The following is an 87,237-nucleotide window of genomic DNA, read 5'->3' as shown; positions in this document are numbered from 1 at the left end:
GGTGTCCGGGGCCAGGCGCGGAGCCCGGCGGTGCAGCAGGGCGAACGCGGGCGCGCCCGGGGCGGTCAGGCGGGCGAGCAAGGCAGCGGGGCTGGGGCTGGTCGTGGTCACGGTGCGACTTCTTTCCGGGAGGACGACGGCATCGTGGACGGGTTCCGCAAGGGGCGTCAGCTCCGGAGCCCCGGCCGGTGTACCTCAGGCCGGTATGCGCCGGGCCGGTGTACGTCAGGCCGGGGACTCCGGAGCTGATGAGCGCCGGCATCGGCCCGGATCGGCTGATGCCGGGGGCCTTGCCGGGCTGCGGACTCGCTGTCAGGTGCCCGCCGGCGTGATCGACTGCGCGTGGTGGAAGATGTTCTGCGGGTCCCAACGCGCCTTGAGCTGCTGGAGCTTGGGGTAGTTCCCCTTGTAGTACAGGGTCTGCCACGGCACGCCGGACGTGTTCCAGGCCGGGTCCGCGAGGTCGACGTCCGCGTAATTGACGTACGCGCCGTCGGTCAGGTCACCGGGGACCGGGACGCCGCCGGTGGAGGCGTAGACATCCCGGTAGAGCTCCCTGATCCACTGGGTGTGGACCGGGTCCTGGGCCGGGTCGGCCCACAGGGTCACGTACATCAGGATCAGCGCGGAGTCCCGGTGCGGAAGCGCGGTCGCGTCGGGCGCGACGGCGTTGACCTGGGCGCCGTAGGAGGCGATCAGGATTCCGGCGCCGGGGTTGAAGTAGTCGGTCCGGGTCAGGTGGTGGTAGATCGCCGCAGCCTGCTCGTCGGTGAAGGTCTGCCGGTGGTAGCCGGACTTGCCCTTGATCCGCCAGGTGGTGGCACCGTCGGCGAAGCCCCGCCAGCGCGTACCGAGCAGCCAGGGCAGCCGACGCCGGTCGGAGGTCTGGTAGGTGGCGCCCACCCCGTCGTTGACTGCGGCGAGGAAGCTGTCCAGCAGCCCCTCCGGGTCGGCCGCCTCGGCCGAGAGCTGCACGCTGAGGTGCACGTTGCCGCCCGATATGTGGAACGGGCTGAGGTGGGCGTAGAGGTGCTTGTTCGGGGAGTCGGGTGCGTTGTTGGCGGTGAACCAGGCACTGTAGTTCTTGAGCAGCCTGGTGAACGCCGTCTGGTTCAGGTCGCTCCACGCCCAGTTGACGGTGCAGACCAGCAGCTCCTTCGGCGGCGTGGGCAGCAGCGCCGTCGGGTCGGTGCCGGTGGCACCGGGAGTGCGGAACCAGTACTTGGTGACCAGTCCGAAGTTGCCGCCGCCACCGCCGGTGTGCGCCCACCAGAGGTCGCGGTTCGGGTCCGAGGGCTCGCGGGTGGCCACCACCTTCCGGGCCACGCCGAGCGCGTTCACCACCACCACCTCGATGGCGTAGAGGTGATCCACGGTGAGGCCGAAGAGCCGGTTGAGCGGACCGTAGCCGCCACCCTGGATGTGGCCGCCGACGCCGACCGTGGGGCAGGACCCGCCGGGGATGGTGACGCCCCAGCCCTTGAAGAGCCGCTCGTACACCTCGCCGAGGAGCGCCCCCGCCTCGACCGCGAAGGCCCGGCGGGACGCGTCGTAGCCGACGGACTTCAGCCCGGACAGGTCGATGAGCGTCTTGACCTCCGGATTGCCGACGAAGTCCTCGAAGCAGTGCCCGCCGCCCCGGACGGCTATCCGCTCGCCGGCCAGCACTGCCGCCTGCACCGCTTGCAGCGCCTCGTCGGACGTCCCGACCAGGCGGATCCGGTCAGGGCTGGCAACGATCCGCTGGTTGGCGCCGCGAGCCAGGTCCCCGTACTGCTCGTCGCCGGGCAGGAAGGTGAGCGGGCCGAGCGCGGCACTCGTGGTGGCGCCGGTCGCGTCGACCGTCGCCGGATCCGCGGCGGACGCGAGGCCGGGTACCGTGGCTGCCGCCGCGGTGATTCCGCCGATCACTGCGCTTCTGCGCAGGAAGGTACGGCGTGTACTGCTGGACATTTTCTGATCCCCCGTCATTTGTGTTGCGGGTAAAGGAAATTGATCGGCATCGTCAGACTGCGCAGGCTCCGTCGGCGCAGGCCCCACCCTGGCTGCTCCGCGCCGACTGCTCCGACTCGGCGGCGGCCGCCTCCAGCGCCCGCAGGAAGGCCGACGCGTCCTGCGCGCCCTGCAGCCGCCACTTCCCGTCGATGACGAAGGTCGGGACGGTGGTCACCCCGTCCGTCCGGGCGGCCCGGATCTCCGCGCGGACCTCGGCCGTTCCCTGGTCCGAGGCGAGGAAGGCGAGCACCTGGTCCCGGTCCAGGCCCGCCACGGCCGCCCGGTCGGCCAGCAGCTCCCGGTCGGCCACGTTGCCGCCCTCGGTGAAGTAGGCGGCGAAGACGAGTTCCTCGAGCTCCTGGTGCACGGCAGGGCCGTACTCCCGCAGGGCGAACCACAACAGCCGGTGGCCGTCGAGGGTGTTGACCGCGTAGCCGATGTCGTTGTGGAAGTCGATGCCCAGCCGCTTGCCGACCTCGGTGACCTGGTCGCTCATCGCCTGGGCCTGGTCGCCGTACTTCCCGGCGATCCAGGTGAGCAGGGGCACCGGCAGCTCGGGCAGCTCGCCGTCGATCTGGTAAGCGCGCGGGACGACCTCGACCTGCGGCCCGTGGAACGCGGCGAGGGCCCGCTGGAAGTTCCGCTTCCCCACGTAGCACCACGGGCAGGAGATGTCGGAGTAGATCTCGACCTTCATGTTCACCTTCCTGGATTTCGACTGGTTTGCGGCTGGATTTCGAATGTTCCGGTGGCGGGTCACCCGTCCGGTCACCCGGACCGTCTGATCCGCTGGACGCTGTAGGACGGACGGGAGTTGACGGTGGCCGGGTCGAACGCGCCGACCTGCGCGTACCGTTCGGAGATCGCCCGGAGCTCGGCCTCGGGAATGACCTCGTGGATGTCGTCGAAGCCTTCCGGAGCTCGCTCGTGAGCCAGGCCGATCACGATCTCCGGGCCCATCTGCCGGTTGCTGGACTGCAGTTGGGTCATGGCCGGGCGCCGCTCCTGCTCGTACGCGGCGAGCGCCTCGTCCACGTCACCGCGCACCGCGAGGTGGTGGGCGAGCACCCGGCCGTCGACGATCGACTGGGTGGCGCCGTTGGAGCCCACCGGATACATGGCGTGCGCCGCGTCGCCGAGCAGGGTCACCCGCCCGAACGTCCAGCGGGGCAGCGGGTCCCGGTCGACCATCGGGTACTCGTACGCCTCGGCGGCGGTGCTGAGCAGGCCGGGGACGTCCAGCCAGTCGAACTTCCAGTCCGCGAAGTACCGGAGGAACTTGTCCGGATGCACCGGCCGGTTCCAGTCGGCGCGGTACTCCGGCTCCGTGCTGTCCGCCCGCCGGGCGGTGGCCCAGTTCATCAGCACCTGGTCGGTGGGAGCGGCTCCCGTGGACATCGGATAGAGGACCAGCTTCTGCTGGTCGTCACCGGCGATCACCATGGTCGAGCCGTTCAGATACGGCTCGCTCCAGGTGGTGCCGCGCCAGACGATCAGCCCGTTCCACGGCGGCGGCCCCTCGTCCGGGTAGAGCACGCCCCGGACGGCGGAGTGGATTCCGTCGGCACCGACCAGCAGGTCGGCCACGGTCTGCGTCGGCCGGCCGGCCGCGTCGTTCAGGAGCACCTCGACCCGGCCGTCGGACAGCTCGGTGACATCGACGACCCGGGCATCCGTGACGATGGCCCCGGCGCCGAGACGGTCGCGTACGGCCTCGGCGAGCACGCTCTGCAGGCGGCCTCGGTGGATCGACAACTGCGGCCAGCGGTAGCCGGCCGCGAGGCCGCGAGGCTCGTTCCAGATCACCGACCCGTGACGATTGCGGAAGGACAGCTCCCCGGTCAGCACCGCGACCGCTGCCAGCTCCTCGTACAGCCCGAGCTCCGCCAGCTCCCGGACGGCGTTGGGGAGGATGTTGAGGCCCACCCCGAGCGGGCGCAGCTCCCTGGCCGCCTCGACGATCCGGACGTCCTCGAAGCCGGCGGCGTGCAGGCTGAGCGCGGCGGTGAGGCCGCCGATCCCGGCGCCGGCGATCAGGATGCTCATCGCGCCACCTCCGAGGCCCGGTTGCGCTGCTTCGGAAGCAGGCCGACCGCACTGGTGGGCGTGCCGTGGTCCGGGGTGGCCGGTGCGGCCGGGGTGCGCGGCCTGCTGAGGACGAGGTTCTCCCTGGTGAGGTCGAGGATCTCGCGGAGCAGATCGACACTGGCGCCGCCGCTGCCCACCGGATACAGCCGGAGGTCCGCCTCGTACGCCTTGCGGGCGATGCCGAGGTGCCGGCCACGGAAGACCACCACCACCCGCAGCGCCCGGGCCAGCGCCTCCGCGCCGGCCCGCAGTGCCGTGGGCAGCTCCGCCGGGCCGTCCTGATACCTGCCCAGGGCGGTGACCAGCCGGGTCACCACGGAGGGAGCGGTCAGCCACCGGCTGTAGAGCTCACGCCAGCGGGGCAGGCTGTAGGGGATCGAGTCGGCCAGGAAGGCCGCGTACTCGGGTGCGCTGCGGTCGGAGGCCCAGAGCGCCAGGTCGATCAGCCACAGCGGCGCCTGCGCCGCTGCCGGGCCCAGGAACGCGGTGCCGTCGACGGTCACGTCCTCGAAGTACGGCCGGAGCGTACGGGCGAAGAAGACCGGGGAGACCTTGCCGACCACCAGGTCGATGCAGTCGACCATGGCGCCCAGGTGCTCGGCGAGCTCGTCCACCAGCAGGGCGAACCCCGGGTCCTCGATCTCCGTCCCGGACAGCCGGTCGCAGAGTTCGAGGCCGTCCCTCAGCTTGGGGAAGACCATCCGCACGGACTCCTGGAGGTGGCCCTCCTGGGGGTCACCGGTGTACATGCGCTGCCGCTCGCCCGGCGGGTTCCAGGTGGTGTAGTGGTGGACGGTGTCCCGGGGGACCATTCCGGTGCGCGCACCCAGAGCGAGCAGGACGGGCGCGACCTCGGGCACCGCCTCGACGGGCTCCACCCCATGGCGCTTGAGCGACCCCAGGAAGAGGCCGAGATCTCGCATCGCCGCGAGGGACTCCTGGACCGAATAACCTGCGACCTCCTCGAGTGCGGGATTGATCCGACGCAACGCCACGGCGAGGCCGTGGACGTCCTCCTGACTGTTCATCTCCCGCGCGGCGCGGCAGAGTGCGTCCGCGTGCAACGGGTCGAGGTTCCTGGCTGCTTCGATGTAGCGGGAGTTGGCGAGGTCGACGTGACTGACCGAGGGCATGGCGTTCTCCTGATGGGCTTCCTGGCGCGCGTGAGGAGCGAGTCCTCGGAACTGCGCACCGGTGCCCGGGATCCGGGATGTGAACGTTCGGGATCAGCCGGCCCGCGACGGGGCGGCCGGAGTGAGGGCGGCCTGAGTCAGGCCGTGACCCTGGGGATGATCAGACGCTGCCCGGACAGGACCGGGCCGCCGGTCCTGCGGTCAGCCAGAAACTGCCCGGCTGCCACGGGGACAGCGGCACCGGGACATACCGTCCCGTCGGCTCGCAGAGCTGCGTCCACGAGACTCCCGCAGGGAGGCCGTCCGGGGTGACGGAGTGCAGCAGCCCGGCCCAGGCCGACGGCCGCACGGACAGCACGGGGGCGACCAGATGCCGCTCCCCGGCCGGGATGTCATGGGCGACAGCCACCTTGGCGTCGTCCGCCCGCCCGGACAGGTAGTCCTGAAGGGAGCGGGCCAGGGCGTCGTGCGACTCCCCCATCACGGCCAGCCGGCTCCCGTGGTGCGTACGGCGGGCTGCGGCGCTGTGGCAGATGTCGGGCAGCTCGAAGGCCCGGCCGGCGCCGTGCGGCGCCAGGTAGGCCTGGTAGGCGACGGCCAACTCGTCGAGCCCCTGCGGGCTGCGGGCCGTGAAGGTGAGCAGCTGCGGCCGGCCGGGCCCGGCCGGGGGCCGGTACGCGATCGGGTCCGGGTCCGACTGCCTGAGTACGAGATGCACGTTGGCGCCGGAGATGCTCTGCCCGTTCACCCCGGCGACGGTCGGCCGGCCGCGCTCGGGCAGCGGTTGCAACCTGACCGGTACCACCAGTGGCAGGCCGTTCCAGTCGACCCGGGTACTCGGCCTGCGGTGGTGCAGGCTCGGCGGCACCTGGCTGTGTTCCAGGCAGAGCACGGTCTTGATCAGACCGGCGATTCCGGCGGCGGCCTCGGTGTGACCGATGTTGGTCTTCACCGAGCCGACCAGGCACGGGCGACCGCTCGGCCGGCCCTCGCTCAGCACCTCGCCGAGGGCTGCCAGTTCCACCGCGTCGATGCCGGTGCCGGTGCCGTGTGCCTCGACGTAGTCGACTTCTCCGGGCAGCACGCCGGCGGACTCGTAGGCCCAACGCATCGCCGTCCGCTGCCCGGTGACCGAAGGAGCGGTGAGGCCGGGCTTGGACCGTCCGTCGTTGCCGACCGCACTGCCGAGCAGCACCGCACGGATCCGGTCCCCGTCCGCGAGCGCACGGTCGAGCAGCTTGAGGACCACGACGCCGGCACCCTCCGACCGGACGAAGCCGTCCGCGTCCTCGTCACCGAACTTGCAGCGGCCGTCCGGGGCGAGCACCCCGGCCCGGGAGAGCATCAGTTCCTGGTGCGGGCCGAGGATCAGATTGACCCCTCCGGCCAGCGCCAGCGCCGACTCCCCGCCACGCAGGCTCTGGCAGGCGAGATGGACGGCGACCAGGGACGAGGCCTGTGCGGTGTCGACGGTGACGCTCGGCCCACGCAGGTCGAACGCGTACGAGAGCCGGCCGGAGGCGAGCGAACGCTGGTGGCTTCCGGTGAACGCGTCGAGGTCCAGTGTGTCGGTGCCCTGGCGGAGTTGGGCCTCCCAGTAGTCGGCGTGCATCTGACCGACGAAGACCGCCGTCCGGCTGCCGGCGAGTCCCTCCAGCGGCTGCCCGGCGTCCTCCAGGGCCTCCCACGCGGTCATCAGGAGGATCCGCTGCTGCGGGTCGATCCGGGCCGCCTCGTCGGGCCCGATCTCGAAGAAGTCGGCGTCGAACTCGTCGACCCGGTCGAGGAAGCCGCCCCGGTCGCGCGCGGCCGTCCCCCGGCCGTCCGCGTCCGAGTCGTTGAGGGTGTCGGTGGAGAACCGTTCCTTTCGCTGTTCACCGAGCGCATCGACCCCGTCGCGGAGCAACTCCCAGAGCTGCTCCGGGCCACGCGCCCCCGGAAACGCACATCCCATCCCGATCACGGCGACCGGCTGCTGCCGGCCGACCGCGTGTGCAGTCGAGACCATTCCTCTCTCTTCCCCCGTTGGTACTGCCTTACAGTCACCGCATCCCGCATCCCGCAGGCGTCACACCGCTGGTGTCGTGCGTCCCGGCCCCCATGCCGAGCTGCACCCTGGCGCCACCCCCACGGCGACGTACGGGAGATGTGCACGGTGGACGCCGCACATCTCCCCCGCGTCCCGATCAGCCCGCCGCTGTCACCCAGTGCTCCCAGGGCTGGGCCGCGATCCACTCCGCGACCGGCGTGAGCCGGATCCCGAGCGTCCGCTCCACCAGCTCCGGGTCGCCGTCCAGCAGGTCCACCCCGGCCTCGGTGGCCGCGTGGTGGTAGACACCGGCAACGCCCGCCGCCGTCCCGGCGCCGAGGGCCTGTGCCAGGCCGGCTTCGAAGTCGGCGGCCGGCAGCGGCAGATAGCCGACCTCACGACCCAGGACCTTGGCGAACGCCGCCGCGAGCTCGGTGCCGGTGACCGCCTCCGCGCCGCCCAGGTCGATGGTCCGGCCGAGCAGTTCCGGACGACCCAGGGCCGCGACCGTGGCGGTGGCCAGGTCGCGGTGCGACAGCCACGCCACCCGGGCCCCGGTCGGCAGTGGATAGGCCAGCACCCCGTCGTTCACCAGCGCCGGGCCGGTCCACGGGCTGAAGATGTTGTCCAGGTACACCGGCGGACGCAGCACGACGAGCGGGATCCCGCTCTGCCGCAACACCTCCTCGGCCGCCCGCCTGGTCTCGAACGCCGCATGGGACGTCAGCCCGTCCGGGATCCGGGTGTTGGCGTTGTACACCACCTGGCGGACGCCGGCCGCGCGGGCGGCCTCGGCGACGTTGCGCGCGAAGCCGAGCACGGTCTCGGTGTCGTAGACGAGCGGCAGCACCACGGACGCGTGCGTGATCCCCTCGAACGCCCGCCGGACTTCGGCCGGCTTCCCGAGGTCGCCGTACACGATGGTCGCTCCGGGGATCTCGACCTCGGGCCGGCCCGCCTCCGGCTGCCTGGCGAAGCCCCGGACCACGTGCCCGCCCTCGGCCAGCAGCCGCGCGACCGCGCCGCCCTGATAGCCGGCCGCCCCCACCACCAGGTATTTCGGCTGCTCGGTTCCACTCATGTCCGGTATGACCTTTCGTACGATCCGACAGAGCTACATCAACAGTATGGTGAGGCCGGTGAGTTAGGCTCAATAAACAAAACTGTCCTCCGATTTAAGGATCATCCGAAGCCTTGATCGCCGACGATGTGCTCAGCAAACTGCTCACGCCACTGCGACTGCGTGGCGTGTTCCAGAGCCGATGGACCGCAGGGGCGCCCTGGGCGGTACAGGGCAGTGAAGAACACTGCGCGGTCATGCACTATGTGATCTCCGGTCAGTGCCTGCTCACCCTCGACAGCCGCCCGGGGCCGATCCAGCTGCACAGCGGCGACCTGGTGCTCTTCCCCCACGGGACGGAGCACACCCTCTCCGACGCCCCGGACCGGACCACCCTGCCCCTCCATCTGGCACTGCCCGAGCGGCCCCCGGGGGCCACCGGCGTCATCCGGATCGGCGGCTCCGGGGACGAAGTCCAGCTGATCTGCGCCGGCCTGCACTACGCGCCACTCGGAGAGTCGCCACTCTACCGATCATTACCACCGCTGATCCTGATTACACGTCAGGTACTGGACAAAAATCCTCTCCTGCTGCACACCCTGGACAGTCTGGTGGCCCAATGCCTGCAGACGGACCCCGGGAACACGGTAATCACCCTCAGAGCGTTCGAGATGGTGCTGCTGCTCGCGCTGCAACTGTCCCTCGGCGAAGGGCTGCAGCCCTCCCCCGCCCTGGAGGCCGTCCAGCACCCGGGGATCAGCAAGGCCCTGTCGGCCATGCACTCCGACTTCGGCAAGCCCTGGTCGCTGCCCGAGCTGGCCCGGGAGGCCGGGATGTCGCGGTCCTCGTTCAGTTCGGCCTTCCGTGAGCTGCTGGGAGAGTCTCCGGCCCGCCACCTGACCAGGCGTCGGATGCAGGAGGCCGCCAGACTGCTCACCGAGACCGCCGACAGCCAGCACTCGATCGCAGCCCAGGTCGGCTACCAGAGCACGGTCGGCCTCCACCTCGCCTTCCGGAAGTGGTTCCAGATGCCGCCGGGGGAATACCGCACCACCTACGGTTCGATCTCCGTCTCCGCAGACAGACCGCCCACACCTGACGAGATCGAGATCGACCTGACCGCCTGCCCGACCATGCTCTCGTACGCCCGAAGCCGCGCAGCTGGGCATCCCGGCGACGGGTGAGGAGACGAACAGCGTCCGCCTGGTTCAGATCCGTTCCGGGGCCTCGATCCCGAGCAGCGACAGCCCGAGGGTCAGCACCCTCGAGGTGAGGGCGGCCAGCACCAGTCGGGAGTCACGTACGTCCGGTGCATCGGCGGCCAGGATCGGGCAGTTGGCGTAGAAGGAGGACAACGTGCTCGCCGTCTCGTACAGGTACCTGCAGAGCTTGTGCGGGGCGTAGCCCTGCGTCGCCGCCGCGCACGCCTGCGGGAACCCCAGAATCCGCAACAGCAGGTCTCGCTCGCGCGGGTCGGGAGATCACCACCGGCGTCCCGCCGGCCGGCTCGGCGCCCGCCTTGCGCAGTACCGAGCGCATCCGGCAGTTGGCGTACTGCAGGTAGACGGCGGTGTTGCCGTCCATCGCGAGCATCCGGTCCCGGCCGAAGACGTAGTCCCTGCGACGGTCGTTGGCGAGGTCGGCGTACTTGACCGCGCCGATGCCCACCGCGCGGGCCACCACCGTCTGCTGATCCTCCGTCAGACATCCCCGCTCGGCGATCTCCGTGGCCCGGTCCACCGCCTCGACGAGCACGTCGACGAGCTTCACCGAGCCACCCGCGCGGGTTCGGATGGTCCGACCGTCCTCGCCGAGAATCGAACCGAAACCGATGTGCTCGGCGCGGTGGTCGCCGGTGAGCCAGCCTGCCTCCCGCAGCACGGCGAACACCATCTCGAAGTGCTGCGCCTGCGGGCTGCCCACCACGTACAGCAGGTCGGTGGCACCGCGCTCCTCGATCCAGTACCGCGCGGTGGCCAGATCCGTCGAGGCGTAACCGTAGCCGCCGCCCCGCTTACGAACGATCATCGCCTGCGGGTCGCCGTCGCGGTTCGTGAAACCCTTGGGAAACGCGCAGATTGCGCCGTCGCTGACCTTGACGAGTCGCTTGGCGCTCAGCTGCTTGACGACGTCCGCCAGGAACGGGTTGTAGAAGCTCTCGCCGTAGACGTCGTCAGGGGTGAGCTGGACGCCCAGGATCGCGTAGACCTGCTCGAAGTGCTCGGCCGACTCGTCGACGAGCCGCCGCCACAAGGCCAGCGTCTCCTGGTGGCCGCCCTGGAGCAGCACGACGCGGCGGCGCGCGCGGTTCGCGAAATCCGGCTCGGCGTCGAACTTCTTGCGCGCTTCCTGGTAGAAGCCGTTGAGGTCGCTGATCGAGAGGTCGCCGATCGAGGAGAGGCCGGTCGAGGAGAGGCTGATCGAGGGGAGATCGGCCGAGCCGGTCCGGCCCTCGTCCACCATGTGCTCGATGAGCATGCCGAACGGCGTTCCCCAGTCACCTATGTGGTTGTGCGGGACGACCTCGTGCCCGGCGAACCGCAGCAGCCTGCTGATCGCATCGCCGAGCACCGTCGAGCGCAGGTGCCCGACATGCATCTCCTTCGCCACGTTGGGACCGGAGTAGTCGATCGCGATCCGGCGTGGGCTGTCGACCAGCGGGACGCCGAGCCGCTCGTCGTCCAGCAGGGCACTCGCCCGGCCGGCCAGCCATTCGGGAGTCAGCACCAGGTTGATGAACCCGCTACCGGCGATCTCCGGCGGCTCGACGAGGTCGGCTGCGTCCAGGCGCGCCACGATGTCCGCTGCGATGTCCCGTGCGTCGCGGCCCGACGTCCTGTCCGGACCCACCTTTCGGGCCAGACTCAGCGCGACATTGCTCTGGTAGTCGACACCGTCCCGCCTGGACGGCCGGATCACCGCCTCGTCCGAGGTGATGTGGAGGTCCAGTGCCGCCGCCACCGCCGCAGCCACTCGTCGCCCCAGTTCGACGCCCACGTCACCGTGCACCACTGTCATGACCTCCTGGTCTGTTCCGCGCCGGGCCGGCTCGAAGATCGCTTCGGACGGTGTGCTGGACGATGTGCCGCCGGCCCGTCGGTGCCGGCGCGCATGGCGGACGACGTGACCCCGGCCAGCAGCACGGCCACCATGGCGCAGGCCACTGTGGCGACGTGGATGCCGTCGACGAACGCCTGCCGGGCGGCGGCGACGGCCCGGGCGGACTCCGCCGGCATCGCCGGGGCGTCGGTCAGCGCGCCACCGATCGACTCGCGCAGCCGGCCCGCCTGTTCTCCGGTCAGGCCGGAGGGAAGGACGAGTCGCGCCCGGTAGACGGCGTTCAGCACGCTGCCGATCAGTGCGATGCCCAACGCACCGCCGACCTCGAAGGCCGTCTCGGAGATCGCCGCGGCCGCACCCGCGCGGCCGGGTGGAAGCGCCTCGACCACGGTGTGATTGGTGACGGCGACGCTCAGGCCGGCGCCCGTCCCGAAGACGAGCATCGCCACCAGCACCACCGGGTAGTTCGCCGTCGTGTCCACCGGCAGGCAGAGCGCGCAGCCGAGACCCGTCAGCGCGAGGCCCACGGGGACGACCCGGCCATGTCCCCACCTTGCGAGCGCCGGGGCCGCCGCCACCCCGCCGACCACCGCCGCCGCCGCGCCGGGCAGCCCGGCCAGTGCGGAGCTCAACTGCGACCAGCCCAGCACGAGTTGGAAGTACTGCGCGAACATCAGGGACAGCGCGGCGGTGACGAACATGGCGACCAGCGCTGCGGACACCGACCCGGCGTACTCGCGGCGGCGGAACAGCCGCATGTCGATCAGCGGCTCGGCCAGCCGGGTCTGCCGCCGGGCGAACAGGCCCAGCCCGCCGATCCCGAGCAGCGCGGCGACCACGACCCTGGTGTGCAGGGGTCCGCCGTGGACGCTCTCCTTGACGGCGTGAGGAAGTCGCCGCAGCAGTCCGCTTCCTGGCCTCGTCCGAGGCGTCCTTCATCACCGGTGCCGTACTGCCTGTGGACGGCGGAGCGGGGATGGGCCATTGAGCCCGGGGCCTCGCCCAGCTCATCGGGAGGTCATCCCTCCCTCGCTCCCACCAGGCCGGGGACAGTTCGACGACGGGCAGGCCGGGCGCATCGGAGCAGCACCACGCCGAGAACCGGGCCCGGAAGCCCACGCGGCCCGCCGCGGCGGCGGTCCGGCCATGGATCGTGGCCGTCAGCCGGCTCGCGACCGCTCCCTGAGGCCGGACAATTTCGGCATGGCGCGGGGCGATGCCACTGACCTGCGGCGGTTCCATGAACCGGCCCGGATCGCGTCGTCGCGGCTGGGCGCGAAGCCGCCGGTCGGAAGAACTTACGGCCACGACGCCGCGTTCAACATCGAATGCATCACCAGCCCCGCCACCGCGCCCACCATGCGGACCGTGAGCCTGCTCCGCCGGGCACCGCGCTGAGACTCAGCCGGACTCGGCACCGGGCCAACGGGCGAGGACGGCCGGATCACGTACCACGACCTGTCCGCGCGAAACGACGATCAGGCGGTGCTCGGTCAGCACGCGCAGGACCCGCACCACCGACTCCCGGGAGGCGCCGACCGCTCCAGCAAGCTCCTGCTGGTTGACGGTCAGGCGGCGAGCCATACAGTCCGCCGCGTCCGGCACCGGAGTCCCGTAACTCTGGGAGAGCCTCGCGAGGACCAGTGCAGTACGTGCGATCGTCGGCAGCGCACCGAGGTCCGCCCGGCCGACGTCGGATTCCCGCAGCCGGACAGCCACGCACCGCAGCACGGCCAGCGCGAGTCCGCCGTGTGCTTCCATGAGGGCGGCGAATCTCGGCGCCGGTACGGCCACCCCCGCCACCTCCCCCATCGCTGTTGCCGTCGCGGACCGGGGCCCACCATCCACGCAGGACAGCTCACCGAGCAATTCGTCCGGTCCGCGCAGAGCAAGGAGGCTGGTGAAGCCGGTCGCGGATACCGCGGTGACCTTCACCAAGCCCCGTTGAAGGAGAACCACTCGATCCGCGATGTCACCCTCACGCATCAGGAGCTCACCGCGCCGCCAGAGCACCTCCTGGCCCGCAGACCTGATCAGGCGTCTCCACTCTTCCGACAGCGCCGATCCGGCCATCACTCGCCCCCTTCGAACTCCACCGTAACTTGCCTCCCGTTCCCTCTGGGCAGTTTGACGCAGACGGGCCCCTCCGCCTCAGGTACAAAGATGATCAGTCGGTCGCCTCACCGCGGACTGGCCCCGGAATTCCACTGAATGGGAGAACCACATGAGCGCCCCGACCATCGGAACCAACGGCCTCTCGCTCCCAGGACGTTCAGGCGCCACCACTCCGGTAGCCACCGCCCCAGTCGCCACCGCCGCTGGGCTCGACGCAGCCTGGCGCATCCACGGCTCGCTGTCCGAGTGGGTCGGCCGGGTGGACGTCAAGGCCTCGTTCGCCCTGAGCCTCGAAACAGCGGCTCTGGTGGCGATTACGAGCGTCGCGCAGACCACGCCGATCTCCGGGACATACTCGCAGGGGCGACAGACGGCCACCGTCGTAGACCTCTGGCTCAGCGCGGTACTCGTCGCCGCCGCCCTCGTCTTCGCGATTGCGGCGGTGGCTCCCCGCATCGGTTCCCGTGGCGAGACCGACGACTGGCGGCACAATGTCATCTACTTCGGTCATCTGAGGCACTGGAGTGCCGACGAGTTGGCCGACGCGCTAGCCGAGCGGGACCTGCTTCCGGCACTGAGCAGGCAGTTGGTGACGCTCTCCCGAATCGCCTGGGCGAAGCACGTACGGGTGCGCATCTCGCTGGTCCTGGGCGGGGCCGGGATCACACTGGCCACCCTGCCAGCGATGATGAACTCTGTAGCGTAAGCAGACTGACGACAGCTCCACCGATCTGATCGACCAGAAACGGAATCGCTCCATGGACACCGCCGTTCCAGCCCATCGTTGGGACCTGCCACCTGAACACACGCTCTTCGCGGTTGACATCAAGGATTTCAGCAAGGCTCCCGAGCATCGCCAGCCCATGCTCCGTCAGGCCCTGGACAGCGCGCTGGAATCGGCCTTCATGCAGAGCGGCCTACCTGCGGAGTGGAAGAGCCCGACGTACCGCCAGGACACTGGTGACGGCTGCATACTCGTCCTCCCGCCGGCCCGCACCTGGCGGCTGGTCGACCCGCTGATCCGGCTCCTGGACGAGGAGTTGCACAGCTACGAGCAGCAGCGACAGCGTGACGACCCGCCGCTGCTCGTGCGGGTGAGCGTGCACGTCGGGCCCATGCCCGAGAGCAACTTGGCGGATGCCATCAACGACGTGGCGCGGTTCGTCGACAGCGACGCCGTCCGGGCGGGTATCGCCGCCGCGAGTGCCCATGGGAGCTACACCGCCCTCGCGCTGTCCGACGAGATGTACCGACGGGTGGTCCTGGCCCGCCGGAGCAGGCTTCTGCCGGAGCGGGACTTCCTCGCCGCACCCGCCACCGTACCGGGCAAGGGCTTCACCCGAACCGCGTGGATCCATGTGCCCAGGCTCAGCCCCAGCGTGGTCGCCCAGTACCTGGAGAAGAGCGAGGCGCCCGCCGTCCAGGAGGAGGCCAAGGGGACCACGGCACCGGTGACCCCAAGCGGAATCCAGGTGTCCGGCAACGTCAACATCAACACCCTGGCCGACAACATCAACACCCTGCGGACCCGACAGATCAACCACGCCAGCCGGGCCTCCGATGAAGGGCAGCTCAACGGGTGAACACCGACGATCACCGGACAGTGGACGACCTGGAGGGCCTGCTCGCGTCGCTGCCCGCACAACACCGGGCGTCGGACACCGACTTCGGGAGCGGGCCACCGCGGTTCATACTGCCGCCACCGTCCGACCCCCGTGCCGACCGTCCCCGGCGGGACGCGTTCCCGTCCCGGATCACCAACATCGATGTACTCGCCAATCACATCGAGAACCTGAACCAGGAGACTCGCAAGCGCGACGTCCTCGACGGAACGGAATTCAACCGGGCCGAACTGGTCCGTTCCGCCGTCTTCCTCCAGCCGCCGGAGTGGGAGCAGGCCTGGTCCAACGGTGCCGACGTGCTTCGGCCAGGCGGCAGCTACGGAGTTCTCCTGATCGTATCGCGCCGGGGGTACGGCGCCACCACCTTCGCCCGGCAGCTCAGTGCCCGCCATACCGCAGCGGAATCCACCCTGCTGGACCTGGAGGCCGACTGGAGTCAGCCGTCCACCGGACGGCTCCCGCTCGAACCTGACCACACCTACCTGTTGGAGTTGAAAGATCCCGAGAGCGACCGCTTCGACAGCGACTTCCTCGACCGTCTTTCGAAGTTCGCGGAAAGGCTGCGCCAGGCCAACTCCCACCTGGTGGTGACCGCCACGGACGAACTGTGGGCCGGCCACCACAGCTGGTCCGGGCCGGGGATCAAGGTCGTTCACCTGCCGGCACCACCGAACGCGCAACAACTCGTCGAGCACCATCTCAGTGCCAAGGGCCTGGGCCCGCTGATCCAGTACGTCCAGTCGGCGAACGCCAGGGCATCGATCCAGGGGCGCGACGCCGTCGAGGCCATGCGCTGCGTGGAGACGGTCGTCCGGCAATGGGCCACTCACCGGCAGCGACAAGCCACCGCCGACAGCAACGGCACACAGGGCCCTGTCGATCGCCCCGCGAGAATAGAGCACCTGGCGGCCCCAGCCATACCGGCCGACGGATTGCGGGCGCAGATCGAGCTGGCACTTGCCGACTGGCGCGAGCACTTCGACACGCTCTTCAACGACCCGGCCAGACCGCCCTCCGTCAAGGAGGCTCCGCTCTCACTCTCGGACCGCTGCCTGCTGCTCGCCCTGGCCATCCACCGCACCGCGCCGGCCTCGGTGATTGGTGCGGACGCCCACGCTCTGGAGAAAGCCATCGAAGCCGCGTCCGGCGGGCCGCAGGCCGTCGGCTCGCCCAACATAGGAACGATCTTCGCCGGGCGAGGCCTACGCCCGCGTCTGCTGGCACTGTCCGCAGATGTCGACCCGCAGGACCGAGTCACGTTCGACCGCCCCGGGTACTCGGAGGCCGTTCTCGGCTATGTCTGGGACAACTTCCCATCGTTCCGCCCGGTGCTGATGGAATGGCTGGTGTGCCTGCCGGTCCGTCCGCGGACCGCCAGCGATCCCTCGCCACGCGCCCTGTCCGCGCTGATCCTCCGTCACCGGAAGTCACAAGACCTCGACAAACTAAGGGAGTTGGCGCTCCAGGCCGACCGCGCGGCACTCCTGGTCACCGTCACCGAGCGTGCACTCAAGGACGACCACATGAGCGGCACCACCTGGAAGTCGCTCTCGAAGTGGGCGAAGCAGACAGCACCCGTCCGGGCGGTCGTCGCGGACGTCTGCCGGGGAGTCCTGATCGACAAGAACAGCACGCAGAGCGCTTGCCGGTTGGCAATGACCCGGCTGCGCAATCTTGTCCAGACGGACGACCGCACGATCCGGGCCCAGGCGCTGGACGTCTTCGACTTCCTCGCGCCGAGGCCCGGCATGCGCCCGATGCTGGTTCGCGAAGTCGAGAACTGGCTGGTCAGAGAGCGGCCTGCCCCTGCGGGACGACTGGCCCTCCTCGCCCTGATGCGCTGCGAGGACGCCGGGCGCCCTTGGCTGTTCGGCCCGGCATCCCCACTGGTGGAACCTCACCTCCTGAGCGGACTCCGGGAGTTGTTCGGCGACCTTGCCGAGTCGCCAGAGGTCATCGCCCGCGCGGCGGCCTGGCTCCGCAGCACTGCTACGGACCACACTGCCGCCGACATCGTCCTCGGCCGGCTCGCGCCCACGCTGCGTGGCCACTCGCAGGCCCAGGCGGCCATGGACCTGTACCAGGCGGTCCGCGAGACGACTCTTCCGGACGGCAGCCGGGTCGGCGACCACCTCTTCGACCGCATATCGCGCCCGGAGATGCCCCCGGAATCGAGACAGCCCGTGACGGATGGTCCGATGGTCTCAGTCGGCACCCTTTGAACAGGTGTGCGGATGCCGACACTCGGGACGGCGTGGCAGTCTAACGATCTTGGGTGACATGGGGTTGGGTGTGTTGGCCCGGCGACTCGGCTATCGCGCAATCAGCAGCACCTTCCACCAGTCCCTACAGCCCTTGACGCCAAGTCAGGCCGGTCTTGACGAGGTACTGGGCCGGAGGAGGTGGACGGGTTCCGACTGAGGCTGCTTGGTGCAGCCGGAACCCGTCCGCTGCCTTCCCACAACAGCCGAACGGAACACATCCGTCGCCTGGCAGACAGTGTTGGCCTTCATCACCACCTCCAGGCTCACCAAGCCACCTACTTCCCGGCTCGGTTTCGGCTTCTACCCGCTCCCGCCAGGCGGGTTCACCGCAGCATGTCGGCCTCCCGTACGCGGTGGAGGTGGATGAGGACGTCGTAGGACGAACCGATCGCGATGTTGTCGAGTGGGCAGGGGTATTCGGTGCCGATCTGGCGAGTGGGGCGGGCGGTGTCCAGCCAGGCGCGGGCCGTAGCCGGGGCGCTGCGGGTGTCGAGGAAGTAGTCGGGGTAGCGGACCTGGTCAAGGGTGTACTCGTTGCTGCCGGGAGCGGCCGCGTCCACCCTGAACTTCTTCCACGGGCCGTCGAGGCTCTTGTCCTCCGACAGGAAGGAGCCCTGGTCGAAGGTGGTTCCGATCGCGAGGTAGGCCTTACCGAGCGTCTCGCGCAGGAACGCGCCCTGCACCTTCGGGTAGTTCTCGGGCTCGGCGGTCACATATCCCACATGCCCGTCGTGCGCCGACAGCAGCATCCGGTCACCGGTGTGTCGCTGCCACCAGGCGACGTTCTCGGCCATCAGCCGGTCGCGGTAGAGCATTGCGGCGGCCTGCGTCTTGGAGTCGTCGAAGTCGTAGGCGAGGAACGCGGCGGTCTGCGCGATGGACCGGGCGTGCTGCACCGTCCACTCGAACTCCTCGCCGTCCGCACCCCATTGGCCTTCCAGCAGCTCCAGGGCCTGCTGGGCGTTGGCCGCCAGCCGCTGCCGCTCCGCCAGCGGTCCGCCCATGTAGGCGATGGCGTCGTCGAGGGGGCGCAGGCCGGTGTAGAGCTCGGTGAAGCGCGGCAGCAGCTGCGGGTGGTGCCGGCCGACGTAGCCCGTCACCCGCTCGAAGAAGTCGTCGCCCACCCTGGGAGCACCGACGTCGTCACCCATGAAGTGGACCCGGCGGCCGGGGCAGCGCCGGTTGTGGCCGCGCATCCACTCGATCAGATGCAGGAACTCCTCCCGCCCGAACGGCGATCCGCCCAGGGCCTCCTGCACGACCTGACGCGCGTCCCCTCGGCCGCTCTGGACATACTCGTCGAGCAGCAGTCCCGACGGCCAGCCGATCTCCAGGGCGAAGGTGGTGAAGCCCTTCTCCTCGACGAGATACCGGAAGACCCGCTCCTTCAGGGTGAAGAACTCGTGCGACCCGTGCGTGGCCTCGCCCAGGCCCACCACCGTGGCGTCGCCGATCATCGCCCCCAGGGGTCGCAGGTCGGCGGTGTCCGGCCCCGGTTCCGTCGACCGCAGCGGGTGGGCCGCCCGCTCGAGGGCGTGGACCGGGTCCTGGCCGGCAGGCATCGCCAGGGTCTTCTGGTCCGCGCAGGCCGGCGTGGGAGCCAGCAGCGCCCCCACAGTGGCCGCGGCCGCCAGCAGCAGCGGGCGTCGCCGTATCGTCAGCTTCTCGGTCACAAGCGCCTCCTGGGCCAGAAAAGTTGCCGGGGATTCCCGGCCGGTCTCCAGCCCATCACCCGGCCGGTGCGTTCTCGTCCGAGCCCGGGACGAGAACGCGCGGGGGACCGGGGTCCATCGGAGGGGTGGGACCAGGACCCTGGTCCCACCCCGGGCTCCGCCTCCGGTCCGAGTGGTCGGCGGCGGAGCGGTGGAAGAATGGTTCGCGCACGCCGGTTGCGGCGCACCGGGCAGGGCCCGGGGCGCGGGCCGCCGCAGACATCCGCAGAGGAGAACCACCAGCATGGCGATGCGCCGACCGCTGCCGCCGGACGCACCGCACGGACCGAACGCACCGCGCACACCGCAGGCGCCGCAGGCACCCGACGAGCCGGGCGCCGACTCTCCCTGGACCCGCAACGACGCGCTGGTGGCTGCCGGTTCGGCCGTCATGGACCTGTTCGGCTACGCGATGACGAGCCTGGACGACAACCGGCCGCCCGGCCTCCTGGGGCTGGTGCTCTGTGTGGTGACGGCGCTGCCGCTGCCGGTCCGGCACCGTCACCCGCTCGCGGTCCTGGCCGGGGTGCTGGCCGGGAACCTGGTCCTGAACCTGAGCGCGCCGCTGTCGCACCACTTCCCCTGCACCACGGCGGTGGCGCTGTTCGCCGTCACCCGCCACCGCCCGCTCGCGGTCGCCGTGCCGGCCGGGCTGACCGCCGCCCTTGTCGCGGTGACCAGCCGCGGGCCGCGCCTGAGCCTGAACGGGGCGGACCTCCTGGGCGGCCTGCTGGCGAGTGTGCTGGTGGTCGGCACAGGCGCCGTGCTCAACCGCTGGCAGCGCGAGGTCGAGGCCCGGCGCCGGTTGCTGGCGGAGCGCGCGGTGGCAGAGGAACGGCGGCGGATCGCAAGGGAGTTGCACGATATCGTGGCCCACCACATCACCACCATGCAGCTGATGGCCGGCGGCGCCCGGGCCAACCTGGGCGGCGACACCGAGGTGGTGCGCGAGGCCCTGATGACACTGGAGAGCTCCGGCCGCCTGGCGCTGCGCGAGATGCGCCAGTTGCTCGACGTCCTACGGGCCGACGACGAGCGCGAGGTCATCCCGGCCGCGCCCCAACCCGGCACCGCCGACCTCGAACGGATCGTCGACGAGTCGCGGCTGGCCGGCCTGCCCACCGAGTTCACCGTCCACGGCACGGCGCGCCCGCTGCCCCCGACCACCGACCTGGCCGTCTTCCGGATCGTCCAGGAGTCGCTCACCAACGCCCGCAAGCACGCCGGCCCGGCCAGCGCCCGGGTCGAGCTGACCTACCGGCCGCAGTCGGTCACCGTGAAGGTCAGCGACAACGGCTCCGGCCGGTCGCACGGTCACAGCGGCGCGGTCGCAACCCCGGGATCGGGCAGGCAGCGCGGCGGGTACGGTCTGATCGGCATGCGGGAGCGGGCCGCGCTGCACGGCGGCAGCCTGGCGGCCGGGCCGCTGGCAGAGGGCGGGTTCCGCGTCGCGGCCAGCCTGCCGCTCGGCCCGGCCGAAAGCGTCGACGGGGAGGAGCTGCCCCTGACGAGCCCAGGGCGCAGCTCGTGAAGCCCGCCTCCTGCCCCGGCTGTCGGCAACCCAGCTGACGACTCCTCAGAATTGGCCGGGCTCCTGAACGGTCCCGGCACAGAGTGCCCAGATGATGAAGATGTCCACGGCAATCAGCACGATGGCCCAGAACGGGTAGTACGGCAGCCAGAGGAAGTTGGCGAGCAGGCTCAGACCGGCGAGCACGACGCCGACGGCCCGGGCCCACAGCGCTCCGCCGATCAGCGCGAAGCCGGCCAGCAGGACGACGATGCCCAGGACAAGGTGGATCCAGCCCCAGCTGGTCAGGCTGAACCGGAACACGTAGTGCGCCGTGGTGACGAACAGATCGTCCTTGGCGATGGCGGCGATACCCTCGAAGATCGCCATGGCACCACCGAAGATCATCAGCGCCGCCGCGAGGACGGTCCAGCCGGATCTCAGGACATGCCGCGTGCCGCCTGGGCTGACGCTCCCGGCCGGCGGTTGGTTGAGGTTACTGGCCATACGGGCCTCCCTGGTCAGGGGAACCGTCCGGCCTGCCGGGCAGACTGGCCGGCGGCTCTCAATCCAGCGTTCCACGGCGGCGCCGACTTCGCGCGCCGCACCGGCCCCACTCGTACGCACACTCCCGGTGGTGGGCCGAGCACTTTGAGTATCTCCTGGGACGGCGGACTACGTGACCGCCGAGCTGGACGAAGGGTCCGACCCAGGGAGAGTGCGCGATGGCCTCAGGCACGTCCGAGCCGGAGCCGGAGGAGGCAGGCCACCGGGAGCCGGCCGACGGTCCGCCTCCCCAGACCGGATCACCGGGTCAGCCCCCGCCCGACCAGGCGCCCCCGGCGGCCCGGTCGACCGGACCGGAACAGCCCTCGGCGGCGGGGGCGGGCGAGGTCGACGAGCTGCGGCGGCGGCTCGCGGCGCTCGAGAGCGCCACGCCGCAGCCCGGCCAGAAGCACCGCCTGCGGACCTCGGGCGCGGTCGTGCTGATCATCCTGGCCGCCGTCCTGTCACTGCTGTCGGTGATCGCGGTCTGGACGAGTGACATCGTCGGCAACACCGACCGGTACGTGCAGACGGTCGCCCCGCTGGCCTCCAACCCCGATGTACAGGACGCGGTCACCGGCCGCGTCACCACGGCGGTCCTGGACCAGATCGACGTCAAGGGCCTGGTGAAACAGCTGTCCGACGCCGCCGCGCAGCGGGGCGTCCCGCCCCAGGCCGCCGGTCTGATCAACGGCCTGAGCGGGCCGATCACCAGCGGCCTGACAGATCTCGTCAGCACGACCGTGCACCAGTTCGTCTCCAGCAGCGCGTTCGAGACGCTGTGGGTCGACGCGAACCGGGCCGGACACGCCGCCATGACCAAGGCCTTGACCGGCCAGGGCGGGGGCGCGGTCTCGCTGAACAACAACCAGGTCACCGTCGACATCGGGCCGATTGTCGCCCGGGTCAAGGACCAACTGGTGAGCTCCGGCTTCGGCGCCGCCGCGAAGATCCCGAACGTCCACACCGACATCGTCGTGTTCGCCTCGAAGGACATCGGCAAAGTCAAGGGGTACTTCCGCCTGCTGGAGATCATCGGCAACTGGCTCCCGGTGATCACTGTGCTGATCGCCGCTGCCGGGGTGTTCCTGGCCGCGAACCGACGGAGAGCACTGGTCGGCGCCGCCCTCGGCGTGGCCGCCGCCATGCTGCTGACCGGCATCGTCCTCACGGTGTTCCGGTCCTTCTACCTCGACCACCTGCCCCCCGGCGCGTCCCAGGCGGCCGCCGGGGCGGTGTACGACGCGCTCATCCGGTTCATGCGCGCGAGTGTGCGCAGCGTCGGGGCGTTGGCGGTGATCACAGCGCTCGGAGCGTTCCTGATCGGCCCCTCACGGGTCGCGGTCGCGCTGCGGACCGCCTGCCGCAGGGGCGTCGGGGCCGTCCGCGAGGTGCTCACCTCGCACGGGATGGGACTTGGACCGGTCGGCGGCTTCGTCCACCGCTTCAAGCGCTGGATCGGAGCCGCGATCCTGCTGGTGGCGGCGGTCGTGCTCTTCACCTGGAGCTACCCGTCAGCGGCCGTGGTGACCTGGATCGCCGTCGCCGTGCTGGCCGCCTTCGCCGTCCGGGAGTTCCTCGACGCCGCTCCGGAGACGGGGTCCGTGCACACGCCGGCGCCCGGCTCCGGGAGCACGCCACTCTGAGCCGGATCGGTTCGCCACGCCGACAGCTTTCGGCGGGCCGCTGGGTTACCGGTTTCGGGCCGGCCGGAGTTGGCCCGGGAGTAGCTTTCGAGATACCTGAGATCTACTCATGTTGGTGATTCGCGCCCGGAACACCCGATGCGGCACAGTGGGCGCATGAAGGCGGAGACAGCCGGGCCCGAACAGGCCGTCGGCACCAGCGCACCCCGGCGACGGCCGGTGCAGCGGCGCAGTCTGGAGCGGTACGAACGCCTCCTCGACGCCAGTGCGGGCCTGCTCGACGAGGTCGGGGCCGGCGCGCTCACCACGAAGGAGGTGGCGCAGCGCGCGCGGGTGCCGATCGGCACCCTCTACCAGTTCTTCTCCGGCAAGGAGAGCCTGCTCGCCGCGCTCGCCGCCCGGAACCTGGACCGCTACCTGGACCGGCTCGCCCGCCGCATCGAGGCCGAGAACCCGCAGGGCGTGGCCGGGTTCGTCGACCTCGCCGTCGAGGAGTTCGTCGCGATGAAGCGGACCGTGCCCGGCTTCGGCCAGGTCGACTTCGGGCTGGTGGACCGCCTTCCGGCCGAAGGAACGGCCCCGACGGACCCGGCAGAGTCGGCCGAGCCCAGCGACCCCGAGCACCTGCTCGACGCCGAGCTCGACAACAACGAGGCTGTGGCGGTCCGGCTGCGGGTCCTGGGCGGGGCGATGTTCGGCTCCGAGGGCTTCCCGCTGGCCCTGCGGGTCGCACTGGAGTGCGCCGACGCCGTTCTCAAACTGGCCTTCCGGATCGATCCGGACGGCGACCCGACCATGATCGCCGAGTGCAAGCGCCTGCTCCGCTGCTACCTCGCCGACCAGGACCCGGCCTGATCCCGGTCTGATCCCCCCGCTGCTCCCCCGCAGCTCCCACGGCTCCCAGCCGTCCCATTGCGGCCGGAGCGGCGGCGCCGCACAGTGGAGACGGGACCGACCCTCCCGCACGGCGGCGGACGGCAGGTCCGCCGACGCGGCCCTCGCTCTCGGAGGAGCAGACATGCAAGCCACGGTAGGCGACCAGATCCACATCCACAGCAAGTCGGTGGGTATGGCGGACCGCAGGGGCGAGATCACCGAAGTGCGGGGCGCCGACGGCGAGCCGCCCTACCTCGTCCACTTCGAGGACGGTCACGAGGGGCTGATCTACCCCGGACCGGACACCGTCATCGAGCGCCAGCAGCAGCGGTAGCCCACGCCCCTCCCGCTTGCCCGGGAGGCATCCTTGCCCCCACCCCCGCCGCTGCCAGGGCCGCCGGCCCACCTCACCCCACTGCTGGAGAACTACGGGTATCCGGCGGTGGGGGCCTTGGTGTTCCTGGACAACTGCGGCGTCCCGGCCCCGGGGCAGACCGTTCTGGTGCTCGAAGCCAGGGTCAGAACCGCAGCGAGAACACCTCGAACGACGACGCGTAGCGGACGCCGAGCCCCTCGCCCGCCGCCCGGGCCATCGGCTCCAGGAAGGCCGCCACGTTGGCCGGATCGCCGCCGAGGCCCTTCAGGTACGCCTTGTGCGCCTGCAGCGAGACGACCCCGGCGGCGAAGTGGTCGGTGGTGTCCACGGCGTGCCGGGCGTCGGGCGAGCCCGCCGCCCAGACCTGGCGCACCCCGCCCCACGGCTGGTGGCCCTCGGCCGTCAGCTCGCGGAAGACCCAGCGGTTGCCGGCGTCCCGGACGGCGTCCAGGGTGGCCCGGCCGACCGCGATGTGGTCGGCCTGGTTGGGGAAGACCCCGCCGTAGGTGTCACGGAAGTTGGTGGTGATCACGATCTCGGGGCGGTGCCGGCGCACGGTACGCGCGATGTCCCGGCGCAGGCGCGGCCCGTACTCCACCACTCCGTCGGGGTGGCCGAGGAACTCCACCACGTCCACCCCGACCAGCGCCGCCGAGGCGAGCTCTTCGGACTCGCGGACGGTCCGGCACTTCTCCGGCTCCAGCGAGTCGATACCGGCCTCACCGCTGGTCACCATCACGTAGCCGATGCGCTTGCCCTGGGCCGTCCAGCGGGCGATCGCCGCCGCCGCGCCGTACTCCAGGTCGTCGGGGTGGGCGACGACGGCGAGGGCGGACTCCCAGTCCTCGTCCAGGGGGAGAAGCGGCGGCGCTGCCTGCTCTGTCACGTTCTCACTCCGCTGTCCTGATCGAGTAGTTGAAGTCCGCATGGCCGAAGTGACCCATCAGCCGCAGCCAGAACGGCATCAGCATCTCCATGCCGCGCGCCGCCGCGATCCCGCCGAGGTCGAGCACCGAGCCGGCCGGCCAGCCGAACTGCTCCAGCACCGCCGTCACCTGCGCCTTCGCCTCGACGTCCTCGCCGGCGATGAAGAGGTTGTGCTGCCCGGGCACCCGGCGCGGGTCCACCATCACCATGGCGTTCACGGTGTTCAGGCCCTTGACCACCCGCGTGTCCGGGAACTCCCGTTGGATCTGCTCGCCGACACTGTCGGTGTTGACCGGGTCGAGAGTCAGCTCGCCGGTGGGTGAGAAGACCAGCGGGTTGGAGACGTCGAGCAGCACCTTCCCGGCGAGCTGCTCGGCGCCCGCGGCGCGCAGCGCCTGAAGCGAGACCGTCCCGGAGGTCGCGTTGATCACCACCTCGCCGAACGCGGCGGCGTCCGCGAACGTACCGCAGTGTCCGCGCGCGCCCGCCTGCTCGGCCCAGGCGAGCGCGCCGGTGTTGTCCTTGGTCCGCGAGCCGAGCGTCACCTCGTGCCCGAGCGCGATCAGCTTGCCCGCCAGAGTCCGGCCGACGGTGCCCGTCCCGATGATCCCGAATCGCATCGCTCGTCTCCCGTTCGCAGCGCGGCCCTCGTCACCGCATGCTAACTGACACTCAGTCAATTGACCGACAGGCTCAGCCAACTGAGGTTGGCCGACGGGGCGGCCTACTCGACGGTCACGCTCTTGGCGAGGTTGCGGGGCTTGTCGACGTCGCGCTCCAGCGCGACCGCCGCGTGGTAGGCGAGCAGCTGGAGCGGGATGTTGAGGAGCAGCGGGTCGAGTTCGGGCTCGCTCTTGGGGATCAGGATCGAGTGGTCGGCGAGCTTGGCCTCGGGGGCGCGGTGGCCGATGGCGAGGACGCGTCCGGAGCGGGCCTTGATCTCGCCGAGGGTGGTGAGGTTCTTGTCGAGCAGCTCGTCGTCGGGGACGAGGGCGACGGTCGGCAACTCGGGGCTGATCAGCGCCAGCGGTCCGTGCTTGAGCTCGCTCGCCGGGTACGCCTCGGCGTGCACGTAGGAGATCTCCTTGAGCTTCTGCGCGCCCTCGCGGGCGACGGGGTAACCGCGCACCCGGCCGATGAACATCATGCCCGCGCTGCCCGCGTACTCGGCGGCGAGCTTTGCGATCTCCTCCTCGCCCGCGAGGATCTCGCGGATCTGGCCGGGCAGCGCCTTGAGCCCGGCCACGATCCGGCGGCCGTCGGCGGGCGAGAGGTCGTGGATCCGCCCGAAGTGCAGGGCGAGCAGGGCGAAGGCGATCACGGTGGAGGTGAACGCCTTGGTGGAGGCGACCGAGATCTCCGGCCCGGCGTGCAGGTAGATGCCGCCGTCGCACTCCCGGGCGATCGCGCTGCCGACGGTGTTGACCACACCCAGCACCCGCCCGCCCTTGCGCTTGATCTCCTGGACGGCGGCCAGCGTGTCGTACGTTTCGCCGGACTGGCTGACGGCGACGTACAGCGTGTCGGCCTCGATCACCGGGTTGCGGTAGCGGAACTCGGAGGCCGGCTCGCTGTGCGCGGGGATCCGGGCCAGCTCCTCGATCAGCTGGGCGCCCATCTCGCCCGCGTAGTACGCCGAGCCGCAGCCGAGGATCTTCACCCGGCGGATCTCGCGCAGCTCCCGGGCGTCCAGGTTGAGGCCGCCCAGGTGGGCGGTGGCGAACCGCTCGTCGAGCCGGCCGCTCAGGGTCCGCTCCACGGCCGAGGGCTGCTCGTGGATCTCCTTGAGCAGGAAGTGCTCGTACCCGGCGGTGTCGTAGGAGGCGATCTCCCAGTCGACCGTGGACGGCTGGCGGGTCACCGTCCGCGCGTCCTCGGTGAAGGTGCGGAAGCCGTCGGCGCGGACGGTGGCCAGCTCGCCGTCCTCCAGGTGGACGACCTGGCGGGTGTAGCGGACCAGGGCCGCGACGTCGGAGGCGACGAACATCTCCTTCTCGCCGATGCCGAGCACGATCGGGCTGCCGTTGCGCGCGACCACGATCCGGTCGGGCTGGGTGGCGTCGAGGACGGCGATGCCGTACGTACCCACCACATGGGCGAGCGCGGCGCGGACGGCGTCCTCCAGCTCGGTGCCCTCGACCGCGTGGGCGGCGATCAGGTGGCCGAGCACCTCGGTGTCGGTCTCGGAGGTGAAGACGGCGCCGTCGGCGAGGAGGCGGGCGCGCAGCTCGTCGGCGTTCTCGATGATGCCGTTGTGGACGACGGCGATCCGGCCGGTGTTGTCCGTGTGCGGGTGGGCGTTGGCGTCACTGGGCTCACCGTGGGTGGCCCAGCGGGTGTGACCGATGCCCGTCACTCCCTTGAACCTCGGCGGTACGGCGGCGGCCAGGTCCGCCACCCGGCCCTTGACCTTGCAGACCTTGAGCGTGCCGCCCTTGCCCGCGACGGCGATGCCCGCCGAGTCGTACCCCCGGTACTCGAGCCTCTGCAGGCCCTCCAGGAGGAAGGTGGTCGCGTCCTTGGGCCCGATGTAGGCGACGATTCCGCACATGGGTGGGGCTCCTTCAGGTCTTCGTACAGGCGGTTCTTCATACGGATCGGGCATGGGTCAAGCCGGCCGGGACCGCTCAGCCGTAGACGATCCGGCGCAGCTGGCGGGTGGACAGGACCGGTGCGGCGACCCGGCGGGCGGCGAGTTCGGTGCCGATCCGGGCGAAGATCTTCTCGTTGGTGAGGCCGCGTGCCTGCAGCTCGCCGTGGCGGCGGCGGACGTACTCCTCGGTCGGTTCGGCGAAGTACGCCAGCACCTCCGCGACCACCCGCGCCGCCTCCCGGGGCCCGAGCGGGCTGATGCGGGTGAGGTGGGCGAGCAGGTCTTCGTGAGGGTGCGGTGAGGCGGACACGAGAGGGGACTCTAGGCGCCGCGCCAGCAGAAATCCAAGAATCCTGCCCGAAATCGGGCACGGATTGCGGCATTCGGCCCTCTTGATCTCCACCCTACCGGCGCGTAGCGTGATCATATCGACACACAAACGAGATGCTGGGGGCTATTACATGTGCGGACTGACGGGCTGGGTCGCATTCGATCGCGATCTGACCAACGAGCGCAGGACACTCGACCTGATGACGGAGACGATGGCCTGCCGGGGCCCGGACGCGGGCGGTGTGCACCTCCAGCCGCACGCCGCACTGGGCCACCGACGGCTCGCCGTGATCGACCTCGACGGCGGCAAGCAGCCGATGATCGTCGAGGAGGACGGCCGTCTGCTGGCCTCCCTCACCTACACCGGTGAGGTCTACAACTACCAGGAGCTGCGCACCGAGCTGGAAGCCGCCGGGCACCGCTTCCGCACCAGGAGCGACACCGAGGTCGTGCTGCACGCCTACCTCGAGTGGGGCCGCAGCTTCGTCGACCGGCTGAACGGCATGTTCGCCTTCGCGATCTGGGACGCCCGCGCCGAGGAGCTGCTGCTGGTCCGCGACCGGATGGGCGTCAAGCCGCTCTACTACTACCGGACGCCGGACGGCGTGCTCTTCGGCTCCGAGGCCAAGGCCGTCCTCGCCCACCCGGACGTACCGGCCAGCGTCGACCTGGACGGGCTGCGCGAACTGCTCGCCATGACCAAGACACCCGGCCACGCGATCTACCGCGGCCTGGCGGAGGTCGAGCCCGGACACCTCGTCCGGGTCCGCCGCGAGGGGCTGACCAAGCACCGGTACTGGGCCCTGGAGGCCCGGGAGCACACCGACGACCTCGACACCACCATCGCCACCATCCGCTCGCTGCTGGACGACATCGTGCAGCGCCAGCTGATCTCCGACGTCCCGCTCTGCTCGCTGCTCTCCGGCGGGCTGGACTCCAGCGCGATCACCGCGCTGGCCGCCAAGAGCCTGCGGGAGGGCGGCCACGGCGCGGTGCGCTCCTTCGACGTCGACTTCCCCGGCCAGACCGAGAACTTCCGCCCCGACGAGCTGCGCGGCACCCCGGACGGGCCGTTCGCCCGGCTGCTGGCCGACCACGTCGGCGCCGACCACAGCACCATCGAGCTGGACGCCGCCTCGCTGATGGCACCCGAGTACCGCCGCGCCGTGCTGCACGCGCGCGACCTGCCGACCGGCTTCGGCGACATGGACACCTCGATGCTGCTGCTCTTCAAGGGCATCCGGCAGCACTCCACGGTGGCGCTCTCGGGCGAGTCGGCGGACGAACTCTTCGGCGGCTACCGCTGGTTCCACGACCCGGAGGCCGTCGCCACCCAGGCGTTCCCGTGGGTGGCGGCGATGACCTCGCTGGCCGGCCCCGGCATCGCCCCGCGCGAGGGGCTGCTCTCCCCCGACCTGCTCGCCAAGCTCGACCTGCCGGGCTACCAGGCCGACCGCTACCACGAGGCGATCGCCGAGGTGCCGTACCTGGAGGGGGTCGACCCGGTCGAGCGCCGGATGCGCGAGCTCAGCTACGTCAACCTGACCCGGTTCGTCCGGATCCTGCTGGACCGCAAGGACCGGCTGAGCATGGCCTCCGGGCTGGAGGTCCGGGTGCCGTTCTGCGACCACCGACTGGTGCAGTACGTCTTCAACACGCCGTGGTCGATGAAGACCTTCGACGGGCGGGAGAAGAGCCTGCTGCGCGCCGCCGTCCGCGACGTGCTGCCCGCCGCCGTGGCCGACCGGGTCAAGAGCCCGTACCCGAGCACCCAGGACCCGGGCTACGCCCGCATCCTGCAGAGCGAGCTGGCCGCCCTGGCCGGCCAACCGGACTCCCCGGTGCACGGCCTGCTCAACGCCCGGACGGTCGCCGACGCGCTCACCCCGGACGCCGACCCGCAGGCGGCCCGCCTCGGCATCGAGGTCGCCCTCGACCTGGACGCCTGGCTCCGCGACTACAACGTGTCGCTGCAGATCTGAGGCCGCTCCGCCGGCCGGCCGGGACCGGATGCCCCCTGGGCACCCGCTCGCGGCCGGCCGGCGGTCACTCCGGGGCGACCTCGGTAGGTGTACGACCGGTGACCGGGAGCCGCCCGCTTCGTTGACCAGGCCGGCGACCGCGCAGCGGACCCGACACTTCCCGGATGGCGGTCACAGACCGCGCATTTCGACCCGAAACCGCCAGGATGGGAAGTAAGACCGGCCGGCAATTGGGGGCGGGTGCGACGCCCCCAATTGCCGGCCGGTCCAACACCCATCCGAAGCGAACTGTCGGGGGACCACCGTCATGCAACCGCGAGTCTTCGCGATCATCGCCGCCGCCCTGCTCGGCATCCTCGGGCTCGGGGCGGCGACGGTGACCCGGTGGACCCCACCGGGGAACGCCCCCTCGGCGGGGTCCGCCCCGGCCGCCCGGACGGCCGCCCGGAGCGCCTCCGCCACCCCGACCGGCGATCCTGCGGTGTGGACGCGCAGTACCCTGCGCAACAAGCTGATGGCCGAGATGGACGCCACCGACCCGGGCGTGGCCCTGGCGGACCTGGACCGCATCACCAAGAAGCAGCCCTACACCGTCCGGTTCTGCCACCCGATCGCGCACGAACTCGGCCACGCCGCCGTCAAGCGCTACCACGAGGACTTCGAGAAGGTCATCTCCTTCCCGCACGAGACCTGCGCGGCGGGCTACCTGCACGGCGCCGTCGAGGAGATGCTCAACGCCTCCAAGGACCCGGAGTCGGACCTGCTGAAGCTCTGCGCGCCCGCCAACAAGGGCCCGTGCATCCACGGCGTCGGCCACGGCACCATGTTCGTCGCCAAACAGGACGTGGCGAAGGCCCGCGATCTCTGCAACAAGTTCCCCACCGACAGCCGGCGGATCACCTGCTCCGAGGGCCTGTTCATGCAGCTCTTCGGCCCGGACGAGGAGGACGAGAAGGCCAAGGCCAACCTGCCCGCCGACAAGCTGGCCGCCGAACCGCTGTACCCGTGCCCGGAGCAGCCTCCGCTCTTCCAGTCGGCCTGCTACTTCTACGCCCCGACCTTCTACCTGAGCTCGCACGACTACGCCGCCCACCCCGAGGTCTTCGCGGGCGCCCTCAAGTGGTGCCTGGCCGCCCAGCCCACCGGCGGCGACATCGACTGCAGCCGGGGCGTCGGCTCACGCACCATGAAGTACAACCTGGACCGGGTGAACTGGGCCGCCGACCAGTGCGCCACCGGCGCCGACGCCAAGCACCGGCAGGCCTGCACCTCCGGTCTGATGAGCTACTACACGGTCAACTTCACCGATCCCGGCGCGCCGGCCCGGCTCTGCTCCCAGATCACCAACCCGGAGATCGCGGGCTACTGCCGGACAGCGGGCGGGCTCTCCAACAGCCTGGACTGACAGCGGAACGGGCAGCCAGAGCTTGTCCCTTGTACCGCCGGACGCCGAATGACACGCTCTGCGCTGTGATCACCACAACCACACGCACCGCCGCCGCAGCGCCCGAGAGCTGGTGGCTGCGGGGCCTGCCCGCAGCCGAGCTGCCCTGCGAGCGGCGGCCTGAGTGGGCCGCGTTCGTGGAGCAGGTGCTGGCGGCCGTGCCGTCCGGTCCCCGTGCGGACCTGACGGACCGTACGGAGTGGCCGGGGACGACCGGCTTCGCCCGGCTGCTCGCGCCGTTCGCCGAGGCGGCTGGCGCGAGGCTGCCGAGCAGCACCGACCCCTCGATCCGGTCGGAGTTCACCGATCGACTGGCGGCCGCCCTGGGCCGGACCGCCGCCCGTACCCTCGTCCTGGAGCTCAACGTGGCCCGGGTCGAGGGCCGGCTCTCCGGTGACACCCCGTCGGCCCGCTTCCGCGACTTCCTCGCCGTCACCTCCCGGCGCCACGGCCTGTCCGCGCTGCTCACCGAGTACCCGGTGCTGGCCCGGCTGCTGGGCCGGAGCTGCCTGTCCGCCGCCGAGGCCCTGACCGAGCTGCTCGGCCGGTTCGCCGCCGACCGCGCCGACCTGGTCAGGGCCCTGCTCGCCGCACAGGACCCCGGCCCGCTGGTCGCGGTCGACACCGCCGTCGGCGACACCCACGGCGGCGGCCGCAGCGTCGCGATCCTGCGGTTCGCCGACGGGTCCCGCGTGGTGTACAAACCGCGCCCGCTCACCGTCCACCGTCATCTCGCCGAGCTGATCGACTGGTACAACCCCCGGTCCGGCTCACCCGCGCTGCGCCTCCCGGCGCTGCTGGCCGGGGACGGCTACGGCTGGCTGGAGTTCGTCCCGGCGGCGCCCTGTACGACGGAGGAGCAGCTGGACCGCTTCTACCGGCGCCAGGGCGCTCTGCTGGCCCTGATGCACGCGCTGGACGGCACCGACCTGCACCTGGAGAACCTGATCGCGCACGGGGACGAACCCGTCCTGGTCGACGCCGAGACGCTCTTCCACCCGCCCGCGCCCGCCGAGACCGACCCGGACCCCGCCCTGCTCGCGCTGGCCGCGTCGGTCCATCGGATCGGTCTGCTGCCGTACCTGCTGATCGGTGACGAAGCGGCGCTGGACGCCTCGGGTCTCGGTGGCGACGCGGGGGCCCGTTCGCCGTTCGAGAGGCTGTGCTGGGAGGCGTCCGGGACCGACGAGATGCACGCCGTCCGCCGGACGGGCAGCACGTCGGGGGCGTCGAACCGGCCCAGGCTCGACGGGCGGGACGCCGATCCGGCGAGGTACACCGAGTCGCTGGCAGCCGGTTTCCGGGCCGGGTACCAGGCAGTCACCGACCACCGGGACGACCTGACCGGCCCGCAGGGCCTGCTGCGACGGTTCGCCGACGACGCGGTCCGGGTGGTCCCCCGGGCCACCCAGGTGTACGCGACCCTGCTCGACGAGTCCACCCACCCCGATCTCATGCGGGACGCGGCGGACCGGGACGAGATCCTCGGCCTGCTGCGGACGGACCAACTCGGCGCCGGCGGCCGACCCGGGCTGGTCGACCACGAACTCGCCGAACTGTGGGCCGGGGACGTCCCCCTCTTCTCGGCGCGGCCGGGCTCGGTGGACCTCTGGAACGGCACGGGACGCCGGATACCCGGCGCGCTGGACCGGTCGGGCCTGTCCCGCGCCTGCGCCAAGGTCGGCGCGATGGGCCCGGCGGACCGCGCCGCCCAGGAGTGGATCATCCGGGCCGCGATGGCGGGCCGGGCCACCGGGCCCGCGCACGGGACGGGCCTCGTCTCCCCCCGGGGAGCCGGCGGGCCGGCCCCGGACCAGGAGCGGCTGCTCGCCGCCGCCCGCCGCATCGGCGACCGACTCGTCGAGCTGGCACACCGCAGCCGCCGCCCTAGGTCTCCCGCCCGGGCCAACTGGCTCGGCCTCGAACTGCTCGGCGACCGGTACTGGCGGCTCCGGCCGCTCGGCGCCGATCTGGGCAGCGGCTACACCGGTACGGCCCTGTTCCTCGCCCGGCTGGCCCGGCTCACCGGCGCGGACTCGTACGCCGAGGTGGCCCGCGCCTCGCTGCGGCCGGTGCCGGACCTGCTCTCCGGATTCGCCGAGAACCGTGCCGACCTCGGCGATCTCGGCTCGGGCGGCTTCGCCGGCCTCGGTGGTGTCCTCTACGGACTCACCGAGACGGCTGCGGCCCTCGACGACGCCGAGGTCCGCAGCTGGATCGACCCGGCGACGGAACTGGCCGTCGCGGCGGCCGAGGCGGAGCACGAGTCCGGCCTGCTGGCCGGAGCCGCCGGGGGTCTCGCGGCGCTGCTCGCCGTACACCGGTCCACCGGCTCCGCCACGGCCTGGCGGGGTGCCGGGCTGTGCGCGGAACGGCTCACCAGGGAGCCGCTGCCCGGCGGGCCCGGCTTCGCCGCCGGACCGGCCGGGGCCGGCTGGGCCCTGCTCAGGTACGCGGCGGCCGGCGGCGGCGCGCAGTACGAGCGGGCCGGGCTGGCGGCACTGCACAGCGCGACGACCGGCCGGGCCGCCACTGCCTCCGCGACGGGCTTCTCCTGGTGCGAGGGGCTGCCGGGGCTCGCCCTGGCCGTCACCGACAGCCCGGCCGCGCTGGCCGACCCCCGGCTCGCGGCCTTCGCGGAGCGGGCCGTCGGGACGGTCCTGCGGACCGGACCGCTGGCCGACCACAGCCTCTGCCACGGCGAACTGGGCGTCCTGGATTCGCTCGGGGACGCCGCCGGGACGACCGAACGGGCCGGTGCGCTGCTGGCCGTCCTCGAACAGGAGGGCCCGCACTGCGGGACGCCCGGCGGCCTCGCCGACCCCGGTCTGCTGTACGGGCTGGCCGGTATCGGGTACGGGCTGCTCCGAATCGGTTTCGCCGACCAGGTCCCTTCGGTCCTCCGATTGGACTCCGGCCTCCGAGCGGACCGGGGGACGCTCTAGGATCAGGCCAATCCGGTGCGCCGAGGACGCCGCGCCCCCGGCCGACACCGCTGGAGCAGCACCATGAGCGCCTCCTCCCCCTCGTCTGCCCCCTCCGCTGCCCCCGACGACTTCCGCAGCGCCGCCCACACCACCGCCGAGCTGGTCTCCGACTACCTCGACGCGCTCCCCGGGCGCCCGGTCTGGCAGCCGACGGACCCCGCCGTGCGGCAGGCGCTGCTGGACGCGCCGCTGCCGGCCGACGGCACGCCGCTGGCCGGGCTGCTGGACGTGATCGCCGCCGAGGTGCTGCCCGCGCCGATGGGCAACGGCCACCCGCGCTTCTTCGGCTGGGTCAACTCCGCCCCTGCCCCCGCCGGGGTGCTCGCCACCCTGGCCGCCGCCGCGATGAACCCCAGCTCGGCCGGCGGCGACCACGCGGACGTCCACCTGGAGCGGGCCGTGGTCCGCTGGATCGCCGAGCTGGTCGGCTTCCCGCACCCGCCCGGCGGCGGCATCCTCACCTCCGGCACCTCGATGGCCACCATCCTCTGCCTCGCCGCCGCCCGGACCCGCGCCGCCCGGCTGGCCGGCGTGGACATTCGCGAGCAGGGCCTCACAGCCCTGCCGCCCCTGGTCACGTACGCCACCGCCGAGACGCACTCCTGCGTCCGCAAGGCGGTCGAGCTGCTCGGACTGGGCAGCAGGCACCTGCGGACCGTCGGCAGCGACTCCGACGGCCGCCTCGACGTCACCGCGCTGGCCGCCGTCGTCGCCGAGGACCGCGCCGCCGGGCTGCTGCCCTTCCTGGTCGTCGCCTCGGCCGGCACGGTCGGCACCGGCGCGGTGGACGCCTTCGACCCGATCGCCGACCTCTGCGCCGCAGAGCGGCTCTGGCTGCACGTGGACGGCGCGTACGGCGCCTTCGGCGTGCTGGACCCGGTCATCGCCCACCGGTACGCCGGGATGGACCGCGCCGACTCGCTCGCGCTGGACCCGCACAAGTGGCTCGGGGTGCCCGTCGACTGCGGGTGCGCGCTGGTCCGCGACACCGACGAGCTGCGCGGCACCTTCAGCCTCGTCCCCTCCTACCTGCGCGACGAGGCGGCGGGCGCGCTCGGGTGGTTCTCCGAGTACGGCCTGGAGCAGACCCGCCCGTTCCGCTCGCTGAAGGTCTGGGCGACCATCGCCCACCGGGGCCGGGACGGCCTCGCCGCCGACATCGCCCGGTGCACCGCACTGGCCCGACGGCTCGGCGAACTGGTCGACGCCGCGCCCGACTTGGAGCTGCTCGCGCCGGTCCGGACCTCCATCGTCGCCTTCCGCCTGCGGCCGGCCGGCGCGGACGAGGAGACCGTGAACGCTGTCAACCGGGAGCTGCCGGTGGCGGTGCAGCTGCGCGGCAGGGTGTTCGTCACGGGCGCGCTGTTCGAGGGCCGGGAGATGCTCCGGGCCTGCCTGCTGAACGCCTCCGCCACCGAGGCCGACCTCGAACTGCTGCTGGCCGAAGTACGCTCGGCCGGAACCGCTCTGACGGAATGTCGATCCGGTACTTGACGGTCCGCCTCCGGTCGGCTGAAGTCGTTCGGAGACTAACCTGAGACATTTACCAACAGGTCACGGGGGATTCGTGATCGCGAAACACCGGAGCGACACCATGCTCCTATGGACAGATTCCCTGACTCCCAGCCCGCCACTCCCTCCCGCGCCCAGCGGCGCAGCGCCCGCGCGCACCACTGGCGCCGGGATTCCACCGAACTCGCCGCCGTCTTCGTCGCCGTCGCGCTGGCCGATCTGGTCGCCAACGTCGTGGTGCACGGGCACGACGGCCCGGTGCTGCTGGTCGCCTCGGCGCTCGCGCTCATGGCCACGGCGCTCTTCCACTCCTGGTGGGCACACCGCCACCCGCACGGACCACCCGCCCCCGAGCCGACCGGCCCACCCGGGGAGGCCGAGGTGACCGGACCGCTGCGCGACTACCAGGAGACCGCACTCTGGCGGATCCGTACCACCGTCGCCGACTCCCCCGGCAGCCTGGCCCGGATCTGCACCGCCTTCGCCGGGCGGGAGATCAACATCATCTCGCTGCAGGCCCACCCGCTGCCGACCGGCACCGTGGACGAGTTCCTGGTCCGCGCGCCCCTCGGCCTCACCCGGGCCGAACTCGCGGCCACGGTGGCCGCCGCCGGGGGCCTGGACATCTGGACCGACCCGGCCGACGCGCACGACCTGGTGGACGAGCCCACCCACGTACTGGCCCTGGCCACCCGGACGGCACTGGACGCCGCCGAGTTGCCCGTCGCGCTGCGGCAGTTGTTCGGACGCTGCACCATCCGGCAGTACCCGGGCGGCGCGGCGCGGGGCACCGCCGGGTTCGACGGCCACGTGATGCGGCTGCCGGCGCCGTCCGGCGACCTGATCGAACTGACCAGGCCGCACCTGCCCTTCACCCCGACCGAGTTCGCCCGGGCCCGGAAGCTGGTCGAGCTGGACGCCCTGCTCGGCCCGCGCATCCCCAACGTCGAAGCCCGGCTGAGCCTGCCCGCCGGAGCCGACCTGACCGTCCGCCGGGCCGACGCGGACGACCACGCTGCGGCGCTCGCCATGCACCACCGCTGCTCCCCCGAGGCCCTGCGCAAGCGCTACCACGGCCCGGTCAACGACGCCGACCGCTACCTCGAGCACCTGCTCGACCCCCGGCACGGGCAGACCCTCGCGGTGGAGGCGCCGAACGGGCGGATCGTCGCGCTGGCCCACCTGATCTGGGACGACGACAGCGCGGAGGTCGCCCTGCTGGTCGAGGACGACTGGCAGCGGCGCGGACTCGGCTTCGACCTGCTGCGCCGGATGGCCGCACTGGCCCTGGAGGCGGGCGTCCAGACGGTCTACGCCGTCACCCACGCCTCCAACACCGGCCTGATCTCCACCATGCGGCGGCTCGGCGCCCCCCTCGACCACCAGGTCGAGAACGGCACCCTGGTCATCACCGCCCACCTCGCCGAGGCCGCTGACCAACTCCCCACCCCCTGGCCCACCGGCCCGGGCCAGTAGACGCACCACCAGCACTTTGGGTGCACGTACGCAACCGGGCAACCAGATCAGGGGCGCGGGGGAACTGCGCACCCCTGATCTGGTTGCCGTGACAGCACAAGTTCCGCCTCACCAGGGGTCCGGAAATCGGTGCCGGAGGATGGAGTGGGTAGGCTGGCCCCCGTCCCCGCCCCCCGAAGGGTTCTCACGAACCCCCGGAGGGCGCCGCAGCAAGGAGGAACCACTGAGCATGCCAGGCACCGATTCGGAAGCCGCGGCCGTACGCGACGCCTCGCTGCCCGCCCGCGCCAAGCTCGCCGTGACGGCCGGCCGGATGGCCGCCGCCCTCTCGCAGAAGGCCGGCCGTGGCAGTGGCTCGGTGATCGGCGGCAAGGTCGCCCTCAAGCTGGACCCCGACCTGCTGGCGACCCTCGCCGAGCACCTCGACGTGGTCCTGGTCAGCGCGACCAACGGCAAGACCACCACCACCCGGCTGATCGCCGAGGCGCTGGGCGCCGCAGGCCCCGTCGTCTCCAATGCGCTGGGCGCCAACATGCCCGCCGGCATCACCTCCGCGCTGGCGGGCGGCTCGGACGCCAAGTTCGGCGTGATCGAGGTCGACGAGAAGTACCTCGCCGGGGTCGCCCGCGACACCAACCCCAAGGCCATAGCGCTGCTGAACCTCTCGCGCGACCAGCTGGACCGCGCCGCCGAGACGCGGATGATGGCCGAGAAGTGGCGCGAGGGTCTCAAGGACAGCGACGCCGTGATCATCGCCAACGCGGACGACCCGCTGGTGACCTGGGCCGCCTCCTCCTGCCGGAAGGTGGTCTGGGTGGCCGCCGGTCAGGCGTGGAAGGAGGACGCCTGGTCCTGCCCGTCCTGCGGTGGTGTGATGCAGCGTCCCGGGGACGACTGGTTCTGCCAGGACTGCGGTTTCCGCCGCCCCCAGCCGCACTGGGCGCTCCAGGGCACCCACGTGATCGACCCGCAGCGTGGCGCCTGGCCGATCACGCTCCAGCTGCCGGGCCGCGCCAACCTGGCCAACGCCACCAGCTCGGCCGCCGTGGCGGCCGTCTTCGGCGTCGCCCCGCAGGTCGCGCTGCAGCGGATGCAGGCGGTGACGGCGGTGGCCGGCCGCTACGACGTGGTCTCGTACCTGGGCCGCGACGTCCGGCTGCTGCTGGCCAAGAACCCGGCCGGCTGGCTGGAGACCTTCTCGCTGATCGACCAGCCGCCCGCGCCGGTGGTGCTGTCGGTGAACGCGATGGACGCGGACGGCACCGACACCTCCTGGCTCTGGGACGTGGACTACGAACGCCTGGCGGGCCACCCGGTCTTCGTGATGGGCCAGCGCAAGCTGGACCTCGCGGTACGCCTGGAGGTCGCCGGACTGCAGTTCCACGTGGTCGACACCCTGGAGCAGGCCGTCCAGATGGCCCCGCCCGGACGGATCGAGGCGATCGCCAACTACACCGCGTTCCAGCAGCTGCGAAAGGCGGTGGCCAACTGATGTCCTTCCCCCCTCAGCCTCCCCAGCCGTACAACGGTCAGCCCCCCTACGGCCAGCCGAACAGCGGGCAGCCCCACCAGAGTCAGCCCCACCAGAGTCAGCCCCAGCACAGTCAGCCCCAGCACAGTCAGCCCCAGCAGTACGAACACTCCCAGCAGTACGCCGCGCCGCAGCCGCACCAGCAGCAGCAGTCGTACGGAAGGGCCTCGCGGATGAACGACAGCAACCTGCGGCTGGTCTGGGTCTACCCGGACCTGCTCAGCACCTACGGCGACCGGGGCAACGCGCTGGTCGTCGAGCGCCGGGCCCGTCAGCGCGGGCTCGGTGTGCAGCGGATCGACGTCCGCTCCGACCAGGCCGTCCCCACCAGTGGTGACATCTACCTGATCGGCGGCGGTGAGGACCGCCCGCAGCGGCTCGCGGCTGAGCGGCTGCGCGCCGACACCGGCCTGGTCCGGGCCGCCGAGAACGGTGCGATCATCTTCTCGGTCTGCGCCGGCTACCAGATCCTGGGCCACGAGTTCATCAACGACCTGGGCGAGCGCGAGCCGGGCCTCGGCCTGCTCGACGTCTGGTCCACCCGTGGCGAGGGCGGTCGCTGCGTCGGCGACGTGCTCGCCGAGGTCGACCCCCGGCTCGGCCTGCCGCAGCTGACCGGCTTCGAGAACCACCAGGGCGTCACGCACCTGGGCCAGGGCGTCGCGCCGCTGGCCACCGTCCAGACCGGCCGGGGCAACGGCACCGGCGACGGCACCGAGGGCGCCTGGCGGGACACCGTCTTCGGCACCTACCTGCACGGGCCGGTGATGGCCCGCAACCCCGCCGTCGCCGACATGCTGATCAAGCTGGCGCTGGACGTGAACGCGCTCCCGCCGGCCGACACCACCTGGTACGACGCGCTGCGCACCGAGCGGATCAACGCCACCCGCCAGCCCGCCTGACCCCTCCCGGGTACTGAGATCCTGGACGGACACCGGCTGACCTGACCGCATGGCGGGCAGCCGGTGCCCAGGAGCCACAATCCGTACGACAATAGGGAAGCTGGACGCACACCCTCCCCGGTGTCCAGCCGCAGTTCCGCGCGGGTGCGTCGACGACGCCGCTCCCGCGTCGGCGCCTGCCCGGCCGGACGCAGGAGCCGTATGCTGCTCCATGGCCCGATTCAGTGAGTCATGTCTGATTCGAGCCAACCTTCAGGTGCCAGCGCCAAGGTGGAAGTCCGGCCGTCCGGTACTGCTCGGGAGTTGCAAAGCAATGCGTATTGGTGTGCTGACCAGCGGCGGTGACTGCCCCGGCCTGAACGCCGTGATCCGGTCCGTGGTCCACCGGGGGGTGGTCGACCACGGCGACGAGATCATCGGGTTCCAGGACGGCTGGCGCGGTCTCCTCGAAGGTGTCCACCGGCCCCTCACCATCGACTCGGTGAGCGGCATCCTGGCCCAGGGCGGCACCATCCTGGGCTCGTCCCGGGTCCAGCCGAGCCACCTGCGGGACGGCGTCGAGCGCGCCAAGAAGTACTGCGCGGACCTCGGCATCGACGCGGTGATCCCGATCGGCGGCGAGGGCACCCTGAAGGCCGCGAAGCTGATGAGCGACGCGGGTCTGCCGGTGGTCGGCGTGCCGAAGACCATCGACAACGACATCGCCTGCACCGACGTCACCTTCGGCTTCGACACCGCCGTCTCGGTGGCCACCGAGGCACTGGACCGGCTGAAGACCACCGCCGAGTCGCACCAGCGCGTGATGGTGGTCGAGCTGATGGGCCGTCACACGGGCTGGATCGCCCTGCACGCCGGCATGGCCGCCGGCGCGCACGCGATCGTGGTGCCCGAGCGACCGTTCCACATCGACCGGCTCACCGAGGTCGTCCGCGAGCGCTTCGACCGGAACAAGAAGTTCGCCATCGTGGTCTGCGCGGAGGGCGCCAAGCCCGAGCCCGGCACCATGCACTGGGAGGAGGGCGTCAAGGACATCTACGGTCACGAGCGCTTCACCGGTGTCGCCAACCAGCTCTCCCGCGAGCTGGAGCACCGCCTCGGCAAGGAGGCCAAGCCGGTCATCCTCGGCCACACCCAGCGCGGCGGCACCCCGACCGCATACGACCGCGTCCTCGCCACCCGCTTCGGCTGGCACGCCGTCGAGGCCGTCCACAAGGGCGCCTTCGGCCACATCACCGCCCTGCACGGCACCCAGATCGCCCTGGTGCCGCTGGCCGACGCCGTGGCCGACCTGAAGACCGTCCCCGCCGAGCGCTACGCCGAGGCCGAGACCGTCATCTGATCCCACCGCCGCCACCAGTGGTTCAGGTCCCCGACGAGGTTTCGTCGGGGACCTGAACCGTCTTCGGCTAGAAGCCGGTGTCGTAGGTGTAGTAGCGGGTGTGGTCGAGCATCGCCGCCGGGGCGGTGTCGTTCCACGGCTTCATGGTGTCGTTGAGCGCGACCACGTTGGTGGTGCTGACGGTCGGCTGGTAGCTCTGGTCGGTGTGGCGGCTCTGCCAGGCCGCCCACAGCTTGTCTATGAAGCAGTGGTGCAGCCAGAACACCGGGTCGTTGGGCGACATCCCGGTCAGCATGTCGCCGCCGACCCAGACGTGCACCCGGTTGTGCAGGTTGACGCCCCGCCAGCCCTCCAGGTTGTTGCGGAAGCCCTCGGAGGCACTGTTCCACGGCGCGGCGTCGTAAGTGGATATCGCCAGGACGGAGTTCACGTCGTCCTTGCTGGGCAGGCTCGCGACCCCGGCGCCCAGTGCTCTGCGCAGGAAGTTGCGATTGTCGGAGCTCACGTTGAGCGTCCAGTTGCCACCGCTGAAGGCGAAGGCCCCGGTGGTCACCTGGCTGTCGCTGCTCTGGCCGTCACCGCCCAGGAAGTCGTCACCCCAGAGGGAGCTGGACGACGTCTGGTCGGCCGTCCAGTCCCAGTACGGGAGGGAGACGGTGGGGTCGATGGCCTGCAGTGCCTGCTCGAACTGGAGCAGGAAGCGGCGGTGCCAGGGCAGGAAGGACGGCGAGCGGTGGCCGGTCCGCTCACCGTCGTCGGTGTCGCTCGTGATGAACGAGTTGTGGGTGGTGACGAAAGCGTCGTAACCACCGTTGGCCTTGAGCGCCAGGACGGCGTTGACGAAGCCGCGCTTCTCCTGGGCCGTCAGGGTCGCCTGATTCTTACGGACTGCCATGTTTCCCCCTCTTGAGATGGTCTGACCTGGTTTGGACCGACGTGCGCCGCGTGTACGGCTCAGGCGATCGGGACGAGCGAGGCGCCGCGCAGCTCACGGACGGCGGCCCGGGCCAGCCCGCGCGGCGTGGTGAAGGTCTGGTAGTGGTTGACGACACTGATCCAGGTCCCGTCGGCGTTCTGCATCATGTGCAGCTCCTTGCCGTCGATCAGCACCGAGTAGCTCCCGTGGTGGTGGTGCCCGGCGCCTCCGGCCGAGACGGGCCGACCCTGGATGCGCCGGCCCTGGTAGACCTCGTCGATCTTGTCCGAGCCGGCCAGGCCGGCCGCTGCGGCGGGCTTGTCGGTGGACCCGGTCAGGCCGATCAGCGCCGTCCCGGCGGCGGCGGTGAGCGCGACGGCCGCGCCCTGGAGCATGCGGCGGCGCGTGAGCTCGGCAGTCTGGGTGGTTTCGGACATGGCTGTACCCCCCTCTGGCGCCCCGCCGGTGGCGGAGCGCACGAACAGATGTCTCTCAGAATTTGACGGGTCGTCAGAATGGCGTGGACACAGCCCGGTTGACGGACATGCCAGTGGCATATTTCATGATCGCCCCGCCCGCTCCCCATGTTTGCAGAGCAAGTGGGGTTCTCGTAACGGCCGAATGGCGGGGGTGCACTGGTTGACCATATTTCCGGACATCCCTGCTGAGCGGAAAATCCGATCGTGACCGAAGGAACTTCCGCCCGCCGGGAGCGTGCCAGGGATTCGCAGGAAATCTTGCCGCCGAACACCTCAACTACAGGAACTTCTCCGACGGGACAGTTAATTCAGTGGTCGGCCTCACACTCCCCGGATGGCGCAATGTCTCTCGCCCCACGAGCGCCACGGACCCCGTCAGCCACTCCAGTCACATCCCTATTGGTCGTATATTCCACGCTTCGTCCGATATGGCAGGTAACGTGAAACGCGCCCCGGGTGCCGTGGGCCTGACCGATCCCGCCGAGCATCGGAGGTGCCGCGTGGATGTTCCCGCCGCGCGAGTCGTGTACCCGGAGGACGACCGGTCTGCGGTCGCCGACGCGGTCAAGGAGATTCTGGCCACCGGCGCGCTGACCCTCGGTCCGCGTACCGAACGCTTCGAGACCGCCTTCGCTGCCGTGCACGAAGTCCCGCACGCCGTCGCGGTCAACACCGGTACGGCGGCGCTGGAGATCGTCCTGCGCATCGCCGAGGTGGCCGGCCGGGACGTCGTGGTACCCGCCAACACCTTCTACGCCTCGGCGGCGGCCGTGCTGCACGCCGGCGGCCGCCCGGTCTTCGCCGACGTCTCGGCCGAGACCTTCGCACTGAGCGTGGCCACCGTCGAGGCGGCACTGACGCCCGCCACCGCCGCCGTCCTGCTCGTGCACGTCGGCGGTCTGATCACTCCCGAGGTCGACGCCATCCGCCGGCTGTGCGACGCCCGTGGCATCCCGCTGATCGAGGACGCCGCTCACGCGCACGGCTGCAGCTACGACGGCCGGTTCGCCGGTTCGTTCGGCCTCGCCGGGGCGTTCTCCTTCTACGCCACCAAGGTGACCACCAGCGGCGAGGGCGGCATGCTGGTCACCGCCTCGGACGAGCTGCGCGACGAGGCGCGGATCTACCGGGACCAGGGCAAGGGCTCCTTCGGCGCCAACCACCACGTCCGGGACGGCTACTCCTGGCGCCTCAGCGAGGTGAACGCGGCGATCGGCGAGATCCATCTGCGCCGCCTCAAGGAGTTCATCGAGACCCGCCGCGAGGTCGCCGACCGCTACACCGCCGCGCTGGCCGGGCTGCCCGGCCTGCAACCGCTGGTCGAGCCGCCCAAATGCCGCAGCAACTACTACAAGTACATGGTGCTGCTCCCGACCGGCGTCGACCGCGCGCACTTCAAGCGCGAGGTGTCCGAGCGGTTCGGCGTCCGGCTCCCCGGCGAGGTCTACGACCTGCCGCTGCACCACCAGCCGGTACTGGCCCCGTACGCGGACGGGCCGCTGCCCGTCGCCGAGGACGTCTGCGCCCGGCACATCTGCCTGCCGGTCCACTCGGACATGCGGGACGACGAGGTCGACCAGGTGCTGACCGCGATCTCCGCCGTCCACGCCGACCTGATCGGCTGAGGAGTCGCCATGAGAGCTGTGGTCACAGGCGGGTGCGGATTCATCGGGTCCCACGTGGTCGACCGGCTGCTGGCGGCCGGTCACGAGGTGGTCGTGGTCGACAGCGCGCCCGTCAGCGGTCCGGCGCACCGGGCCAACCCGGCCGCTGGCTACGTCCGCGCGGACATCCTCGACCTGCCCGGGCTGACCGCCGCGCTGGAGGGCAGCGAGATCGTCTTCCACCTCGCCGCCACGGCCAACGTGGACCAGGTCGCCGCCGACCCCGTCCGGTCCACCCGGATGAACGTCGAAGGCACGGTCTGCGTGCTGGAGGCGGCCCGCCGGACGGGCTGCGCGCGCGTCGTGCTGGCCAGCAGCGTCTGGGTGTACGGCGCTGCGTACGGTCGGCCCGGGCCCTCCGACGTCGAGCTGACGGAGGACGTCCCGATCGATCTCGGCCGCACCGGACACCTCTACGTCGCGGGCAAGATCGCCGCCGAGCTGGCGGTGCACAGCTACCACGACCTCTACGGCCAGCACTTCACCATCCTGCGGTACGGCATCCCGTACGGGCCGAGAATGCGGGACGAGCTGGTGATCGCCCGGTTCGTCCAGGCCGCGCTGGCCGACCGCCCTATCACCATCGCCGGGGACGGCGGCCAGACCCGCAACTGGGTCTACGTGGAGGACCTCGCCGAGGCCCACGTCCGCGCCCTGTCACCGGCGGCGCAGGACGAGACCTTCGCGCTGGAGGGCGGCACCCCGGTATCGATCCGGGAGGTCGCCGACACCGTGAGCGAGCTGCTCGGCCCGCTCACCGTCGAGCACGTCCCGGCCCGCGCGGGCGACTACACCGCCCGGGCGGTCTCCAATGCGAAGGCGAAACGGCTGCTGGGGTGGTCGCCCACCACCCGGTTCTCCGACGGGGTCAGCCGCTACGTCGACTGGTACCGGTCGAACCAGCGGTCTTGAGGCAGGTCACCGTGCCGCACGCGCTGCTGCTCACCGGCTCCCTCGGCCAGGGCCACGACGTGATGGCCCGGGCCTGCGCCGAAACGTTGGTCGGCCGGGGCTGGACCACCACCACCGTGGACGCGATGAGCCTGCTCGGGACGGCGGGCGCCGCCGCCGGGGAGGCGGTGTTCCGCCGGATGCTCGCGCTGCCCGGCGTCTACGACGCCTTCCACTTCGCCGCGCTGCGGCCGGGGAGCAGGCTCGCGCTGCTCACCGAGGCGGCCGCCCGCACCCGGTTGGTGCCGGAGCTGGGGAGGTTGCTGGCGCGGCGGCCGCCCGAGCTGGTGGTCTCGGTCTTCCCGACCGCCGCGTCCGCCGTCAACCAGCTGCGCAGCCGGTGGCCGGGCCTGGTCCACCTGGTCTTCTGCACCGACGTCACACCGCACCGGCTCTGGGTGCAGGACGGTACCGACCTCTTCCTCGTCACCTCCGAGGTCGCGGCCTGCGCGGTCCGCCGCTACCGCCCGGAGGCCCGGATCGCGGTGGTCCCCGTCCCGCTGCGGGCCGCCTTCTACACCCCGCCCACCCGGGCGGCAGCCCGCGCGGAGCTGGGCGTCCCGGCGGACGCCCGGTGCGTGCTGCTGATGTCGGGCGCCTGGGGGCTCGGCCCGGTCGCCGGGACCGCCCGCGCGCTGGCCGCCGCCGGACCGCACGTGCTGGCCGTGGCGGGCCGGAACCAGCGGTTGGAGGCCCGGCTGCGCGCGGCCGCCCGGCGGGAGGCCCGGCTGCACCCCTTCGGCTACACCGACCGCGTCCCGACCCTGATGGCAGCCGCCGACCTGGTGATCACCAGCTCGGGAGACACCTGCAGCGAGGCCCGCGCCCTGGGCCGCCCCCTCCTGCTACTTGACGTCGTCCAGGGCCACGGCCGGGACAACCTCCAGCACGAACTGGAACTCGGCCACGCCGCCGTCACCTCCGCCCGCCCCCACGAGGTGGTCCGCAACGCCCTCGCGGCCCTCACCGGCCCGACAACCGACCGGACCCCGTCCCGGGCCGCCTGGGAGTCCGCCTTCGCCGCCGTGCTCGCGGAGCTGTACCCGTAAATCAGGATCGGGCATCCTCAGGGGCGCGAGGAACTGCGCGAAACCGGAAGGCACAGACCCGCAGCCTGCCACGTGGCACAGTGACTCCCCGCACCCCTACTGGTTACGCCAGCCCATGCTCCCGCAGGGACCCAACCCACAGCCCGCGCTCCCGGCAGTGCTCCACCACCCTGGGCAGCGCGCCGAGCGCCGAGCGCCACGCGCCGTGCGCCGAGGTGCAGTCGGAGTCGTGCAGCAGCAGCGTCGCCCCGCCCCGCAGCTGGGGCCGGAGCGTCGCGTACACCGAGGCCGGCGTGGCGTGGGCCGTCCAGTCGCGGCCCCAGCCCGTCCAGAGGACCGTCCGCAGGCCCGTCCGCCGGGCGGACCGGAGCAGCCCGCTGGTGAGGACTCCGTACGGGGGCCGGTACCAGCGCGGCCGGACGCCGCAGGCCTCGGTGATCGTCCCGACGGTGCGCCGGAGCTCGGTCAGGTCGCGGGCAGGGTCGGGCCACCACGGCCGCCGGTGGTCCCAGCCGTGCACCGCGACCTCGTGGCCGCGCTCGACCAGCTCCCGCCCGAGCACGGGGGCGCGTTCGAGCATGCTGCCGAGCAGGAAGAAGGTGGCCCGCACCTCGAGTGCGTCCAGCTCGTCCAGGAAGTGCGGGGTGCTCCGGGGGTCGGGCCCGTCGTCGAAGGTCAGCGCCACGTGGGTGGCGGAGCCGTACCCGGCGAGCCCCCGGCAGACGGTGCGGCGGGCAGGCGTGAGGCGGCCGGCGGCGGGGGCCAGGTGGGCCACCTCGACCGCCGTCGCGGCTGCGGCGCCCGCCAGCAGGAGCCGTCCGGCTGCCCCGGCCATCAGTCGAACCGTCCGGCCATCCGCTGGAACAGCGCGGGCACGGTCCCGTGCAGCCGGTCGGGCAGCCGCAGCCAGCCGGGCACGATCGCCTCCTCGCGGCGGCCCGTCAGCAGCGCGAGCACGGTCTCGGCGATCCGCTCGGGCGGCACGGGCCGGGGCCGCTGCCGGTGGTAGGGGGTGCCGCGCCGGCTGAAGAACTCCGTGTCGACCACCCCCGGCAGCACCAGCCGGACCCGGACGCCGGTGCCGAGCAGCTCGTAGCGCAGGCTCTCCGCGAACATGCCGAGCGCCGCTTTGGTCGCCGCGTACACGGCCTCCTCCCGGACACCGACCCGCCCGGCGATCGAACCGGTCAGGACCAGGCACCCGCTGCCGCGCTCCAGCATCGCGGGCAGCAGCAGGCGGGCCAGGCGCAGCGGTGCGGTCAGGTTGAGCGTGATCATGTGGTCGAGCAGGTCGAGCGGCATCCCGGTGAACGGGCCGCGCCAGCCGATGCCCGCGTTGGCGATCAGCGCGTCGACCCGGCCGGAGACCGCGAGGGCGCGGCGGGCCAGTTCCTCCGGTCCGTCCCGCTGGGCCAGGTCGCCTGGCAGCGCGGTGCCGCCGGTCTGCCGGGCGATCGCGGCGAGCCGGGCGGGGTCGGTGCCGGAGAGCAGCGGGTACCAGCCGGCCCCGGCCAGCCGGACGGCCGTCGCGGCCCCGATCCCGGAGGAGGCCCCGGTCACCAGCACGACCCGCCGGCCGGCGGCGGGCCGGCCCGCGGATGCGGGGTCCTTCGTCATGCGCTCCACCTCATCGGTCCTGGCCGACGGCCGGTCCGGGCCGGGGGTGCTCGGCCGGTCCGGGCGGATCGGCGCCGTCCCCGGCCTCCGTACGTAGCCCCACCGTCGCACGGGAGGTGACCGGCCGCGCGGTGGGTCCGGGTGGCTGTGGCCCGGGCTCGATCTCCCCGAACCGGGCGAGGACGAACGTCCCGCCGACCGCGATCACGAAGCCCAGCACCGCCAGCCAGCCGGCCCCCGTCCGGGCCCGGTCGCCGAGCAGTACCACTCCGATCAGCCCGGGTGCCAGGGTCTCGCCGACGACCACGGCGGCGGTCGCGGCGGTCACCGAGCCGCGTTGCAGGGCCAGCGCGTAGCAGAGGTAGCCGCCCAGGCCGCCGACCATCAGCGCGTAGGTCGCGGAGTCCGTGGCGAGCGCCGCCGGGGAGGAGTGGTCGAGCACCCGCACCGCGAGGCTGACCACGCCGAACCCCGTCCCCGCGAGCAGCCCGAGCGCCGCCGCGACCGCTTCGCCGCGCCGGTGCGCGAGCGGGAGGGTGAGCAGCAGGACGGCGACGGCGGCCAACAGCAGCCCGAGGTGGAACCCCGTCCCGGTCAGGCGCTTGCCCTCGGGCCCCGCACTGAGCGCCAGCATGACCAGCCCCGCGACCACGGCGACGAGGCCGGCCAGGTCGCGCCGCCCGAGCCTGCCTCCGAGCAGCCAGGCGGCCGACGCTGCGGTCACCGCGAGGCTGGCGCTGGTGACCGCCTGCACCAGGAAGAGCGGCAGCCGGAGCAGCGCGACCACGACCAGGCCGAAACCGACCAGGTCGAGTGCCGTCCCCAGCAGGAACTGCGGTGAACGGGCGACTCCGCCGAGCAGCCGCAGCCCGGGCCGGTCCTGCTCCGGCATCCTGCGCGCGCCCCGGGCCTGGAGAACGGACGAGAAGCCGTAGCAGAGGGTGGCGAGCAGGGCGGTGACTAGTCCGAGAAGCATGGTTCCCTCGGCGGTCGGGGCAGCGCTCACGGCCGCCTGATCCGTTCAACAGTCTTCACCCGGTGCCGGAGGTCCGCAGTTCCTGCCGGCGGTGGGCCGTCATTCGGCCGACGCGACCTCGGGCAGCAGCCGGTCGAGCCAGCCGGGCAGCCACCAGTTGGCACCGCCGAGCAGTTCCATGATCGCGGGGACCAGGACCATCCGTACCACCGTGGCGTCCTGGAAGACCGCGACGGCCAGGCCGAGGCCGAACTGCTTCACGGCGGTGTCGGGGGTGGCGAGGACGGACAGGAAGACGGTCACCATGATCGCGGCGGCGGCGGTGATCACCCGCGCCGTCCGGGACAGGCCGCGCGCCACCGCCTCGCGGGTGTCCGCGCCCGCGTCGTACTCCTCGCGGATCCGCGAGACCAGGAAGACCTCGTAGTCCGTCGAGAGCCCGAACAGGATCGGGAAGATGAACAGCGGCACCCAGGCGGTGACGGGCGCGGGGGCGGGAAAGCCGAACAGCGGGCCCAGCCAGCCCCACTGGACGATCGCGGTCAGCACCCCGAAGGAGGCACCGACCGACAGCAGCGTCATCACCGCCGCCTTCACCGCGATGGCCACCGACCGGACGAGCACCAGCAGCAGGATCAGCGCCAGCCCGATGACCGTCCCGATCAGCCAGGGAAGCCGCACGGTGACCTCGGCCGCGAAGTCGGCGTCACCTGCGGTCGGACCACCGACGTGCACCACCAGGCCGGTGCCGTGGACGGCGGCGGGGATCACCTGGTCGCGGAGCCGGGTCAGCAGCCTGGGGGTGGCGGCGTCGTTGTGGGCGGTGCTCGGGTACGCGACGAAGAGCGCGGCCGCCTTGTCCTGGCTGAGCTGGACGGGCGTGACCTGGACGATGCCGGGGGTGTGGGCGACGGCGTCGGTGAGCGCCGTCAGGTCCGCGCCGCCGGGCGGCAGTTCGGCGACGACGACGAACGGCGCGTCGTAGCCGACACCGAAGCCCTCGGTGAGGATGCGGTGGGACGCGTAACCGCTGGTGTCGCGCGGCTCGGTGCTGTTGTCCTCGAAGCTCAGCCGCATCGAGAACGCGGGCACGGCGAGGACGATCATGACGGCCGCGCCGGCCACCAGCCCGGTGATCGGGCGGCGCTGGATCACCCGCGCCCACCGCTCGGCCATCGGACTGCGGGCGCCCGTCCGTCCGAGGTACGGGAGTTTGAACCGGTCGATGCCGTGGCCCGCGAAGCCGAGCAGCGCGGGCAGCAGGGTCACCGCCGAGATCATCGTCATCAGCACGGTCACCGACGCCGCCACGGCGGTGGCGTTGAGCAGCTTCTGCTGGACGACGAACAGCCCGAGCATCGCGATCACGACGGTGGCCCCGGCGAACAGCACCGACCGCCCGGCCCGGGCGATCGAGACCACCACCGCCTCCTCGGGATCGGCTCCCTCGGCCAGCGCCTCACGGAATCGGGTGACGATGAACAGGGCGTAGTCGATGCCGACACCCAGACCGAGCAGCGTCGCCACGATCGGGCTGAACGACGGGGCCGGGAACACGTACCCGAGCAGGAAGGTGAGGGCCAGTCCGCTGATGATGCCGAACAGCGCGGCCGCCATCGTCAGGCCCATCGCCAGCAGCGAACCGAAGGCGATCAGGATGACGAGCATCGCCGCGACCCCGCCGATGGCGTCCGACTTGCCGCCGTACGGGGTCTCGGCCCCGACGACGTCGGCGCCGCCCAGCGCGAAGGTGACGCCGTTCCCGGAGGCGGCCCTGGTCTGCTGGATCAGGTGCTTGACCTCGGCGGCCGGCAACGGGTTCAGGTCGGACTGGAGATCGGCGAACGCGGTCCGCCCGTCCTGCGAGACCTGACCCGGCGCCGCGTACGGCGAACGTACCGAGGTGATGTGCGGGGCCGTGGCGAGCTGGGCCGCCAGGCTGTCCACCCGGGTGCGGACCGGCGGGGATTCGATTCCGGCGTCGGCCTGGATCGCCAGCGTCAGCGAACTGCCCTTCCGCTCCGGGAAGTGCTGCTTGATCAGGTTCTGGGCCTGCCCGGACTGGGACTTGCCGCCGGCGAAGTCGTTGTCCGCCGGAGCGGCGAAGCCGAATCCGACGGCCATCACCAGCGCCGTGCCGACCGCCCAGAGCAGCAGGACGAGACGGCGCCGCCGGTAGCAGAACCTGCCGAGCCCGGCGAGCAACCCCTGGTCCTCGACACCCGACACCACGCGGAACCACCTCACAGACCGGTCCGCACTCACGACGGCGGAAGCCCCGACGGGCCCCGCCAACGTAGCCCTGGGCGCCGCGCCCAGCGATCACGGCCACGCCGGAGACACCCGATCGGCCGCGCCGTCAGCGCGTAACTGACGGAGCATCAGGAATCCGCAGCACGACCGCGCCGCCCCGGGCGACGTCCGCGCCGGGGGCCGGCTGCTGTCCGCAGACCGCCCGCCCGGCGGCGACCGGGATCGCACAGTCCCCGGTCGCGATCCGGCCGACGCGCAGCCCGGCGCCCTGCAGCGTCCGGCGGGCCTCGGCCACGCTCTTGCCGCGCAGGTCGGGCGCGGGCACGGTGGTCGGTGCGCTGCTGCCCTGGCCGCTCGCGAGGTACACCCCGGCGGGCACGACCAGCAGCGAACACCCGAGCAGGACGAGCGCGGCGCGGGGCAGACGGCGCTTCGGCCGGACGGGCACCTGGACACTCGCCGTGATCGGCCCGGTGGGCGAAGTCGCTTCGGCGGGCCCGGCCGGGGGGCGGAGTTCGCGCAGTACCCGGTCGACGGCGGCGCGCATCGCCCGGGCGTCGGCGAAGCGGTGTTCCCGGTCCTTCGCCAGGGCCGTCAGGAGCAGCGCGTCCACGGCCGGGGGCAGCGCGGGCGCGTAGCGCGAGGGCGGCGCCGGCTCTTCCTCCAGGTGCTGCCAGACCGTGGCCAGCGGGGTGCCGGCCCTGAACGGCGGTCTGCTGGTGAGGAGTTCGTACAGCAGGCAGCCGGTGGAGTAGAGATCCGTCCGGGCGTCGACCGGTATGCCTCGGGCCTGCTCCGGGGAGAGGTACTCGGCGGTGCCCAGGACCATGCCGGTGCCGGTCATCGTGACGCCCTGGGCGTGGTCGAGGGGGCGGGCGATGCCGAAGTCCATCACCTTGACGACGCCGCCGTCCGTGACCATGACGTTCGCTGGTTTGATGTCGCGGTGCACCGTGCCGCTGCTGTGCGCGTGGGCCAGCGCGTCCAGGATCTCTCCGCAGATGCGCAGCGCGCGCTCCGGGCTCGGGGCCGGGCCGCCCTGCAGCAGCTCGGCGAGGGTCTGGCCCCGCAGATGCTCCATCACGATGTACGGCAGGTCCATGGCCCACCCCGCGCCCTCGCCGCTGTCGAACACGGCGACGATACCGGGGTGGTTGAGGCCGGCGGCCGAACGGGCCTCGCGGCCGAAGCGCACCCGGTAGGACGGGTCCGCCGCCAGCTCCGGCCGCAGCACCTTCACCGCGACCACCCGGTCCAGGCGCAGGTCGCGAGCCTGGTGCACCTCCGCCATGCCACCCTGCCCGAGCAGCCCGCACAACAGGTACCGGCCGCCGACGGCCTGCTCTTGCTCCATGCCTTCCCGTCCTCTCCGCTCCCCACCCCCTGGCGGCGGCGAGATCCGCGCGGACCCTAGCGCCCGAGTCTGTGAAATCTCTGTGACTCGGGCGCTGCGGAGGCTTCGGGTCAGTAGCGGACCGGGAGGGCGAGCAGACCGCGTGCGCGCAGCGAGGGGCGGTGGCGCAGCTCGTCCCGTGGGACGTCCAGGGCCAGCGCCGGGAAGCGGCGCAGCAGGGTGGCGAGCGCGATCTCGGTCTCCAGGCGGGCCAGCGGCGCGCCGAGGCAGTAGTGGATGCCGTGGCCGAGCGCGAGGTGGCCGGTCTCCTGGCGGGAGAGGTCGAGGCGGTCGGGGTCGGCGAACTGCTGCGGGTCCCGGTTGGCGGAGGCCAGGACGAGCAGGACGGTGACGCCGCCGATCGTCAGCGCCTCGACCGGGAAGCGGCGGATCGCCAGCGGCGCCGGGCCGTCGTACCGGGCGAACTCCTCGATCGCGGCGCCGATCAGCGCGGGCTCGGCGCGGAGTGCGGCCAGCTGGTCGGGGTGGTCGAACAGGGCGAGCACGGCGTTGCCGATGAGGTGGACGGTGTTCTCGTAGCCGGCGAAGAGGATCAGGAAGGCCAGCGAGGTGAGCTCATCCTCGGTCAGCCGGTCGTCGTGGTCGCGGACGGCGACCAGGGCGGAGAGCAGGTCGTCGGCGGGCTCGGTGCGCTTGCGGGTGATCAGCAGCGCGAAGAACTCGACCATCGCCACCACCGCCGCCTTCGCCGCCTCGGGCCTGGCCGGGTCGGGCGCGATCAGCACGTCCGTCCAGGCCCGGAAGTCCCGCCGGTCCTCCGGCGGGACGCCCAGCAGGTCGCAGATCACGGTGATCGGCAGCGGCGCGGCGTAGGCGGTGATCAGGTCCGCGCGGCCCAGCGGGGCGACGGCGTCGAGCAGCTCGTCGGCGATCCGCTGGACGGGCTCGCGCAGCTGCTCGATCCGGCGCGGGGTGAACGCCTGGGAGACCAGGCGGCGGACCCGGGTGTGGTCCGGCGCGTCCATGTTCAGCAGGTTGGCGTCCAACGCGGCGGGCAGGGCCAGCCCCCGGTAGTTGCCCGGCCGGGCGTGGCTCTTGTCCAGCGCGAGCCGGGGGTCGGCGAGCACCTGGCGGACATCGGCGTACCGGGTGACCAGCCAGGCCGGCAGCCCGTCCAGCCCCGTGATCCGCTGGACGGGCCCCTCCTCGCGAAGCCGCGCGTAGCTGCCGTACGGGTCCCCGACGAGCTCGGCGGCGGCCATCGGTGACGTCTGGTCAGAAGTGATCCCCATGATCAGCCACCATAGTCGGGCGCGCCGTACCGGGGTCGGCTGCGGCGGCGGTATAAGCGGCGCCTACCCTGAGAGCCGAAGCAAAACGGACGAACCGGACCCGCGCGGCCCGGCTCGGACGGACGGATGGACGACGGAAAGCGGGACCCGCCGATGGGCGACGGCATGACAGGCATGTCAGGGATGTCAGGGATGTCAGGGATGCACCAGCACGGGGGCATGGGCACGCTCGAACCGTTCTCCGCCTCCGCCGCCCTGACCTGGTCCCCGGACTGGCCGTTCCTGATCGCCTGCCTGGTCGCGCTCGCGCTCTACGGCACCGGCGTGGTGCGGCTGTGGCGGCGCGGCGACCGCTGGCCAATCGGCCGGGTGATCGCCTGGGTGGCCGGGGTCGGCAGCATCATGTTCGTGACCTGCAGCGGGCTCAACGACTACGGCATGGTCCTGTTCAGCGCGCACATGATGCAGCACATGGTGCTCTCCATGCTCTCCCCCATCCTGCTGCTGCTCGGTGCGCCGATCACCCTCGCGCTGCGCGCGCTGCGGCCGGCCGGCAAGGGCCGGGGCCGGGGGCCGCGCGAGCTGCTGGTGGCGCTGCTGCACAGCCGGTACGTCAAGGTGATCTCGCACCCCGGCTTCACCATCCCGCTGTTCATCGCGAGCCTCTACGGGCTGTACTTCACCCCGCTCTTCGACTTCCTGATGCAGTACCGGCTGGGGCACATCGCGATGATGGTGCACTTCCTGGCCGCCGGGCTGCTGTTCTTCTGGCCGATCATGGGCGTCGACCCCGGACCGCACCGGCCGGGCTTCGTGATGCGGATCATCGAGCTGTTCATGGGCATGCCGTTCCACGCCTTCTTCGGCGTGGCGGTGATGATGGCCACCGGCCAGCTGGTGACCACCTTCAACTCGGCGATGGCCCCGGCCGGCACCGACCTGCTCGCCGACCAGAAGCTGGCCGGCGGCATCACCTGGGCGTTCGGCGAGATCCCGACGGCGGTCGTGCTGATCGCGCTGACCCTGCAGTGGGCGAAGTCCGAGGAGCGGCAGGCCCGCCGCCAGGACCGCGCCGCCGACCGCGACGGCGACGCCGAGCTGAACGCCTACAACGCCTACCTCGCCTCGCTGCAGCAGCGCGGCCGCGCGTAGGTCCGGCACCCGGTCAGGCTGCGGCCAGCAGGCGGCGCAGCGTCAGGGCGTCCGGGGCGAGGGCGGTGAGCAGGGTGGCGCCGGTGCCGGGGAGGGTGAGCAGGACGGCGTCGGCGGGTGCGGTCGGCGGCTCGGCGGGCAGGCCGACCGAGAGCAGCTGGCCGGCGGTGCGGTGGTCGGCGAGGGCGGCCGGGCCGTCCCAGCCGGGGGCGCCCGGGCCGAGGTCGGTCTGCTGGTCGAGGATCAGGCGGCCGGCCTGCCGTACGGTCAGGCGGGAGGTGAGCCGGCCCGGGGGTGCCTGGCGGGCCCAGTCGTGGTGCCGACCCAGCACCTGTTCCTCGCGGTAGCGGAGCCGGGCGCCGGGGGCGAGGGTGATCCGGGTGGTCATGATCAGGTGGCTGCCGGTGGCGGCGACCACGGGCTCCGGGAGCCAGTCGAGGCGGGCGTCCTCGTCCACCGTCAGGTCGAGGTCGTAGTGGGCCGGACCGGCCGGTCGGCCCGGCAGGCTGATGGTGGCGGCGGCGCTGGTGACGCACAGCTCGGCGCCGGCGCCGACCCGCGCGTGGATCGCCAACCGGTCACCGCCCAGGGGTGCGGCCATCGAGCCGACCACCATGACGTGGGCCGCCGTCCCTTCGCCCGTGGTGCGGCGCAGCGCGAGCGGCCCGGCGCCGTCCAGGGCGGGCAGGGCCGTGCCGCCCCGCCCGTCCTGGACGGCGGTGATCCGGGCGGCGGCCAGCAGTGCGCCGGTGGTCGGTGCGCCAGCGGCCGGTGCGTCGGCAGTCAGCGCGCCGACGGTCACCGCGTCTGCCAGGCGGCGAGGCACTCGCGGACCCACGCGACGACGGGCGCGACGCCATCGGGCGCGGCGAGCGAGCAGAAGACCGTGGGCAGGTCGCCGCGCTGGGCCTTGGCGTCGCGGGCCATCACCTGCAGGTCCGCGCCGACCAGCGGGGCGAGGTCGGTCTTGTTGATGACGAGCAGGTCGGAGGTCGAGACGCCCGGGCCGCCCTTACGGGGGATCTTGTCGCCACCGGAGACGTCGATGACGAAGATCTGGTGGTCCACCAGACCTCGGCTGAAGGTGGCGGTGAGGTTGTCGCCGCCGGATTCGACCAGGATCAGGTCGAGTGGCCCGACCGCGTCCTCCAGCTCCTCGACGGCTTCGAGGTTGGCCGAGATGTCGTCCCGGATCGCGGTGTGCGGACAGCAGCCGGTCTCGACGGCGGTGATCCGCTCGGGCGGGAGGACGGCGTTGCGGAGCAGGAACTCGGCGTCCTCGGTGGTGTAGATGTCGTTGGTCACGACGGCGAGCGAGAGTTCCTCGCGCAGCGCCCGGCAGAGCGCGGCGACGGTCGCGGTCTTGCCGGAGCCGACGGGACCGCCGAGCCCGATCCGCAGCGCGCGGTTGCGGGCCGAGGTCGAGGCGGGCAGGGGGGCGGCGGTGTAGGAGTGGTGGACAGTGGCGTCGTAGGGGTCGACGTGGTCACGATGCAAAGAGACGCACCTTCCAGGAGTGGTGCTGCTCGGCGTAGATGTCGAGCAGGGGGGCCGAGGCGGCGGGTAGCTGCTCCAGCCCGGCGCGCGCCGCCTCGGTGGCCCGCGCCGCGACGGCGTCCAGCTGCGGGGCGAGCGCGGCGAGCCGGGCCGCGACCTCGTACGGGTCGAGGCCGAGCAGCCGCAGGCAGGCGGTGGCCGGGCCGTTGACGCTCTCGTACGCGGCGACGGCCGCCGCCTCCGTCGGGCCGAGCCCAGCGGCGTACGCGGCGACTCCGAGCACGACGGGCTGGTGGGCGCCGCGCGGGTACCGGCTACGGAGGTCGTCCAACAGCGGGTGCGGCCAGGCTGCTCGGGCCGCCCGCAGCAGCTGGCGGCCCAGGCGGCGGCTGGTCGCGCGCTGGGCGGGTGAAGGCGTACGGGCGTCCGCCGCCTCGTCGAGCGCGGCCAGGTCGTGGTCGGCGGCGGCAGCTGCGGCGAGGGCGGCGGAGGTCAGCCCGGTGGTGTGCAGGCGGCCGGTGAGGAACGCCGCCATGGTGGTGGCGTCGTGCACCCGGCCGGCCTTGACGGCGGCCTCGGCTCCGCCGGAGTGGGCGTGGCCACCGGCTGGGAAGCGACCGTCGGCGAGCAGCAGGAGAGCGGAAACTGACATCGCGTCAGAAGAGGAAGTACCGCTGGGCGAGCGGCAGTTCGGCGACGGGAGCGGGGGTGACTGTCTCGCCGTCGATGGTGACGGTGAAGGTGTCGGGGTCGACCCGGACGTCCGGGCGGGTGGTGTTGTTGACCATGTGGTCCTTGGTGACACCCCGGGTGTTGCGGATGGCGGTGAACGGCTTGCCGAGGCCGAGCCGCTCGGGCAGGCCGTCGGCGATGGCCGCCTCCGAGGTGAAGTTGATCGAGTTGCCCGCCGCCGCCCGGCCGATCGCGCCGAACATCGGGCGCGGCAGCATGGGTTGCGGGGTCGGGATGGAGGCGTTGGCGTCACCGAGCTGGGCCCAGGCGATCTGGCCGCCCTTGACCACCAGGTCGGGCTTGACCCCGAAGAAGGCGGGCGACCAGAGCACCAGGTCGGCCAGCTTGCCGGGCTCGACCGAGCCGATCTCACCGTCCAGACCCTGGGCGGCGGCCGGGTTGATGGTGTACTTCGCGACGTAGCGGCGGGCCCGGTGGTTGTCGGCCCGGCCGTCGCCCGGGAGCGAGCCCCGGCCGGCCTTCATGACGTGCGCGGTCTGCCAGGTCCGCATCACCACCTCGCCGATCCGGCCCATCGCCTGGGCGTCCGAGCTGATGATCGAGATGGCGCCGAGGTCGTGCAGGATGTCCTCGGCGGCGATGGTCGAGGGGCGGATCCGGGACTCGGCGAAGGCCAGGTCCTCGGGCACGTGCGGGCTGAGGTGGTGGCAGACCATCAGCATGTCGAGGTGTTCCTCGATGGTGTTGACGGTGTGCGGGCGGGTCGGATTGGTCGAGCTGGGCAGCACGTTGAGCTCGGAGACCACGGTGATGATGTCCGGTGCGTGCCCGCCGCCCGCACCCTCGGTGTGGTAGGCGTGGATGCCGCGTCCGGCGATCGCGGCGAGGGTGTCGGCGACGAAGCCGGCCTCGTTCAAGGTGTCGGTGTGGATGGCCAGTTGGGCGCCCGTCCGGTCGCAGACCCGCAGGCAGGCGTCGATGGTGGCCGGGGTCGCCCCCCAGTCCTCGTGAATCTTGAACCCGAGGGCTCCACCGCGCAGTTGGTCGTGCATGGCGGCGGTGTTGACGGTGTTGCCCTTGCCGGTCAGGCCGATGTTGACCGGGAGGTCGTCCATCGAGGCGAACATCCGGGCCAGGTGCCAGCTGCCGGGCGTGATGGTGGTCGCCTTGCTGCCCTCGGCGGGCCCGGTGCCACCGCCGACCAGGGTGGTGATGCCCGAGGCGAGCGCCTCGTCGACCAACTGCGGGCAGATGAAGTGCACATGGGCGTCGATCGCGCCGGCCGTGAGGATCTTCCCGTTGCCCGCGATGATCTCGGTCTCCGGGCCGATCACCAGCTCGGGGTGGACCCCGTCCATGGTGTCCGGGTTCCCGGCCTTGCCGAGCGCGGTGATCCGGCCGTCGCGGATACCGAGGTCGGCCTTGACGATGCCCCAGTGGTCGAGCACCACGACGCCGGTGATCACGGTGTCGGGCGCGCCCTCGGCGCGGCTCGTCCGGGCCTGGCCCATCGACTCCCGGATCACCTTGCCGCCGCCGAAGACCGCCTCGTCGCCGCCGGCGCAGCGGTCCTCCTCGATCTCGATCAGCAGGTTGGTGTCGGCGAGCCGGATCCTGTCCCCGGCGGTCGGCCCGTAGAGGGTGCCGTACCGGCGGCGGGTGACGGTGAGGGGGTACGTGGGCTCAGGCATCGAGGGGGCCTCCGGTCTCGCCGCGCAGTCCGGCCACCACGCGGCGGCCACGGATGGGAATGAGCTCGACCTCGGCCGGGATGCCCGGCTCGAAGCGCACGGCGGTACCGGCCGGGATGTTCAGCCGCAGACCGCGCGCCGCCGCCCGGTCGAACTCCAGACCCGGGTTGACCTCGGCGAAGTGGTAGTGCGAGCCAACCTGCACCGGGCGGTCCGCGCCGTTGACGACGGCCAGCTGGGTGACGGGCAGGCCGGCGTTCAGGCCGATGTCGCCCTCGCCGTAGAGGATCTCGCCGGGGATCACGGTGGCGGCGCACACAGGACCGGCCGTCACTGGATGGGCCCGTGGACGGTGACGAGCTTGGTCCCGTCCTGGAAGGTCGCCTCGACCTGGACGTCGTGGATCATCTCCGGCACGCCGTCCATGACGTCCGCACGGGTGAGCACGTCCCGCCCGGATTTCATCAGCTCGGCGACGGTACGCCCGTCGCGCGCGCCCTCCAGGACGTGCGAGGTGATCAGCGCGACCGCCTCCGGGTAGTTGAGCCGCAGGCCACGGGCCTGACGGCCACGCGCCACGTCGGCAGCGACGTGGATGAGCAGGCGCTCCTGCTCGTGGGGTGTGAGCCTCATCTGCGAACCTTGGTGGTAGGTCACGGAGCGGGCACGACGATGTGCCGCAGGGCGGTCCAGAGCGTGCGGCATGGCCGGCGGACAGGTGGGGGCAGACGGCCGGCAGAGCCCGCAGTCGCCGTCCTCCGGCCCGCACGCTGGAGGATTTCGGGGACACCGTAACCGACGGAGTGTGCCGCCCGTCAGGGTGCCCATCAGGCGTGTCGGGCCGCTCTTTACCCAACTCCCGGCGACGGCCCGGGACGCAACGCGCTGCTTTACCGGCGCAATTGGATTCCGGGCCGCAGGGCATGGCGTAGCCCTGCCACCTGGGGAGATCTCGGCAGACGGAGTAGCTTTCACCTCGTATGAGGAACAGAATCTTTACATTTGAGCGCCCACGCCCCCTCCCTCATCCACCCGGGAATCGCTTTTCGTCACACTCCTCCCGAATTGCTGCCTCCGCATTCCGGGGCCGTTTCCCGCCCGTTTCAAGGCTCTCGACCGCGCGCGGCGGACCTCCGACGCCGGCTGGCTGGCTGGCTGGCTGGCTGGCTGGCTGCGCGAGCACGGTACCGCCGACCGCCCCCTGACGACCGTCGGAGCCGACTCCCCGCACTGGCCGGCAGTCGGCGCACGTTCGTCCCGGTGGTGGCGATCGACGGCCGCGAACATGTCGCCGCTCACTGGTCGGGCCTTCGTGGCGCGAGCGGATCCGGATGGAGGCCGCCGAGCGGTTCGCCGTCGGCGCTTCCAACGGGGAGGTCGCCGGAGACCTGAGCGCGTTCACCCCACCGGCTCCAACCCGATGTCCGGCCGAGAGCCAGGCCAACCTGTCACATCGTCAACCCTCCGCAGCAGTTGGACGCTTGTGCATGGTTACCCGGGCTCGGGGTCCAAGAGCCGTCGAACCTTCCGGCAACAGGGGACGAACGCCAGACGAAAACCCCGGTTCCAGAAGATATCTACGCGCATCCACTTGTCCGGCGTCTGTTTCGCGGCAACCATACGGACCGTAGTCATCTGACCATGAACCGTCATGTGTACGGAGGAGTGTCGATGAGAAAGTGGAAGAGACGATCGGCGAGTGCGGCTCTGCTCGCCGTCGTCACGTTGGCGGGGGCCTCGCTGGCCACGGCCGAGGGGGCCGGTAAGCACCCCGCAACCGGTGTCGGCTCGTGCACGCTGAAGGGGTGGAACCCGGCGGCGAGCCCGGCGAACGCCAAGAACCTGCCAGTCGGCAAGCGTCCGCAGACGTACAAGCCCGACGACTTCGACTGCACCGGCGCGGTGTTCGCCGCGCCCGGCGTGGAGTTCGCGAAGTTCCCGCAGCCGAAGAACCTGAAGATCACCAACAAGACCGTCGTGCAGACGGTCGGTGGCCATCAGACGGTCGTGGGGAAGCCCGCCGCAGCGGTGAACCCGCTGGCGCCGTACTTCCCGCCGTTCCAGCACTTCGTGGTCATCTACCGGGAGAACCACACCTTCGACGACTACCTCGGCGACTGCGCGACCACGATCAGCCCCAGCTGCAACGGCCAGGTGCAGAGCACCAACCACATCAGCTCCGTGCCGAACCTGCACCAGCTGGCGAAGACCTACGCGCTGTCCGACTCGTACAGCACCGGCGTTCAGCCGCCGTCCGGCCCCAACCACTGGTTCCTGTTCTCGGGGCAGTCCTCGTCCAGCAGCCAGCAGCAGTCGTACCCGTCGAACGGCACGCAGTTCGACCGCTTCCTGCAGAGTGACTCGGGTCCCACGGACGAGGGCACCAACGCCTGCACGGCTCCGTCCGGCACCAGCAGCGGCACCAGCCCGTACACGTTCATCATGAACGGCGACATCTACTGGATGCTCAACAGCGGCAGCGGCTACTGGAAGAACCCGGCTACCGGCAAGGCCGAGGTCCTGCCGCCCAACCGTCCGGGCACGACCATCCCCGAAGAGCTGCACACCAACGAGTACACCTGCCAGAACCAGAGCCTGCCCGACAGCACGGTCTCCAACGACTACCTGAACTTCATCAAGACCAACGGGATGCCGGCCTACAACTACGTCGAGCTGTTCAACGACCACCCCGGCACCTACCAGGACGTCCCCGGCAACGACACCGCGACGAACAACATCGTCAACTCGATCATGACCAATCCGACGTACAAGGACAACACCCTGATCGTCGTCACCGAGGACGACACCCAGAACGGCAGCAACGGCGCGGACCACGTCAGCAACACCTACCGCGTGCCGCTGCTCGTCATCGGGTCGCCGACCTACGTCAAGCAGGGCTACGTCTCGCACGTGGCGTACACCACGGGCAACGTGCTCGCGGCGATGGAACGCACGATGCAGAACGTGCACTCCGGCGTCATCGACCCGAACGACAACCTGGGCTCGTCCACCTTCCCGATGACGACCGCGGACCAGTCCGCGCTCGGCGACCCGCTCGAGGACTTCTGGGTCCAGGGCTCGACCCCGCTGTCCGCGAGCGCCAAGGGGTCCCCGACCACCGGCAACGCGCCGCTGACGGAGAACTTCACCGGCTCGGCCACCGGCGGCACGGCCCCGTACACGTACAGCTGGAACTTCGGTGACGGGACCAGCAGTACGACCCAGAACCCGAGCCACACCTACAGCACCGCCGGCACCTACACTGCGACGCTGACCGTCACCGACAGCGCCTCGCCGGCCAACACCGCGACGTCACAGGTGACGACCACGGTCAGCGCCGTCGGCAACCCGCTGGCGGCCGCCGCCTCGGCCACGCCGACCTCCGGTCAGGTGCCGCTGAGCGTCGGCTTCACCGGCACCGGTACCGGTGGCACCCCGGCGTACAGCTACAGCTGGAACTTCGGTGACGGGTCCACCAGCGCGACCCAGAACCCGAGCCACACCTACAGCACCGCCGGTACCTACACCGCGACGCTGACCGTCACCGACAGCGCCTCGCCGGCCAACTCCGCATCCTCGACGGTGACCATCACAGCCTCGCCGATCGCCGCGACGGTACCGGGCGCGCCGACCGGCCTGACGGCGACACCCGGAACCGGGCAGGCCGCGCTGAGTTGGACTCCGCCGTCCAACACCGGCGGAGAGAACGTCACCTCGTACAAGGTGTACCGCGGCACCACCAGCGGCGGCGAGACGCTGCTGACCAGCGGCGGTTGCAGCGGCCTGGGCGCGGTGACCTCATGCACGGACACGGGGCTGACCGCCGGTCAGGCCTACTACTACACCGTCACTGCGGTGAACGGCGTGGGCGAGGGGGCGGCGAGCAACGAGGCGACGGCCACCCCCACCGGCACGGGCTGCCAGGCACAGCAGCTGCTCGGCAACGCGGGCTTCGAGAACGGCAGCTCCAACCCCGCGCCGTGGACCGTGACCTCGACGCACAGCCCCGTGTCGGTGATCAACAAGAGCACCTTGGAGCCGCCGCACAGCGGCACCTGGGACGCCTGGCTCGACGGCTGGGGCAAGGCCACCACCGACACGCTGGCCCAGACCGTCACCCTGCCCAGCGGCTGCAGCACCTACAACTTCAGCTTCTGGCTGCACGTCAACACGGCCGAGACCTCGACGACCACCGCGTACGACACCCTCAAGGTGCAGGTGCTCAACAGCTCCGGCACCGTCCTGGGCACCTTGGCCTCCTACTCCAATCTCAACCACAACACCGGATACGCGCAGCACACCTTCAACCTCGGCGCTTACGCCGGCCAGCAGGTGACGCTGAAGTTCACCGGTGCCGAGGACTTCGAGTACCAGACGTCGTTCGTGCTCGACGACACCGCGCTGAACGTCAGCTGAGCCTGACGAGTCGGACGAGTTCGCCGAGTTGGCCGCCGGGTGGTGCACTGCGGTGCACCACCCGGCGGTTCTTCAGGATCAGCCGAGCGCCGGCTGAGGAATGGATGGACGCATGGAAACACCCGTCGCGGTGAGAGGCCGCGGCATCACCAAAGTCTTCGGTGATGTCGTCGCCCTCGACCACATCGATGTGAGCATGACGCAGGGTCAGATCCACGGCCTGGTCGGCCCGAACGGGGCCGGCAAGACCACGCTCCTCGGCCTGTTGCTGGGCCTGGCCGTCGCCGACGAAGGGAGTCTGGAGATCCTGGGCACTCCGGTGGGACGCGCGCCGGCTGCGCCTGACGGTGTCTCCGGGTTCGTCGACGGGCCTGGCCTCTACCCCACTCTCACCGCGAAACAGAACCTTGCAACGCTGGTCGCGCTGCGCCCTGCTGACGCGCCCGCCACGGGTATCGAGGAGGCATTGGAGCAGGTCGGGCTCGCCGACGTCGCCGACGCCAAGGTCCGCGGCTTCTCCCTGGGCATGCGCCAGCGGCTGGGGCTGGCTGCGGCGCTGCTGACCAAGCCACGGCTGCTGGTGCTCGACGAGCCGTCCAACGGCCTGGACCCGGTCGGCAAGAAGCACGTGCACGCCGTGCTCAGCCGGCTGGCCGCCGAAGGCGTCACGGTCGTGATGTCCAGCCATCGGATGGACGATCTGGAGGCGCTGTGTTCCGAGGTCACCATCCTGACCACCGGGCGCGTGGTCTTCTCCGGACCGGTGTCCAAGCTCTCCGATGACAACCGCGAACTCGACTACCGGCTGCGCACGTCGGATCCGTCCGCCGCTCGCGCGGTCGCGGCCGCAGCGCCCGGTGTAAGCGTCATCGACGGCCACGACGCCCTGGCGCGACCGGACACCGACGTGATCGTCGTCCGCGCCCGGGTGGCAGCCATGGACGGACTCGTGGCCCGGATGGTGCGCGACGACATCGCGGTGCGCGAGCTGGCGCCCGTCGTCTCACCGCTGGAAGCCGCGTTCCTCGCCCTGACCGAGCAGGAGACCGACCGATGACCACGACCGTCGCCGTCGCCGACGCCCCCGCCCCCGCCCCCGCCCCCGGGGCCGGAGCTGGGACAGCGGGCGCGCGCCCGGTCCCGGTGGCCCGCATCCTGCGCTTCGAGCTGGTCAAGCAGTTCTCCGCCTGGCGGGTGCGCCTGCTGATCGGGCTGTGCTGGCTCGGTCCGGGCCTGCTGGTCTTCGCGATCGACCAGCAGAGCACGCTGCCGTCGGACACCCTGTTCGGCCGGTGGATGCACGCCACCGGCTGGGCCGGGCCGCTGGTGGTGCTCGGCGTCGCCGGCTCGTGGGCGCTGCCGCTGGTCACGTCCATGGTCGCCGGCGACGTGTTCTCCTCCGAGGACCGGCTGGGCACCTGGCGCCATCTGCTCATCGCGGTCCGCTCGCACCGGCGTATCTTCGCGGCCAAGGCGATCGCCAGCCTCACCGTGATCGGGCTGCTGGTGGCGGGCCTGGCCGTCTCCAGCGTGTTCGGCGGACTGCTCGCGGAGGGGAACCAGCCGCTGGTCGGGCTGGACGGCCACCTGCTCTCCGGCGGGGACGCGGCCGGAAACGTCCTGCTGGCCTGGGTCTGCGTGCTGGCGCCGACGCTCGCCCTGGCGGGCCTCGGACTGCTCGGGTCCGTCGCCCTGGGCCGATCCCCGATGGGCCTGCTCCTGCCCATGCTCGCCGCCCTCGGGATGCAGGTGGCGCAGTTGCTGCCGCTGCCGGTCCCGGTGCGCCTGGCACTGCCGGGTTACGCCTTCATCTCCTGGAACGGCCTGTTCGCCGATCCCCGGCAACTCGGGCCCCTGCTGATCGGCGTCGGGGTCAGTCTGGTGTGGGCGGTCGTCGCGACGGCACTGGCCTACCTGCTCTTCCTCCGCCGGGACTTCACCAATCTCAACAACGACGGCGCCGGACGCAGGGTGCTGACCTTGGGTGTCCTCCCGCTGGTCGGCGTGCTGGCCGCGACGGTCGGTGTTTTCTCGGTGACGACCGGGGCGGGCGGTTCCGGCATCGACCAGGCCAAGGTGCAGCAGTCGGTGGCCACGGCGTTCGCCCACCTCTACCGGTTCCAGCAGGCGCAGATGCGCCGGCCACCGGTCACCGAAGCGCAGCTGCAGACCTCTGCGGCCTGCGACAAGAGCGAAGGACTCGGTGCACAGGCGGGACCGGGCAACGACTGGCGCTGCACGGTCTCCTGGAACGTCCCTGGTTACAACGCCACCGCCCAAGCCATTTACCAGCTCGATGTCTCCGCGAACGGGCGGTACACCGCCGACGGAGACGGCCCGGTGGAGGTGAACGGCTACTTCCTGATCGTCAGCGGGGGAAAGCCGGTGCCGAACCCGCTCTGGCAGTTCGACGGCAACGTCGATCTGCTTCCCGGATGAACGCCGCGTGTGGGCGGCAGCATCCCTGAGCAGAAGGACCAGGTCGGTCACCGGTTGGCCCGTGGCCCAGCCGGTGGCCGACCACCAGCTTCGACCGCATCGCGTAGCACACGCGGGGCGGAGTGGGGCGGGGAGCCTGCCGCGAGGTCGTGGCCAGGGCCGGCCCGCGCCCCGGCGGCGGCTCAGAGCCAGCCGCGCAGGGCGGCCTGAACGCCGGCCCCGTCCAGTGTGGGTGTGCTCCAAGGCATGATCAAGTCTGACCTGACCACCAGTCACGTCTGGAACGGTTCCGCCACGGTCAACAACAGCGTCACCGTGACCGTGCCGCAGCAGCAGTACGGCTGGGTGACACTGTCGGAGCTGGCGAAGAAGGTGACCGGCACCTGGACCTTCGACGCACGCGGCATCCCGTGGACGGCCGACGACACCATCAGCGTCCCGCTGGCGGACGACCCCAGCGGTGGCGCCATGCTCTACGTCGCCAACACCAGCCCGACCTTCACCTCCTGCGCCTGAGCCGCCCGGAGACCGGGCGGAAGCCGAGCGGAGATCACTGAGCTGAACTGAACTGCGCTCGCCGGTATCGGTGTCCGACCATGAGTCGGGCACCGATACCGCGCGCCAGGCTGCTGTGGAGGTGACCGTTCGCACGCCGAAGGCGCAGGCGATCCTGGTGACAGTCAGCGTCAGTCAACGAAGTACTACCAGCACTTCACCGTACGCACGGCTACTTTTTGACGCCCTTCTTGGCATAAAGCTCGCCCTCGGCGGTGAGGTCTTTGGTCACACGGAGGCCGTTAGCGCCGACCGTGGTGAACTTCGTGGTGCCGCCGTCGCTGACGTTGATGTCCCTGTTGGCATAGAGCACGCCGTGCGCCACCAGGTCTCCCTCGACACTGAGTCCGGACTTGGCGGCGAGCTCTCTCGTCACGCGGAGGCCGTTGACGCCAAGCGTGGTGAACTTCGTGGTACCGCCGTCGCTGACGTTGATGTCCCGGTTGGCATGGAGCACGCCGTTTGCCACCAGGTCTCCCGCGACGCTGAGCTGGGACTCGGCGGTGAGCTCTCCCACGACGCGGAGCCCGTTGACGTTGACCGAGGAGAACTTCGTGCGCCCGGCCTCACTGACGATGACGTTGTTGTTGGCGACGAGGAAGCCGTTCGCGACGAGGGTTCCCGTGACACTGAGCTGGTAGTCGGCGGAGAGGTCCCCCAGGACGCGGGCCCCGGTGACGCCGACCGTGGAGAACTTCGTTCGCCCGCCCTCACTGACGGCGAGGTTGTCGTTGGCGTACAGCGGTCCGTTCACGATCACCGTGGACTGGGCGGCGATGCCACCGCGCACGGTCAGTGAGTCCAGGGTGGGATTGGGGACGGTGAGCGTGAGAGTGGCGTACTGGTAGACCGGGGTGAAGCCGTTGGCGGCTCCCTGGGACCCCGAGAGCACGGTTGCCGCGACGATGAACGTGGTGTCGCTGAAAATGCCGTTCGGGAGGCTGAAGGAAGTGGCGGAACCCTGCTGGATGGGGCTGCTGGATTTGCCGTCGTACAGCTGGAAGTGGGTGCCGTTGCTCTCCCAGGTGAGGTGGATGGGGCTACCGGAGGTGAAGCTCGTCAGCGGCGCGCTCGTCGCGGCCTGGCTGCCCCGGGCCAGGAAGCTGTGCAGGTAGAAGGCGGGTTCGACGACCGTCATGGTCCGCCTGCTGTACTTCTGCGTGTAGCCGGCACCTGCGGAGGTTTTCGAGCGCTCCAGGATGCGGTAGGTGAGCGGGCCGCCGGAGGAGAGCAGACTGCCGCTGAGACCGAAGTTCAGCGGGTAGTTGATCAGGTCTCGCTGCGGGTTCTGCAGCTGGAAGGTGATCAGGTAGTACGAGCCCGTAGGAGCCCCGGGGAGGTTCAACTTCTGCCCGGTGTCCTTCCGGACCGAGAAGGTCCAGTCGCTGCTGCTGCTGGCAGGCACCGGCGCCTGGGCGAAGTACGCCCGATCGCGGGTGTCGTCCGCCGGCACGGCGATCTCGATGCGGGAGCAGTGAACGGCCTGGCTGCCGGGCAGGACGGCCAGGTTGATGGTGGCCGGGGTAGGGAAGTCGGCATCCGCCTGCAGCGGCGCCGGGCTGGTGGAGGTGCGGTACTTCAGCAGCGGGGAGGTTGACGAAGACGGCACGAGCGGAACCTTCCTGCAGGCGGTGAAGAAGAGTTGCCGACTACTGAGCGGCGCTGAGCTGTGCGTGGGACGGCCGGAATCGTGGTCGGTGACGATCTGGAAGCCGGGAAGTGGTGCGGACTTGACGCTTCGTCAGGCCACAGCGAGAAGCCGCGACGTCGCTTCACGTTGGCCGCTGACCGCTGACCGCAGATCGTTCCCTGATTCGGCAGGCGGGTGCCTCAAGGGCAGGAACCGCAACCGTCTCGACCGGCTCACCGCACCGAAGCCGACGTGGCCGCATCCGGTGCGGATACCCGCGCAACGCACTCACCGGGCATCCCCTCACCTCCCACCACGAACACTGCTGGTCAGCCGGTTCACCCAGCCTCGCGGGCGACCCGCGGGCTGCGCAAGGCCACCGGATCGGCCAGAGCTCACTTTCGGACACCGACACCCACCCCTGACGGACCGTCCGACGTGCGCTCCTGTCACTGACCACCTACCGTGCGTCTGGAGGGGGGCGACCACGTACGAGAGGTGAAATCTCCATGGCAGGCAAATTCGAGCTCTACACCGACGAGTCGGGCATGCACCGGTTCCGGCTGAAGGCGAGCAACGGCTCGGTCGTCGTCACCGGCGACCCGCACGAGTCGAAGGAACTGTGCATGAAGAGCATCGAGTCGATCAGGAAGCTCGCGCCGTACGCGCAGGTCCAGGACCACGCGAACGCCCCGGCATAGCCCTGCTGTCGCGCGGGCCGGCTCCCCTGCCTTCGGCCGGAGAGCCGGCTCGCCGCCTGTCGCCGTTCCCGTACTACCCCGCCAGCAGCTCCACCAGGACGGCCGCGTGGCTCAGCTCCGCATCGCGCGTCGCGGTCAGCAGGGTCACCGGGCCTCCGCCGGCGAGCTCGCGCAGCCGCCGCAGGGCCTCGGCCGGTGCGCCGGTACCGAGTTCGGCCAGGTAGCGCTGCCTGAACTCGGCGTACAGCTCGGGCTGGTGGCCGTACCAGCGGCGCAGCTCGGTCGAGGGAGCGACCTCGCGCAGCCACTCGTCGAAGCCTGCGTCCTCCTTGCGCAGCCCGCGCGGCCAGAGCCGGTCCACCAGGACCCGGGTGCCCTCCTCCGGCTCCGGTTCGGCGTAGATCCTCCGGTACGTGACAGGCATCCTCGGCTCCTTCTCGTCGGGTGTTCGGGTCTCGCGTGTTCGGGTCTCGGGCGCAGGGGTCGGCCTGATCCGATCGTCGCCCGCATGCCGCCGGGAACCACGCATCCGCCGCACGGCGGGCCAGGCCGAGCGGCGGCGGTGCGACCACGCCTGCCTGACGGCTCGTACGGCGGGAAGCGGAACCGGTACGCGGCGTACCTCCACACACCCCTGGGCCCATCGACGCGCGGGGTTTCGGGGACTCCGTGACGCGAGCAGGTCAGGGGGCCACAATGAAGCAGCCGGACCCGCGAACTCTCGGAGGATCCATGCCACACTCGCTCGCCTCCGTCCTCGGCGACCGCCGGGTCGTCTGCCTCCAGGGCGGATATCAGTTCGTCCTGGAGCTCTCGGACGGGCTCGCCGTCACGATCAGCAGCGACTTCCGCCTGACCACGGGCGAAGCCGTGACGGGCATCGCCGGGGTCGAGCACTTCTTCCCCGGCCTCGCCATGGAGCCTTCCGGCGGCCTGCTGAAACTGCCCGGCGCCCGGATCTCCGAGGCCGGCACCACGCTCGCCGGGGGCCTCCACCTCTCCTTCGACTGCGGCCTCGCCCTCGACGTCCCCCCGGACACCGCCGACCAGCCCTGGGTCGTCACCGGCCCCACCGGCCCCCTCTTCACCGCCCTCCCGGGCGGCTACCTGACCACCTGACGACCGCCGGTGGTCGAGTGCACCCAGGGGGCACCCCACGGGCGCGCGCGGGGGACCTCCCGGCCGAAGGCTGCGGGCAGCTGGCAGCTGGCAGCTGTCGCTGCCCGCCGCCTTTCCCCGACCGCCCGGCAGAGCCGCTCAGCAGATCCGGGGCAGCTGCTCGCCGATCGGCAGGTCGACGACCCGGGTGCCGCCGAGGCCGGTGCGTGCGACCACCATGCCGGGGTGCTCGCTCACGACCTCGCCGATCACGCAGGCCTCCGCTCCCAGCGGATGGGCCCGCATCGCCGCCAGCACCGCCTCGGCGTGCTCGCGCGGGACGAACGCGACCAGCTTGCCCTCGTTGGCGACGTACATCGGGTCCAGCCCGAGGATCGCGCAGGCGTTGGCGACGGCCGACGGGACGGGGACGCTCCGCTCCTGGATCAGGACGCCGGTGCCGGAGGCCAGCGCGATCTCGTTGAGGGCGGCGGCCAGCCCGCCCCGGGTGGGGTCGCGCAGTACGTGCAGGTCGGGGGTGACGCTGAGCATCGTGTCGACCAGGCCGCCCAGCGCGGCGCAGTCGCTCTCGATCTCGACGCCGAACTCCAGGCCTTCCCGGACGCTCATGATCGCCACGCCGTGGACGCCGATCGCACCACTGACGATCACCACGTCACCGGGAACGACCCGCTGCGGACGCAGGTCGACACCCGCCGGGATCAGGCCGATCCCGGCGGTGTTGATGAAGATGCCGTCGCCGTGCCCGGCCTCGACCACCTTGGTGTCGCCGGTCGCCACCTCGACACCGGCCGTCCGGGCGGCTCTGCCCAGCGCCTCGGCGACCCGGGCCACCACCGACAGCTCGACGCCCTCCTCCAGGATGAACCCGCAGGACAGGTAGGCGGCTCTGGCGCCGCTCATGGCAAGGTCGTTGACCGTTCCGTTGACGGCGAGGTCGCCGATGCTGCCGCCGGGGAAGAACAGCGGGCGCACCACGAAGGAGTCGGTGGAGAAGGCGAGTCGGGCGCCGCCGAGCGACACCGTTGCGGCGTCGCCGAGTTGGGCGAGCACCTCGCCGCCGAAGGCCGGCGCGAAGATGTGCTGGACGAGCTCGGCGGACATCGCGCCGCCTCCGCCGTGGCCCATCACCACGCGCGGTTGGTCGCGCAGCGGCGCCGGGCAGGTCCAGGCGAGCAGGTCGGGCGCCGACTTCAGGGCCAACTCCCGGGGGGCGCCGGCACTGAAGGTCTCGGTGATGTCAGGCAACGGGGCTCGCCTCCAGGCGCGTCGGGGCGGTCTCGAGCCGCCGGTAGAGGTAGTAGGCGGCGCAGGCGCCCTCGCTGGAGACCATGGTCGCGCCGAGCGGGTTGCGTGGCGTGCAGGTGGTGCCGAACGCCTCGCACTCGTTCGGCTTCAGCAGGCCCTGCAGGACTTCGCCGCTACGGCAGGCGGCGGGCTCCTCGGTCCGGATGCCGGTCACCGAGAACCGGTGCTCGGCGTCGAACTCCCGGTAGCGGGAGGACAGTCGCCACCCGCTGCCGGGAATCACGCCGATCCCGCGCCACGCCCGGTCGGTGACCTCGAAGACGTCCGCCAGCATCGCCTGCGCGGCCGGATTGCCCTCGGGCCGGACGGCACGCGGGTAGGCGTTCTCCACGGTGTGCTCGCCGCGCTCCAGCTGCCGGACCGTCCGGCGGACGCCCTCCAGGATGTCCAGCGGCTCGAACCCGGTGACGACGATGGGGACTTGGTAACGCTCCGCGAGTGCCGGGTACTCCTCGACGCCCATCACACTGCACACGTGCCCGGCCGCGAGGAAGGCCTGTACCCGGCAGCTCGGCGACTGCATGATCGCCTCGATCGCCGGCGGTACCCGCACATGGGACACCAGCAGGCTGAAGTTGCGGATGCCGAGCTTGCGCGCCTGGTACACCGTCATGGCGTTGGGCGGCGCGGTGGTCTCGAAGCCGATGCCGAAGAAGACCACCTGCCGTTGCGGGTTCTGCTGGGCGATCTTCAGCGCGTCCAGCGGCGAGTACACCACCCGGACGTCCCCGCCCTCACTGCGCACCCGGAACAGGTCCCGGCCGGTGCCGGGTACGCGCAGCATGTCGCCGAACGAGCAGAAGATCACCTCCGGCCGGGAGGCGATCTCCAACGCCTTGTCGATCACCTCCAGCGGGGTGACGCAGACCGGGCAGCCCGGGCCGTGGATCAACTCCACCTGATCGGGCAGCAGTTGGTCGATGCCGTGCCGGATGATGGTGTGTGTCTGCCCGCCGCAGACCTCCATCAGCGCCCACGGCCTGGTCACCGTGGCATGGATCTCGTCGAGCAGGCGCCGGGCCAGCTCCGGGTCCTGGAACTCGTCGATGTACTTCACTGCTGCGCCTCCTGCGGTGCCGCTCCGGTCTCATCGTCGGCCCAGGGGTAGCCGTTCGCCTCGGCGGCCAGCTCCCACGGATCGCCGAACTCCTCTTGGAGCATCCCGAGGTTGGCGAACAGTTCGAGCGTCTGCCGGGCTGACTCCTCGTCCAGCCGCTGCAGGGCGAACCCCACGTGGACGATGGCGTACTCGCCGACCTGGAGGTCCGGCAGGTACTCCAGGCACACCTCCTTGACCACGCCGCCGAAGTCGACGGTGGCCATCCGGGTGCCGTCCCGTTCCTCGATCTCCAGCACTCTGCCAGGTACCGCCAGGCACATGGGGTTCTCCTCGTTGTGGGTGGGTTCCGGCTGTCCGGGCCGGTCAGTGGATCGCGTCGGGCCTTGCCGCGACCATGAGTTGGCCGAGTGCCAGGCCTCCGTCGTTGGGGGGCACCTGGCGGTGGCGCAGCACGGTGAAGCCGTCCTGGCGCAGCGCGGCGGCGCAGCCGGTGGAGAGCAGGGTGTTGGCGAACACCCCGCCGGTGAGCGCGACCGTCTCCAGCCCGTACCGCTCCCGCGCCAGAACGCAGGTGCGGCGGACGAGTTCGGTGACCGCCGCATGGAAGCGGGCCGCGATCCGGCCCGGCCCGGCGCCCGCCCGCAGGTCGGCGACGACGGCCGCCAGCACCGGCCCAGGGTCGGCGACCAGCTCGGCACCGCCGGAGTGACCAGAACTCAGCCCGAACTCGTAACCCGGGCCGGCATCCTGGCCTGCATCCTGGGCGACGTCCAGCGCGGCGGACTCCAGCTCGATCGCGGCCTGCGCCTCGTAGCCGGCCAGCTGGCAGACCCCCGCCAGGGAGGAGACCGCGTCGAAGAGCCGACCCATGCTGGAGGTCGGCACACAGTTCAGGTCACGCTCCAACTGGCTTGCCATCAGCCGGAGTTCATCCGGCGGGCAGGCCGCCGTACACGGCAGGTCCGACCCCCAGGCGATACCGGCCGCACGAAGGTGGGCCAGCGCCATCCGGTACGGGCGCTGGACGGCGGCGTCACCGCCCGGCAGCGGGACGTACGCCAGTTGCCCGAAGCGGTGGTAGCCGTCGTAGTCGGCAAGCAGGACTTCGCCGCCCCAGACCGCTCCGTCGTCGCCGTAGCCCGTACCGTCGAAGGCGACCCCGATCACCCGCCGGGTGCCGTCCAACCCGTGTTCGGCCAGCGTGGACGCGATGTGCGCGTGGTGGTGCTGAACCCCGGCCAAGGTCCGTCCGCCGCGCACCCGGCCGGCCCACCGGCCGGAGCGGTACGCCGGGTGGAGGTCGGCGGCCAGCAGCTCGGGACGGACGCCGGTGATCGACTCCAGCTGCTGCTCGGCGCGTTCGAAGGCGTGCTGGGTCGCGAGGTCGTCCATGTCCCCGATGTGCGCGGAGAGCCAGGCGTGCCGCCCCTCGCCGAGGCAGAAGGTGTTCTTCAGGTCTCCCCCGACGGCCAGCGCCGCCCGCACCGGCAGCGGCAGTGTGACGGGCAGCGGGGCGTAGCCGCGTGAGCGGCGCAGCGCCAGCGGGGCGCCGTCGCAGATCCGCAACACCGAGTCGTCGCAGGGCACCTGGATCGGGCGGTCGTGGGTGAGCCAGGCGTCGGCGAGGTGGGCCAGCCGGTCGAGCGCTTCGGCGTCGTCGGTGACGATCGGCTCGCCGGACAGGTTTCCGCTCGTCATGACGAGCAGCCGGGGCCCGGGCGGGTCGCCGGGCAGCCCGAGCAGCAGGTGGTGCAAAGGGGTGTAGGGGAGCATGAAGCCGAGGTCCGGGCTGCCGGGCGCGACGGACTCGCACGGCGCCCCCGGCTTCCGGCGCAGCAGGACGATGGGCCGGACGTGCCCGCTGAGCAACGCCCGCTCCTCGGGGCCGAGGTGCGCGAGCGGCTCGATGTCACGGAGCTCCCGGGCCATCAGGGCGAACGGCTTGGCACCCCGGTTCTTCCGCCGCCTCAGCAGCTCCACGGCCACCGGATCGCCCGCGTCACAGGCGAGGTGGTAGCCCCCGAGACCCTTGACCGCGAGGACTGCCCCTGCCCCGAGCAGCCTGCGGGCCTCGGCGACCGGATCGTCAACTCCCTTCGGAGCGCCCGTCCGTACGAGTCGCAGGCGCGGTCCGCAGGCGTGGCAGGCGACGGGCTGGGCGTGGAAACGGCGGTCGGCCGGGTCGGTGTACTCGCGGGCGCAGTCGGGGCACATCGGGAAGCGGGCCATCGTCGTGTGGTCGCGGTCGTAGGGCAGGCCGGTGACGATGGTGAAGCGCGGCCCGCAGTTGGTGCAGGTGATGAACGGGTGCCGGTACCGGCGGTCGGCCGGGTCGGCGAGTTCGGCCAGGCAGTCGGCGCAGGTGGCCACGTCCGGGGAGACCAGCGTGCGGGCCGGGCCGCCGCCGCTGGACGCGAGGATGGCGAAGCCGGCACCGCCCGCGACGGCGACCCGGTGGTGGTCGACGGACTCCACCACCGCGAGCAGCGGTGCGTCGTCGGCGATCCGCGCGCAGAAGAGCAGCACCGCCTCGGCCGGGCCCTCGACCTCCGCGATGACGCCCTCGGCAGTGTTGGTCACGTGACCCGCGAGTCCGAGGCCGGTGGCGAGCGTGTAGACGAAAGGCCGGAAGCCGACGCCCTGGACGACTCCTCGGACGGTCACCCGGCGGCGCTCCACCGTGTCGGCGAGGGCGGTCACCGTCCCGGGCCGGGGGCTGTTCACGAGTGGTGGTGCGCCAGGCTGTGGTGTTCCGCGTGGTCACCGTCGTGGTGATCGTGATCGTGCTGCTGGTGGTCGTGCTGCTGGGCCATGACCGGCGCGTGGACGGGCCCGCCGACCGCGACGGCGAGCGCCCGGTCGAGCAGGGCGCCCAGGCCGGCTCCGGTCTTGGCCGAGGTCAGCAGCACCTCCACACCGGGGTTGACCTGTTCGACGTGCGCGCGGAACGCCGCCTCGTCGAACTCGACGGCGTCGGCGAGGTCGGTCTTGGTCACCAGCACCAGGTTGGCCAGGCCGAACGCGGTGGGGTACTTGAGAGGCTTGTCCTCCCCCTCGGTCACCGAGGCGAGCGCGACCCGCAGGGATTCACCGAGGTCGTAGGAGGCCGGGCAGACCAGGTTGCCGACGTTCTCCACGAAGAGCAGCCGGGTGTCCTCGGGCAGCCAACCGTCCAGGTGGCCGCCGAGCATCCCCGCCTCGAGGTGGCAGAGCCCGTCGGTGAGCACCTGCTTGACCGGGACACCCGAACGGGCGAGGCGTACGGCGTCGTTCTCGGTGGCGAGGTCGGCGGTCAGCGCGGCGACCGGCACCCCGCGCCTGCGGGCGAGCAGCAGCTCCTGCTCCAACAGGGCCGTCTTCCCGCTGCCGGGGCTGGAGAGGAGATTGACCACGATGACGCCACGGGCGGCGAGTTCGGCGCGCAGCTGGTGTGCGCGGATGTCGTTCTTGGCGAGTACCGCCTGCTGCAGGTCGACCACACGACACATGGTTCAGCGCTCCTCGTGGATCCGTTCGCGGGTGGGGGCCGGGGTAGGGGCCCGGGTCGTTCCGTCCTCCCACCGCACGCTGACGATCTGCAGTTCGCGGCCCGAGAGCAGTTCGGCGGTGGCCGAGCCGCACTTCGGGCAGCACAGGTCCGGCGGCATCCCGACGGCCCACTCACCGGCGCACGGCGCGCAGCGGGCGCGGGCCGGCACCGGGTCGGTGACCAGCTCGGCCCCCTCCAACACCGTTCCGGTGCAGGCGAGTTCGAAGCAGAAGGCGAGCGAGTCGGGGACGACCCCGGCGAGTTCGCCCACCTGGAGCCGGACCGACCGGACGGCGGTCGCGCCACCGGCCAGCGCCGCCTCCTCCACCTGGCCGATGACGGCCAGCGCGATGGACATCTCGTGCATCGGTCTCTTCCTGCCGGGCCGTGGGTTCCGGTCCATTACAGGCCGGTGCGCAGGTGGCGGCGGACTGCCACGCCGCCACACCGCGCCGGGGGTAACTCGTTCGGTTCAGTACTCGGCCACGCGCTCGGTCTCACATGCAGCGCATGCGCAGATAGCGCTTGATGTCCGGCAGCAGCTGCAGCACCAGAGCGCCGGCCGCCGCGAGGACACCGAGGGAAAAGATCTTCTTCAACATGGGAACGCGTTCCTCTCATCAGTCACGAGTAGCTCTTCCGCATCCGCATCCGCATCCGCTTCGCCGAGCAGGCGCAGGACGAGGCGTACGGCCTCCGGCACCGCGTCGGCGACCGGGGCGCTGAGCCCGATCCCCTCCTCCACGCAGGCGGGTTCGCAGCCCACCATCAGCGTGCGCCGGGGCGGGGTGCCGCCGGTGCCGACGCACAGGGTGTCCAGCAGCGCGAGGACCGCGTCGGGGGACATCCGGTGCCCGTCGAGCAGGGCCTCCTGCGGCTCGACACCGCCGGGCCGGGCTCCCTCGATCAGGTACAGCGTGCCGGGTTCGCCGCCACGAGCGGTGGCGTCGAGCAGCACGAACGTGTCGTATCCGTCGAGGAGTTGGTAGGCGAGGTGGACTCCCCGGACGCCGACGTCCAACGTCTCCACATGTGCGGGCAGCGGCTCACCGGCCAGTCGGCGTACCGTCTCGACACCGAAGCCGTCGTCGCCGAGGAAGATGTTGCCGACCCCGGCGACCAGGGTCCGGCGGGCGGGGGTGCTCACTCGTCCTCCAGCGGGATCACCTCGTCGGGCTGGAAGTACAGGAACCGGCCCTGCTCCCGCCGGATGTCGGCGCCCGGATCGCCCTCGACGGTGACGGCGAGATGCACCCCGCCGTCGACGTCGTGCAGCACCGCCTCCACCAGGGCGTCCCGCCCGTGCAGGAACAGGTCCTGGGCGTCGGTGCGCCGGAGGCCGGGCCGCAGGCGCACCCGGCTGCCCAGGCCCACCGACCGGCCGTCCACCACGATCCGGTCCCGGGCGGGGTCGAAGGCGCTGTCGCTCGCCGGATCCCACCAGGGGGTCTCCGGCCGCATCAGGTCGACGTCGTCCGTGGCGGCTGCGGGCTCGGTGATCTCCCGCAGCGACCTCACGGCGCCGTGCAGACGTTCCAGCACCTCGGGCGGCATGGTGTCGGCGAGGTCGATGACGGCCGCCGCCCGCGCGTCGGTGCCCCTGGCCTCGCGCTTCTCCTGGTCGGTGAGGGCGGCGGTGCGCAGCGCGAGGATCTCGTCGATCTCCAGCGCGTCATAGAGCGCGCCGGGGCTCTCGGGGGCGATGGCGGGGTGGTCCTCCAGGATGATCGGCGAGGAGAGCACCACGTCCGGACGCCCGCCCTCGCCCGCCAGCACGGGCCAGGTGTGCAGGTTCTCGCAGGCCGCCGCCGCGCCCTTGGCCCACTCGGGCGGGTCGGCCATCGAGAGGAACGAGCCGGCGCTGAGGCCCAGCATCAGGTGGGCCGAGACCAGCGAACGCGGCAGCGCCGCCTCGCGGTCGGAGTGGTCGGAGTCCGTGTGCCGGGGCTGCCAGTCGGCGGTGTTCTCCACCACGGCGGTGAGCCGCTGGACGGCGTACGGGCCCGGCAGTTCGGCGGCGGTGAGCCGGACCGTCCCGTGCACCTCCTCGCGTCGGCGCAACAGCCGGCCGACCAGCCGCCCGGACTCGTCGTACACCGCCTCGGTCTCCTCCCGGACCGGCCGGGTGAAGGGGAACGCCCTGCCCTCGCCACTCAGTTCGGAGACCGGGACGGCCAGTTGGACCCGCTCCTCGACGCCTTCGTCCCAGGGCGTCAGGACCCGGTCGGCGAGCTCCAGTTCGGGAACGGTCTCGTAACCGCCTTCGGGCAGGGCCCGTTGGACCACCCGGCGCTGGGCGTGCAGGAAGCGCAGCTCGACGAAGAGCGTCGCGCCGTGCCGAGGCTCCATCAGGCACTCGGTGCGCTGGAAGGCATGCTCGCCGCTGTCGGCGCCCCAGGCGGGCGGCACCAGCACGCCGAACTGCCAGCGCAGCCGGTTCTTGGCCGCCGACGCGCGGTAGGGGTAGAGCACGTAGCCCTCGAAGAGCACCGCGTCGGCGACCTGCCGGGCGGCCGCGAACCGGGTCTCGATCTCGGGCGTGATGGTGGACGTCGTCACGGGGCCGTCCTCTCGGGGGCGAGCAGCGCCGGGGCGGGCGGCGCCGGGGTGGGCGGCGGCCCGTGGGAGGCCGTCGTGCGGGAGGCCGAGGGCGGCTCCGCCGTTTCGAGCAGTTCCCGGACGGTCGCCTCCCAGGAGGGCAGTGCTCGGCGGGAGCGGTAGACGAGCAGGGCGTCCATGGTGTCGCGCGGCAGCCGGAGCCAGCCACAGCCGGGGAAGTGCTGCTCGACCATGTCGCGCCAGACCTGCACGGGCATCCGGTAGGACGCCTCGCGGTCCCAGGGCACCGGCTCGACGTGGAAGCCGCCGGGGCCGGTGAACGCGGTGCCGGAGAAGAGCATCAACAGCGGTACCTCACCCTCGTCGAGGGCGTTGAAGTACCTGGTCGGCGCGACATCCAGGTCGTAAGTGCAGGGAACCGGCAGGTCGATCTCGGTCTCCCCGGTGAAGCCGGGCACCACCAGCGAGACCTGGGCGAACTGCAGGGGCAGCAGGGTGCTGCCCCAGCGGGCGCGTTCACCGAAGAGATCGGCCAACCCCTCGGCCTCGTCGGCCTGGTAGCCGCGCCTGGCCGGCTCGATGCGGAGCTGGCAGCGCAGCGCGACGGCGTGCACCCGGGTGCCGGGTGTGGCGGTGATCCGCAGCCGGAACACCAGGGTGGGCCCGGCGGCGTACCGGTCGGCGCTGACTCCCGTACAGGCGAAGGAGAACTCCGTCACGGCCGTCCGTCCTCGATCGACCAACCCTCGGGCAGCCGGCCCCCCTCAGGTGCTCGGCCCGCAAGCGGTCGGCCCTGCGCCCACTGGTCCTCCCGGGGTGTCCGGGCCCGCCGGGCGACGTGCGCGAAGAACTCCTCCAGGTCGGCCCGCGCTTCTGACCCACCGTCAAATCCCTGCCAGTGCAGCCGCATTCGCCCGACCAGCTCGTAGCAGATGTCGATCGGCACCAGAAAGCACTCGTACCGGCCGGCCACCCGGCGGAGCAGCAGCGCCTCCACGTCCGGTTCGAGCAGCCCGGCGAGCCGCGAGCCGCCGAGGACGGACTGCCAGGTCGCCGGGTCGAGTTCGCTCTCGGTGGCGCCGGCCGGGCTCGGGTAGAGCGCGACCAGGCGGTCCAGGGCGGCGTTACGGAAGAAGAAGGCGACGCTGACCGGGATCTGCAGCTGCTCCCACGCGCTGTCGTCCAGACCGTGGTCCGGATCGGTGAAGTACCGGTCCGGTACGGTCCGGAACCGCCCGCCGGCCGCCCCCGGGCGCTCGAACAGCAGGGCGCACGGGGTGCAGGCGCAGGCGAGCGAGCGCTTCTCGGTGTCCACCAGGTGGCGGTGACCGCCCTCGGCGACCGCCACGCCGCAGAGTTCGCAGCGCTCCGGCTGCGGCCCGGCCGGGGCGACGAAGCGGCGCAGGCCGACCGGCCCGGGGGCGGGCCCGGTACGCGGGGGCCAGGCCTGACGGGTGGTCATGACGCGACCACCGAGGCCGGGCGGGGTGAGATCTGCAGCAGCGTCGGCTCCTTGGCGGCGGACTCCAGCTGCACCGAGCTGACTTCGGTGGCGAAGCAGGCCAGCGCGTCCTCAACAGCCTGCCGCGCCGCCGAGTTGGTGCTCGGGCAGCCGCAGCCGCCCGAGTCGGCGGAGCGCACCCGCAACGCGCCGGTGTCCGGGTCGAAGGCGATCAACTCGACCGGGCGGCCGGGCAGACTCTCCAGCGCACGGTTGATCCGGACCTCCGTCGGCTCGGGGTGCAGGTCGTGCAGGACCAGCATCCCGGAGACCAGCTCGTCGCGCAGCAGCCGTTCCAGCGCGGCGGGTTGGGCCTTCCCGAGCAGGGCCAGGATCCGGGCCAGCCCCGCGCCGTAGAAGTCCATCAGGACACGGACCAGCTCCTCGGCCGCGTCGCACGCCTCGCGGTTGCCGGAGGCGGCGAGGCGGTCCAGTACCTCCTCGACCCGCCGCCCGGCCTGTTCGGCATTGGGTGCCGGCACCCCTGTCGCGCTCATCCGCCCATTCCGCTCAGGCCGGTGGGCACGTGCAGCTGCTTCACGGTCCGGCCGTTGCCGGTGTACATGTGCACGCCGCAGGGCAGGCAGGGGTCGAAGCTGCGCACGGCGCGCATGATGTCGATGCCCTTGAAGTTCTCCGGGGTGTTCTCCTCGAAGATCGGGGTGTTCTGCACGGCGTCCTCGTACGGGCCCGGAGTCCCGTACGTGTCACGGGTGCTGGCGTTCCACGGGGTCGGCGGGTACGGGTGGTAGTTGGCGATCTTGCCGTCCCGGATCACCATGTGGTGCGAGAGGACCCCGCGCACGGCCTCGGTGAAGCCGACGCCCAGGCCCTCGTCCGGGACCTCGAACTTCTCCCAGGTCTGGGTGCGCCCGGCCCGGACCTCGGCGAGGCCCTTCTCGGCGAAGTGCAGTGCCACGGCGGCCGCGTAGGCCTGGAAGTACGTGCGGGCGCGATTGCGCTCCAGCGCGTTGCTCCACTGCGGGATCTTCCACTCGAAGGTGGTCTCCGGCTTGGTCATGGTCCTCGGCAGGTTGATCACCACGCTGTGGCCGGTGGCCTTGACGTAGCCGATGTCGACCAGGCCGGAGAGGGCGGTGGACCAGAGGCGGGCGATCGGGCCGCCGCCGGTGTCCAGCGCCAGGTAGTCCTTGCCGTCGAACCAGCGCGGGGACATCACCCAGCTGTACTTGTCGTCGAAGTTCCGCTTCTGCGGCGCGGGGATGGTGTGCTGGTTCCACGGGTGGCGCGGGTCGACGGGGTTGCCGAGCGGGTCGTGGGTGACGAACTGCTCCTTGCCCTCCCAGTCCTGGTAGTACGAACTGCCGAGCAGGATCCGGATGCCGAGGTTGATCTTCGTGAGGTCGTTGGTGACCAGCTTGCCGTCCACGACGATCCCGGGGGTGACGAACATCCGCCGTCCCCAGTCGGTCATGTTGCGGTAGGTGAAGTCGCAGTACTCGGGGTCGTTGAGCGCCCCCCAGCAGCCGAGCAGCACCCGGCGGCGGCCGACCTCCTCGTAGCCGGGGAGCGCCTCGTAGAAGAAGTCGAACAGGTCGTCGTGCAGCGGGACGACGCGCTTCATGAACTCCACGTACCGCATCAGCCGGCTGAGGTAGTCCGTGAAGAGCTGGACGGAGGCGACAGTGCCGACGCCGCCCGGGTAGAGGGTGGAGGGGTGCACGTGGCGCCCCTCCATCAGACAGAACATCTCCCTTGTGTAGCGGCTGACTTGGAGGGCCTCGCGGTAGAACTCGCCCTCGATCGGGTTGAGCGACCGCATGATGTCGGCGATCGTCTTGTAGCCGTGTTCACCGGCGTGCGGGGCGGGGGTACGCTCGGCGAGCTCCAGGACGCCCGGGTTGGTCTCGCGGACCATCCGCTCGCAGTAGTCGACCCCGACCAGGTTCTCCTGGAAGATGTTGTGGTCGAACATGTACTCGGCGGACTCACCCAGGTTGATGATCCACTCGCCGAGGTGCGGCGGCTTCACCCCGTAGGCCATGTTCTGCGCGTACACCGAGCAAGTGGCGTGGTTGTCACCGCAGATGCCGCAGATCCGGCTGGTGATGAAGTGCGCGTCCCGGGGATCCTTGCCGCGCATGAAGACGCTGTAGCCACGGAAGACCGACGAGGTGCTGTAGCACTCCGCCACCTTCTTCTGCTTGAAGTCGATCTTCGTGTGAATGCCCAGGCTGCCCACGATCCGGGTGATCGGATCCCAGGACATCTCCGTCAGGCCACTGCCGTCGCCGGCCGCCTTCGTCGTCGGTGTTGCCATCGTGTCTGCCGTGCCCTTCTTCGTGCGGGAGAGTCGGTCCTACTGCGGGCCTGTTGCGGGTCTACTTCAGTCCGTCAGCTGTCCTACTGCCGTCCTACGGCGCTGCTACTGCGGTCCTGGTGCGGGACGGGCCCGGTCACCACGGCGGCCGGTAGCCGGTGGTGAGTTTGTCGCCCCGGTGGCGCCACTTGGGCTCCTTGTCCACGGTGGCGGCGGTGATCGACCGCAGCTTGCGGATCACCGTCCCGTAGGCGGCGCTGGCGGTACTGGAGACCTTGCCGCCGGGGGGCTCGTCCATGAACGGCATGAACTTGTCCGGGAAGCCGGGCATGGTGCAGGCGATGCAGATGCCGCCGACGTTCGGACAGCCGCCGATGCCGTTGATCCAACCGCGCTTGGGCACGTTGCACTTGACGACCGGGCCCCAACAGCCGAGCTTGACCAGGCACTTGGGTGAGTCGTAGGTGGTGGCGAACTGGCCCTGCTCGTAGTAGCCGGCCCGGTCGCAGCCCTCGTGCACGGTGGCGCCGAACAGCCAGGCCGGGCGCAGGTGTTCGTCCAGCGGGATCATCGGCGCGGCGCCGGTCGCCTGGTACAGCAGGTAGACCAACGTCTCGGAGAAGTTGTCCGGCTGGATCGGGCAGCCCGGCACGCAGACGATCGGGATACCGGCCTTGGACTTCCAGTCCCAGCCCAGGTAGTCGGGCACGCCCATCGCGCCGGTCGGGTTGCCCGCCATCGCGTGGATGCCGCCGTAGGTGGCACAGGTACCGATCGCGACCACCGCGAGCGCCTTGGGGGCGAGCCGGTCGATCCACTCACTGGTGGTGATTGGCTGGCCGGTCTCGGGGTCGTCGCCGAAGCCGCACCAGTAACCCTCGGCCTTGATGGCCTCGTTGGGGATCGACCCCTCGATGACCAGGACGAACGGGTCGATCTCACCGCGCTCGCCCTTGAAGAACCACTCGATGAAGTTGTCCGCACCCTGCACCGGACCGCACTCGAAGTCGATCAGCGGCCAGTGCACGGCGATCTTCGGCAGACCGGGGAGCACGCTGAGCGCGATCTCCTCGATGCTGGGCTGCGTCGCGGCGGTCAGTGAGACCGAGTCGCCGTCGCAACTGAGGCCGGCGTTGATCCAGAGGATGTGGATCGGGGCTTCTTCCTCGGCGGCCGGTGCGGTGGCGCCCGAGGTACCGGTGGTGACCGGCGATGTCGTGTTCATGGGATTCCTCCTCGGGGAGGTCTGTGACGAGAACCCGCACGTCAGCCACCAGCTTCCGGGGCCGCCGGATCCGGTGCGACATCAGGCGGGGCCAATCCGGTGACAGCCGTGCGGCGGGGCGCCCGGCCGCCCCTGCGGACGGCCGCGCGGCGCCGGGCGTGGTAGGGAGCGTCGGGACCGAGGAACGTCCAGCCCGGCTCCCGCTCGAGCCAACGGCCTCCACACGCTCGCGGTCCGCCTCCTTCCGGGCGATCCGCGCCCGCGCGCCCGGCAGTGCCGCCAAAGGGCCCGCAGGGTGGGCGGGTCAGGCGGAGGCCGCCGGGCCGTCCCGGAAGTCCACCCGGATGTGAGAGCCGTCGCAGAGCGGCTTGTTGCGCGAGTGACCGCAGCGGCAGAGCACCACCCGGTTGCGGGTAGGCAGTTCGCTGCCGTCGGCGAGGGTGACCGGGACGGATCCGGTCAGCCAGAGCGGTCCGTCGGTGACGGCCGCGATCTCCACCGGGAGGTCCGGTTCGTTGTCCGGCTGGTCCGGTCCCAGCCGGTAGGTGAGCCGCCCGGACGGGCAGTGGTCGACCATCGACATCACCAGGCCGCGCACCACCGGGTTCTCGGTCGCGGGGACGAGGTCCCAGACGCTGGTGGCGCGGTTCTCGCAGAACGCGGCGCCGATGCAGAGCTTCTGGTAGTCCCGAACCTCGAAGCCGCTGCCGCCCAGGCTGCGCGCGTTCTCGTCGTACGGGCCCTCGGGTTCGGCGCTCTCGCTGCCGTCGAAGCCGAGCCGCTGGTGACTCCCGTCGCAGAACGGCTTGTTGGCCGACTGCCCGCAGCGGCACAGGTCCACCGTGCCGCCGCCCTGGGGGCCGGGCAGCGGGTGCGGCGAGGACCAGGCCAGCGACTCGCCGTCGGCCGAGGTGACCACCGCCTTCCGGGTGACGGCGACCGGTCCGCCGACCCGGTAGGGGCCGTCGGGGGTGACCGTCACCCGGGGCTCGACGGGGCTCTCGTCGGAACTGGCAGGGCTGTACTCGTCCACGGGCGGTCCGTTCGGGCGCAGGAGGCGGGACAGGTCGGCAGAGACCGACGGTCCGTCAACCGTCCGGACCGGCACCGGCCTCTCCCTCCGCCGATCTTCGACCGCACGAGCCCGGCGACGGCCCCAGCCGCACCCGCCGCGCCCACCCGCTCCACCCGGATGGCCGCACCGGCGCCGGGGCGCCCCTCGGTGGAACTGCTACGACGGCCCCTGGCCGACCAGGCGGGCCACCTTGCGGGCGGCCACCAGGAGCGGGTCCCAGACCGGGGAGAACGGCGGGGCGTAGGCGAGGTCGAGCGAGATCAGCTGCCCCACCGTCAGCCCGCAGGACAGCGCGACGGCCGCGACGTCGATCCGCTTCGCCGAGCCCGCGCCGCCGACGATCTGCACTCCGAGCAGCCGGCCGGTGCCCTGCTCGGCGAGCATCTTGACGGTCATCATGGTGGCGCCCGGGTAGTAGCCCGCCTGCGCGGTGGACTCGATCACGGCGGCGGTCCAGCGCAGGCCGGCGGCCGCCGCCTCCCGCTCGTTCAGGCCGGTACGGGCGATCTCCAGGTCGCAGACCTTGGTGATCGCCGTACCGACCACGCCGGGGAAGGACGCCCGCCCGCCGCCGAGGTTGGTGCCGATCACCAGGCCGTGCTTGTTGGCGTGGGTGCCCAGCGCGACGTGCTGGTACGCCCCCGACACCAGGTTGAGCACCTCGACGCAGTCGCCGCCCGCCCAGACGTCGTCCGTGCCGACCACCCGCATGGTCTCGTCGGTGAGCAGCCCGCCGTGCGCTCCCAACGTCAGCCCGGCGGCGCGGGCCAGCCCGGTCCGGGGGCGGACGCCGAGGCCGAGCACGACCACGTCCGCCGGGTGCTCACCGACCGTGCTGCGGACGGCCCTTGGCCGTCCGTCCGGGCCGAGCAGCACCTCGACCGCCTCGGCGCCGGGCACCACCTCGATGCCGAGCTTGTCCATGCCGAGCCGGACGAGACGGCCCAGGTCGGGGTCGAGGGCGGGCATCGGCTCCGCCGATCGGTGCACCAGGGTGACCCGCAGGCCGCGCAGCAGCATCGCCTCGGCCACCTCGATGCCGATGTAGCCGCCGCCGACCACGACGGCGGTCCGGACGTCCTCGTGCAGGGTGTCGATCAGCGCGGCGCCCTCGTCCAGGGTCTGCACGCCGTGCACCCCGGGCGCGTCGAAGCCCGGCAGCGCGGGCCGTACCGGCTCGGCACCCGTCGCGACGACCAACTGGTCGTAGTCGGTCCACTGTTCGGTGCCGGTCTCCAACTGCCTTGTGAGCACCCGCCGTCCGGCGTGGTCGATCTCGGTGACCTCGGTACGCAGCCGCAGGTCGATCCCGTTCGCGCGGTGCTGCTCGGGGGTGCGGGCGATCAACGCGTCCTGCTCGGCGACCTCCCCGCCGACCCAGTACGGGATGCCGCAGGCCGAGTACGAGGTGAACGATCCGCGCTCGAAGGCGGTGATCCGGAGGTCGTCGACGCCACGCCGTCTCCGCGCCTGGGAGGCCGCCGACATCCCGGCGGCGTCCCCGCCGATGACTACCAGATGCTCTGTCATACCCGTCCGCCTTCCGCCGCGCGGACCCGGCGGGCCCGCAGGGCTCCCATCATCGCGGTCCGCCCGGGGCTCGACATGATCTTTTATTAGTAACGGAACTTTACTAATCGTGCACACACCGAGTCCGCACTGCGCGACGGTGCATAGAGTGGCCGAAACACAGAAATGATCAGTGGCACGGACAGCAGGACACCGTCCGTACACCCCGACGACAGCGCGAAGGCGCGGAGGCGACCATGAGCTCCCACCCGGCCACCGGACCAGGCGAGGGCTCAGCGCGGAAGCCGGATCCGGCCCGGAGCACCCCCGGCGACACCCCTCTGGAGACGCCTGTGGACCCTCCCCTGGGCTCGGCCGTGGACCCCACCCTCGACCAGCCGTGGAACCGGCAGCGGCTGCGCAGCAACAACGAGTGGCTGCTGCTCGAACGACTGCGCACCACCGGCCCGGCCTCCCGCGCCCAACTCGCCCGGGACAGCGGGCTCTCCAAGCCGACCGTCTCCGCCGCGCTCGCCTCGCTCGAGCAGGCCGGCCTCGCCCGCGAAGCCGGTCTGCTCGCCCCCGAGCGCGGCCGGATCGCCGTGCTGTACGAGCCCGACCCGACCGCCGGCCACGTCCTCGGCATCGACATCGGCCGCGACTGGCTGCGCATCGCCGTCGCCGACCTGGTCGGGGGGATCACCGCCCGCAGGGACGTCCCGAACCGGGGCCGGACGGCCGACGCCGTCGCCGACGCGGTGATCGCCACCGCCCACGCCGCGATCGCCGAGGCCGGGCTGACACCCGAGCAGGTGGTGCACGCCGCGATCGGCACACCGGGCGTCTGGGACGAGTCGCAGCAACGCGTCCGGTACGCGCCCAACCTGCCCGGCTGGGGTCGGCCCGGACTGTTCGACCGTATCCGGGCCGGGCTCGACAGCGCGATCAGCGTGCACAACGACGCCAACCTCGCGGCGCTGGGCGAGTACGCGCGCGGATCGGGGGTCGGCAGCAGCGTCTTCGTCTACCTGCTGATCGGCACCGGCCTCGGCATGGGCGTGGTCTCCGGCGGCAAACTGCGCCAGGGCGCGCACGGCACGGCGGGCGAGATCGGCTTCCTGCCGCTGCCCACCCCGCCCGGCTCCGCACCGGGCACCCGCGCCACCCTGGAGTCGGCCGCCTCCGCCGAATCGGTCCTGCGGACCGCCCGGGAACTCGGCCTGCGCTGCGTGACCACGGCCAAGGAGGTCTTCGACTCGGCCCGCGCCGGTGACCCGATCGCGCTGGCCGCCGTACAGCACGAGGCCGAGCAACTCGCCTACGCGGTGGCCGTGGTGTCCTGCGTGCTCGACCCCGACGTGGTGGTGCTCGGCGGCGGCATCGGCCACAGCGCGGACCTCCTCCTCGGCCGGGTCGAGCGGGCCCTGCACGACCTCACCCCGCTCCGCCCCCGCCTCGCCCCGAGCCTGCTCGGCGAGGACGCCGTGCTGATCGGGGCCCTCTCCACCGCGCTGCGCACCGCCCGCCCCGAGGTGTTCCACCGCCGGTCGGCCGCAACGGGCCGACCCTGACGCGAGCCGCACCCGGGCACAGCGGCAGGGCTTCGGCGTAGTCGCGTGACGTCCGTTTTGTGATCACGCGAGGCCGAGGAGAGCGAGGGGCCGGGTGGCGTCGCGGGCGTTGCGGCGGAG

Annotated in this window: 75 protein-coding genes and 2 pseudogenes; 29 read left to right on the top strand and 48 right to left on the bottom strand. The window is 71.6% G+C overall.

The genetic code is table 11. The features are described from left to right. Positions 1-312: 312 nt before the first annotated feature. The 6 genes from P3T29_RS25005 to P3T29_RS24980 form a co-directional block, all read right to left on the bottom strand. Positions 313-1,953 carry a BBE domain-containing protein gene (locus P3T29_RS25005; RefSeq protein ID WP_280718865.1) on the bottom strand — a complete coding sequence of 547 codons (1,641 nt, stop codon included), beginning with the start codon at positions 1,951-1,953 and terminating at the stop codon, positions 313-315. Positions 1,954-2,005: 52 nt separating this feature from the next. Beyond that, on the bottom strand, positions 2,006-2,692 hold the full coding sequence (locus tag P3T29_RS25000; protein WP_280718864.1) for a DsbA family oxidoreductase: 687 nt from the start codon (positions 2,690-2,692) through the stop codon (positions 2,006-2,008). 71 nt (positions 2,693-2,763) lie between these two features. Beyond that, positions 2,764-4,041, bottom strand: coding sequence for a flavin-dependent oxidoreductase (locus tag P3T29_RS24995; protein ID WP_280718863.1), 1,278 nt, complete (start codon positions 4,039-4,041; stop codon positions 2,764-2,766). After that, the gene (locus P3T29_RS24990; protein WP_280718862.1) at positions 4,038-5,216 is read right to left on the bottom strand and encodes a monodechloroaminopyrrolnitrin synthase PrnB family protein; all 1,179 of its coding nucleotides are present in this window, start codon (positions 5,214-5,216) and stop codon (positions 4,038-4,040) included. The genes P3T29_RS24995 and P3T29_RS24990 overlap by 4 nt, the downstream gene beginning before the upstream one ends. 160 nt (positions 5,217-5,376) lie before the next feature. Beyond that, positions 5,377-7,224, bottom strand: coding sequence for a polyketide synthase (locus tag P3T29_RS24985; protein ID WP_280718861.1), 1,848 nt, complete (start codon positions 7,222-7,224; stop codon positions 5,377-5,379). A gap of 178 nt (positions 7,225-7,402) precedes the next feature. After that, positions 7,403-8,326 carry an NmrA family NAD(P)-binding protein gene (locus tag P3T29_RS24980; RefSeq protein WP_280718860.1) on the bottom strand — a complete coding sequence of 308 codons (924 nt, stop codon included), beginning with the start codon at positions 8,324-8,326 and terminating at the stop codon, positions 7,403-7,405. Between the two features lie 113 nt (positions 8,327-8,439). On the opposite strand from P3T29_RS24980, the gene P3T29_RS24975 reads away from it, so the two are divergent. Further along, positions 8,440-9,489 (top strand): AraC family transcriptional regulator, encoded by a 1,050-nt coding sequence (locus tag P3T29_RS24975; protein ID WP_280718859.1) that lies wholly within the window; start codon positions 8,440-8,442, stop codon positions 9,487-9,489. Positions 9,490-9,513: 24 nt separating this feature from the next. On the opposite strand, the gene P3T29_RS32740 is transcribed toward P3T29_RS24975, so the two are convergent. The 3 genes and pseudogenes from P3T29_RS32740 to P3T29_RS24965 form a co-directional block, all read right to left on the bottom strand. Continuing rightward, the gene (locus P3T29_RS32740; RefSeq protein ID WP_348532862.1) at positions 9,514-9,756 is read right to left on the bottom strand and encodes a DALR anticodon-binding domain-containing protein; all 243 of its coding nucleotides are present in this window, start codon (positions 9,754-9,756) and stop codon (positions 9,514-9,516) included. Positions 9,757-9,874: 118 nt separating this feature from the next. Then, positions 9,875-11,323: pseudogene (gene argS, locus P3T29_RS24970) on the bottom strand (arginine--tRNA ligase); the annotation flags it as partial. Then, the gene (locus tag P3T29_RS24965; protein WP_280718857.1) at positions 11,320-12,204 is read right to left on the bottom strand and encodes an MFS transporter; all 885 of its coding nucleotides are present in this window, start codon (positions 12,202-12,204) and stop codon (positions 11,320-11,322) included. The gene P3T29_RS24965 and the pseudogene argS, both read right to left, overlap by 4 nt. 47 nt (positions 12,205-12,251) lie before the next feature. Here P3T29_RS24965 and P3T29_RS24960 point away from each other — a divergent pair. Both P3T29_RS24960 and P3T29_RS24955 read left to right on the top strand, forming a co-directional pair. Beyond that, positions 12,252-12,353: pseudogene (locus tag P3T29_RS24960) on the top strand (SDR family oxidoreductase); the annotation flags it as partial. Between the two features lie 215 nt (positions 12,354-12,568). Further along, positions 12,569-12,763, top strand: a complete 195-nt coding sequence (locus P3T29_RS24955; protein WP_280718856.1) for a hypothetical protein — start codon at positions 12,569-12,571, stop codon at positions 12,761-12,763. Between the two features lie 3 nt (positions 12,764-12,766). Here P3T29_RS24955 and P3T29_RS24950 read toward each other — a convergent pair whose 3' ends face one another. Then, positions 12,767-13,126, bottom strand: a complete 360-nt coding sequence (locus P3T29_RS24950) for a Crp/Fnr family transcriptional regulator (RefSeq protein WP_280718855.1) — start codon at positions 13,124-13,126, stop codon at positions 12,767-12,769. Between the two features lie 463 nt (positions 13,127-13,589). Between P3T29_RS24950 and P3T29_RS24945 the strand changes: the two genes are divergently transcribed. The 3 genes from P3T29_RS24945 to P3T29_RS24935 all read left to right on the top strand — a co-directional run bounded on the left by P3T29_RS24945 (position 13,590) and on the right by P3T29_RS24935 (position 17,324). After that, positions 13,590-14,186 (top strand): Pycsar system effector family protein, encoded by a 597-nt coding sequence (locus P3T29_RS24945; protein WP_280718854.1) that lies wholly within the window; start codon positions 13,590-13,592, stop codon positions 14,184-14,186. A gap of 157 nt (positions 14,187-14,343) precedes the next feature. Beyond that, positions 14,344-15,063, top strand: a complete 720-nt coding sequence (locus tag P3T29_RS24940; RefSeq protein WP_280718853.1) for a hypothetical protein — start codon at positions 14,344-14,346, stop codon at positions 15,061-15,063. Further along, positions 15,060-17,324, top strand: a complete 2,265-nt coding sequence (locus tag P3T29_RS24935) for a hypothetical protein (protein WP_280718852.1) — start codon at positions 15,060-15,062, stop codon at positions 17,322-17,324. The genes P3T29_RS24940 and P3T29_RS24935 overlap by 4 nt, the downstream gene beginning before the upstream one ends. 365 nt (positions 17,325-17,689) lie before the next feature. Here P3T29_RS24935 and P3T29_RS24930 read toward each other — a convergent pair whose 3' ends face one another. Then, on the bottom strand, positions 17,690-19,039 hold the full coding sequence (locus P3T29_RS24930; RefSeq protein ID WP_280718851.1) for an erythromycin esterase family protein: 1,350 nt from the start codon (positions 19,037-19,039) through the stop codon (positions 17,690-17,692). A gap of 283 nt (positions 19,040-19,322) precedes the next feature. Between P3T29_RS24930 and P3T29_RS24925 the strand changes: the two genes are divergently transcribed. Continuing rightward, positions 19,323-20,609, top strand: coding sequence for a sensor histidine kinase (locus P3T29_RS24925; protein WP_280718850.1), 1,287 nt, complete (start codon positions 19,323-19,325; stop codon positions 20,607-20,609). Positions 20,610-20,654: 45 nt separating this feature from the next. On the opposite strand, the gene P3T29_RS24920 is transcribed toward P3T29_RS24925, so the two are convergent. After that, a complete protein-coding gene (locus P3T29_RS24920) occupies positions 20,655-20,996 on the bottom strand; it encodes a hypothetical protein (RefSeq protein WP_280718871.1) in 342 nt (113 codons plus the stop codon). Positions 20,997-21,313: 317 nt separating this feature from the next. On the opposite strand from P3T29_RS24920, the gene P3T29_RS24915 reads away from it, so the two are divergent. The 3 genes from P3T29_RS24915 (at position 21,314) to P3T29_RS24905 (ending at position 23,990) form a co-directional block, all read left to right on the top strand. Next, positions 21,314-22,780: a hypothetical protein gene (locus P3T29_RS24915; RefSeq protein WP_280718849.1), complete on the top strand. Its 1,467-nt coding sequence runs from the start codon at positions 21,314-21,316 to the stop codon at positions 22,778-22,780. A gap of 156 nt (positions 22,781-22,936) precedes the next feature. Next, on the top strand, positions 22,937-23,635 hold the full coding sequence (locus P3T29_RS24910) for a TetR/AcrR family transcriptional regulator (RefSeq protein ID WP_280718848.1): 699 nt from the start codon (positions 22,937-22,939) through the stop codon (positions 23,633-23,635). A gap of 163 nt (positions 23,636-23,798) precedes the next feature. After that, on the top strand, positions 23,799-23,990 hold the full coding sequence (locus tag P3T29_RS24905) for a DUF1918 domain-containing protein (RefSeq protein WP_280718847.1): 192 nt from the start codon (positions 23,799-23,801) through the stop codon (positions 23,988-23,990). A 184-nt stretch (positions 23,991-24,174) separates the two neighbouring features. Here the strand turns inward: P3T29_RS24905 and P3T29_RS24900 are convergent, their stop codons facing one another. The 4 genes from P3T29_RS24900 to P3T29_RS24885 form a co-directional block, all read right to left on the bottom strand. After that, positions 24,175-24,918: a PIG-L family deacetylase gene (locus P3T29_RS24900; protein ID WP_280718846.1), complete on the bottom strand. Its 744-nt coding sequence runs from the start codon at positions 24,916-24,918 to the stop codon at positions 24,175-24,177. 4 nt (positions 24,919-24,922) lie between these two features. Further along, positions 24,923-25,579 carry an NAD(P)-binding domain-containing protein gene (locus tag P3T29_RS24895; protein ID WP_280718845.1) on the bottom strand — a complete coding sequence of 219 codons (657 nt, stop codon included), beginning with the start codon at positions 25,577-25,579 and terminating at the stop codon, positions 24,923-24,925. 104 nt (positions 25,580-25,683) lie between these two features. Continuing rightward, on the bottom strand, positions 25,684-27,510 hold the full coding sequence (gene glmS / locus P3T29_RS24890) for a glutamine--fructose-6-phosphate transaminase (isomerizing) (protein ID WP_280718844.1): 1,827 nt from the start codon (positions 27,508-27,510) through the stop codon (positions 25,684-25,686). A 76-nt stretch (positions 27,511-27,586) separates the two neighbouring features. Further along, on the bottom strand, positions 27,587-27,862 hold the full coding sequence (locus P3T29_RS24885) for a hypothetical protein (protein WP_280718843.1): 276 nt from the start codon (positions 27,860-27,862) through the stop codon (positions 27,587-27,589). Between the two features lie 151 nt (positions 27,863-28,013). Here P3T29_RS24885 and asnB point away from each other — a divergent pair, with 151 nt between their 5' ends. The 8 genes from asnB to P3T29_RS24845 all read left to right on the top strand — a co-directional run bounded on the left by asnB (position 28,014) and on the right by P3T29_RS24845 (position 41,055). Then, positions 28,014-29,864 carry an asparagine synthase (glutamine-hydrolyzing) gene (gene asnB, locus P3T29_RS24880; protein ID WP_280718842.1) on the top strand — a complete coding sequence of 617 codons (1,851 nt, stop codon included), beginning with the start codon at positions 28,014-28,016 and terminating at the stop codon, positions 29,862-29,864. 307 nt (positions 29,865-30,171) lie between these two features. Then, positions 30,172-31,269: a hypothetical protein gene (locus P3T29_RS24875; protein WP_280718841.1), complete on the top strand. Its 1,098-nt coding sequence runs from the start codon at positions 30,172-30,174 to the stop codon at positions 31,267-31,269. Positions 31,270-31,334: 65 nt separating this feature from the next. After that, the gene (locus P3T29_RS24870) at positions 31,335-34,253 is read left to right on the top strand and encodes a type 2 lanthipeptide synthetase LanM family protein (RefSeq protein WP_280718840.1); all 2,919 of its coding nucleotides are present in this window, start codon (positions 31,335-31,337) and stop codon (positions 34,251-34,253) included. Between the two features lie 63 nt (positions 34,254-34,316). Beyond that, on the top strand, positions 34,317-35,789 hold the full coding sequence (locus tag P3T29_RS24865; RefSeq protein ID WP_280718839.1) for a pyridoxal-dependent decarboxylase: 1,473 nt from the start codon (positions 34,317-34,319) through the stop codon (positions 35,787-35,789). A 108-nt stretch (positions 35,790-35,897) separates the two neighbouring features. Further along, complete coding sequence (locus tag P3T29_RS24860) at positions 35,898-37,283, top strand: GNAT family N-acetyltransferase (RefSeq protein WP_280718838.1); 1,386 nt, start codon at positions 35,898-35,900, stop codon at positions 37,281-37,283. A gap of 229 nt (positions 37,284-37,512) precedes the next feature. Next, positions 37,513-38,775 carry a MurT ligase domain-containing protein gene (locus tag P3T29_RS24855; protein ID WP_280718837.1) on the top strand — a complete coding sequence of 421 codons (1,263 nt, stop codon included), beginning with the start codon at positions 37,513-37,515 and terminating at the stop codon, positions 38,773-38,775. A gap of 212 nt (positions 38,776-38,987) precedes the next feature. After that, the gene (locus tag P3T29_RS24850; protein ID WP_280718870.1) at positions 38,988-39,716 is read left to right on the top strand and encodes a glutamine amidotransferase; all 729 of its coding nucleotides are present in this window, start codon (positions 38,988-38,990) and stop codon (positions 39,714-39,716) included. Between the two features lie 313 nt (positions 39,717-40,029). Beyond that, positions 40,030-41,055: a 6-phosphofructokinase gene (locus tag P3T29_RS24845; RefSeq protein ID WP_280718836.1), complete on the top strand. Its 1,026-nt coding sequence runs from the start codon at positions 40,030-40,032 to the stop codon at positions 41,053-41,055. A 67-nt stretch (positions 41,056-41,122) separates the two neighbouring features. Here P3T29_RS24845 and P3T29_RS24840 read toward each other — a convergent pair whose 3' ends face one another. Both P3T29_RS24840 and P3T29_RS24835 read right to left on the bottom strand, forming a co-directional pair. Then, entirely contained in the window at positions 41,123-41,950 is an 828-nt protein-coding gene (locus P3T29_RS24840; RefSeq protein WP_280718835.1) for a tyrosinase family protein, read from the bottom strand. Between the two features lie 59 nt (positions 41,951-42,009). Next, positions 42,010-42,408: a tyrosinase cofactor gene (locus tag P3T29_RS24835; protein ID WP_280718834.1), complete on the bottom strand. Its 399-nt coding sequence runs from the start codon at positions 42,406-42,408 to the stop codon at positions 42,010-42,012. Between the two features lie 542 nt (positions 42,409-42,950). On the opposite strand from P3T29_RS24835, the gene P3T29_RS24830 reads away from it, so the two are divergent. From P3T29_RS24830 to P3T29_RS24820, 3 genes are read left to right on the top strand one after another with little or no spacing between them, the layout of a single operon-like run. Beyond that, positions 42,951-44,075: a DegT/DnrJ/EryC1/StrS family aminotransferase gene (locus P3T29_RS24830; RefSeq protein WP_280718833.1), complete on the top strand. Its 1,125-nt coding sequence runs from the start codon at positions 42,951-42,953 to the stop codon at positions 44,073-44,075. A gap of 9 nt (positions 44,076-44,084) precedes the next feature. After that, complete coding sequence (locus P3T29_RS24825) at positions 44,085-45,026, top strand: NAD-dependent epimerase/dehydratase family protein (RefSeq protein WP_280718832.1); 942 nt, start codon at positions 44,085-44,087, stop codon at positions 45,024-45,026. Next, on the top strand, positions 45,023-46,114 hold the full coding sequence (locus P3T29_RS24820; protein WP_280718831.1) for a glycosyltransferase: 1,092 nt from the start codon (positions 45,023-45,025) through the stop codon (positions 46,112-46,114). Before P3T29_RS24825 ends, P3T29_RS24820 begins: the two co-directional genes overlap by 4 nt. Positions 46,115-46,217: 103 nt before the next feature. Here P3T29_RS24820 and P3T29_RS24815 read toward each other — a convergent pair whose 3' ends face one another. The 6 genes from P3T29_RS24815 to P3T29_RS24790 form a co-directional block, all read right to left on the bottom strand. Further along, complete coding sequence (locus tag P3T29_RS24815; RefSeq protein ID WP_280718830.1) at positions 46,218-46,949, bottom strand: polysaccharide deacetylase family protein; 732 nt, start codon at positions 46,947-46,949, stop codon at positions 46,218-46,220. Then, positions 46,949-47,731, bottom strand: coding sequence for an SDR family oxidoreductase (locus P3T29_RS24810; protein WP_280718829.1), 783 nt, complete (start codon positions 47,729-47,731; stop codon positions 46,949-46,951). Before P3T29_RS24810 ends, P3T29_RS24815 begins: the two co-directional genes overlap by 1 nt. Before the next feature lie 10 nt (positions 47,732-47,741). Next, complete coding sequence (locus P3T29_RS24805; RefSeq protein WP_280718828.1) at positions 47,742-48,707, bottom strand: hypothetical protein; 966 nt, start codon at positions 48,705-48,707, stop codon at positions 47,742-47,744. 99 nt (positions 48,708-48,806) lie between these two features. Continuing rightward, a complete protein-coding gene (locus P3T29_RS24800; protein ID WP_280718827.1) occupies positions 48,807-50,939 on the bottom strand; it encodes an MMPL family transporter in 2,133 nt (710 codons plus the stop codon). A 127-nt stretch (positions 50,940-51,066) separates the two neighbouring features. Then, a complete protein-coding gene (locus tag P3T29_RS24795; RefSeq protein WP_280718826.1) occupies positions 51,067-52,314 on the bottom strand; it encodes a protein kinase in 1,248 nt (415 codons plus the stop codon). Between the two features lie 110 nt (positions 52,315-52,424). Then, complete coding sequence (locus P3T29_RS24790) at positions 52,425-53,606, bottom strand: cytochrome P450 (RefSeq protein ID WP_280718825.1); 1,182 nt, start codon at positions 53,604-53,606, stop codon at positions 52,425-52,427. A gap of 201 nt (positions 53,607-53,807) precedes the next feature. Between P3T29_RS24790 and P3T29_RS24785 the strand changes: the two genes are divergently transcribed. Further along, a complete protein-coding gene (locus tag P3T29_RS24785) occupies positions 53,808-54,758 on the top strand; it encodes a cytochrome c oxidase assembly protein (RefSeq protein ID WP_280718824.1) in 951 nt (316 codons plus the stop codon). A 13-nt stretch (positions 54,759-54,771) separates the two neighbouring features. On the opposite strand, the gene P3T29_RS24780 is transcribed toward P3T29_RS24785, so the two are convergent. From P3T29_RS24780 to P3T29_RS24755, 6 genes are read right to left on the bottom strand one after another with little or no spacing between them, the layout of a single operon-like run. Continuing rightward, positions 54,772-55,584: an urease accessory protein UreD gene (locus tag P3T29_RS24780; protein ID WP_348532861.1), complete on the bottom strand. Its 813-nt coding sequence runs from the start codon at positions 55,582-55,584 to the stop codon at positions 54,772-54,774. After that, on the bottom strand, positions 55,557-56,255 hold the full coding sequence (gene ureG, locus P3T29_RS24775; RefSeq protein WP_348532860.1) for an urease accessory protein UreG: 699 nt from the start codon (positions 56,253-56,255) through the stop codon (positions 55,557-55,559). Before ureG ends, P3T29_RS24780 begins: the two co-directional genes overlap by 28 nt. Then, positions 56,245-56,907 carry an urease accessory UreF family protein gene (locus tag P3T29_RS24770; RefSeq protein ID WP_280718823.1) on the bottom strand — a complete coding sequence of 221 codons (663 nt, stop codon included), beginning with the start codon at positions 56,905-56,907 and terminating at the stop codon, positions 56,245-56,247. Before P3T29_RS24770 ends, ureG begins: the two co-directional genes overlap by 11 nt. Before the next feature lie 4 nt (positions 56,908-56,911). Next, complete coding sequence (locus tag P3T29_RS24765) at positions 56,912-58,639, bottom strand: urease subunit alpha (protein ID WP_280718822.1); 1,728 nt, start codon at positions 58,637-58,639, stop codon at positions 56,912-56,914. Beyond that, positions 58,632-58,943 carry an urease subunit beta gene (locus P3T29_RS24760; RefSeq protein WP_280718867.1) on the bottom strand — a complete coding sequence of 104 codons (312 nt, stop codon included), beginning with the start codon at positions 58,941-58,943 and terminating at the stop codon, positions 58,632-58,634. The genes P3T29_RS24765 and P3T29_RS24760 overlap by 8 nt, the downstream gene beginning before the upstream one ends. A gap of 26 nt (positions 58,944-58,969) precedes the next feature. Beyond that, positions 58,970-59,272 carry an urease subunit gamma gene (locus P3T29_RS24755; protein ID WP_280718821.1) on the bottom strand — a complete coding sequence of 101 codons (303 nt, stop codon included), beginning with the start codon at positions 59,270-59,272 and terminating at the stop codon, positions 58,970-58,972. A gap of 1,038 nt (positions 59,273-60,310) precedes the next feature. Between P3T29_RS24755 and P3T29_RS24750 the strand changes: the two genes are divergently transcribed. Continuing rightward, complete coding sequence (locus P3T29_RS24750) at positions 60,311-63,055, top strand: PKD domain-containing protein (protein WP_280718820.1); 2,745 nt, start codon at positions 60,311-60,313, stop codon at positions 63,053-63,055. On the opposite strand, the gene P3T29_RS24745 is transcribed toward P3T29_RS24750, so the two are convergent. Beyond that, positions 63,048-63,272, bottom strand: a complete 225-nt coding sequence (locus P3T29_RS24745) for a hypothetical protein (protein WP_280718872.1) — start codon at positions 63,270-63,272, stop codon at positions 63,048-63,050. The two genes, P3T29_RS24750 and P3T29_RS24745, sit on opposite strands and share 8 nt — an antisense overlap. Between P3T29_RS24745 and P3T29_RS24740 the strand changes: the two genes are divergently transcribed. From P3T29_RS24740 to P3T29_RS24730, 3 genes are all read left to right on the top strand, one after another. Next, positions 63,168-64,112 (top strand): ABC transporter ATP-binding protein, encoded by a 945-nt coding sequence (locus tag P3T29_RS24740; protein ID WP_280718819.1) that lies wholly within the window; start codon positions 63,168-63,170, stop codon positions 64,110-64,112. The genes P3T29_RS24745 and P3T29_RS24740 overlap by 105 nt on opposite strands. After that, positions 64,109-65,494, top strand: coding sequence for an ABC transporter permease (locus P3T29_RS24735; RefSeq protein ID WP_280718818.1), 1,386 nt, complete (start codon positions 64,109-64,111; stop codon positions 65,492-65,494). Before P3T29_RS24740 ends, P3T29_RS24735 begins: the two co-directional genes overlap by 4 nt. Before the next feature lie 246 nt (positions 65,495-65,740). Beyond that, positions 65,741-66,010, top strand: a complete 270-nt coding sequence (locus P3T29_RS24730) for a hypothetical protein (protein WP_280718817.1) — start codon at positions 65,741-65,743, stop codon at positions 66,008-66,010. A gap of 211 nt (positions 66,011-66,221) precedes the next feature. Here P3T29_RS24730 and P3T29_RS24725 read toward each other — a convergent pair whose 3' ends face one another. Next, a complete protein-coding gene (locus P3T29_RS24725) occupies positions 66,222-67,658 on the bottom strand; it encodes a hypothetical protein (protein ID WP_280718816.1) in 1,437 nt (478 codons plus the stop codon). Positions 67,659-68,188: 530 nt separating this feature from the next. Here P3T29_RS24725 and P3T29_RS24720 point away from each other — a divergent pair. Next, positions 68,189-68,380, top strand: coding sequence for a DUF1508 domain-containing protein (locus tag P3T29_RS24720; protein WP_280718815.1), 192 nt, complete (start codon positions 68,189-68,191; stop codon positions 68,378-68,380). A gap of 73 nt (positions 68,381-68,453) precedes the next feature. Here P3T29_RS24720 and P3T29_RS24715 read toward each other — a convergent pair whose 3' ends face one another. After that, positions 68,454-68,804, bottom strand: coding sequence for a DUF488 family protein (locus tag P3T29_RS24715; RefSeq protein WP_280718814.1), 351 nt, complete (start codon positions 68,802-68,804; stop codon positions 68,454-68,456). Between the two features lie 308 nt (positions 68,805-69,112). On the opposite strand from P3T29_RS24715, the gene P3T29_RS24710 reads away from it, so the two are divergent. Continuing rightward, a complete protein-coding gene (locus tag P3T29_RS24710; protein ID WP_280718813.1) occupies positions 69,113-69,499 on the top strand; it encodes a DUF6188 family protein in 387 nt (128 codons plus the stop codon). A 138-nt stretch (positions 69,500-69,637) separates the two neighbouring features. Here the strand turns inward: P3T29_RS24710 and hypE are convergent, their stop codons facing one another. The 15 genes from hypE to P3T29_RS24635 form a co-directional block, all read right to left on the bottom strand. Then, entirely contained in the window at positions 69,638-70,627 is a 990-nt protein-coding gene (gene hypE / locus P3T29_RS24705) for a hydrogenase expression/formation protein HypE (RefSeq protein ID WP_280718866.1), read from the bottom strand. A gap of 112 nt (positions 70,628-70,739) precedes the next feature. Further along, positions 70,740-71,864: a hydrogenase formation protein HypD gene (gene hypD / locus P3T29_RS24700; protein ID WP_280718812.1), complete on the bottom strand. Its 1,125-nt coding sequence runs from the start codon at positions 71,862-71,864 to the stop codon at positions 70,740-70,742. After that, on the bottom strand, positions 71,861-72,187 hold the full coding sequence (locus tag P3T29_RS24695) for a HypC/HybG/HupF family hydrogenase formation chaperone (protein ID WP_280718811.1): 327 nt from the start codon (positions 72,185-72,187) through the stop codon (positions 71,861-71,863). The genes hypD and P3T29_RS24695 overlap by 4 nt, the downstream gene beginning before the upstream one ends. 43 nt (positions 72,188-72,230) lie before the next feature. Next, positions 72,231-74,591, bottom strand: a complete 2,361-nt coding sequence (gene hypF, locus P3T29_RS24690; protein ID WP_280718810.1) for a carbamoyltransferase HypF — start codon at positions 74,589-74,591, stop codon at positions 72,231-72,233. Further along, on the bottom strand, positions 74,588-75,355 hold the full coding sequence (gene hypB, locus P3T29_RS24685; RefSeq protein WP_280718809.1) for a hydrogenase nickel incorporation protein HypB: 768 nt from the start codon (positions 75,353-75,355) through the stop codon (positions 74,588-74,590). Before hypB ends, hypF begins: the two co-directional genes overlap by 4 nt. Before the next feature lie 3 nt (positions 75,356-75,358). Beyond that, positions 75,359-75,763: a hydrogenase maturation nickel metallochaperone HypA gene (locus P3T29_RS24680; protein WP_280718808.1), complete on the bottom strand. Its 405-nt coding sequence runs from the start codon at positions 75,761-75,763 to the stop codon at positions 75,359-75,361. Between the two features lie 228 nt (positions 75,764-75,991). Continuing rightward, positions 75,992-76,543, bottom strand: a complete 552-nt coding sequence (locus P3T29_RS24675; protein WP_280718807.1) for a hydrogenase maturation protease — start codon at positions 76,541-76,543, stop codon at positions 75,992-75,994. Next, positions 76,540-77,955, bottom strand: a complete 1,416-nt coding sequence (locus P3T29_RS24670; RefSeq protein WP_280718806.1) for a hypothetical protein — start codon at positions 77,953-77,955, stop codon at positions 76,540-76,542. Before P3T29_RS24670 ends, P3T29_RS24675 begins: the two co-directional genes overlap by 4 nt. After that, the gene (locus P3T29_RS24665) at positions 77,952-78,674 is read right to left on the bottom strand and encodes a DUF6084 family protein (protein ID WP_280718805.1); all 723 of its coding nucleotides are present in this window, start codon (positions 78,672-78,674) and stop codon (positions 77,952-77,954) included. Before P3T29_RS24665 ends, P3T29_RS24670 begins: the two co-directional genes overlap by 4 nt. Next, the gene (locus P3T29_RS24660) at positions 78,671-79,417 is read right to left on the bottom strand and encodes a DUF5947 family protein (RefSeq protein WP_280718804.1); all 747 of its coding nucleotides are present in this window, start codon (positions 79,415-79,417) and stop codon (positions 78,671-78,673) included. The genes P3T29_RS24665 and P3T29_RS24660 overlap by 4 nt, the downstream gene beginning before the upstream one ends. Continuing rightward, positions 79,414-79,953: a hypothetical protein gene (locus tag P3T29_RS24655; protein ID WP_280718803.1), complete on the bottom strand. Its 540-nt coding sequence runs from the start codon at positions 79,951-79,953 to the stop codon at positions 79,414-79,416. Before P3T29_RS24655 ends, P3T29_RS24660 begins: the two co-directional genes overlap by 4 nt. Beyond that, the gene (locus P3T29_RS24650) at positions 79,950-81,737 is read right to left on the bottom strand and encodes a nickel-dependent hydrogenase large subunit (RefSeq protein ID WP_280718802.1); all 1,788 of its coding nucleotides are present in this window, start codon (positions 81,735-81,737) and stop codon (positions 79,950-79,952) included. The genes P3T29_RS24655 and P3T29_RS24650 overlap by 4 nt, the downstream gene beginning before the upstream one ends. Before the next feature lie 136 nt (positions 81,738-81,873). Then, on the bottom strand, positions 81,874-82,962 hold the full coding sequence (locus P3T29_RS24645) for a hydrogenase expression protein HypE (protein WP_280718801.1): 1,089 nt from the start codon (positions 82,960-82,962) through the stop codon (positions 81,874-81,876). A 304-nt stretch (positions 82,963-83,266) separates the two neighbouring features. Next, positions 83,267-83,995 carry a CDGSH iron-sulfur domain-containing protein gene (locus P3T29_RS24640; RefSeq protein ID WP_280718800.1) on the bottom strand — a complete coding sequence of 243 codons (729 nt, stop codon included), beginning with the start codon at positions 83,993-83,995 and terminating at the stop codon, positions 83,267-83,269. Positions 83,996-84,193: 198 nt separating this feature from the next. After that, positions 84,194-85,567, bottom strand: coding sequence for an FAD-dependent oxidoreductase (locus tag P3T29_RS24635; protein WP_280718799.1), 1,374 nt, complete (start codon positions 85,565-85,567; stop codon positions 84,194-84,196). Between the two features lie 332 nt (positions 85,568-85,899). On the opposite strand from P3T29_RS24635, the gene P3T29_RS24630 reads away from it, so the two are divergent. Next, positions 85,900-87,117 carry an ROK family transcriptional regulator gene (locus P3T29_RS24630; protein WP_280718798.1) on the top strand — a complete coding sequence of 406 codons (1,218 nt, stop codon included), beginning with the start codon at positions 85,900-85,902 and terminating at the stop codon, positions 87,115-87,117. The last annotated feature ends 120 nt before the right edge of the window (positions 87,118-87,237 follow it).

The sequence above is a fragment of the Kitasatospora sp. MAP5-34 genome, assembly GCF_029894335.1.
In the GTDB taxonomy this organism is placed as follows: Bacteria; Actinomycetota; Actinomycetes; order Streptomycetales; family Streptomycetaceae; genus Kitasatospora.
The sequence above is the reverse complement of the archived record's forward strand: the minus strand, read 5'-3'. Positions and strand labels throughout refer to the sequence as shown.

Excerpts from the sequence above, each read along its gene's own strand:
- P3T29_RS24875 (WP_280718841.1), top strand. The coding sequence starts at position 30,172 with ATGCAACCGCGAGTCTTCGCGATCATCGCCGCCGCCCTGCTCGGCATC.
- P3T29_RS24915 (WP_280718849.1), top strand. The coding sequence starts at position 21,314 with ATGGCCTCAGGCACGTCCGAGCCGGAGCCGGAGGAGGCAGGCCACCGG.
- P3T29_RS24735 (WP_280718818.1), top strand. The coding sequence starts at position 64,109 with ATGACCACGACCGTCGCCGTCGCCGACGCCCCCGCCCCCGCCCCCGCC.
- P3T29_RS24910 (WP_280718848.1), top strand. The coding sequence starts at position 22,937 with ATGAAGGCGGAGACAGCCGGGCCCGAACAGGCCGTCGGCACCAGCGCA.
- P3T29_RS24695 (WP_280718811.1), bottom strand. The coding sequence starts at position 72,187 with ATGTGCCTGGCGGTACCTGGCAGAGTGCTGGAGATCGAGGAACGGGAC.
- P3T29_RS24860 (WP_280718838.1), top strand. The coding sequence starts at position 35,898 with ATGGACAGATTCCCTGACTCCCAGCCCGCCACTCCCTCCCGCGCCCAG.
- asnB (WP_280718842.1), top strand. The coding sequence starts at position 28,014 with ATGTGCGGACTGACGGGCTGGGTCGCATTCGATCGCGATCTGACCAAC.
- P3T29_RS24950 (WP_280718855.1), bottom strand. The coding sequence starts at position 13,126 with ATGGAAGCACACGGCGGACTCGCGCTGGCCGTGCTGCGGTGCGTGGCT.
- P3T29_RS24650 (WP_280718802.1), bottom strand. The coding sequence starts at position 81,737 with ATGGCAACACCGACGACGAAGGCGGCCGGCGACGGCAGTGGCCTGACG.
- glmS (WP_280718844.1), bottom strand. The coding sequence starts at position 27,510 with ATGTGCGGAATCGTCGCCTACATCGGGCCCAAGGACGCGACCACCTTC.
- P3T29_RS24715 (WP_280718814.1), bottom strand. The coding sequence starts at position 68,804 with ATGCCTGTCACGTACCGGAGGATCTACGCCGAACCGGAGCCGGAGGAG.
- P3T29_RS24985 (WP_280718861.1), bottom strand. The coding sequence starts at position 7,224 with ATGGTCTCGACTGCACACGCGGTCGGCCGGCAGCAGCCGGTCGCCGTG.
- P3T29_RS24750 (WP_280718820.1), top strand. The coding sequence starts at position 60,311 with ATGAGAAAGTGGAAGAGACGATCGGCGAGTGCGGCTCTGCTCGCCGTC.
- P3T29_RS24990 (WP_280718862.1), bottom strand. The coding sequence starts at position 5,216 with ATGCCCTCGGTCAGTCACGTCGACCTCGCCAACTCCCGCTACATCGAA.
- P3T29_RS24805 (WP_280718828.1), bottom strand. The coding sequence starts at position 48,707 with ATGCTTCTCGGACTAGTCACCGCCCTGCTCGCCACCCTCTGCTACGGC.
- P3T29_RS24945 (WP_280718854.1), top strand. The coding sequence starts at position 13,590 with ATGAGCGCCCCGACCATCGGAACCAACGGCCTCTCGCTCCCAGGACGT.
- P3T29_RS24755 (WP_280718821.1), bottom strand. The coding sequence starts at position 59,272 with ATGAGGCTCACACCCCACGAGCAGGAGCGCCTGCTCATCCACGTCGCT.
- P3T29_RS24840 (WP_280718835.1), bottom strand. The coding sequence starts at position 41,950 with ATGGCAGTCCGTAAGAATCAGGCGACCCTGACGGCCCAGGAGAAGCGC.
- P3T29_RS24845 (WP_280718836.1), top strand. The coding sequence starts at position 40,030 with ATGCGTATTGGTGTGCTGACCAGCGGCGGTGACTGCCCCGGCCTGAAC.
- P3T29_RS24905 (WP_280718847.1), top strand. The coding sequence starts at position 23,799 with ATGCAAGCCACGGTAGGCGACCAGATCCACATCCACAGCAAGTCGGTG.
- P3T29_RS24925 (WP_280718850.1), top strand. The coding sequence starts at position 19,323 with ATGGCGATGCGCCGACCGCTGCCGCCGGACGCACCGCACGGACCGAAC.
- P3T29_RS24920 (WP_280718871.1), bottom strand. The coding sequence starts at position 20,996 with ATGATCTTCGGTGGTGCCATGGCGATCTTCGAGGGTATCGCCGCCATC.
- P3T29_RS24660 (WP_280718804.1), bottom strand. The coding sequence starts at position 79,417 with ATGACCACCCGTCAGGCCTGGCCCCCGCGTACCGGGCCCGCCCCCGGG.
- P3T29_RS24855 (WP_280718837.1), top strand. The coding sequence starts at position 37,513 with ATGCCAGGCACCGATTCGGAAGCCGCGGCCGTACGCGACGCCTCGCTG.
- P3T29_RS24835 (WP_280718834.1), bottom strand. The coding sequence starts at position 42,408 with ATGTCCGAAACCACCCAGACTGCCGAGCTCACGCGCCGCCGCATGCTC.
- P3T29_RS24815 (WP_280718830.1), bottom strand. The coding sequence starts at position 46,949 with ATGGCCGGGGCAGCCGGACGGCTCCTGCTGGCGGGCGCCGCAGCCGCG.
- hypE (WP_280718866.1), bottom strand. The coding sequence starts at position 70,627 with ATGGGCCACGGCGGAGGCGGCGCGATGTCCGCCGAGCTCGTCCAGCAC.
- P3T29_RS24680 (WP_280718808.1), bottom strand. The coding sequence starts at position 75,763 with ATGCACGAGATGTCCATCGCGCTGGCCGTCATCGGCCAGGTGGAGGAG.
- P3T29_RS24730 (WP_280718817.1), top strand. The coding sequence starts at position 65,741 with ATGATCAAGTCTGACCTGACCACCAGTCACGTCTGGAACGGTTCCGCC.
- P3T29_RS24655 (WP_280718803.1), bottom strand. The coding sequence starts at position 79,953 with ATGAGCGCGACAGGGGTGCCGGCACCCAATGCCGAACAGGCCGGGCGG.
- P3T29_RS24645 (WP_280718801.1), bottom strand. The coding sequence starts at position 82,962 with ATGAACACGACATCGCCGGTCACCACCGGTACCTCGGGCGCCACCGCA.
- P3T29_RS24765 (WP_280718822.1), bottom strand. The coding sequence starts at position 58,639 with ATGCCTGAGCCCACGTACCCCCTCACCGTCACCCGCCGCCGGTACGGC.
- P3T29_RS24710 (WP_280718813.1), top strand. The coding sequence starts at position 69,113 with ATGCCACACTCGCTCGCCTCCGTCCTCGGCGACCGCCGGGTCGTCTGC.
- P3T29_RS24895 (WP_280718845.1), bottom strand. The coding sequence starts at position 25,579 with ATGCGATTCGGGATCATCGGGACGGGCACCGTCGGCCGGACTCTGGCG.
- P3T29_RS24795 (WP_280718826.1), bottom strand. The coding sequence starts at position 52,314 with ATGGAGCAAGAGCAGGCCGTCGGCGGCCGGTACCTGTTGTGCGGGCTG.
- P3T29_RS24790 (WP_280718825.1), bottom strand. The coding sequence starts at position 53,606 with ATGGGGATCACTTCTGACCAGACGTCACCGATGGCCGCCGCCGAGCTC.
- P3T29_RS24850 (WP_280718870.1), top strand. The coding sequence starts at position 38,988 with ATGAACGACAGCAACCTGCGGCTGGTCTGGGTCTACCCGGACCTGCTC.
- P3T29_RS24785 (WP_280718824.1), top strand. The coding sequence starts at position 53,808 with ATGCACCAGCACGGGGGCATGGGCACGCTCGAACCGTTCTCCGCCTCC.
- P3T29_RS24740 (WP_280718819.1), top strand. The coding sequence starts at position 63,168 with ATGGAAACACCCGTCGCGGTGAGAGGCCGCGGCATCACCAAAGTCTTC.
- P3T29_RS24980 (WP_280718860.1), bottom strand. The coding sequence starts at position 8,326 with ATGAGTGGAACCGAGCAGCCGAAATACCTGGTGGTGGGGGCGGCCGGC.
- P3T29_RS24770 (WP_280718823.1), bottom strand. The coding sequence starts at position 56,907 with ATGTCAGTTTCCGCTCTCCTGCTGCTCGCCGACGGTCGCTTCCCAGCC.
- P3T29_RS24720 (WP_280718815.1), top strand. The coding sequence starts at position 68,189 with ATGGCAGGCAAATTCGAGCTCTACACCGACGAGTCGGGCATGCACCGG.
- P3T29_RS24940 (WP_280718853.1), top strand. The coding sequence starts at position 14,344 with ATGCTCCGTCAGGCCCTGGACAGCGCGCTGGAATCGGCCTTCATGCAG.
- P3T29_RS24995 (WP_280718863.1), bottom strand. The coding sequence starts at position 4,041 with ATGAGCATCCTGATCGCCGGCGCCGGGATCGGCGGCCTCACCGCCGCG.
- P3T29_RS25005 (WP_280718865.1), bottom strand. The coding sequence starts at position 1,953 with ATGTCCAGCAGTACACGCCGTACCTTCCTGCGCAGAAGCGCAGTGATC.
- P3T29_RS24865 (WP_280718839.1), top strand. The coding sequence starts at position 34,317 with ATGAGCGCCTCCTCCCCCTCGTCTGCCCCCTCCGCTGCCCCCGACGAC.
- P3T29_RS24955 (WP_280718856.1), top strand. The coding sequence starts at position 12,569 with ATGGCGCGGGGCGATGCCACTGACCTGCGGCGGTTCCATGAACCGGCC.
- P3T29_RS24825 (WP_280718832.1), top strand. The coding sequence starts at position 44,085 with ATGAGAGCTGTGGTCACAGGCGGGTGCGGATTCATCGGGTCCCACGTG.
- P3T29_RS25000 (WP_280718864.1), bottom strand. The coding sequence starts at position 2,692 with ATGAAGGTCGAGATCTACTCCGACATCTCCTGCCCGTGGTGCTACGTG.
- P3T29_RS24635 (WP_280718799.1), bottom strand. The coding sequence starts at position 85,567 with ATGACAGAGCATCTGGTAGTCATCGGCGGGGACGCCGCCGGGATGTCG.
- P3T29_RS24810 (WP_280718829.1), bottom strand. The coding sequence starts at position 47,731 with ATGACGAAGGACCCCGCATCCGCGGGCCGGCCCGCCGCCGGCCGGCGG.
- hypB (WP_280718809.1), bottom strand. The coding sequence starts at position 75,355 with ATGTGTCGTGTGGTCGACCTGCAGCAGGCGGTACTCGCCAAGAACGAC.